The sequence below is a fragment of the Amycolatopsis sp. FU40 genome (assembly GCF_021903635.1).
GTDB classification, from domain to species: Bacteria; Actinomycetota; Actinomycetes; order Mycobacteriales; family Pseudonocardiaceae; genus Amycolatopsis; species Amycolatopsis dendrobii.
In genome coordinates, this window is sequence record NZ_CP091381.1 from 6160138 (window position 1) to 6274803 (window position 114666).

Below are 114666 nucleotides of genomic sequence, written 5' to 3' on the forward strand. Positions count from 1 at the left end.
CACAACGGACTGTTCTGGTCCAGCAGCGCGAAAATCGCCACGCCCACGGCCAGCAGCGACAAGCCGCCGACGAGCACGTTCTTGGGCCCGAACTTCGCCGACAGCGCCGCCGAGCGCGGCGAGAACACTGCCAGGGCCAGCGCCAGCGGGAGAATCGCCAACCCGGTCATCAGCGGGCTCACGCCGAGCACGCTCTGCAGGTAGAAGATCAGGAAGAACGGCACGCCGAAGTTCACGAAGAACGCGAGCGTCACCGCACTGGTCGCGCCGGCGACCCGGCGGTCCGACACCAGCCGCAGATCCAGCGCGGGCGCCGCGGACCGCAGTTCCACCAGGATGAACACGACCAGCAGCACTACGCCGAGCACCAGCGGGACATACACCCGCGGATCGGCGATCGTGGCCAGGTTGCCCGCCTGGATGATGCCGTAGACGAGCGCGGTGCTCCACGCGACCGACAGCACCACGCCGGGCACGTCGAGCTTGCGCGCGGTCGAAGTGGACTCCGGGACCATCAGCACGGTCAGCACGATCGCGGCGAGCACGATCGGGCCGTTCACCAGGAAAATCGAGCCCCACCAAGCGAACTGGATGAGGAAGCCGCCGAGCACCGGGGCCACCACGGCCGCGATGCCGGCGGCGGACACCCAATACCCGATGGCGCGCGGGCGTTCCTTGTCGCCGAACACGTGCGAGATGGTCGCGAGCGTGGTCGGCGGGATCGCCGCGCCGCCCGCGCCCATCACGACGCGCCACAGCACCAGTTCGCCGGGCGAGTGCGCGAACGCCGCCAGCACGCTGGAAACGCCGAACACCACGAGCCCGATCAGGAGCACCTTCCGGTGCCCGAGCCGGTCCCCCAGCACGCCCCACGCCAGCAGCAAACCGGCGTACACGAGCGTGAACCCGTTGACCACCCACTGCAGCTGGTCCGCGGACGCGCCGAGCCCGTCGACCGGATCGGCGAGCGCGCGGAAGGCGATCGTCACGATCGTCGCGTCCAGCACGGTGAGCAAAAAGGACGTCAGCAGCACCGCGAGGATCGCCCAGCGGCGCGGGTTCAGGGCAGGCTCGGACACCTGTCCTCCTTCGGAAGGCTTGGCGGAATTCCCCTTAGCTGTCGGCGAACTTGCCGTTGGACGATGTCGCGCGGGCAGACGATCGCGAGCCGCTGTGCCGGTTCTGGCCGGCACAGCCACTCACGACACCTGACCAGGCGCGATACCGAACAACAGACCCCCTCGCCAACAGGCACTTACACCGCGGAACCGAGCCTGCTGTTCACCAGTTCGACCAGAGCGCGCGGCGTGTCGATGTCGACCACCGTTTCGTCCGGCAGCTCGACTCCGTAGTCGCGCTGGAGCATACTCGCGGTCTCCATTAGCGCGAGCGAGTCATAGCCCAATTCGGCGAACGGAATGTCGCGCGCGTCGGTGGTTTGTGCCATTTCGTCGCTCTCTCCGGCGCAGCGGCGGATGATCTCCATCAGATCTTCGTAGGTCAGCTCGCGCATGATCGCTCCTCCTGCCGCGCGAAAGCGGCTGTCAGTGGGTTCTTCTTGCTGGACAAGGCTTTGCGGTTCGGCCGTTCGGGTGATCTTGAAAACTCTTTCCTCACGCTCCGCGCAACACCAGCGCGGCATTGTGCCCGCCGATGCCGCGGGCGAGGACGACCGCGGCGCGCACCGGCGTTTCCCGCGCGGCACCGGTGACCAGGTCGATCCCGTGCTCCGGCACCGGATCCGAGACGTTCGGCGTCGGCGGCAGCACGCCGTGCCGGATCGCCAGCGCCGCACACGCGACGTCCAGCGCGGCCCCGCCCGCGGCCAATCGGCCCACTCCGGACTTGGGCGCGGTGACCGGGACACCGCGTTCGCCGAACACCGCGCTGATCGCTTCGGCTTCTTCGCGGTCGAGCTTCGGATCCCCGGCCGCGTCGGCGAAAACGACGTCGACCTCGGCGGCGGAAATACCCGCGTCCGTCAGGGCGAGTTCGATCGCGCGCCGCAGTCCCGGCGGACGGCCGCTGCCCGGTTTCGGGTCGAAAGTGGACGCGTACCCGGCGATCTCGGCGTACGGCGGCTGCCGGTCCCGCGACGAGTCCGCCGGTTCCAGCACGAGCACCGCACCGCCCTCGCCGGGAACGTACCCGGCGGCGGACTGGTCGAACGGCAGATAGGCCGACGCCGGTTCGCTGCTCCTGCTGAGCCGTCCGGACGTGAGCATCGCCGCCCAGCCCCACGGGCACAGCGCGCTGTCGATGCCGCCGGTCAACGCGACCGCGGTCCCGGAACGCACCGCGCGCCGGGCCTTTCCGATCGCGTCCAGCCCGCCTGCTTGTTCGGACACCACCACCGCGCCCGGACCGCGCATGCCGTGCCGGATGGAGATCTGCCCGGTGTTGACCGCGTAGAACCACGCGAACGACTGGTACGCGCTGACGTACTTGCCGCCCTTGCTCCACATGTTCTGCAGTTCGCGCTGCCCGAACTCGTAGCCGCCCGCCGAACTGGCGGTGATCACCGCGAGATCGAATCCGTCGTGCGCCTCCGGGTCGACCCCGGCGTCGGCCAGCGCCCATTCCGCGCCCACGAGCGACATTCGGGTGGAATGGTCGGTCTGCGGCAGCAACCGGCTGGGCAGGATGCCCTTCGCGCTGAACCCGGCTACCTCGCCGGCGAGCGTGCTGGGATAGCCCGAAGCGTCGAACCGGGTCACCGGGCCGATCCCGCTGGCCCCTTCGAGGGTGGCTTCCCAGAACTGCTTGACCCCGCTTCCGGTCGGCGCGAGCACGCCGAGGCCGGTGATCACCGCGTTCATGCCGGACCGCCGACGTTGCTCGTGAGCACCATGGCGCTCTGGAAACCGCCGAACCCGCTGCCGACCGTCAGCACCGTGTCCACCGCGGCTTCTCGTGCCACCAAAGGAATGTAGTCCAAGTCGAGCTCCGGGTCGGGTTCGTTGAGGTTGGCCGTCGGCGGCAGCAGCCCGTCGCGCATCGCGAGCAGGCTGGCGGCGATCTCGATCGAGCCGATCGCGCCGAGCGAATGCCCGACCATCGACTTGATCGAGCTCACCGGGACGCGATAAGCGTGTTCTCCCAGCGAATTCTTGAACGCCTGCGTCTCGTGCCGGTCGTTCTGCTTCGTGCCCGAGCCGTGCGCGTTGACGTAGCCGATCGCTTCCGGCGTCACCCGCGCCTGGCCCATCGCCTGCCGGATCGCCTCGGTCATTTCCACGCCGTCCGCGCGCAGGCCGGTCATGTGGTAGGCGTTGCACCGCGTGGCGAATCCGGCGATCTCGCCGTAGATCCGGGCCCCTCGGGCGAGCGCCCGGCCCAGTTCCTCCACCACGAACACCGCCGCGCCCTCGCCGAGCACGAACCCGTTGCGGGTGTTGTCGAACGGGCGCGACGCCGTCGCCGCTTCGTCGTTGCGCGGCGAGGTCGCCTTGATCGCGTCGAAGCACGCCACGGTGATCGGCGAGATCGGCGCGTCCGAACCGCCCGCGAGGACGACGTCCGCGCTGCCCTCGGCGATCAGGTCCCGCGCGTGGCCCACCGAGTCCAATCCGGACGTGCACCCGGTGGAGATGACCTGCACCGACCCTTCCGCGCCCGCTTCCCAGGCCACTTCCTTGGCCATCGAACTCGGCACGAACTGGTCGAACAGATGCGGCACCGCGTAGTCCGCGTCGACCTCCCACTTCTTGCCGCCGTCGCTCACCACGACGTACTCGCGTTCGAGGCTCATCGTGGCCCCGACCGCGCTGCCGATCGAAACCCCGGTCCGGTACGGGTCCACATCGGACGGTGCGAGCCCCGCGTCGGCCAGCGCCTCCCGCGTGCACACCACCGCGAACTGGGCCACCCGGTCCATCCGCCGCACCTGCTGCGGACCGAGTCCGGCCGCCTCCGGATCGAAATCGCATTCGGCTGCTATTCGCGAGCGGAACTGGGAGGCGTCGAAAAAGGACACCGGCCGGGTCGCGGTCCGTCCGCCCGACACCATGTCCCAGAACGGTTCGCGCCCCGGTTTCCCCGGCGCGACAACACCTATCCCGGTGATGACCGCTCGCCGCGGACCTCCGCTGCCGTGCCGCGCCGGCACTCCCGCTGCCCCGGGGTGCCCCGCACTCGTACTCACTCCGTCTGCACCTGCCCTTCGCGCTCCGAGCGCCCGACGTCGCTGATGTCGAGTCTGGGCCCGGGGTGTCCAAGACGGATCGAAGCGGGGTCGAACGCGCTCCAGCCGGATTCGACCCCGCCTCGTTCTCAGCCGGTGGCGACCGCGGCTTCGCGCGCCGCGGGCTCGGCTTCCCTTGCCAGCAGGCGGCCCGCGAAAGACGGAAGCCGGGGAACGCAGTAGACCGCGTCCGAGGTCGCCGGGCGCAGAACGTCTACATTGGACTCCGCGTCGCGGTACCGGTGCGGCCCCGAACCGCCGCGTTCGCCGATTTCCTCGGCCAGCCCGGCGGATTCGAGGTCCTCGAGCACTTCGCGCACCAGTTCTCCAGGGCTGCCAAGGAGCTTGACCGCATCCGGCACGGTGAACTCGTCGACACTCGCCAATCGCCGGAACGCCTCCTGCGCCGGTCCGCACAGCGTCCGGTAGCTCGCCCGGACACTCGCGTCGACCGTGCCTTCCCCGCACGGCAACCGAAGCACCGCACCGGGATCGCGGGACAACCGGTCGTGCATCCGGCGCAGCGACCAGGTCGGCCGGTAAGCCAGATACCCGCCGACCGCGGCGACGGCCAGCGGCAACCGGCCGCACATCCGCACCAGTGCGCTGGCGCAGTCGAGGTCCTCCAGCATCCGCCGCCGCCCGATGAACTGGCCGAGCAGCTCCAGCGATTCGTTGACCGTCAGCGGCGGCAGGTTCACCGGCGCGACCACGCCGCGCAGGTACAGCCGCCGCCTGCTCGCGACCAGCAGCAGACTGCCAGAACCGCTGGGGCGCAACAGATCCACCTCAGCGGAGCGGGACGCGTCGTCCACGACGACCAGCAGCCGCCGGGTGGCGGTGTAGTCGCGGTAGACGTTCACCAGTTCGGACATCGACGGCGCGGGCGACAGCGGAACCCCGCACGCGCGCAGGCAGCCGGCGAGCACGTCGGCCATCGTCTCCTCGCCGCGGTGCACCGGCGTCAGCGACGCGAAGATCTGCCCGTCCGGGAACGTCGCGCGGACCCGGTGCGCGACGTGTACGAGCAGCGAGGTCTTGCCCGCGCCCGGCCCGCCGGTGATCTCCACGACGGCGCTGCCGCCGGTGAGCTTGGTGCGCGCCGCCGAACACCGCCGCACCAGTTCGCGGATCTCCTCGTCCCGGCCGACGAAGTCGGTCACGTCGGAGGGGAGGTGATTCGGCCCCAGCGCCTCCGGTGCCGCGGGCCGCAGCGGGACCAGATCACCCTCCGCATCCGCACGCACGACGGAAACCACCTCGACGACACTGCTCTCAGTCACGGTGTCGTTGTCGTCGATACTCCGGACGACTACTTCCGCAGAGCGCTCATTTTGCGTCGTCTGCCCGGTTTGCCCGTTGTCTAGACCAGTTGTGGCTTCACTCACACCGGTCCCGCGCGGGGCCGGAAGGGTGAGCGCGGGATCGTCCACCAGGATCTGCTGGTGCACCGAACGCAGCGTCGCCGACGGCTCGATGCCCAGCTGTGCGATGAAATCGCTGCGCACCCGGTGGTAGACGTCGAGCGCCTCGACCCGGCGGCCGCACCGGTAGAGCGCGACCATCAGCTTCGCCGAGTACGCCTCGTGCGTCGGATTCGCCTTGACCACTCCGGCCAGTTCGTCCACGACGCGACGGTGCCTGCCCAGCGCAAGCTCGGCCTCGAACCGCAGGTCAAGCGCCGCCTTGCGGCTTTCCTCCAGCTGAGTCGCCCGCGCGGCGAGGGTCGGGCCGAGCGGAAGATCGGAAAGCGCGGCCCCGCGCCACAGTGCGAGCGCCTGTCTCGCCAGTTCGGCGCACGCTTCGAGATCGCCCGCGTCGTGCCGGTCGCGGGCTTGGTCGAGCAGCGCCGAATAGCGCACCGCGTCCACCACGTCCGCCCGCGGCACCTGCAGTTCGTAGCCGTGCGGGCGGGTCAGCAGAACTGTCGCGCCCTCCTCGGCCGAACCGGCCAGCCGCAGCGATTTGCGCAGCTGGTAGACGTAGGTCTGCAACGTCGTGGCCGCGCTCGCCGGAGGGTTGTTCTCCCACAGCTCCTCGACGAACTGCTCGAAGTGCACTGCCCGGTTGGCGTTCAGCGCGAGCATGGCCAGCACGGTGCGGAGCTTCGGCGCGGACGGCGTCTTGCCCACTCCGTCCGCGCGTACGGCCAGCGGTCCCAATATTGCGATCTGCATCCGACCCCCAGATACCTGCCGAAAGAGCACGCCAGGCAGCGGCCTCGCGTGCTTCGCTTTCCCCCAGTGAGACGCCAGCGACGCTAGCAGAGAAACGGCTTCCTGATCCCGGGCGGGAAAAACTTAACGTCCGCCTGATACTTCTGCGAACTGCCCGTTCGTATTGCCGTTGGCGGCCGAACACAGGAACACTGCCAGTTGCGCGACATCACCCGGACAGCTCAATCGGCCACTGGGCGTGATGGCTCGCTCGCGCTCCAGAATGTCGGCCGGAACCTGTTCCGCAACACGGGGAGTGACGGTCAGGCCAGGAAGAATGGTGTTGACCAGCACTCCGTCGCGGCCGACGTCCCAGGCGAGGCTCGTGGCGAAACCGTGCAATGCGGACTTCACCGCACCGTAAGCCTCGCGACCCGGCTTGCCCGCGGTCGCCGCGCGCGAGGAAATAAATGCGATCCGTCCCCATTTCTTCTCGCGCATACCGGGCAGCACCTTCGCCACCGTGTGGAACACCGGCGCGATATTCACATTGATGAACGAAGCGCAATCCTCCGTAGGTAGTTCTTCGAACAATGTGCCCGGCTTGCGCAGTGCGCCGGGGCTGATCGCATTCGCGACCAGCACGTCTACCGGACCCCAGTGCCGCTCCACGTGTTCAACCGCGGAGTCCACACTGGCCAGTTCGGTCAGGTCGTAGCGCACGGCGAGACCGCGGTCCGGACCGCAGGCGCGCGCGACCTCTTCGGCTGCTTCGCGGTTGGCCCGGTAGGTCACCGCGACCTTGGCCCCCTCCGCGGCGAACGTTCGCGCGAGTTCGGCCCCGATCCCGCCACTGCCGCCGGTCACCAGCACGACCTTGCCGGTCAGCCCCAGATCCACCTTCGCTCCTCAGTGCTCTCTCAGTAGTAAGTGCAGTGCCCGACAGACGCGGCGAAAGTCCGTGAGGGGAACCCTCACGGACTTCCGCGGGGGGCGTCAGACAGAGATGTGCGCGTGCCGCAGGACCGCGCGGACAGCGGCAGCGGACATCCGGTCGCCGCGGTCGGCCACGTAGCCGTCCGGGCGCGTGAGGATCCAGCCCGTCGCCGAAAGGCCGAGCGCCCGCCGCAACGCGCCGTCGGCGTCCGGCAGGTCCCCGACAGGACCCGCCGTCTGCGGCACCAGCCAACCGCCCACGGACGGCAACTCGGCTCGATCCGCTTCCGGGCCGAGCACCAGCGTCCAGCCCGGTTCGCGCAACTGCGCCAGCAACGCTTGCCACGCCGGGGTTTCCGCGTCCGCACCGGCGACGACCGACAGCCGCTCGCCCGGTCGTGGTCCAGGTCCGGCCGGCGCGGGACCGTCGCCGTAGGACAGGCCCAGCGCGGACATTCCGCCCATGATCTTGCGTTCCAGCTTGCCGCGCAGCGCCGAAACGTTGCGCATCACGCCGAACGCCACCGGCAGGATCGCGGCGACGTACGGATTTTTCAGCTGTACCAGGAAAGTCGCCTTCTTCGTGGTGCGCAGCAGCTCCGCGCCCACCGGTACGCGCTCGCGCGAGTAGCTGTCGAGCAGCTGCTCGTCGGCGCGTCCGTCGATGACCATCGCCAGCTTCCACGCGAGGTTGTACGCGTCCTGGACGCCGGTGTTCATGCCTTGCCCGGACGCCGGGCTGTGCACGTGTGCGGCGTCGCCGGCGACCAGACAGCGACCGGACCGCATGGCAGGCACCATCCGCTGCTGGATGGAGAACACCGAAACCCACGTCGGCGGGGACACCACAGTCGGCACACCGGTCGCCGCGGACACTTTCTCCGAGAACCGCCGCGCCACCGCCGCGTCGTCGCCGGAGCCGGAGTACTCGACGTCTCGGGTATCGAGCAGCCGCCATTTGCCCTCGTCCGGGAACGGCACCAGCATCACCGAACCGCCCGGGGTCCGGATCAGGTGAATACTGTCGCGCGGCAACGCCGTGTCCGCCTGCGCGTCGGCGATCAGCCAGGTCTCCGACGAGTCGCCTTCGAGCTTCAGCCCCAGCTTCTTGCGCACCGCGCTGTGCCCGCCGTCGCAGCCGACCAGCCAGTCCGCCGAGGTCTCCTCGACCTGTCCGTCGCGTTCGAGCCGCACCTGCACGCCGTCTCCGGTGTCGGTGAAGTCGGCCAGCGCGACGCCCCATTCGACCTCGACGCCCTGCTTGGCCAACGCGGTCCGCAGCACCTCCTCGGTGATGACCTGGTCGACCATCAACGTGAACGGCAGCCGCGTCGGCAGCCGCGAGTAGTCCGCCCGGAGGCCGACCATTCGCTTGCCGCGCATGTGAATCGTGAACGCGCGCACCTGCTGCCCGCGCGGCAGCAAGTCGTCGAGCACACCCATCTGATCGTAGATCTCCAGCGAACGCGGATGCGTCGCCAGCGCCCGGCTGGTCACCGCCGGACCCGCTGCCCGGTCCACGATCCGCACCCGCACGCCGCGCCGGGCCAGTTCGTGCGCCGCGGTCAGCCCGACCGGGCCGGCGCCGACCACCAGGGCTTGCGCACTCACGGTTTCACCGCGACCACAACGGTGTCGTTGCCCTTCGGCAGAGTGGTGGCGGCCCGGAACTCCAATCCGGCTTCGTCCAGCCATTCGCGCAGCTGCGGCACGGTGTACTCGGAACCGCCGTCGGTGATCAGGCCGACGTTGATGCTGCCGACCAGGCTGCGCAGATCCGGGTTCTCGGCGTCGAGGATCTGGTCGTACACCACGACCGCACCGCCGCTCGGAACCGCGTTTTTGGCCCGTGCCAACAGTTCCACGCGACGCTGCGGATCCCAGTCGTGCAGCACGTGGCCGAACACGACGACGTCGGTCTCCGGCAGCGGCGTCTCGAAGAAGTCGCCGGCGTGGAACGTGACCCGGTCCGCGACGCCCAGTTCCGCCATCAGTTCGTCGAAGTGCGGTTCGATCGGCGGCAGCTCGAACACGCCGCCGTGCAGATGCGGGTGCGCGAGGCACAACTGCGCCGCGACATTGCCTCGAGCGCCGCCGACGTCGACGAAGGTCTTGTACGAAGACCAGTCCACGTGCTCGGCCAGCTGCGGCGCGACCAACGCGTTGTTCGCGTCCATGTGCACCAGGAAAGCCTTGGCGCGCACCGGATCCTCGTACAGCTTCGCGAACGCACCGTGTCCGCCGATGTCCGCCTTCGGCTCGCCGTCGCGCAGCGCCTCGGACAACTTGCCCCACATCGCATAGTGCCGCTGCGACGTCGTGCGCACCCGCGCGCCGAGGTAGCCGCCGCCGGGCGCGCCCGGCACCAGCACCGCCGCGGCCGCCGGCGCGTTGCTGAACTTCTCGCCGTCCCGTTCCAGCAGCCCGAGCGCGGCGAGCGCCTGGACGAAGTCGCCGGTGAATCGTTGGTGCAGCCCGAGTTCCCGGCGGATCTCGTCGATCGTCCGCGGCGCCGACGCCAGCAGTTCGAACACTCCCAGCTCGACCGCGCTGTGCAGGATCTTCGACTGGGTGAACAGCATGTTGAGGCGGGCGATCGCCTGTGCGTCCACGGTGGTGTGGGCAGTCATCCCGGGTCGTACCTGCCTTCCGTTTCGGTGGTCCGCGCGCACGGCAGCCGCGGAAACCTTCGTGTGCGGCGATGCTTCCGGCCGGGTCTCGAAGGCCCCTCAACACGCTCTCGACCTCCGCCGACGCCCCGCTGGGGCCGTCTCCGGCACCGTCCAAGACCGCTCGGCGAGCGCTGAATCCCCAGCACAGCGCGTATAGCCGCGGACCAGCACGGTGCTACAGGCTTGACCGTGCCGAGAACAGACCGACAACAGGCATGGACACATGGGGAGCACCGGGATGGATGTCGAGTACGACGTGGTGATCGTGGGCGGCGGCCCGGTCGGGCTGATGCTCGCGAGCGAACTCGGGCTGCGGCCCGGCCGGGTGCTCGTGCTCGAGCGGCTCGCCGAACCGAGCGGGCAGTCCCGCGCGCTCGGCCTGCACTCGCGCACCGTCGAGGTGCTCGACCAGCGCGGTCTGCTGCCCCGCTTCAGCGAGGGCGCGCCGGTGTGGCCGAAGGGGCACTTCGCCGGCATGCGGCTGCTCGACCTCAGCAAGCTCAACGGACGCCACACCTACGCGCTGATGGTCCCGCAGTCGCGCACCGAGGCGATCCTCGAAGAGCGCGCGCGGGAACTGGACGTCGAGATCCGCCGCGGGCACCGGCTCACCGAACTGGAGAACGGGCCCGACGCGGTGGTCGCCACCGTGACCGGCCCGGACGGCGAGTACCGCATCCGCTCGCGCTACCTCGTCGGCTGCGACGGCGGCAGCAGCCTGGTCCGCAAACTGGCGGGCATCGATTTCCCCGGCACCGCGTCCAACATCGACGCGATGCTCGCCGACGTCCACCTCGACCAGGTGCCCGACGGCCCGCACCTCGCCCGCTGCAAGGGCGGCGTGTTCGGCACCGTCCCGCTCGGCGGCGACCTCTACCGCGTCGTGTCGGTCGAGTTCCGGCCGCCCACCGCGCACCGCGACGACCCGGTCGAACTGGAAGAACTCGCCGCCTCGGTCAAACGGGTCACCGACCAGGAACTCCAGATGCGCGACCCGGTGTGGCTGTCGCGCTTCGGCGACGCGACCCGGCAGGCCGCGCAGTACCGCAAGGGCCGCGTCATGCTCGCCGGCGACGCCGCGCACGTGCACTTCCCGGCGGGCGGACAGGGCCTCAACACCGGCATCCAGGACGTGGTGAACCTCGGCTGGAAGCTCGCCGCGGTCGTCAACGGCAGCCCGGACGCCCTGCTCGACACCTACCACGACGAACGCCACCCGGTCGGCGCGCGCGTCTGCTTCAACACCCAGGCCCAGCTCGCGCTGATGGACCCGCGCCCGGAGATCGGCCCGCTGCGCGAGCTGTTCGGGACGCTCATGGAGTTCGACGAGGTCAACCGCTACCTCGCGGAGATGATCACCGCGCTCGACGTGCGCTACCCGACCTTCCCCGCCTCGGACCACCCGCTGGCCGGGACCCGCGTTCCGGAGTGGTCGATCGTCGTCGACGGCGCCGCGACGACCACGATGAAGCTGCTGCACTCCGGCCGCGGCGTGCTCGTCGACCTCACCGACGGCCCCGCCGTCGCCCGCACCGCCGCGCCGTGGCTCGACCGGCTCGACCTCGTCTCCGGCACCCCGTGCACCAGCGAGGTCCCCGCCGCGTTCCTGCTCCGCCCGGACGGGCACGTCGCCTGGCTCGCCGAAAGCCCGGACACCGATCCCGCCGATCTGCGCGAAGCCCTGCGCGCGTGGTTCGGACCAGCACCGGTGCGCTCGCTGCCCGCCGCGGCGAGCTGACCCCGGCCGCGCCGCGGCGCAAGCCGCGGCCGTGTTGTGGCCGTGCTGTGGCCGAGGTCACCCCAAACCGGCCGAGGTGACGGCATTCGGCCCTTGCGACGCGTACGGTGGTCCCTGCTGTCTGTCAGGCTGGGCCTCTCAACCGATCCAGACAATGACCTGTCTCACGAGCGTCCAGGTGGCGTGTTTCGGGCCACCGGCAGGGGACTAGCCTGGCGGTCAGCAGATGCTTGTGATATCGGATCGAGAATGGATAGAGGCGAGAGCCAGCCGTGGCCAGCAGCAGTCCCGCATCGCAGTTCGGTGCCAATGAGTGGCTCGTCGAAGAAATGTACGAGCGGTTTCTCGCGGACCCCCAGTCGGTAGACGCCGCCTGGCACGATTTCTTCGCCGACTACAAGCCCACTCCGGGCGGCAACGGTACGCAGGAAGGGAACGGGGAAGCCAAGGCCGCCGCGTCCGCTCCCGCCGCCAAGCCCGCCGCCCCCGCCGCGAAGGCCCCGGCAGCACCGGCCGCCAAGGCCGCTCCGGCCCCGGCGGCCAAGGCCCCGGCCAAGCCCGCCCCGGCCGCGAAGGCCGCGGCTTCCGCGCCCGCCAAGTCCGCTCCGGCGAAGGACGCCGAGCCGGAGTCCAAGCAGCTGCGCGGCGCCGCGGCGGCGATCGCCAAGAACATGGACGCCTCGCTTTCCGTGCCCACCGCGACCAGCGTGCGCGCGGTCCCGGCGAAGCTGATGGCGGACAACCGCATCGTCATCAACAACCACCTCAAGCGCACCCGCGGCGGCAAGATCTCCTTCACGCACCTCATCGGCTACGCCATGGTGCGGGCGCTGAAGGACTTCCCGAACATGAACCGGCACTACCAGCTGATCGACGGGAAGCCGTTCGCGATCACGCCGGAGCACGTCAACTTCGGGCTTGCCATCGACATGAAGGGCAAGGACGACTCCCGCACGCTCGTCGTGGCCTCCATCAAGGCCACCGAGAACATGACCTTCATGCAGTTCTGGCAGGCCTACGAGGAGATCGTCAAGAAGGCCCGCACGAACAAGCTCACCGCGGACGACTTCGCGGGCACCACCATCTCGCTCACCAACCCGGGCGGCATCGGCACGAACCACTCGGTGCCGCGGCTGCAGGCGGGCCAGGGCGCGATCATCGGCGTCGGCGCGATGCAGTACCCGGCGTCGTTCGAGGGCACCAGCGAGAAGACCCTGGTCGACCTCGCGGTCAGCAAGATCATGACGCTGACCTCGACCTATGACCACCGCATCATCCAGGGCGCGGAGTCCGGCGAGTTCCTGAAGCGCATTCACGAACTGCTGCTCGGCGAGGACGGTTTCTACGACGACGTCTTCACCAGCCTGCGGCTGCCGTACGAGCCGATCCGCTGGGTCGCCGACATCCCGGACGGCCCGGTCGACAAGACCGCGCGCGTCATGGAACTGATCGAGGCGTTCCGGATGCGCGGCCACCTGATGGCCGACACCGACCCGCTGAACTACCGCCAGCGCAGCCACCACGACCTTGACGTGCTCAGCCACGGCCTGACCCTGTGGGACCTGGACCGCGAGTTCGCCGTCGGCGACTTCTCCAGCCGCGAGCGGATGAAGCTGCGCGACATCCTCGGCGTGCTGCGCGACTCGTACTGCCGCACGGTCGGCATCGAGTACACGCACATCCTCGACCCCGAGGAGCGGCGCTGGATCCAGGAGCGCGTCGAGGTCCGGCACACCAAGCCGGAGCCGTCCGCGCAGAAGTACATCCTGTCGAAGCTCAACGCCGCCGAGGCGTTCGAGACCTTCCTGCAGACCAAGTACGTCGGCCAGCGGCGGTTCTCCCTGGAAGGCGGCGAGACCCTGGTCCCGCTGCTGGACACGGTGCTCGACAAGGCCGCCGAGGCGGAACTGGACGAGGTCGTCATCGGCATGCCGCACCGCGGCCGGCTGAACGTGCTGGCGAACATCGTCGGCAAGCCGATCAGCCAGATCTTCCAGGAGTTCGAGGGCAACCTCGACCCGGGCCAGGCGCACGGCTCCGGCGACGTGAAGTACCACCTCGGAGCCGAGGGCAAGTACTTCCGGATGTTCGGCGACGGGGAGACCCGGGTGTCGCTGGCGTCCAACCCGTCGCACCTGGAGACCGTCGACCCGGTGCTCGAGGGCATCGTCCGCGCCAAGCAGGACGTCCTCGACAAGGGCGGCGAGGGCTACACCGTGCTGCCGGTCCTGATGCACGGCGACGCGGCCTTCGCCGGCCAGGGCGTCGTGGCCGAGACCCTGAACCTGGCGCTGCTGCGCGGCTACCGCACCGGCGGCACCGTGCACGTGGTCGTCAACAACCAGGTCGGCTTCACCACCGCGCCGGAGCACTCGCGGTCCAGCCAGTACGCCACGGACGTCGCGAAGATGATCGGCGCGCCGGTCTTCCACGTGAACGGCGACGACCCCGAGGCCGCGCACTGGGTCGCGAAGCTGGCGGTCGACTACCGCCAGGCGTTCCACAAGGACGTCGTGATCGACCTGATCTGCTACCGCCGCCGCGGCCACAACGAGGGCGACGACCCCTCGATGACGCAGCCGGCGATGTACGACATCATCGACACGAAGCGTTCGGTCCGGAAGATCTACACCGAATCGCTGATCGGCCGGGGCGACATCTCGGTCGAAGAGGCCGAGGCCGCGCTGCGCGACTTCTCCAGCCAGCTCGAGCACGTCTTCAACGAGGTGCGCGAACTGGAGAAGCACCCGGCGAAGGCGAGCCCCTCGGTCGAGGGCGAGCAGCAGATCCCGGCGAAGGTCACCACCGCCGTGTCGCGCGAGGTCGTCGAGAAGATCGGCGACGCGTTCGTCAACCTGCCCGAGGGCTTCACCCCGCACCCGCGGGTCAAGCCGGTCATGGAGCGCCGCCACAAGATGTCGCGCGAGGGCGGCGTCGACTGGGCGTTCGGCGAACTGCTGGCCTTCGGGTCGCTGGCGCTGGAAGGCCGCCTCGTGCGGCTGTCCGGCCAGGACTCCCGGCGCGGCACCTTCACCCAGCGGCACTCGGTGTTCATCGACCGCAAGAACGGCCAGGAGTACTCGCCGCTGCAGCACCTGGCCGACGGCCAGGGCCGCGTGATGATCTACGACTCGGCGCTGTCGGAGTACGCGGCCGTCGGCTTCGAGTACGGCTACTCGGTGGCGAACTCCGAGGCGCTGGTGATGTGGGAAGCGCAGTTCGGCGACTTCGTCAACGGCGCGCAGACCGTGATCGACGAGTACATCTCCTCCGGCGAGGCCAAGTGGGGCCAGCGCTCGGACGTCGTGCTGCTGCTGCCGCACGGCCACGAGGGCCAGGGCCCGGACCACACGTCCGGCCGGATCGAGCGGTTCCTGTCGCTGTGCGCGGAAGCGTCGATGACCGTCGCGGTGCCGTCCACCCCGGCGAACTACTTCCACCTGCTGCGCCGCCACGCCCTCGACGGCATCCAGCGTCCGCTGATCGTCTTCACCCCGAAGTCGATGCTGCGCAACAAGGCGGCGACGTCGACGGTCGAGGACTTCACCGGCCAGAGCCGCTTCATGTCGGTGATCGACGACGCCACCCAGGACCCGGCGAAGGTTCGCAAGGTGCTGCTGACCTCGGGCAAGCTCTACTGGGAGCTGGTGGCCGAACGCGAGAAGCGCGGCGCGGACGACGTCGCGATCGTGCGGATCGAGCAGTACTACCCGCTGCCGAAGAAGAAGCTGCTGGCCGCGGTGGAGCGCTACTCGAACGCCAGCCAGATCGCGTGGGTCCAGGAGGAGCCGGAAAACCAGGGCGCGTGGCCGTTCTTCGGCCTCAACCTGCCCCGGAAGTTCCCGGAGTTCTTCACCGGCCTCGACGTGGTGGCGCGCCGCCCGATGGCCGCCCCGTCGGCCGGTTCGTCGAAGGTGCACGACGTCGAGCAGAAGGCGCTGATCGCCAAGGCGTTCGACTGATTCGGCTCGTTTTGCGTGGAGGCCGCCGCGGGATTCGTTCCGCGGCGGCCTTCGCCGTTGTGGGAGTCGTGAGTGGCTATGCCGGTTAGAACCGGCATAGCCACTCACGACCGCTACCCCGCGGCCTCCACCCGGAACACCGCGATCCTCCCCGCGGCCGCGGCCGCCGCCACCCCGTCCGGCGTCGGCGACTCCGCCAGCCCCGTCGTCACGTAACGCCGCCCCACGCTCGGCGGCCCGCTCGCGACCACCTCTCGCAACACCGGCCCCCGTTCCGCGACCGGCAGTTCCACGAACCGCACCCGTCGCGACCGCCGTCCCCGCGACAGCGTGCCCTCCTTCGCCGCGCGGATGTTCGCCACCCAGGCCGCCTTCGGGAACGCCTGGATGAGGTACTCGCCGCCCTGGACTTTCAATACTGCCAACGGAAACGTCCTCGGCTCGCCGCTGCGCCGTCCGGGGACGGTGAGCAGTTCCATCGGCCCGAACGCCAGCCCCGCACGCTGCAGGGCGGTGATGACCCGGTTGATCGTGTTGACCTTGCGCCGGTATCCGGCTGCCTTGGTGTCCATGGCCTCGAGCGTACGCCAACTTGTATGAGTTTCATACTTTCTGGAATCCATAGATATACCTTCCGGGTATGCCCGGGGTGCCGGAAAGGCAGTGGCGACGTCCCGGCCGGACCCAGTTCACTGGGTGCCAAACACCCGAGGAGGGCTGGAAGTGCACTACGACGTCGTCGTAGTCGGAGGCGGTGCTGGGGGTATCGCCTCCGCGGCCGGGGCGGCGCGGACCGGGGCGCGGGTGCTGCTGGTCGAGCAGTACCCGTACCTTGGCGGCGCGGCGACGATCAGTTCCGTGCTGACCCTCTGCGGTTTCTTCGACCAGACCGGGCAGCAGGTCGTCGCGGGCGTCGGCGAGGAGGTGCTGCAGCGGCTGCGCCACCGCGGCGCCTACGAAGAGAAGACGATGGGCTGGACCGGCAACAAGATCGTCTTGCTCGACCTGGAAACCACCAAGCTGGTGTACGACGAACTGGCCGCCGACGCCGGCGTGGACGTCCTCCTGCACACCAAACTCATCGGAGCGCGGCGGACGCACGGCGTCGTCACCGAAGTCGAACTGCACCACCGCGGCGGCCTGGAACGGGTCACCGCCGGTGCGTTCATCGACGCCAGCGGCGACGGCGCACTCCTCGCCGCCGCTGGAGCCGCCGTCCGCGTCGCCCCGTTGCACGAGCGGCAAACCAGCACGCTCGTCTGCCGATTCTCCGGCGTCCCCGAGGATGCCGACCTTTCGCGCGAGGGTCTGCGCGCCGCCGTCGCCGCGTACCAACGGGAAACCGGCATCCAGCTGTCCCGCGATTACGGCATCGCCGTGCACCTTCCGTTGACCCGCAACGTAATCGCGCTGCTGGTAGACGAACAGACCGACGTACTGGACGCCGCCTCGCTGAGCCGCGACGAGGCCAACGCGCGACGCCAGGCGTGGCGATACCTGGACGCACTGCGCAAACACCTCTCCGGCTGGTCGTCGGCGCGCCTCGAAGAAACCGGCCCCCAGCTGGGCATCCGCGAAGGCCGTCACCTGGTAGGCCGCGAACAGCTCACCGGCCGCGACGTCCTGACCGCCCGCAAACGCCCCGACGCGTCCATCGGCCGCTGCGGCTGGCCGATCGAAGACCACGCGGGCCCGGGCATCACCCGCTACGAACCGATCGCCGAGCGCGGCTGGTACGACCTCCCCTACGGCGCGATCTGCTCCGCCGACACCGCGAACCTCTGGGCAGCCGGCCGCCTGACCAGCTCCGACGACGACGCGTACGCCTCCGTCCGCGTCATGGGCACCGCCTTCGCCACCGGCCACGCCGCCGGGGTCGCCGCCGCCCAGTACGTCGGCGGCCGAGCCCACGACGTCCGCGTGATCCGGGCCGAGTTGCACCGTCAGGATGCCTTGGCTTGACCCGCTGCCGCCGGTAACGGGAACCTTCCCTGATCATCCGCCAGGTCGAAGGAGCCCCCATGCCGAGCCGCTATCGCTGGGTCGTCCTGCTGCTCTGCTGGGCAGTGTTCACGATGACCTCGGTAGACCGGTCGACCTGGGGCCCGGCGTCGTCGGCGGTCAGCGATTCGCTCGGCGTCCCGCTGGCCGCGCTCGGGATCTTCGCCACCTGCTACTACATCGGCTACGTCGTCTCCAACACCGCCGGCGGCTTCCTCTCCGACTGGCTGGGCAGTCGCGCGATCCTCGGCGTCAGCTCCTTTGTCGCGGGCGTGCTGATGATCCTCTTCGGCTCGACCACGTCCATCGCCTGGGGCCTCGTGCTGCAAGCCCTGCTGGGCCTCTTCGCCGGAGTCGATTTCTCCGCCGGGCTGAAGCTGATCACCACCTGGTTCCGCCCGGAGGAGCACGGCCTCGCGAGCGGCATCTTCATGACCGCGACGTCGCTGGGCACCGTCGTGGCCAACGCCGTCGTGCCCACGCTAGTGAAAAACAGCGGCTGGCCAGTGTCGTACCACCTCTTCGGCGGAGTCACCGTCGTACTCGGCCTGCTGTGCCTGGCCTTCATCCGCAACGGCGCTGTGTCCGCTTCCCCCCGCCGCGTCTTGCCGAACCCGCGCCCCCTCTTCCGCAACCGCGACCTGTTGTTGCTGGGCTTAGCCGGTTTCGGCGGTCTGTGGGGCACCTACGGTTTCGTCACGTGGTCCAACACCCTGATGATCCGCGGCGAACACATCGACCCCGTGCGGGCCGGCGTGGTCCTGGTCATCTTCTCCGGCACAGCGGTAGTGATCAAACCGCTGATCGGCTGGCTCACCGACAAAGTCGGCCTAGGCAGGCGAATCCCGATCATCGCCGTCCTCATCCTCTTCGGCGGCGCTCTCCTGGTCTTCGGCTCCCTGAGCAGCTACCCCGCTTTCCTAGTGGTAGCCCCGATTCTCGGCATCGGCGCCTACGCCTACAGCCCGCTGACCGCCGCCATGATCCCCGCCCTGACCGGTGCCCGCCTAGCCGGTTCCGCCGCCGGTGCGGTGAACGCCTTCTGGCAACTGGGCAGCGTCATCGTGCCCGCCGTCGTAGGCCCGGTCTTCCACGCGACCGGTTCGTTCTACTCCGCGTTCCTCACCCTGGCCGCCGGACCGCTCGTGGGAGCCGCGGTGCTCCTCTTCATGCGCGACGACCGCCCGGCCCGGGTTGCTCCGGAGGCAGCTGCGGCCTGATCAACGCTCGCCAACCCCCGGAAACTCCGCCTCGATCGAAGCGAGCCCATCGAGGACCTGCGGCAGCTCAGACTGATCAAGCTCGCCGATCCGAAACGACAGCCTGTTCCCCCCGCCCGTCGATCGCCGCTCCCTCGACCTCATCCCTTCCGGATTTGGCCACGGTGGCCGTCAGATCGAGCCGCTCCTCCATCGACGTCAGCCGGGCGAGGCCACCGAAGCCGGCGTACGCCTTCGCCAGTTGCTCCCGGAAGCTCCGCAACTCCTCGGCCCGCAACCCAGCGGGCACCCGAGCGCTGAACCCGCCGGCCACCAGGTCAACCGGACTGAAAAGCCAGTTGCCGTCCCAGAAGTCGGCCGCCCCCGCGGGCATCCGCCCCCGCACGCGGATCACCAGCCGATCGCCACCGACTCGCTCATCGCTCCCCTGGTTCCTCTCTGACGCGGTCCGCCGAAATCAATTTCCGCACAAACCGCCGCTCAGGGAAACTGGGCGCATGCAGATCCGCCAGTCGACCGCCGACGACGCACCCGCCATCCACGCCGTGCACACCGCCGCGTTCCGTGTCCACAACCCCGACGTCACCGGCGAAATGCCGGAAGCGAAACTAGTCACCGAACTCACCGCCGACGGCGATCTGCTCCCCGCGCTGTCCCTTGTCGCCCTCCGCGACGGAGAGGTCATCGGCCACGCCTGCTCCAGCCCAGGCCGCCTCGACGACGACCCAGACTCCGCCATCGGCTTCGGCCCGTTAGGCGTTCTCCCAGACCACCACCGCTGCGGCACCGGATCGGCTTTGGTCCACGCGACGATCGGCGCCGCCAACGCCCTCGGCTACGGCCTGATCGTGCTCCTGGGCGACCCGGGTTATTACTCCCGCTTCGGATTCGTCCTGGCCGAGAAGCTCGGCGTCACGCCTCCGGTGCCGGAATGGGCACCGCACTTCCAGGCCCTCCCGCTGGCGGCGTACCACCCGGGGAACCGCGGAGCGTTCCGCTACGCGGCGGCCTTTGACCGGCTCTGAGCGGTAGCCCTCGTGAGTGGCAATCCCGGTTAGAACCGGGATTGCCACTCACGAGGCCGCCAACCCGTTCCGCTGCAAGAACTCCTCAGCGATATCCTTGGCATTCCGCTTCTCGTCCGTGTACTGCACGTTCAACTCAGTCAACTGCTCCGTAGTCAACGCCGCCGAAACCCGGTTCAACGCAGCCGTCTCGGCGTCATTCAACGTCCCTCGCGACACGAGCGGCACGATGTTCTGCGCCGGGAACATGTGCTTGTCGTCCTCCAGTGGCACAAAGCCATTGGACGCGATCGTCGCCGACGTGCTGAACAGGTCCGCCACCTGCACATCACCGGACTTCAAGGCCGCCACCGTCACCGGTCCGCCAGTGTCCGTCGTGCGGATTTCCTTGAATTCGCACCCGTACAACTGCTTGATCCGGTCCTTCCACCGGCTGCTCCACTGCCCCGGTCCGCCCATCACCAGGTCTTTGCAGCGCGGTCCGAGGTCGGAGAACGTCTTCACCCCAGCGGCCGCGAGCTCCTTGCCCACTACGAGCAAATCCTTGTCCTGCGCGGGCGACTGGTCGAGAACGGTGAAGCCCGCCGGGATTTTCTGCTTGAGCTGAGCGTAAACATCTGCCGAAGTAGTCGCCGCGGTATTCTTGTCGAAGTACCGCAGCAAGTTCCCGGAGTAGTCCGGCACCACCGACAAAGACTTGTCCTGCAACGCCTTGACCACGACCTCGCGGCTGCCGACCGGCGGCCGCACCGTCACCTTGTGCGCGCCGACATTCCGCAAAGCCCCGGCATAAATCTGGGCCAGCAAAGAACTTTCCCCGACGTCCGACGCACCAATGATGATCCCGCCGGCACTGCCGCCCTCACCGCCGCCGGACAGCGGGTTTCCGCATGCCGACGCCAGCAGCGCCAGTCCGGCCACCAGGATCCCCCACCGTTTCACGCTGCTCCTCCCGCGGCCGCTGTCCGGCCGGACGCTGCCTGCGCGGCCAGCCGGACTCCCTTGGGCACCAAGGCTCGCTGCGCGGCGGCGAGCAGCAGGTCGACCACGATCGCCAGCAACGCGGTGAGAATCGCGCCCGCGACGACCTCGGTGTAGTCCAAAATGGCCAGTCCGTCGAGCAGGAACCGGCCGAGGCCGCCGAGGCCGACATAGGCGGCTACCGCGGCGGTCGCGATCAACTGCAGGACGGCGTTGCGGATTCCGCCCAGCACCAACGGAAGCGCGATCGGCACCTCGACTTGCCACAGCCGTTGCCAGCCGGTCATCCCGATGCCTTGCGCGGCGTCGACGACATCGTGCTCGGCCGCTTGCAGACCGGCGTACGTGCCCGCCAGCACCGGCGGGATCGCCAGCACGACCAGGCCGATAATGGTCGCCGTGGTGCTTTCGGTGAAGAGCAGGAACAGGAACGTGACGAGCCCGAGCGTCGGCAGTGCGCGGATCGCGTTGCCGACGCCGACCAGGACAACACCGCCGCGGCCGGTGTGGCCGACGAACAGTCCAATCGGGATCGCGATCACCAGCGCGATGACGAGGGCAAGAGCGACGTAGCCGACGTGCTGGGCCAGCCGGGCGAGGATGCCGCCCGGGCCCTGCCAGTTCGCGGCGGTGGTGAACCAGGTGAAGACGTCGCCGATCATCCCGCCACCTCCGCGGCAGGCGCGCGACCCGCTCTCTCCCAAGGCGTCAGCAGATTGCGCAGCAACACCAGCAGCAGGTCGACGATCAACGCGAGCAGCATCGTCAGCACGATCCCGACCACGATCGGCGAGAAGTACTCCCGCTGGAATCCGTCGGTGAACAGCACGCCGAGCGCGCCGGTCCCGATCAGCGCACCGACGCTGACCAGGCTGATGTTGCTCACCGACGCCACCCGGACCCCTGCCGCGAGCACCGGTACCGCGAGCGGCAGTTCGACGCTGAAGAACCGGCGCGGCCCGCGATATCCGATCGCCGTGGCCGCCGCGACGATGTGCGGCGGCACGGCTTCCAGCGCGTCGAGCACCGGACGCACCAGCAGCGCGGTGGTGTAGACAGTCAGCGCGACGATCACGTTGACACTGTCGAGGATCTTCGTGCCGATAATGCCGGGAATCACCACGAAAAGCGCCAGCGACGGAATCGTGTACAGCAGATTCCCCACGACCAGCAGCACACTGCGCGCGGGCCGCCAGCGATGCGCGAGCCAGCCGAGCAGGATCGCCAGCACGATGCCCGCGACCAGCGGCACCAGCGCGAGATAGATGTTCTCGAGCAGGTTGGCGAGGATTTCGCCGCGATTGTTGGAACTCGACAGGTACCGGCCGAGTTCGCCGAAGAAGTCGCCCATCAGGACGCCTGCGGGGAAGCCTCGATTACATCCAGAACCTGGTGCGCGAGCACCGTCCCGAGCACGCGGTTCTCGTCGTCCACCACGACGCCGAGACTGGCCGGCGACGAGAGCGCCGCGTCGAGCGCCCCGCGGATCGGCGTGCCCTGCACGTACAGCGATCCGCCTGCGACGAGGTCGGTTTCCGCCAATGGGCCGTCCACTGTGGAGCCTGGTGGCAGCCAGCCCCGCGGCTGCTTCTCGTCGTTCACCGCGAGCAGCCAGCCGTCCGACGGACCGTCGATCTTGCTGCCAAGGTCAACGGTGCGAGCCGGCGAAACCTCAACGCCGCTCGCCGGCAGGAACGAAAGCCCGCGATACCCCCGGTCCCGGCCGACGAACGACGCGACGAAGTCGTCCACCGGATGCCGCAGCACCTCGGCCGGCGTCCCGTACTGCGCGAGCTTCCCGCCGACGCGCATCACCGCGACCTTGTCCCCGAGCCGCACCGCCTCGTCGATGTCGTGCGTGACGAACACGATTGTCTTGCCCAGCTGGGATTGCAGCCGCAGCAACTCGTCCTGCAGTCCTTCCCGGACAACCGGGTCGACCGCGGAGAACGGCTCGTCCATCAGCAGCACCGGCGAATCCGCGGCGAGCGCGCGAGCCACGCCGACGCGCTGCTGCTGCCCGCCGGACAGCTGTGCCGGATAACGCTTCCCGAGTTCTGTCGGCAGGCCGACCGTCTCGAGCAGCTCGGCCGCCCGGGCGCGTGCCTTCCGTTTGTCCCATCCGGACAGCAGCGGCACGGTCGCGATGTTGTCGAGCACTGTCCGGTGTGGAAAGAGCCCGGCGTGCTGGATCACATAGCCGATGCCGCGGCGCAGCACCGCCGGGTCGCCTTCGCTGACGTCCTTGCCGTCAAGCAGCACCGCGCCGGAGGTAGGCTCGACCATGCGGTTGATCATCCGCAGCGAGGTCGTCTTGCCGCATCCGGACGGACCGACGAACACCGTGATCGTGCCGTCTTCCACGGTGAGCGAGAGGCCGTCGACCGCGACCGTGCCGTCCGGATAGCGCTTGACGACGTCTCGGAATTCGATGGTCACAGACTTCTCCCCACGTGCTGGTGCAGAGTCCGACGGTAGCCCACTCGCGCGCCCTTGGCAGCCTGTCCCGCAGCGTGGCCGACTACCCTCGGACCCGTGACCGCCCTAGACGACGTCCTCGCCGCACACGGCGCCGCCGTCCGCCCGCTCTACGAAGTGCTCACCCTGCTGCGCAGCGGCTCGTACGAGTTGGCCGACCTAGTGCGGCTCACCGCCGCCCCACGCCGAAGCGTCGAAGACCTTCTCGCGGCCCTGGAACCGGACCTGGAACGCTCCGCCGCCGGCGTCCGCATCGCACCTCACGCACGCGACACCTACGCGTCGTACTCCTTGCCGCCCCTGCCCGACCCGCTCGACGCGGCAGTCGCCGCCCAACCGGCTCTGCTCACCATGCTGGCCGAACGCATCGCCGCCGTCCCGCCCCCGCTCGCCGCACTGGACCACGTGCAAGCGACCCCGGAGACCGTGCTGCGCCGCGCGTTGTGGCTGAACTCGCGCTACGACCTCCGCCGCAGCAAGGTGCTCTTCCTCGGCGACCACGACCTGACATCGCTGGCCGTGCGCGCGGTGTGCCCGGAAGCCGAACTGTCCGTAGTGGACCTGGACGAACGCGTCCTGTCCTACCTGGACACCACCGGCGAACGCACCATCTTCACCGCACACGCCGACCTGCGCGTCGGCCTGCCCCCGGCCCTGACCGGCAAAGCCGACCTGGTCTTCAGCGACCCGCCCTACACGCCGGAAGGCATGGGCCTCTTCGCCGCCCGCGCGGTGCAAGCGTTGCGCGAACCCACCGAAGGCCGGATCCTCCTGGCCTACGGCTACAGCCCGCGCCACCCCGCCCTAGGCGCACAAGTGCAGCGCTCGCTGGCCACCCTGGGCCTGACCTACGAAGCGATCCTCCCGGACTTCAACCGCTACACCGGTGCCCAAGCAATCGGCAGCGCGGCGGACCTGTATGTCTGCCAACCCACCGCGAAGGCGAAGAAATCGTTCGCCCGCAAGGGAAGCTCCGCCATCTACACGCACGGCCCGCAATCTGTCGAATCAGCCGGAACGAAACCAGGCCTCTTAGCCGCCGCCCGGGAAATCGCCTCCGAAGGCGGCCTGGCCCTGGAAACCCGCCCGGTCGGCTGGGCCACGTCCGGCCCCGAAGGCGACGCCGTCGCGATGGACCTCACCGCCGATCCCGGCCCCTGGCTCCTGCGCACCCTGCTGGGCACGAACGCCCGCCGCCTGGCGCTGCTGCTGCCGAACAACCACCCCGACCTAGCGGACGCCGCCGCACAGGCCTCGCTCACCGCTCTGGTCGCCGACAAGTACCGCCTTCGCCTGCTCCGCAGCACCCCCGACAACCGCCACGCCATCGTCGCCGCCGACCTGGTCGACCATCCGTCCGAACTGCTGACTCGCGCCCATGCCCGACTAGCCAACGCCGCGCTGAACGTCCCGGCAGACCTGGCCGACCTACGCCTGGTGGACGTCCCGCGACACCGTCTGGCAGAACTACTCCCCGACTGACCCTCGCGCGCCGCTGGCCGGCCAGCTCGATCACCGCACCCGGCAACTGGTCGTGAGGGGAGCCTCACGACCCGCCGCCGTCCGTGAGGGCCCCTCAACGGACTTGGATTCCCTTCACGGCCCACCCACGCCACCACCACTGAGATGCACCCCAATGCGGCATTCGGTGCATGCGACGCACCCAATGCGGCGTTCGGTGCGTCAGACGCACCCAATGCCACATTGGGGCGCGAGCCCCGCCCACCTACGACACCGCAGCCGCTGCACCCAACCAGCGAGGCACCCAGCCCCTCCCCCACACCCCGATACGAAGCCGCCCTGCGGTTCGGGGGTGCTTGTCAAGGCATCTTTCCCGCCTTGACAAGCACCCCCGAACCGTCAGCACAATCAACCTTCGGGGTGCCCCACGCAACCACCGCAGCAATGTCGCCGCCAGGCGACGAGCCACCCCCCGGAAAACCTAAAACACCCCCGCCGCCAACTCCCGGTAAACCCTCACCACCTCATCGTCATAAACCTGCAACCGCACCCCCGGCAACGCAGGATGCATCTGGTACTTCTCCGTAATCACCTGCACCACAACATGATCCGCCCCAGCCGCCCGATGCTCCTCCAACCGAGCAGCGACCGCGGAAACATCCCCCACCGCCACCAGATCGTCGATCAACCGATCAGACCCAGCCAAATCCTCATCGGTATACCCCAGCCGCCGCAAATTGCTGGTGTAATTCACCAACCCCAAATAAGGATTCTCCACCCGCCCCCGAGCCACCTCACGCCCCCGAACCACATCCGAGGTCACCACAACCTTCTGCTCCGGCGCGACAAAACCAGAAGCACCCAACGCCGCCCGAGCTACCCGAGTATGCCGAGGCGGAACCAGATACGGCACCACCCCGCCAGCCCGCTCCGCGGCCAGTTCCAGCATCTTCGGCCCCAACGCGGCCAGCACTCGCCCAGAAACCGGCACCCCGCCGGCATCCAGCGCATCGAGGAACCGCTGAACCGCGTCCATCGGCCGCTCATACCCCTGAGACTGCTCCCGATGCCCAGCCCCGATCCCGAGCACAAACCGCCCGGGGAACCTCGAAGCCACCCGCTGATACGAGCGAGCCAGCACCGCCGGATCCCCCGACCACACATTGACGATGCTCGACCCCACCACCAACGACTCGGTAGCCGCCAGCAACTCGTCAATCCCGGCCAGATCCACCCCGGGACCGCCGAGCCACAACCCCGAATACCCCAGCTGCTCGATCTCGGCAGCCATCGCCGGAGTCGTCAACGCCCCGACCTGCCACACGCCGTATCCGCGCAATCCGATCTTCATGAAACCCACCGTGCCGACCAAAAAATGGACCAGCAAGTCCAAAAAGAGCGCACAAAGAAGGGCTCCCCGGCAACCAAAGCCGGAGAGCCCTTCCCAGAGAGCGATCAGCCAGTCACGCCGTCCTGCTCAGCCGCCTTGGCGACCGCGGCCGCCACCTCGGGCGCGACCCGCGGGTCCAGCGGGCTGGGCACGATCCGGTCCCGGCCGAGATCGTCCGAAGCCACCGCCACGATCGCGTCCGCGGCGGCCAGCTTCATGTTCTCCGTGATCGCCCGCGCCCCAGCGTCCAGGGCACCGCGGAACACGCCGGGGAACGCCAGCACGTTGTTGATCTGGTTCGGGAAGTCGCTCCGGCCGGTCGCGACGATCGCGGCGTGCTGTGCGGCGACCGCCGGGTGCACCTCCGGGTCCGGATTGGACAGCGCGAACACGATCGAATCGTCCGCCATCGTCGACAGCAACGACGGGTCGATCGTCGCCCCGGACAGTCCGAGGAAGACGTCCGCCCCGCGCAGCGCCTCGGCGAGACCGCCGGTGAGCCCTGCCTTGTTCGTGGTCTCCACCAGCTGCCGCTTGATCGGGTTCAGGTCGTCGCGCCCGGCGTGCACGATGCCGCGCGAGTCGAGCACCGTCACGTCCGCGACCCCGGCCGCGAGCAGGATCTTCGCGCAGGCCACCCCAGCCGCGCCCGCCCCGGAGACCACGACCCGCTCGCCGGCGATGTCGCGGTCGAGCACCAGGTTCGCCCCGCGCAGAGCGGCGAGGGTGACGATCGCGGTGCCGTGCTGGTCGTCGTGCATGACCGGGCAGTCCAGCGCCTCCTTGAGCTTGTCCTCCAGCTCGAAGCAGCGCGGCGCGGAAATGTCCTCGAGGTTGACCGCGCCGAACGACGGGCGCAGCCGCACCAGGGTCTCGACGATCTCGTCGACGTCGGTGGTGTCGAGCACCAGCGGGATCGAATCCAGCCCGCCGAAGGTCTTGAAGAGGACCGATTTCCCCTCCATGACCGGCAGCGACGCGCTCGCGCCGATGTCCCCGAGGCCGAGCACCGCGGTGCCGTCGCTGACCACTGCCACGAGCCGGTCCGCCCAGGTGTACCGCTTCGCCTTGGCCGCGTCCTCGGCGATCGCGCGGCTCACCTTCGCCACGCCGGGCGTGTAGGCGATCGAGAGGTCGCGCGGGTCGGAGATCGGCCGGGTCGCCGCCACGGAGAGCTTGCCGCCCTCGTGCCCGGTGAAGATCTCGGCGTCGGTCACGGCCGCGACGGTGCTGGCCTGGTCGGTCATCGGGGTTCCTGTCGTGGGAATGACGGAAGCGGGCGGATGGGTCTGGGTCATCGAACGTACTCCTGGGACTGCGAGCGGGGGACCACCTGGTCGACGGGCGAACACGCCCGTCGCGTGTGGGAACTCGTCCTCCGGACGGCAGCCCAGCGCGGTAGCGCCGGCCTGTCGGCGAGGCGTCTGCACGGCCATCCGATCCGTGGGGTGTGGCGATGGCCGCCGACGCTGCGGTCCGTCAATCATGACAGGCCCCCGGCCGGCCCCGACCCCTCGGTGCGGCTCATGTCACAGATTCGCGATTCCCAAGACGTCCGTCCGGTTTCGGAAGCAGTTCCGTTCCGGGTCCGGAAAACGCACTCGATAGGGTGGCGGGCATGGACTTCCGCCCGCTCAAGGTCTCCGGCGCTTTCGAGTTCGTCCCGCGTGTCTTCCCCGACGAACGCGGACTGTTCGTCGCACCGTTCCAGGAGGAAGCGATCGTCCGCGCGGCCGGGCATCCGCTGCGCGTCGCGCAGACGAACCACAGCGTTTCCCGCGCGGGCTCGATCCGCGGCGTGCACTTCGCCGACACCCCGCCCGGACAGGCGAAATACGTCTACTGCCCGATCGGCTCGCTGCTGGACGTGGTGGTGGACCTGCGCGTCGGCTCGCCGACGTTCGGCGAATGGGATTCGGTGCGGCTCGACGCGGCCGAGTTCCACGCGGTGTACGTGGCCGAAGGAATCGGGCACGCCTTCATCGCGCTGGAAGACGACACCGTGATGTCGTACCTCTGCTCGGAGCCGTACGCACCGGCGCGCGAGCACGGCATCAGCCCGCTCGACCCGGCGCTCGGCCTGCCCTGGCCCGCCGGACTGCCGCCGATTGTGTCCGAAAAGGACAAAGCAGCGCCGACCCTGGCCGAAGCGCTCGACCAGGGCCTGCTGCCGTCCTACGCCGATTGTGTGGCGTACTACGAAAAGCTGCGGTCAGCGCACCGCTAGGCGCGTACGCCGTCCTCGGCGATGACCCGTTCGATATTGCGCTCGGCCAGCGCGGTGATCGTCACGAACGGGTTCACGCCGGTGCTGCCCGGAATCAGCGAACCGTCCATGACGTACAGGTTCCGGTACCCCTTGACGCGCCCGTAGTCGTCGGTCGCCTCGCCGAGCACCAATCCGCCGAGCGGGTGGTAGGTGAAGCGGTTCTCGAACGCCCGCGTGTCGCCGAAGAGGTCGTAGCGGTAGATCGTGGAGTTCGCCTTGTTGATCCGGTCGAACAGCGATTTCGCCGCGTCGATCGACGGCTGCCCCTGATCCGGCGACCACTGCAGTTTCGCCGAATCGCTCGCGGCGTCGTAGGTGAAGTGGCCGCGTTCGGGATTCTTGGTGATCGCCAGGTACAGGCTCGCCCACGTCTCGAGCCCGGCGGGCACCGGCGCGATCTCGGCGAACACCGGATGCGTCGGGTTGTCCCAGTCGTCGATGCCGAGCGCGGGCATTCCCGCTTCGAGGCTGCCGGTCGTGTCCCACACGTGGTTGGCGCGGCCGAGCATCACGTTGCCGTTGGTGCCCCAGCCCTGTCCGACAGCCTCGGACAGCCGCGGCAGCCGTCCGGTGTCGCGGGCGCGCACCAGCAGTTCGGTCGAGCCGAGGCTGCCCGCGCCGAGGAACAGGTACTTCGTGGACAAGTGCTTGGTGGAAAGCACATTTCCGAGCGCGTCGGACTCGCGCACCACGAGCGTGTACGTGCCGTCCTGCTGCTGAATGATCTCGCGGACCTCGTGCAGCGTCTGGATCGTCACGTGCCCGGTGCCGAGCGCGGCGGCGAGATACGTCTTGTCCAGCGAGCGTTTGCCGTGGTTGTTGCCGTAGATGACCTCGGACGCGAGCGCCGAGCGTTCGACCGTGCCCGCCTCTTCCTTCTTCAGGTAGTCGAAGTCGTAGACGCTCGGCACGAACGTCGTCTTCAGCCCGGTTTTCTGCGCGGCTTTCCGGGAAACGCGCGCGAACTGATACGACTTGCAGGTCTCGAACCAGGCCTCGTCGATGTGGTTCACGCCAAGGCCCGCGTTGGCGCGCGGGTAGTACTTGCCATACATCTCGTCTGCGTTCACCCGCGGCAGGATTTCCTCGAAGTACGAACGCTTCGGCTGCACCGCCATCGCGCCGTTCACCAGCGATCCGCCGCCGACGCCGCGTCCGACGTACACCGACATCCCGCCGTAGTTCACCCGGTCAAGCACTCCGGCGTACGGATCGATGTCGTGGTTCGCGACGTCCAGCCACAGGAACGACGCGAGCGGCGCTTCCGTGCGCTTCTTGAACCACATCGACCGCCGGTCCGGCTTCAGCATGTCGCAGAAGACCTTGCCGTCCGGACCCGGTTCGTTCCACAGCTGGCCCATTTCGAGCATCACCGTGGGCACGCCCGCCTCGCCGAGCCGCAACGCGGTGACCGCCGCGCCGTAGCCGGTGCCGATAACCACAGCGGGCGAATACTCCGGCAGCGGCGCAACGGTCGCGGCACGCGCGGTCGTCGCCGAAATGCTGGTCAGTCCGAGGGCCGCGGCGGAGTTCAGCGCGGCGAGGCCGAGAAATCGGCGACGGTTGAGGGAGGCCATGCCCGGCATGCTGACGTGGCGCGGAGCACCCTGGCAAGGCTAAAACGAACGCTATTCGCATTTGCCCAGTAAACGGTGTTAAGTTTCACTCGGCCGGGGTAACGGGAAGTACAGGTTTCGCCGGTCAGGCGGCTTTCCGGGGCGTGACCCACACCGTGATCGTCGCGGTGACCACCTCGGTCCCGCGCGAGTCCACGATCCGCACCGGAACCGGAAGATCGAATCCCTCGGGACCGAACTCGGGAAGCTCCGGCAATTCGGCGATCGCGCGCAGCCCCGTTCCGGCCTTCGCGACGTAACTCACTTCCATGCCCTTGGGCAGCCACCGGTGCGTAGCCGGAACAGTGGCCTCGGCCAGCATGCCCATCGCGATCTCGGCGAGATTGCAGGCGGCGATCGCGTGGAAGGTCCGGATGTGGTTGTGCACACCCCACCACTTCGGCGCGGTCACCGAACAGTGCCCGGGCCGGATCTCCCGGATGGTCGGCAGCACGGTGCCGAAGTAGGGCACGCGCAGGCACATCGCGGCGGAAAACAGCTGCTTGCCGCCCGGTTTGGCGGCCAGCTTGCGCCACAGCCCGTACGTCGACGGCGTACCCATCGGCACCTCCCAGGTGAAGTTACTCACCAGTAGCCTCGCACACTACGAACCTGCCGGGCAAACCCGCCCCGGCTATATTCGGCCGCGTGGCACATCGGCTCTTTCTTCTCCGGCACGGCCAGACCGAATGGTCGTCGAACGGCAAGCACACCGGGCGCACCGACATCCCGCTGACCCCGGCGGGCGAGGAACAGGCGCGCGCGGCGGGCGGCACCCTGCGGACCTTGCTCGGCGGGCCCGGGCTGGTGCTCTCCAGCCCCCGCGGCCGCGCGCTGCGCACCGCGGAACTCGCCGGCCTGCGCGTGGACGAGGTCACCGACGACCTGGCCGAATGGGACTACGGCGACTACGAAGGCGTCACCACGCCGGCGATCCGGGAGACGGTTCCGGACTGGACGGTCTGGACCCACCCCGTCCCCGGCGGCGAAAGCGCCGACGACGTGCAGGCCCGCGCGGACAAGGTGCTCGACCGCGCCCGGCGCGAGATCGAGAACGGCGACGTCGTCCTCGTCGGACACGGGCACTTCAGCCGTGTGCTCGTCGCGCGCTGGCTCGGCCTTCCCGGCACCGCGGGTGTCCACTTCGGACTGGACCCGGCCGGTCTCGCGGTGCTCGGCGACGAGCGCGGCGAACCGCAGATCGAGCACCTGAACCTGCTGCCCGCCTTGGAGGGATGAAGTGACCGACCCCCGCGTACGGCGGATCCGGCCGGAAGACGTCGACGCCGTCGTGGAACTCGTCTACGCACTGGCCGAGTACGAACGCGCGCCGCAGGAATGCCATCTCACCTCCGAGCAGCTGCATGGCGCGCTGTTCGGCGAGGCTCCGGCGCTGTTCGGCCACGTGGCCGAAGTGGACGGTGAAATCGCCGGATTCACCTTGTGGTTCTTGAACTTCTCCACCTGGCGCGGCACGCACGGGATCTATCTGGAAGACCTCTACGTACGCGAGGAACAGCGCGGTTCGGGGCTCGGCAAGGTGTTGCTGGCGACGCTGGCCGCGGAGTGCGTCGACAAGGGCTACCACCGGCTGGAGTGGTCGGTGCTGAACTGGAACCCGGCGGTCGGGTTCTACCGGGCGCTCGGGGCATTGCCGCAGGACGAGTGGTCGGTGTATCGGCTGACCGACGAGCCGTTGAAGGTGCTGGCCAAGGAGGCGTGAGTCGTGAGTGCTGATCGCGGTTAGAACCGCGATCAGCACTCACGAGCTTTACGGCGTCGGCAACGGCAGCCCCGGCAGGCTCTGGTCCCGCGGCACGATCCCGTCCACCAGATAGTCGTCGACGACCTTGTCCACCGCCTGGTTCCCGCCGATCCCGTAGATGCCGTGGTCGCCTTCCCCGGTGACGGTCAGCATCCGCGAGTTCTGGAACGCCGCGTGGGCCCGCCGCGCACCCTCGATCGGCGTGGCCGGGTCGTGCTCGGACTGGACGATCACCACCGGCGGCACGCCTTTGCCGTTCAGCACCGGCATCGGCCGCGGCTGGCCCGGCCAGAACGCGCAGACCTGCAGCCCCATCCACAACGAACTGTGCAGGGTCACGCCCCGGTCGAGGTATTCCTGCGACCGGCGGATCAGCGATCGCCGATCGCCCTTCCACGGCCCGTCATTGCACAGGGTGGTGATCAACGTGGACACCATCGCGTCATCCGCACCGGCCTGGGCCGCTACGCCCATCGGACCGGCCTTCTTCGCCTCCGCCAACGTCTTGCCGAGCGCCGCGCGAGCGTTGTCCTTGACCTCCGCCGAAGACCGCGCGTCGGTCAGCGTTTTGACCCGGACCAGCACGGAGGCGATCGCCGGGAACTGGCTCTTCGCCTTGAGCGCGCCGACGAGGAAGGAGTCCAGCGCCACCGCCCCGAGCTTCGTGCCGTTCACCTCGACCGGCTCGCGAGTCAGCGCGTAGCGGACGCTCTCATAGGTCTGCCGGGCCGCTTCGCCACTGGCGCCGAAGTGGAACTTCGCGTCGTAGCGAGCCAGCCACGGCAGGAAATCCTGCCGCCAGCGGCGTTCGTAACCCGCTGGCTGGAAGTCGAACGACTGCTGCCAGCTGCCGGTGAACTGGGTCGAGGAATCCAGCACGAACCGGCCGGTGTGCCGCGGGAACTGCTGGGCGTAGTGCGCGCCGAGCCAGGTGCCCGCCGAGTACCCGATCCAGTTGATCCGCTCGCGGCCGAGCAGGGTGCGCAGCAGGTCCAGGTCCCGGACGTTCTGGAAGGTGCTGACCAGCTCTCCCAGCTCGCCCGCGGCCTGGTGGCAGGCGGTCGCCACGTACTGGACCGCGTCGACGATCTGGTTCAGATTGCGCGGATCGCGGTCGCGCGGGTCGAGATCGGCTCCGGTGCTGGACGCGCCCCCGCAGGTGACGGTGGCGCTGCGGCCGGTGCCGCGGGTGTCGATGCCGATGATTTCCTGGTGCTCGCGCAGTTTCTTCTGACCCCGCAGCAGCACCGGGAACCAGCGGCCCGCGGCGCCGGGTCCGCCCGGGTTGGTGAGCACCGACGCCGTCGTGGCGCCGGTCGACTTGAGCCTGCTGATCGCGATGGTGAGGTACTGCCCGTCGTCCGGACGGTCCCAGTCCCGGGGCGTGCGGTAGGCGGCGCATTCGAGCCCCGAGATATCGGTGCCTGGTGGCAGGTCGGCCAGCTCGCCCGGCGCGCAGGCGTGCCAGTCCAGCGTCTGCCCGGTGTAGCGGGCCGGGATCGTGGCGGTGCCCGCGGCTGCCGGCAGTGCCCCGGCAAGCAGCCCGCACACCACTGCGGTGGTGGTCACGACGAGACGCAGTCTCCTCATGGGTTCCCCTCTTCGGAATTCGGGTGAATTCGGTTGCGCAGTCCCGATTCCATCGGCTGAGGGGTGCCGCTACCAGTGCCGCCGCGTCACCTGTCCGCTATGACGTGACGTCACTGTCGCTCAATCCTGTTCGCGCCGCTCCCGCTCGGCACGCCGTCCCGCGAGACCGCCGCGTTCGGCCGCCTCTTCCTCGGTCTCGTCGTCGTGCATTCCGAGCGCCCACGCCCGCGACGGGCGGCGGAACAGCAGCACCAGCGCCGCCAGCCCGCACAACCCGATCGGCACGCCCCACAGCGGCTGCCCGGACGGCCCGAGCAGGTACCAGCCGACCCCGATCAGCAGCAGCGCCACGACGACGCCGGGCGAGCGTGCCCACGTCTGGCCGAGCAGCAGCCCGACGGAGGCGGCGAGGAAGATCAGCGCCAGTACCGCGTAGGTGCCGAACTCGGCCCACACGTTGTTGCCCGGGATCGGCGGGTTCCGCAGCCCGTGCACCAGCAGCACCACGCCGAAGACCAGCAGGCCGAGGCCGGGCAGTCCGGTCAGGACGCCGGCGAGGCGGACCTCGAACGGGGTGGGCGGCGGGTTCTCGGGATGCGACACGGGCGCGGCCCTTTCAGCTGCTGTGCGGGAACCTTGCGGAGGAGCTTTGCCGGGGCACAGCCACCCGACCAGCGCGAGTCACCGTGCGTGAGCACTACTGATCGTATGCCACCCGGTCGGCCGTTTTCCGGGGCGGCGGCCGCGGAGAAAATCGGGGTAGTCGTCGATGAGCGGGCGGTCGGCCCGGGTGCACTTGTCACGACGCGCGGAGTTTTCGCCGTCTGCAGAGGAGGACCGCCCGCCACAGGGTCGCCACAGGTCACCGAGCCGGGACGGCGCGCGCAAGCGGCTGAGCTTCGCGTCACCATGTGGCGCTGGAGGTACGTCCGCCGGGCGAAAAGCACTTACCCTGCGGTAGTGCGCGCCATCCTCGTCGTGAACCCCCAGGCCACCTCGACCACCGCGGGTGGCCGGGACGTGCTGGCGCACGCGCTGGCCAGCCAGGTGAAGCTCGACGTCGTCGAAACCGATTACCGCGGGCACGCGCTCGCGGTGGCCCGTTCGGCGGCTCGCGACGGTTTCGACCTGGTCGTGGCGCACGGCGGCGACGGCACGGTCAACGAGGTCGTCAACGGTCTCCTCGCCGATTCCGCGGGCGCTCCCGGACGCTCCGGGTCCGTGCCGATGCTCGGCGTCGTGCCGGGCGGCTCGGCCAACGTCTTCGCCCGCGCGGCCGGCCTTCCCGCCGATCCGGTCGAGGCGACCCACCAACTGCTCACCGCGCTGGAAACCGAACGGACCCGGCGGATCGGCCTCGGACTGGCCGACGGGCACTGGTTCACCTTCAACGCGGGCCTCGGCTGGGACGCCGACGTCGTCGGCCGCGTCGCGAAACGACGCGGCAAGCAAACCAGCGCCAGCCTCTATCTGCGTGCCGCGGTGCGCTCCTACTTCCGTCCTCCGCTCGGTCGGCCGACGCTGACCGTCCGGATCCCGGGCGAGGAACCGGCCGAGGCGGTGACCGCGTTCGTGTCGAACACCGATCCGTGGACTTACCTCGGGGAACGTCCGGTCCACCTCAACTCCGGCTGCTCGTTCGAGACCGGATTGGGCTTGTTCGCGTTGAACGGTCTGCGATTGCCCACCGTGTTCACGCATGTACGGCAAGCTCTGCTCACGGAGAGCGATCAGCACGGCCGCCGTCTGCTCCGCCGCGACGATGTGCCGCTGATCCGCATCGACGCAGCTGAACCGGTCAACTTCCAGGTCGACGGGGACCTCGTCGGGCAACGCACCCGGGTCGAGTTCCAGAGCGTCCCGGATGCACTCACCGTAGTCGGATAGCCGAGTGACCGCTGATCGCCCGCGGCAAAGTGCGTTCTGCCGCTCGGCGACGCAAACCCTCCGTTCACCGCACCGGCCTTCCGGCGAGCGGAGCTTTTCAGAACGAAACCGCAGGTCAGAGGCATAGCTCGGCCGGGTGAGCTGACTCACCGATCTTGTCGAAACCCTTGTCGAACGCGGTGCTTCGTGAAAGCATTCACAAGCACCCAAAAACACGACCGCCACTACTGTGGCGCGGCCCTCCCGCGTCACTGTGAAGGAGCTCACGAACATGGACTGGCGCCACGACGCGGCCTGCCGAGACGAGGACCCCGAGCTGTTCTTCCCGGTGGGAACCAGCGGTCCGGCTCTGTTGCAGGTCTCCGAGGCGAAGGCCGTGTGCCACCGCTGCCCCGCGGCTTCCGACTGCCTGGCCTGGGCTCTGGCCAGCGGCCAGGACGCAGGCGTCTGGGGCGGAATGAGCGAAGACGAGCGACGCGCGCTCAAGCGCCGCCGTACGCACATCGGCACGCGTACCACCGCCTGAGTCTTTTCGACTCAGCTGCAGCACCCAGAATCGCAAGCACCACCACTTCGGACCGGACTTTCGCCCGGCGGGCATTCGCGTGCCCGTGCCGCACATGGCGACACATACCCGGTTCGAGCGTAACAACCGAGGTCGGCCACCCCGCATCCGGGTACCGCCTCGCCAAGGACTATCCCAGTCCTCCCGCGGAACGTTGAACGGGCCGGTACCGCCAAGCTTCACTGGTACCGGCCCTTCAACGCGTCTGGGGTCCGATGTGGACTCCTCAGCCTTCCCGTGCCCAGCGCACGTACCGCATCTTCGCGGTGAACCCGGCACGCTCGAAGACTCGGGGAGCACCGGACGCGCTCGCCGAATCGACGACGAGGCTGGCTTGGTCGTATCCGTGCTCGGCGGCGGCCCGCAGCGCGTGGGCGATGACCGCGCTGGCAAGGCCGCGTTTCCGGTAGCCGGGAATGGTGCCGATCACCATGAAGTGCGCGTCGCGAACGCCGGTCACCTCGGTGTCGGCGGCCCAGGACAGCGTCAGCACGAGACTCGCCGGAGTGCCGGTTGCCTTGTCCCGCAGCAGGAAACTGATCTCGGGCTGAACATTGTGGTTGGTGAACTTGTTCTGCCACGCGGACGAGTCCAGCGGCGGTGCGGCCCAGTGGTCCTGAAAGGACTCGTTGCGGACGAGCCGGAACTCCTCGTCGATGTCCCGTGTCCACTGCCGCACCTGGAATCCGGCCGGGATCGCCGCTTCGCCGACTGTCCCGAGTGGATGTTCCATGCGCTGGAAGTAACGGGCGGGCGAAAATCCTTGCGCGGCAAAGAGTTCTTTCGTCCCGGCGATGTGCTCGGCCTTGTGGATGTCGATGGCGAGCTTCAGCGTCGGGTGGTGCAGTTCGTGCACCGTCTTCGCCCCGGCGATCCCGGCTTCCACCAGCCTGGCGCCGATCCCCTGGCGGCGATAGTCCGGATGGACACCGCCGTCGAGGAAAACCCGGTGGACCTCGTCGGGGTTCTGCTTGTACCGGGTCTTCACGTAGCCGACCATGCGGTCGCCGTCGAACGCGGCGAGGCTCGCGCGTTCGAGATCGGAGAACGGGTCGTTCAGTTCTTGGAGAGTGTCGGCGGCGGTGTAGTTCTCGCCGATCCGGTCGGCCGTTTCGATGGCGTTGAGCAGATCGGCCGAGGACTGGGCGTCCGCTTTCGTGAGCGGCCGCCACACAAGGGCAGGCATACGCCGGACAGTAATCCGGCGCGAACAGGCTGTCGCCGGATTTTCTAGAGCCGCCGGGACAACGGAATCCGCAGTGCCGCCTCGGTACCCGGTACGCGATTGCCCGCCTCGTCGGTCCGGACCTGACGCAGCGAGAGCGACCCGCGCAGCTCCGACTCCACCAGGGTTCGCACGATCTGCAGGCCGAGCCCGTCGCTGCGTTCCAGCGAGAACCCGGACGGCAGGCCCCGGCCGTTGTCCCGGATCAGGATGTCCAGCCAGCGCGCCGACCGCTCCACGATCAGCTCGACCTTGCCCGGCCGTCCCTGCGGGAACGCGTGCTCGATCGCGTTCTGCACGAGTTCGGCGAGCACCATCACCAGCGGCGTCGCGATCTCGGCCACGACCACGCCGAACGAGCCCTTGCGGGTGAGCCCGACCTGCGATTCCGCCGTGGCGACCTCGCCGACCATCGGGAGCACGTTGTCGAGCAGCTTGTCCAGGTCCACGCGCTCGTCGACGGAGATCGACAGCGCCTCGTGCACCATCGCGATCGACGACACCCGGCGCACCGATTCGCCCAGCGCGAGCCGGGCCTCCTCGCTCGTGGTGCGCCGCGATTGCAGCCGCAGCAGCGCGGCCACGGTCTGCAGGTTGTTCTTCACCCGGTGGTGAATCTCGCGGATCGTGGCGTCCTTCGACATCAGCGCGCGGTCGCGGCGCTTGACCTCGGTGACGTCGCGGACCAGCACCAACGCGCCCGCGGGCTGTCCGGCCGGACGCAGCGGCAGCGCACGGAACAGCACGACCGCGCCGCGCTTCGAGTCGGCCTCGGTGCGCGTGGACGGCTTGCCGTCGAGGGCCTCGATGATCCGATGCGACACCTCGGTGGCGTCGAACGGGTCGCGGATCAGCGACCGGGTGAGAGGGGCCAGCCGCTGCCCGACGAGGTCGGATTCGTGCCCCATCCGGTGGTAGGCGGACAGGCCGTTGGGGCTGGCGAACACGACGGTGCCGGCCTGGTCGAGCCGGACGAGACCGTCGCCGACGCGCGGGCTGGTGTGCGTGTCGGTCTGGTTGCCGCCGGCGGGCGGGAAGGTGCCGTCCACGATCATCTGGCACAGGTCGCCCGCGCTGCCGAGGTACGCGATCTCCAGCGGGCTCGGCACGCGCGGCGCGGCGAGGTTGGTCTCGCGGCTCAGCACGGCGATCACCTCGCCGCCGAAGCTCACCGGCACCGCTTCGCGGCGCATCGGCAGGTCGCGGTACCAATGCGGGTCTTCCTCGCGGCAGATCTTGACCTCGCGCATGGCCTTGGCCAGCTGCGGGTGCTCGTCCACGGTGAACCGGGTGCCGACGACGTCCTCGGGATGCGCGGTGGGCGCGGTGGTCGGCCGGGCGTGCGCGACGCACACGAAATCGCCGCCGTCGGGCTGGTGCTCGGCGGACACCGGGACCCACAGCAGGAAGTCGGCGAACGAAAGGTCGGCCAGCAACTGCCACTCCGCGACGACGGTCTGCAGGTGGTCGGCCGCTTCGCCGGGGAGGCCGGTGTTCTCGGCGAGCAGGTCGGAAAGGGTCGACACGGCTACCGGCCGCCCTCGAATGCGGTGGGTTCGTTCATGCCTGCGCACCTCCTGAGTTCATCCAACCAGAGCGTAGGCGCGGGTGCCGCCGAGGAGCCCGGCGGCCGCATGACACACTGGAACGGTTGACCCGTTCCCGGTCGGTGTGTCGAACCCCGCCCCGGGACATTCAGCGGACACCCGAGGAGAGAACATGTCGAAGCGCGCCCGCAAGCGTCGCGACCGCAAGAAGAACGGCGCCAACCACGGCAAGAAGCCCAACGCCTGAGTCCGCGCCCGGACGTGACACGGCCCCCGCACCGGATCGGTACGGGGGCCGTTGTCGTGTGGTGGTCAGTCGCTGGTGGTGCGCTGTTCCACGGTGATCTCGGTGCGCTCCACGGTGACACCGCCCTGGGTGGCGACGGTCTGCCGGATGGAGGCGCGCAGCCTGCTCTTCAGCTCCGCCGGGGCGAGGTCGCCGCCGCACTTGCGGGCGAGCAGGTGCTTGATCTGCTCGTCGATGCCGTACTCCTCGAGGCACGGCGGGCAGTCCTCGATGTGCCTGCGCAGTTCCGCGTCCCGCTCCGGACTGCATTCGCGATCCAGCAGCAGGTAGATCTCCGCGAGCGCGTCCTCGCAGGGCATCTTCTCCGCGGGCACGTCTTCCGAGCTCATCGTTTCGCCACCTCCTCGCGGTTCCCCCGGATGAAGCCGCGCTCGCGCGCGACGTCGGCCAGCAGGTCGCGCAGCTGGGCGCGGCCGCGGTGCAGCCTGGACATCACGGTGCCGATCGGAGTGTCCATGATCTCGGCGATCTCCTTGTACGCGAAGCCCTCGACGTCGGCGAGGTAGACCGCGAGCCGGAACTCCTCGGGCAGCTTCTGCAGAGCGGCCTTGACGTCGGTGTCCGGGAGGTTGTCCATCGCCTCGACCTCGGCCGAGCGAAGGCCGCTCGAGGTGTGGCTTTCCGCACGGGCGATCTGCCAGTCGCTGATCTCGTCCGTCGGCTGCTGCACCGGCTGCCGCTGACGCTTGCGGTAGCCGTTGATGTAGGTGTTGGTGAGGATGCGGTACATCCACGCCTTGAGGTTCGTGCCCGCCTTGAAGGACGCGAACGCCGCGTACGCCTTCAGGTAGGTCTCCTGGACCAGGTCCTCGGCGTCGGACGGGTTGCGGGTCATCCGCATCGCGGCCGCGTATAGCTGGTCGAGCAGGGGCATCGCGTCGCGCTCGAAGCGCTCGGCGAGCTCCAGTTCGTCGGCCGCCGTCTCCGGCGCGGAGTTGGGGGTGCTCGGCAAACCGTTCCCTTCCCGTTCGGCGTCGATGCGCGTCTGCGCATACGGCAGCACCGAGTTTACGCGGGGATTCGGAAAGCCGGTCCCGGGACGGCTCCTTGCGGGGCGGGGGGTGGCGAGCGTGGTGGTCACGCTCTCTTCAACAGAGTGTGCCGACCAGGCATTCCCGAGCTGTTTCGTAGACTCGCCGCCATGGCGGGCAAGGGCACTCCGGCGACGGCGCTGCTGCAAAAGCAGAAGGTGGCGCACACCGTGCACACCTACGACCACGATCCCCGGGCGGAGTCGTTCGGCCTGGAGGCGGTGGAAGCGCTGGGCCTGGAGCCCGGCCGGGTGTTCAAAACGCTGGTCGCGGACGTGGACGGGAAGCTGGTCGTCGGCGTGGTGCCGGTCACCGGCCAGCTGGACCTGAAGGCTCTCGCCGCGGCGGCCGGGGGCAAAAAGGCGAAGATGGCCGACCCGGCCGCGGCGCAGCGAGCGACCGGCTACGTGCTCGGCGGAATTTCCCCGCTCGGCCACCGGAGCCGCCTGCCCGTGGTCCTGGACGGCTCGGCGCTGGACCACCCGACGATGTTCTGCTCCGGCGGCCGGCGCGGGCTCGAAGTGGAGCTGGACCCGGCCGAACTGGTCCGGCTGACCGGCGCGGTCGTGGCCGGGATCGCGGCGGGTTAAGCGGCTTCCAGCACGAAGAACAGGAAGCAGAGGAAAGCTTCCTTGCCCTGCATTTCCTCGGGGAACTTCTCCTTCGCGCCCTCGGCCGGATACGGCTCGCTGACCACTGAAATCCGGAAACCGGCTTTGGCGAAGTCGTCCGTCATCGCGTGCAACGGACGGTGCCAGTACGCGAGCACGCCCTTTTGCCCGTTGAAGGTGTACTCCTCGGACCATTGTTCGACGGCGAAGTAGTTGCCCTCGGGGTGGATGAATTTGTAGAGGAGCGGGTGGTTGACGGCCAGGATCAGCCGTCCGCCGGGCCGGATGATCCGCCGCAGCTCGGCCAGCGGCGCGGTCCAGTCCTCCAGGTAGTGCAGCACCAGAGCCGCGACGACGTCGTCGAACCGCTGGTCGGCGTAGGGAAGCGGCTGGCTGATGTCGGCGACCCGGAGGTCCGCGTCCTCGCCGAGCCTTTTCCGGGCGAGCTCCACCATGGTGGCGCTGAAATCGAACCCGCTCACGTGCGCGCCGCGGTCCCGCAGCGAGGCGGACAGCGGTCCGGCGCCGCAGCCCGCGTCGAGGATCTTCCGGCCTGCCACGTCACCGGCGAGGTCGAGAATCGCGGGGCGCGTGTAGTAGGCGTTGATGAGACTGTGCTCGGTTTCGATCGCGTACGCCTCGCCGAACGTGTCGTAGTCGTTGGCAGTCATGGGATCCACCCTGGCACGGGCGCGCTTTCCCGGACCGGCAGCCGAGCGCGCACCGTAGTGCCCGAGTCCGGCCCGCTGACGATGGTCAACCGGCCGCCGACCGTGTCCGCGCGATCGTGCAATCCGGCCGGACGGGAATCCGGAGGGAAGCCCCGGCCGTTGTCGCGGATTTCGAGGCACAACTCCCCTGCCTGGAGCGAAAGCCGGATAGTCGCCTGCGTGGCCTGGGCGTGTTTGAGCATGTTGGCCAGCGCCTCGGAGACGATGAAGTAAGCGGCTTCCTCAAGGTCGACCGGGAACCGCGTCGTCCGCACCTCCGGATCGGCGTCGACCTCGACCGGAACCGGCATCCGGCGCGCACGGGATTCCACCGCGGTCGCCAAGCCCTGATCGGTCAGCTCGGCCGGGTGAATGTGGTGCGCCGCCTCGCGGACTTCCTCGACGACGCGGCACAGCGCCTCCTGCGCCTCGCCGAGTGCCGGATCGACCTGGCCGGGATCGCGCCGGAGCTGGTTGCGGGCAAGCCGAAGCGAGGTCAGCAGGACGATCAGCTCCTGCTGGATGCCGTCGTGCAGCCGTCGCTGGATCCGCCGCCGCTCGCTGTTCTGGGCGTGCACGATGCGGGCTCGCGACGCCTCCAGCTCACTGGCCTGGCGTTCGATCTGCTCCAGCCGGGCCAGGAGTTCGGCGGAAAGCCTGGCGTTGCGCACCGCCAGCGCGCTCTGCCGGGCGAGAGTGGCGACCAGTTCCTCGTCCGCGGCGGTGAACTCGCCCTCGGTTTTGGCACCGCATTCGAGCACGCCGAGGTCGTCGCCACTGTGCCGGAGGACGACTTCCAGCCGAGCAGTCGCACTTGGCTCGCCCGCGATCGCGACGACCGGCTTCGGCGACCGCAGGCGCACCCGTGCCCAGCTCAGGTCCAAGACCTCGCGCAGCCCGCCGGCCAGCTGATCGGCGAGCGCCGGCAGGTCGAATGCCTGCTCCAGCGTCCCGCCGAAGTGCACCAGGAGTTCGTAGCTGCTCGGGCGACGTCCGAACACCCGGCGAGCGGCGGCGCGGGAAAGCCGAGTCCGGATCGGCAGAACCGCCAAGGTCGCGGCAACGGTGACCAGCAGCGCGGGCCAGAGCGAGAGGAAACGGCTCGCGGCGAGGCTCAACCCGGCCACCACGCCGATGTACCACAACGCGATGAGCAGCCAGAGCAACCGGTACCGGGTCGAACGCCGGACCTCGACGCCGAGCATCCGGTAGCGAAAAGCCGCCACCGCCAGCGCGACCGGAACGGCCATCGTCGCCACCAAGACGAGGATCGGCGTGAGCTGCCCCGGCCCCAGCCTGCTCGCGGTGACCAGCGGCACCAGCACCGTCGCGCCGACGAGCACCGCCATTCCCAGCAGCCAGCGCAGGAGACGCCGTTGTGCCCTCGGCAGTTGGAAATACCTTGCGGCCAGCAGAATCGGTCCCAGCACGAGAAGCCACAGGCCCACCGGAATCGGGCTCACCGGAAGCGGTCCGCCCGCGTAGGTGAGCACCAGCGCGAACGGCACCACCAGCCACAGCGAACGCAGCACCGCCTTCTCGTAGACGAACCGGTAGCGCCCGTCCGGCAGCAACCCCACCAGCCGCACCACCGCCACGATGAGAACGGCCGCGATCCCGCCGATCAGCACTCGCCACATCCGGGGCAGCTGAACGAAATCGAACGCATTGCCCTCCGCCGCGGCGAGGAACGCGACTGCCGCCAGCATCGCGAACAGCACGCCGGTGGCCAGCGCCTGCCGCGCGACCGGATGCTGGGGCGCAAGCCGCCACGCGAAAACCCCGACCAGCCAGCTCGGCAGCGGCCCAGCGACCGCGACCGCCACCGTGAGCGAACTGTCCAGCACGGTCAGCGCCGCGACCACCGACCAGAGCACACAGATCGCGCCGAGCAGCGCGGACCCGCGGAGCAACCACCGCATGTTCCCTCCCCAGTGTCCACCATGGTCGCCGGGCCCGCCGCTAGAAGCAAACCTCCACCGGGAGGCCAGGCCTGCCGGATGTTCTAGGCCGCGGCGACCCGCGAGAGTTCTGGGCCGGACCCCAAACCGTTGCGGGAGAAGAAATGTTTCGTGGATTGCTCGCGTTCGTCACCGCGTCACTGCTCGCGGGAAGCACCGTCCCGCCCGCACAATCGCTCGTCCTCGATCTGCCAGCACCGACCGGTCCGCATCAGATCGGAGTCACCGCGCTCCACCTGGTCGACCGCACCAGAACGGACCCGTGGGACGCCAAACTGGGCTTTCGAGAACTGATGACCACCGTGTTCTATCCCGCCGCTGACACTCACGGCTACCCGCTCGCCCCGCAAATGACCCCTGCCGCGGCCGGGCTGTTCTCAGCAATAGACGTCCCCTACCTGCATCCAGAGCTGCCGCGCTCAGGGGTGGATTGGGCAGCCACGATGACGCACGCGTATACCGGCGCACCCGCCGAACCGGTCCGGCGGCCAGTAGTGCTCTACAGCCCGGGCTTCGGCGACCCGCGCACGCTCGGCACCAGCGTCGCCGAAGACCTGGCCAGCCACGGCTATGTGGTGGTGACCGTCGATCACCCAGGCGAGACAAGCGAAGTCGAGCTTCCCGGCCGGATGCGCACCATCAAGGAACTGCCTGCCGATCCGCGCACCAGTCCAGCAGTCTTCCGCACGATGCTCACCACGCGCTTCGCCGACCTCCGGTTCACCCTTGACGCGCTGGAATCCCTTGCCGCGGGCCAGAATCCGGACGCGGAGAAACGCACCCTGCCGCACGATCTCGGCCGCGCCCTGGACCTTCGGCGCGTCGGGATGTACGGCCACGGAGCAGGCGGTGCGGCGGCGACCGAGGCGTTGTACGAGGACCGGCGAGTCGATGCGGCCGCCGATATGGACGGGTACCTCGACTACCTGCCGGACTCTCCCGGCCAAGACGGCGAACTGCTCCCGGTGGCCGCACACGGCGTGCATCGGGCGGTGTTGCTGCTGGGCACAGCCGGATTCCGGGACGCACGGATCACCCGGACCTGGTCCGCGCTGCTCGCCCACCGGGGCGGTTGCACCCGCTGGTCGCAGATCGACGATGCCGCGCACTGGGCACTCACCGACTTCGGCACCGAAGCTCCCCAACTGGCAGCCGCAGGGCTGATGAGCTCTCCGGACCGGAACAAACTCATCGGAACCATCGCGGATGCCGAAACCGTGGTGCGTGATCGCGTGCTGTCGTTCTTCGATCAGCACCTGCGCGTCTCGTGACGAAGATAAGCCAGAACCGCCGCGACACGATGGTGCAAGCCGGGCTCCTCTGCCAGACCGAGCTTCGCGAAAGTCGAGTTCACATGCTTCTCGATCGTCGACTCCGCCAGCCCCAAGGACTCGGCGATGCCCCGGTTGTTCCGCCCCTCGGCCATGAGCCGCAGCACGTCGAGCTCGCGGGGAGTCAGCCGGGCCAGCGGCGAAGCGGTGCCACGCGCCCGGCTGTCCACGAGGACTTCCACAACGCGCGGATCGACCACCGACCCGCCCGCGGCGACTTCGCCGAGAGCACGGACGAGTTCGTCGACGTCGCCGATCCGTTCCTTGAGCAGATAAGCCAGCCCGGAGGTGCCGTGCTGGAACAGCGCGAACGCGTACTGCTCGCTGGCGTGCTGGGACAGCACCACGACCCCGATCCCGGGATGCCCGGCTCGGACGGCGTGCGCGGCGGTGATGCCTTCGAGGTGCTGGCCGGGCGGCATCCGGATGTCCGTGACGACCGCGTCCGGACGTTCGCGTTCCACGGCGGCGAGCAGGTCCTCGCCGGTGCCGACCGTGGCGAGGACCGTGACGCGGCCAGAGTCCTCGAGAAGCTTCCGGGTGCCTTCCCGGACCAGGTAGTGATCCTCGGCGAGCACGACGCGCAGCTGATCGGTCATGAGGCGGTCTCCGAATCTGCCCGGCGGCAGTTGCCCACAGGCTCGCGAACCTGTGGATAACTCAACTCAAGGAGCACTGACCTGCGGTTTTGCCGCGCCGAACTATCCACAGCCAGCGTCACAGATGCGGCCGGACAACCCGTCCCAGCCACTCCGCGGCAGCCCGCGCCACCGCGTCCAGATCGCTGGCCAGCGTGTGGTCCCCCGCCACCACGACGATCTCGTGGTGCGGAGCCGCCGAAGGCCGCCCGAACGGGTCCCGCTCCCCCTGGATCACCAGCGCGGGCACCTCGACCGCGTCCAGCTCCGCCTGCCGCGACTTCTCCGGCTTCCCCGGCGGATGTTCCGGAAAAGCCAGGCACAGCACCGCGACCGCCTGCCCGGCCGAAGCCGTCCGGCAGGCCACCCGCGCACCGGAAGAACGACCGCCGAACACCAGCGGCAGATCGTCGAACCGGGCGGAGATCTCGTCCGCCACCGTCAGCCACGCCGTGTCCAGTTGCTTGGCCGGAGCCGGGGCCCGGCGGCCGGCCACCCGATAGGGCTGTTCCACCAGCGCCACATGCATCCCGGCCGCCTTCGCCGCCTGGGCTACCGCGACGAGATCCTTCGCCCCGATGCCGCCGCCCGCGCCGTGGCCGAGCAGCAGCACCGCGTCGCCGTCGGGCGCGCAATGCAGTTCGGCTCGCGCGAGCCCGTGTTCGGTGTCGATCTCCAGCGTGGTCATGGCAGGTCGAACAGCGAATCGACGGGCTGTTCGGTTTCCGTGCGCCGCAACAGTTCCGGGCCGTTGTTGCGGACGTTGTTCACCAGGCTCGACACCGGCCGCAGCTCCAGCGATTCCACGACCGCGGGCGACGTCGGCGCCATCAGTTCGTCCACTTCGGACCGGTCCGGGTCGAGCCAGCCCGCCCAGTTCTCGTGCGGCACGATCAGCGGCATCCGGTGGTGGACGTCGGTGAGCTGCCCCGCGGCGTCCGTCGTCAGGATCGAGAAGGTGATCAGCGGTTCGGCGTCCTTGTCGTCCTTCGGCCGCCAGCTTTCCCAGATTCCGCCGAAGGCGAGCGATTTCCCGGAGGGATCCGTCATGTAGAACGGCTCCTTCTCCTTGCCGGTGCGCCGCCACTCGAACCAGCCGTCGGCGGGAACCAGGCAGCGCCGCGACGCCAGCGCACGTTTGAACGCGGGCTTCTCCTTCGCGGTTTCCGCACGGGTGTTGATCATCCGCGACCCGGCCGAAGGATCCTTGGCCCAGAACGGAACCAGGCCCCACCGCATGATCCGCAGCGAGCGCTCCGCCGGCTCGTCTTCCAGCACGAGCCCGTCGGCGTCGCGGGGATGCCGCTGCACCACGGTCACGACGTTCTTGGTCGGCGCGACGTTGTGGTCCACTCGCGCCCGGCCCTCGGTCAGGTCGACCGCGGCGAACTCCTCGACCAGCTTCGCCGGGTCTTTCGTCGCGGCGTAACGGCCGCACATGCCAACCTCCTCGGGGTGCCTCGCGGCCATCGTCGCACGCAAACCGGGCCCGGCGCGACTGGCATGGGATCATTCGACCAGGCAAAGGGCGACCGGGAGGACGTGGGCGGCTTGGGGCGAGGCGACTGGAGGCGGCTGGACGAATCCGACGTGCGGGTGCGTCCCGGCAAGGGCACCAGGCCACGCAGCAAGCGCAGGCCCGAGCACGCCGACGCGGTCACCGCGATGGTGATCGGCAAGGACCGCGGCCGCTGGACGTGCGCGGTCGACGCCGATCCGGATCGCGTCGTGATGGCCATGCGCGCCCGCGAAATGGGCCGCGTTTCAGTGGTCGTCGGGGATATGGTCGCGCTGGTCGGCGACGTGTCCGGCCGGCCGGACACCCTCGCCAGGATCGTCCGCGTCGACGAGCGCGCCAGCGTGCTGCGCCGCACCGCCGACGACACCGACCCGTACGAACGCGTGGTCGTCGCCAACGCCGCGCAACTGCTGATCGTCACCTCGCTCGCCGACCCCCTTCCCCGGCCCGGATTCATCGACCGCTGCCTCGTCGCGTGCTACGCCGGCGGCCTGGAACCCGTGCTGTGCCTGACGAAAGCCGACCTCGCCAGCCCGGATTCGCTGCTCGCCGGATACGCGGGCCTCGACGTCCCGGCCATCGTCACCCGGCACGACGAGGAACCCGAGGGCCTGCGCGAACGCCTCGCCGGCCGGATCACCGCCCTCGTCGGGCACTCCGGAGTCGGCAAGTCGACATTGGTCAACCGCCTGGTGCCCGCCGCCGAACTCGCGACCGGCGACGTCAGCTCGGTCGGCAAAGGACGGCACACCTCGGTCGCCGCGGTGGCGCTGCCGCTGGCGGACGGCGGCTGGGTGGTCGACACCCCCGGCGTCCGATCGTTCGGGCTCGCGCACGTGACCGCGGACGACATCGTCAACGCCTTCGAGGAGTTCGCCGAGGCCGCCGAGGAATGCCCGCCCAATTGCGGCCACCTCGGCCCGCCCGAGGACCCGGACTGCGCGCTGGACGACGTGGTCGCCGACGGAAACGCCGGAGCCGAGCGGCTCGCGTCGCTGCGCAGGCTCCTGGTGTCGCGCTCGGGCGGCGGCGGGGACATCCGCACCGAATCGTGACCTGAACGGCGTAACCCCTGGCCGCGGCTGGCGATACGGAGTGCGACAGCATCGAAGTCCAGGGGGAACTGAATGCGGCTCCGCGTTGGTGCCGCGGCCGTTTGCGCCGCGCTCGCGCTGGCTGGGTGCGGCGCGCCCGCGTCATCGGCGGCGAGCCCGTTCACCGATCTCGGGTCGCTCGCCGCGGCTGTCCGCCAGAGCCTCGGAAAGACCGGCACGGTGCGGCTGATCATGTCCTCGAAGAGCGGCAAAGGATCGGCCGACGTCGAGGTCGGCCTTCTCTACAACGGCCCGCACACCGCCGTCGACCTGCGCCTCTCCAACGACAGCGAAGTACGCATGGCCGGGGAGACGCTGTTCTTCAAGCCGCCCAGCGCACAGTCCGATTCCGCTCGCCGGTGGATCCGGTTCTTCCCGCTCGCCGCCGACATGTACTCCAAAGCGTTCTGGACGCTTGCGAAGCAAACCGCCGAACAGACCGACCCGCTGCGCACCGTCGACCAACTCGTCCAAGCCGGCGAACTGACCGGGTCCGAGCAGATCGAACTCGACGGCCGCAAGCTCACGCACTACCGCGTGCAGCTGGATTTCGAGCGTGTCTCGAACCATCTGATCGGCTTCATCGCCGACGAATCGCAGTACCGGATCCGGACGCGCTTGGCCGGAAAGGGGGTCCGGATCCCGCTGGACCTTTGGCTGGACGATTACCAGCGACCGGTCAAGGTCGTCCTGGACCAGCGGCCGATGGCCCGGTTCGACCCCGACGAGACCGGCTCCGTGCTGACCGTCCAGTACCGCCGCTGGGGCACTCCGGTCGACGTCGCGGCACCGGCTGCGGATCTGGTGGACGACATGGGCGGATAAGATACGGTGCCGGTCATTGCCAATCCGACCACAGTCACGGCCTACTGGCTTCGCAGCAACGGTTACCGGCCGCGCGGGGGGGGGGCGGCCTGCTTTTGGCCGGATTGGCAAACCGGAAGAAACCTCTCCGGCGGAGGGAACCTTTTCCCGCCGGACGGCGTCACAGAAGCAACCTCGCGGAGTCACCCCGCCAGTGGCCCGCGCGCCGGACCGCAAAGACGCGGCCCCAAGGCCGGCCGGCGACAACGCAGGTGAAAGACCGATTCCTTCCTAGGGGGAGAACCATGCGCAAGACCACGACGTTCGCTGTCGCCGCCGGTGCGGCGCTGGCGCTGGTGCTGACGGGCTGCGGCTCGAGCGCCGAGAACGGCACCGCGTCCCCGGCCGGGCAGTCCAAGGACGGCGGGTCCGGCCTGGCGTCGCCGTTCAGCGACGCGCTGAAGCTGGCCGACGCGGCCAAGCAGGGCACGGAGAAGGCCAAGTCGGCGAAGATGACGATGGAAATGATGGGCCAGAAGGCCGAAGGCTCGATGCGCTTCGACGGCGAGAACTCGTCCATGACCATGACGATGGACAGCCCGCAGGGCCCCACCGAAATGCGCTACGTGGACAAGACCCTCTACATGAAGGTCCCCGCCTCGCAGTCCAAGCAGTTCGGCAGCGACAAGCCGTGGCTGAAGATCTCGCCGGACGCCACCGACCCGATGTCGCAGTCGTTCAGCAAGATGATGTCGCAGTCGACCCAGCAGAGCGACCCGACCCAGATTCTCGACCAGGTCTCGAAGGCGGGCCGGATCGTCTCGGCCGATCAGGTCGACCTGAACGGCGAGAAGGTCAACCACTACAAGGTCGAGCTGGATGTCAGCAAGTCCATGGAGACCTACGCCAAGGGCATGCCCGAAGAAGTGAAGACCCAGATGAAGAAGATGCTCGACGGCAAGAGCATCCAGATCCCGGCCGAAATCTGGATCGACAAGGACCAGCTCCCGGTGCAGATCACCATGGACCAGACGGAGATGATGAAGCAGCTCGGCGCCTCGACCGGTTCGCCGGCGGCGGCCGCGGCAGGCGGCAAGATCGACGTCAAGTACAGCGACTGGGGCAAGCCGGTCGACGTGACCGCGCCGCCCGCCGACCAGGTCACCGACTTCGGCGAGCTGATGAAGAAGATGGGGCGCTGATCCCCGCCGCTTTTCGCGGGCCCCGAGCCGCTCCGGCTCGGGGCCCGTTTTTTGTGCGCTACTGCCGGTAGCACACGTTCCCCCGAACGGGGCGGACCCGCCCGTTGTGCTTGGCTTGAGGCACTTTACGGCCGGTCAGAGAGGGTTTTCGGATGCGCAGGACGGCCGTGGCGGGTGTCGCCGCGCTGCTGGCAATCGTCTCGGCGGGTTGTTCCAGCGCCCCGGAACCGCAGCGCTTCACCGACGCCCGTGCGCTCGCGGACGCCGCCTCGGCCGCGACTTTGGCCGGGCACACCGCGAAGTTCACCGCTGACGTCACCACCGGCACCCTCGTGTCCCACGGGCAGGGCCAGGCGAAATTCGACCCCGCCGGGACGTCGCTGTCGATGACGACGGACTACGTCGGCGAGCCGCTCGAGCTGCGCCTGGTGGACAAGACGCTGTACGCGAAGGTCCCGGAAAGCGCGCGTGACCAGGTCAGCGACCACAAAACGTGGGTGAAGGTGTCCCCGGACGGCACCGACCCGCTCTCGCAGGTGCTGGGCGGCAGCCTGGCCCAGCTGGCCGAGCAGAACGACCCAGCGCGCACCCTGGCGCAGGTCCGCACGGCGGGAACCGTGGCGTCCAGCGAGGAAACCACCCTCGACGGAGCCTCGGCCGAGCACTATCACCTGACCGTCGACCTGGCGAAACTCGGCTCCCAGCTGCCCGGCGGCCTCCCGGCCGAAGCACTGACCCGGCTCGGCGACCGCGGCAAGACGGTGCCGTTCGACCTCTGGCTGGATCAGCAGCACCGGCCGATGCAGCTGGTCCTGGACCTGACGCCGGTCATGCAGGCCACCGGCCAGACCGGCGTCGCCACGGTCAAGGCGCGCTACACGGACTGGAACTCCCCGGTCACCGTCAACGCCCCTGCCCCGGCGGAGATCGGCGTCCTCACCGGCGGCTGACCGCACCCGCGGCTTGGCCATGCCGTGGAGGATCGCTAAAGCAGCTCGAGCAGGAAGGGCAGCTCCTGCAGCGCGTACCAGGCCAGCTCGTGGTCCTCGGCGTCGCCGAGGGTGAACTCGGCGTCCTCGTCGCCAAGGTCAGCGGCGTCGATCACCGCCGCCGCGGCGGCCACCGCGTCCTCCGCCTCGGCCGAGTCTACGTGGATCGCCGCGATCTGGGACTTCGGCACCGGACCGGCAAGGCGCACGACGGCCGCGTCCAGGTCCGGCCGCAGCGTCGCGTCGTCGACGTCCACCGAGACCACGGCGCGCCGCGGCTCGGCCTTTTCCTCAGCCGCGATCAGGCGCAGCGAAGCACGGGCCGCGTCCAGTAAAGCCGCGTATTCCAGCTCCTCGTCGGACCCGCTCGCATACGCCTCGCGCAGAGCGGGCGTCAGCGCGAAACCGGTGCCGCTGCGAGCGCGGAACTCGCCATTGGCCTCCAGGTCGCGCAGCATCGCGATCGTCGCAGGCAGATAAACCCTCACCAGTGCGCACCCTTCAGCTCTTCCAGTGCTTCTTCGATCATCCCGCCGAGCAGCCCGACGTCGAACGCGGCCTTGCGGTCGCCGTTGAGTCCGAAGTAGACACCGCCGTGGTAGGAGGTGACCCCGATCGCCAGCGCCTGCGTGCGCATCAGCGGCATCACCGGGAACATCTCCACCAGTCTCGCCTCTCCGGCGTACATCGGCACCTGCGGGCCAGGCGAATTCGTGATCATCAGGTTGAAAATCCGCCCGGACAGCGATCCGCCTGCCCGCGCGCCGAGCGAATGCAGCGTCGCCGGCGCGAACCCGCTCACCTTCAGCAACCCGCGCGCGGCCACCGATCTTCCCGAATTCAGGTGCTCGGCCATCGCGTGGCCGATGTGCTGCAGCCGCAGCACCGCGCTCGGCTCGCCGACCGGCAGGTCGACCAGGTACGCCGCGACCTCGTTGCCGACCAGCGCGGGCGTCGCGAACTCGGCGGTTTCGGCGTCGGTGACCGCCATCGGCACGAGCGCGCGCACGGTCTCGGTCGGCGTGAGGTTCTCCCCGCGCGACAGCAGCCATTCCCGCAGCGCACCGGTGATCGCGGCGAGGATGACGTCGTTGACCGTGCCGCCGTGGTCCGCGCGGATCTTGCGGAAATCCTCCAGCCGCGTGCGCACGACCGAGAACACCCGGCCGCCGGACACCCGCACGTTCAACGGACCGGGCGGAGCGGGCCGCGTGATCGTCGCCGCGACGCCACCGAGCGTCTCGACGGCCTTGCTCACCGTGGTCACCGCGTCGCCCGCGATGGAGCGCACGTTTTCGATCAGCTCGCCGGGGCGTTGCACGGTCTCGCTCATCGCGTCGAGAACCAGTTGCGCACGGCTCGGCTCGCGCCGCGGCGCCCACATGTCCTCGAACGGCTCGGGCGGTTCCGGAGTCTCGTCGAGGATGAGCTGGCCGAGGTCGATCGTGCCGACACCGTCCACAACGGACTGGTGCGTTTTCGTCACCATCGCGACCCGGTCGCCTGCCAGCCCCTCGACGAAATACGCCTCCCACAACGGGCGTTCCGGTGCCAGCCGCCGCGACATGAGCCGCGCGACCAGGTCGAACAACTGCTCGTCGCTGCCCGGCTGGGGCAGCGCGGAGCGGCGGACGTGGTAGTTCAGGTCGAAGTCGGCGTCGTCCACCCACACCGGGCGCGCGAGGTGCCCCGGCACGCCGAGCACGCGCTGCCGGTAGCGGGGCAGGAACGCCAGCCGCGCGCCGACGAGGTCGAGCACCTGCTCGTAGGTGAACCCGGACGACGGCCGTTCGAAGATCGCCACGCCCCCGACGTGCATCGGCGTCGTCTGGTCCTCGACGTACAGGAACGAGGCGTCCAGCGCGGACAGGCGGTCGGGCATGAGCCGATCCTTACACAATGCGAGACTGGCCGGTGTGGGTGATGAGCTGGCGGGTTCGCCGAAAGACCGCTTCCTGACCGTATACGGGCGCAAGCCCGTGCTGGAGGCGCTGGGCGATCCGGACCTGCGCGTGGACAAGGTGATCCTCGCCGACACCGCGCGCGGCCCCGCCGCCGCGGAGATCCAGCGCGCCGCGAAAGCCGCCGGGGTGCCGGTGCAGCGCGCGAGCGCACACCGGGTGAAAGTGCTGGCCGGCAACGGAAAACAAGACCAAGGCGTACTGGCCGACGTCGTCGCGCCGCGGATGCGCGCCCTCGCCGCGGCCCTGGACGACCGCCGCCCGCCTGCCCGGCTGCTGCTCCTGGACGGCATCACCACGCCGGCCAACGTCGGGATGATCCTGCGCACCGCGACGGCCGCCGGCTTGTCGGGCGTGATCGTGCCGCGCCGGGGCGTCGCCGCGCTGGATCCGATGGTGGTGAAATCCTCGGCGGGCGTTGCCTTCCGGGCACCGGTACTGCGCTGCGGATCGGCACGCGAGGCGGCGGAAATGCTGGTGGAAGCCGGATACAGCCTGTTCGCGCTCGGTGCCTCAGCGTCGACGTCGGTGTTCGACGTCGAGCTGCCGCAGCGTTCGGCGTTCGTGCTGGGCGGCGAGACCGAAGGTGTCGGCGAGGCTGTCGCCGAGTTGGTGACGGAGTGGGTGTCGATCCCGATGCCCGGAGACGTCGAATCACTCAACGTCTCCGCCGCGGCTGCCGTGCTGTCGTTCGAATTGGTGCGACGCGGGGTCAGCTGAACAAGGCCGCCAGCTCGTCGAGAGTTTCGGCGATGCTGCGGTGATGCACGCCGACCATGCCCGCGGCCACTGCCCCGCGCACGTTGCGCTCGGCGTCGTCCACGAACACACACCTCGGCGCGGCCAGCCCGATCCGCTCGGCCGCGACGAGGTAGATCTCGCGGTTCGGCTTGGCCACACCGACCTCGCCGGAGAAGACGAGCGCGTCAAAGTATTGCGCCAGCTCAGTTTTCACCCCCGGGGCGGCTCCGGGCGCGTTCGAGACGAGCGCGGTGCGAGTGCCGTTCGCGCGAGCGTCGCGGAGGTATTCGTAGAGAAGCGCGGCGTCCGGGTCGGTTAGCACTCCGGCGTAGTCGACGAGCAAGCCTTTCAGCACTTCGCCAGCCTATCTGCTTGTTTGGGGCGGCAAGGCGGCGCGAAGCTCCCTTTAGCGCATCGGCCACATCCCGTCTGCGCCAATCTGCCCTTTTCGCCGGATCAGGCACTCAACGTCCCATCCTCCTGCTCCAGGACGCACTAACCCGCGGGTGGACGTCCATGTTTCGGGGAGGGAACTCAATGACGAACCACAGCCTCCGGCCGCTGGCCGCTGTTCCGGAGGTCAACGGCCGACGTGTGCATCGCCGCAGCCGGTGGCCGTCGCCGGATGACCTGCCGCCCGCTGGGCATCGGTTGGTGCGGCTGACTGACCCGCCTACCGGGCAGCGACTCACTCAGCGACTCAACGCCATCCTCGAAGTCCTCGCCGGGCGGCGGGCGGCCGGGCAGATCCGTCCGCTCGTGGACGAGGCGTTGTTTTCCCGGCTCAGCAGCCAAGGGTTGCTGCCGGGCATCCGCCACCACGTCGCCGGGGACCTGCGGATCTGCCGTCCGGCGGAGACCGTGCTCGAGACCAGCACGATCATCCATTCCGGGCCTCGGGTGCTGGCGCTGGCGGCGCGGTTCGAGCGGACGCGGACGGGGTGGGTGTGCACGCGGTTTCACGTGCTCGCACCGCACGTCGAGATCGCGCAGTCCGGCCGGCACTCAGTGGCCTGAATCTGGCTGGGACGCGCGTCCTAAAAGCTAGGACACCAGGTCCGTTATGGAGCCAAAAAGAACGGCAGCACGAGTGTTCTCGTGCTGCCGTTCTCGATCAAGCACAGTCCATAGTGGACAGCGTCAGCGACGCGGGCCCTTCTTGCCCTTCTTCGCCTGCGCCCGCTCAGCAGCCCGTCGTTCGCGGCGGGTGCCGCCCGCGGCTCCGGAGTCCGAGTCGTTCGCACTGTCCGAATGGGACTCGACGCCGCCGCCCTCGGAGGGGCCGGACATGGTCAGTCCGGATTGGACACCGCCGCCGAGTCCCTTGCCGCGCAAGGCGGACGGGACCGAATCGGAGTCGGTGGCCGGGGGCTGCGGCGGGGCCGGACGGGCGTGCTTGCCCTCGTCCTCGCTCTGGTTGCCGAAGGCGCCCGCGGCCGCGGCGGTAGCGGAGGTGACGCCGCCGGGAAGCGCCGACGGTTCCGGCTGCTGCACGGTTTCCGGCTCGGCGCGCTCGACCTGGAGGTTGAACAGGAAGCCGACGGCTTCCTCCTTCAGCGAGTCGAGCATCGCGCGGAACATGTCGAAGCCCTCGCGCTGGTACTCGATCAGCGGGTCGCGCTGCGCGAGCGCCCGCATGCCGATGCCCTCCTTGAGATAGTCCATCTCGTAGAGGTGCTCGCGCCACTTGCGGTCCAGCACGGTGAGCATGACCTGGCGCTCGAGGCGGCGCATCGAGCCTTCCTCGCCGACCAGTTCGTCGATCTCGGCCTCGCGCTTGGCGTACGCGTCGAGCGCGTCGTCGACCAGCGCCTGACTGAGCGATTCCGCGTCGAGGTCGCCGTCCTCGATCAGGTCGTCCCAGTCGAGGCTCACCGGGTACAGCGTCTTCAACGCGGTCCACAGCTGCTCGTGGTCCCAGTCCTCGGCGTAACCCTGGGAGGTCGCGCCCGAGACGTACGCCTTCACCACGTCGATGATCATGTGCTCGATCTGCTCGCGCAGGTCCTCGCCCTCGAGCACGCGGTGCCGCTCGGCGTAGATCACCTTGCGCTGCTCGTTCATGACCTCGTCGTACTTGAGGACGTTCTTGCGGGTCTCCATGTTGAGCTGCTCGACCTGGGTCTGCGCGCTCTTGATCGCCTTGGAGACCATCTTGTGCTCGATCGGCACGTCGTCCGGCAGCCGCATGGTGGTCATGATGCGTTCGACCAGCACCGCGTTGAACCGGCGCATCAGGTCGTCGCCCAGCGACAGATAGAACCGCGATTCGCCGGGGTCGCCCTGTCGTCCGGAACGACCGCGCAGCTGGTTGTCGATGCGCCGCGACTCGTGCCGCTCGGTGCCGAGCACGTAGAGCCCGCCCGCCTCGCGGACCTCGTCGGCCTCGGCGCGCGCCTCTTCCTTGATCTCCTCGAGCACCTTCGGCCACGCGGCCTCGTACTCCTCGGAGTTCTCGACCGGGTCGAGCCCGCGCTCGCGCAGCACCTCGTCGGCGATGATGTCCGGGTTGCCGCCGAGCACGATGTCGGTACCGCGGCCCGCCATGTTCGTGGCGACGGTGACCGCGCCCTTCCGGCCGGCGCGCGCGACGATCAGCGCTTCCTTGTTGTGGTACTTCGCGTTCAGCACCTCGTGCGGCACGCCCAGCTTGAGCAGCAGCTTCGACAGGTGCTCGGACTTCTCCACGCTCGTGGTGCCGACCAGCACCGGCTGGCCCTTTTCGTGCCGTTCGGCGATGTCCTCGGCGACGGCCTCGAACTTGGCCTGCTCGTTCTTGTAGATCAGGTCGGCGCGGTCCGCGCGGACCATCGGCCGGTTCGTCGGGATCGGCACCACGCCGAGCTTGTAGGTCTGGTGGAACTCGGCCGCCTCGGTCTCGGCGGTACCGGTCATGCCGGACAGCTTCTTGTAGAGCCGGAAGTAGTTCTGCAGCGTGATCGTGGCGAGCGTCTGGTTCTCCGCCTTGATCTCGACGCCTTCCTTGGCCTCGATCGCCTGGTGCATGCCCTCGTTGTAACGGCGGCCCACCAGGATGCGCCCGGTGAACTCGTCGACGATCATGACCTCGCCGTCGCGGACGATGTAGTCCTTGTCCTTGTGGTAGAGCTCCTTGACCTTCAAGGCGTTGTTCAAGTAGCCGACCAGCGGGGTGTTCGCCGCCTCGTAGAGGTTCTCGATGCCGAGCTGGTCCTCGACGAACCGGACGCCCTTCTCGGTGACCGCCACGGTGCGCTTCCGGACGTCGGTCTCGTAGTGGTACTTCGAGTTGATCAGGTTGGCCTTCTCGACCCGTTCGCGCGTGCCCATCGTGGTGGTGTCGATGCCCTGCATCAGCGGCGCGAGCCGGGCGAACTCGACGTACCACCGCGACGACTGGTCCGCGGGGCCCGAGATGATCAGCGGGGTGCGCGCCTCGTCGATGAGGATCGAGTCGACCTCGTCGACGATCGCGAAGTTGTGCCCGCGCTGCACGCATTCGTCGAGCGACCAGGTCATGTTGTCGCGCAGGTAGTCGAAGCCGAACTCGTTGTTCGTGCCGTAGGTGACGTCGGCGTTGTAGTGCTTGCGCCGCTCCTGCGGGTCCTGCTCGGCGACGATCACGCCGACCTCGAGACCGAGGAAGCGGTGGATGCGGCCCATCCACTCGGCGTCGCGCTTGGCGAGGTAGTCGTTGGTGGTGACGACGTGCACGCCGTCCCCCGGGATGGCGTTCAGGTAAGCCGCGAGGACACAGGTCAGCGTCTTGCCCTCGCCGGTCTTCATCTCGGCGACCTGGCCGAGGTGCAGTGCGGCCCCGCCCATGAGCTGGACGTCGTACGGCCGCTGGCCGAGCACCCGGTGCGCGGCTTCCCTGGCGACGGCGAACGCCTCCGGCAGCAGCTCGTCCAGGGATTCGCCCTTGCCGTACCGCTCGCGGAACTCGTCGGTCTTGGCCCGCAGTTCGGCGTCCGACAGGTCCTTCACGTCGTCTTCGAGGGTGTTGATGTGATCGGCGATGTTGCGCAGCCGCTTCACCATCTTGCCCTCGCCCGCGCGGAGCAGGCGGTTCAGCACCATCCGGTCGACCTCACTAGCTGATCATGATCGCGCCCAGGCCGTTCCCGGGCAGTAAATCGCCACGGCTGGCGCCCGTGTGCGCCGCCGCCGTCTCCCCCATCGTAGGGAACGCGGGCTGGTCCGCGCACGCACGTCGTCGCAGAAGGTCACGGAAGGTTTGCACAGGTCCCGACGAAGGTCGTGCCGCGGGTCGTGCTCCGGGCACGCGGACGGCCCGCACGCGTTCGCGTGCGGGCCGCCGGTGCTGTTGTCCCGGACTGGATCAGCCCAGCCGGATCACGCCGTAGTCGAAGCCCTTTCGCCGGTAGACGACACTCGGCCGGCCGGCCTCGGAGTCGTTGAACAGGTAGAAGTCGTGGCCGACCAGCTCCATCTCGTAGAGAGCCTGGTCCACCGTCATGGGGTCCGCGGCGTGTTGCTTCTCGCGGACGACGCGGCCGGGCTGATGGCCCAGGTCCTCGTCTTCCCATCGCCCCTGCCGGGGAATGTCGCCCGCACTCGTCGCCGCGAAACCGTTCACCATGGGTTCGGTCGCGTCGGGTGCGTCCAGTACGGCCGTGCCCATGGCGGGCCCGGCGACGGCATCGGATCCGCCGACCATCGACGTCGCCTCGGCGACCGATTCAGGACGGCTGCGTCCGTAATGCACGCGCCTGCGGTCGTGTGTCCGCCGGAGCCGGTTTTCCAGCTTGGTGACGGCGGAGTCGAGCGCTGCGTAGAAGTCGGCTGCGCTCGCTTCCGCGCGAACAGCCGGACCGCGGCCCTTCCCGGTGATCTCGACGCGCTGGCAGCTCTTGGCCTGCCTGCGGTTGGGCTCGTGGAAGAGCTCCACGTCGTAGCGGATGACCTTCTTGTCGTAGCGCTCAAGGCGGGCCAGCTTTTCGCTGACAAGCGCCCGGTAATGCTCGGGCACCTCCACGTTGCGGCCCTTAACGACGATGTCCATACACGACCTCCCTCGCTGAGGAAACTGCGAGCTGTTGTGTTCTCACGGCACCGGTACTGAACGGCTACTGCACGGGTTCGGCGGGCTGATAAAGAATTCGCGACCGGATCACGACGTCTCGTGGCGGTAGCGCGAACGCGGACTCAGCGGGCCGCCGGCGCCAGGGACATGGGCTGCACACCTCCCTGCCTGCGGGTTTTGCTGATAGCGGAGCACGTTAGCTTCATCACGCCGTCCGCAACAGCCCCCGAGCCGGGGGATGTCACGATCCGGGAACTCGTCACGCGGCGCAGTGAATCATGCGTGCGCAGCCCGGAACCGCCGCTCGGAAGGCCGAGCGCGCGTGCCCAAGTTTCACGCGGACGGCGCAACAAAGCGGCACCTCGGACGCCGAGGGTGACCGGCCCCTTCGGCACAGCCGCCACCTCGGTGGACTGCCCCGGTGCGGGGGTGATTCCGGCCCTGACCCTCATGCCCGGACAACGGGCGGCGAGGGCAGGAGGTTCCCTCTTGACATCACTCGTGTAGGTGACACCTGGCGGTAGTGGTCGTTCGAACGCGAGTTGCCTCCCTGGCGAGAAAGCGGGCGGAAGTTTTCGGGCGGACCGTTTTTGGAATCGTTCCGTTGTGGACAGGCGCGGAGCGGACGATCGGTTTCCGCGCAACCGGATTTCGGTTTCCGGGCTCGCGGGACTCGGTGCGCGGCGGATTCGCGGCGGCCAGGACGCGTTCGGGTTTCGGACGTGGGACAGGCTCCTTTCAGACTGTCGCCAGCAGGGCGAGTACCGCCACCACCGGCACGCCCGCGTTTTTCAACGCCGTGACGCAAGCGGCGGACGTGGCGCCTGTGGTGATCACGTCGTCCACCACCACGACCCGGGCACCTGGCGGCGGACGGCCTGCCGCGGCGAACCGCAGCCGCCCCTCCAGATTGGCCATCCGTTCCGCCCGGCTCAGCCCGACCGCGTCCCGTCCGCCCTTCAGCACCAGGGCAGGCGCGACATACGCCCCCGTCAGCCGGGCGGCTTCCGAAGCGATCCGCTGGACGTGTGGACCTCCACGCACCCGCGAAGCGACCCACCGGCTCGGCGCCGGAACGAGACACCACGGACTCGCGCGAGGACCGCCAGAAGGCAACGCCATCAGCCCAGCCGCCAGCACGCGGCCCAAAAACGGGGCCACATCCCGACGGCGACGTTCCTTGCAGGCGATCAAGGTCCGCTTGGCGACACCCGCGTAGCGAGCCAGGGCATAGGCGGGAACCAAGGCCGCCAGCGGCGCGCGAAACACCGCAGTGGGGGACCCCCACGTCGTGGCGCATCCGGCGCACACGGCCGCGCCGCGGGTCTCACAGCCCGCGCAGTAGGTGGGCAGAAGCAGGTTCAGGAGCAGTCTCAGCAACATGACTCCGAGTGTGCACCCGACCACCGACAGTTTTCGGCCGTGCGGGCACCGGAGCCGGAGCATCACCCCGGATAGAACGGATCCGCGTTCTGCATCGTGTGTGCCTGCGGCCGCCACACCTCGCCCAGTTCGGTCGCCGTCCACAGCCCTCCGGCGTCCGCGACGACGATCGGCTGGCTCGGGGCGGACGCGACCGCCCGCACCGGCGCGGTGAGGTTCGAGCTGTTGTAAGCGTCCATCCGCCGTCCGTCGATCGAGAGCCGCTGGACCGGCTGCGAGGGCGAGGACGTCGCGGCCACCAAGGTGTCCGGCGTCGAGCCCCAGTCCACGTCCAGCACGTCGGTCAGCACGCCGGGCTGCAGCACCCGCGGCTCGCGCAAGGTGACTGTGTCGCCGCTGCGCACCACCGACGCCACGACCAGCTGGCCGTTCACCGTCGCGGCCACGCGAGCGCCGTCGCGGGAAAGCCGCAGGACACCGATCTGCCCCAGGGCCAGCAGATCGTTCGCGTTGACGCTCTGGCGCAGCCAGTGGCCGTTCGGATCAAGGACCATCCGCGCGATGATCGAATGGTCGACGACCGTCCACACCTCGTTCGACGGCCCGGCCCCGCTCTGCGCCGGACGCCAGGTCGGGCGGCTCAGCGAACCGCCGCCAAGCTCGACCGTCGGCAGGTCGCGGCCGAGGTCGCCGATGCGCAGCCGTACGCGGTCGCCGTCCTGCTCGACCACCGCGAGGCGTTTGCCGTCGATCGACTGGGCCGCGCTCACCACCGGGTACGCGCCGTTGCCCACCGCGCCCGCGATCGGCGCGCCGTCGCTGAGCGAGCGGACGCGGCCGCCGACTGTCATCAGGCCGTTCGGCGACGACGAAGCGTTGTACGAGGGCAAATCGCTGCCGCGCCAGTATTCGTGGCCGGCCACGAGCGGCGCGCCGTCGGCGAGCAGCCGGATCCGGGTGGACGTGACAGTCTGCATCGACAGCACGATCTGCGCGGCGATCAGCGACCGCGTCTCCGGGCCGACGCCGGCGAGCCCGCTCAGCTGCACGGTCAGCGAGCCGTCGTCGTTGGTCTTCACGTTGTTCTCGAGCGACACCCCGTCGCCGAACAGGTTTTTCACCGCGCCGGTGAGCCCTGCGGACGGGCCCTGGAGGATCAGGTCCATCACCCGGCCCGGCATGCCCGACTGCGGTTTCGCCGGGACGTAGCGCAGGTCCGGCACGAAGGATCCGGAGTCGGCGGAGTAGAAGCTCACCGAGACCGGGTTGTAGTTGCCGTCGAACTCGTCGTCGGTCACCAGCAGCACCGGCGGGGGCGGGCTGGAGATCCGCCATTGGCCGTCGGCCTGCTTGCGCACCTGGAAGGTCTGCTCGGCGGGGCCGCTGCCGGGGATGAACGCGGAGTCCGCGCTCAGCGTGCCGAGCACCGAACCGCGCACGGTGACCGTGCGGACGTTCGGGTCCGGCGCGCTAGCCGACGGAGTGGACGTCGTGGTGGCGCCGGTGCTGGCCGTGGGGTCGTAGACCGTGCTGAAGGTCTTGTCGATGATCGTGAACGAGCGGTTCGGCCGCCACGCGCCGCGCTGTTTGTCGTCGAGGAACGCCCGCGAGGCCGCGTTGCCCGACCGCGGATCGGCGTTGGCCTTGATGAACAGCCGCACGATGTCGAGCGGTTCGGCGTTGGCGGGCGGTTCCGGCGCGTTGTTGGCCTGCTGTGGCGCTTTTTCGACCGACACCACGACCGGCAGCGATTCCTGCGGAACGTTCGCGCAGCTCACGAGCACCAGTGCGCAGGCGAGGAATACGAGCACTCGCCTCACTGACCGACCTCCTCCCGGTCCGGAGCCGGATCGGCGAGGATCGCCTCCGGCGCGGGGTGCAGTTCGGCGACCGACGACGGCGACAGCGTGATCTCCGAAACGGCGTCCGGCGGCGGCAGCACCAGCGGGCTGTCCGCGATCGGCACGCCTTGCCTGCGCGGCACCACGAGCCGGAAGCACGCGCCGTGTCCCGGTTCGCCCCACGCGTCGAGGACGCCGCCGTGCAGCCGCGCGTCCTCCTGGCTGATCGCGAGGCCGAGCCCGGTGCCGCCGGTGCGCCGGTTGCGCGACGGGTCGGCGCGCCAGAACCGGTTGAACACCAGCTCGGCCTCCCCCGCCCGCAGGCCGACGCCGTAGTCCCGGACGGTGATCGCGACCGCGGACTCGTTCACCGCGACCGTCAGCACCACCGGTTTGCCCTCGCTGTGGTCGACGGCGTTGGCCAGCAGATTGCGCAGGATCCGTTCGATGCGCCGCGCGTCCACCTCGGCGGAGGTGTCCTCGTCCGGCAGCACCAGTTCGACCGCGCTGCCCGCGGTCCCGGCGAGCACCCGCACCTGTTCGACCGCGCGCGTCGCGATCGGCCGCACGTCGATGTACTCCGCGGACAGCTCCTCGACGCCCGCGTCGAGCCTGCTGATCTCCAGCAGGTCGCCGAGCAGCGCCTCGAACCGGTCCAGCTCGTCGACCAGCAGTTCGGTCGAGCGGGCGAGGCCGGGCGGGAACTGCTCGCGCGACGCGTGCAGCACGTCGGCGGCCATCCGCACGGTGGTCAGCGGGGTGCGCAGCTCGTGCGACACATCGGAGGTGAAGCGGCGCTGGAGCCCGCCGAATTCCTCGAGCTGGCGGATCTGGTTCTGGATGCTGGCCGCCATGCTGTTGTAGGACACCGCGAGTTTGGCGAGGTCGTCCTCGCCCACGACGGCGAGCCGCTGGTCGAGGTCGCCGCCCGCGAACTGCTCGGCGGCCGCGACGGCTTGCCGGACTGGCCGCACCACCTGCCGGACCACCAGGTTCGTGATGCCGGCGAGCAACAGCAGCAGCACGATCCCGGCGACGAACAGCGTGTTCTGCACGGTCGACACGGTGGTCTGCTCGCTGGTGAGCGGGAACAGCAAATACAGCTGCAGCGGACTGGCCGCGGTCGCCAGCGGGGTGCCGACGATCAGGTACGTGGTCCGGACGCCGTTCTCGTCGACTGTGTGCTCAAGCCGCGCGAGGTGGTCGGCCTCGACGAACTGGCGCAGCCGCTCCGGCACCGAGGGGAACGGCCCGACGTACACCGGATCGGTGTCCGATTGGCCGCGGCCGACGCTGGCCAGCACCGGCTCGAAGGTGCCCGCGGTGGAACCCGCGCGCGACGAGGACGTGGTCGAGATCTTCTTGAGCGCGTTCTGCAGGCGCGTGTGCAGCGCCTCCGGGGACTCGCCGCCGATCCCGACCAGTTCGCGCGCGGCGGTGTCGGCAAGGGCCTGGGTCTGCTCGATCGCGGCGCGGCGCTTGGTGTCCAGCAGCCGTTCGGTGATCTGGTTCTGCAGGACCATGCCGAGCACGAACACCACGGCAGAGGACAGCGCGAGCGTCGAGATCGTGACGCGGAACTGCAGCGAGTGCTTCCACAGTTCGTTGAACGCCACCGCGCGGCGGCGTGCGAAAACCACGACCCGGGCCGACAGCCGAGCCGTGGCGCGGGCGGCGGCGCGGAGCCGCCCCGCGAAACCGGTCATCGCACGCTCACGGCGGGCCGGCCTTGTACCCGACTCCGCGCACCGTCAGCACCACCTCGGGGTGCTCCGGGTCCTTCTCCACCTTCGAGCGCAGGCGCTGGACGTGCACGTTCACCAGCCGGGTGTCGGCCGCGTGCCGGTAGCCCCACACCTGCTCCAGCAGCACCTCGCGGGTGAACACCTGGCGCGGCTTGCGGGCCAGCGCCACGAGCAGGTCGAATTCGAGCGGCGTCAGCGGGATCGCCTTGCCGTCGCGGGTGACCTCGTGTCCGGGCACGTCGATCGCCAGATCGCCGATGGTGAGCGATTCGGCGGGCTCGGCCTCGGTGCGGCGCATCCGAGCGCGCACGCGAGCGACGAGTTCCTTCGGCTTGAACGGCTTGACCACGTAGTCGTCGGCACCCGACTCGAGCCCGAGCACGATGTCCACGGTGTCGCTCTTGGCGGTGAGCATGACGATGGGCACGCCGGACTCGGCGCGGATCGCCTTGCACACGTCGATGCCGTTCATGCCGGGCAGCATGAGGTCGAGCAGGACCAGGTCCGGTTTCAGCTCCCGCAGCGCGGGCAGCGCCCGCGAACCGTCCGCGACCACCGCGGTGTCGAACCCTTCGCCGCGCAGGACGATGGTGAGCATCTCCGCCAGCGCCGGGTCGTCGTCGACCACCAAGACACGTGCCTTCATGACCACATGTTCGCACTACCGCCCGCACCCGTGCGCACGACCCGCGCGTTTGACCACCGGAAAGATCAAGATCACCGACCCGGTTGGGCCATCCGGACGCCTCGCGCGTCCGGCCGCGACCGGATTCGCCCGCTCAGCCGAACAGATCGCAGCCGAACGGTTACTGTTGCGCTATGCGGAACCAGGACTCGGGAAACGCAACGGGAAGCGCGGTGCAGTCCGTCGACCGGGCGATCACCGTCCTGGAGCTGCTGGCTCGCAACGGCGAAACCGGCATCACCGAGATCGCCGGAGAGCTGGGCGTGCACAAGTCCACCGCGTCCAGGCTGCTGAGCGTGCTGGAGGCGCACGGGCTGGTCGAGCAGCTGGGCGAACGCGGCAAATACGCGATCGGATTCGGCGTCGTCCGGCTGGCTGGCGCCGCGACCGGCCGGATGGACCTGGCGAAGCTCGGCAGGCAGACCTGCCAGACGCTCGCCGAGGAACTGGGCGAGACGGTCAACATCGCGATCGCCGACGACGGCGTCGCGATCAACATCAGCCAGGCGCGCGGTTCGGCGGCGATCACCACGCAGAACTGGACCGGGCAGCGCACGCCGCTGCACGCCACGTCCAGCGGCAAGGTCCTGCTGGCCGCGATGGACGACGCCGAGCGCAAGCGGATGCTCGCGCACGAACTGGAGCAGTACACGCCGCGCACCACGGTCGACCGGGACGAGCTGGCGGCCGAACTGGACCGCGTCGCCGAGGACGGTTACGCGGCCTCCTTCGAGGAGCTGGAACTGGGCATGCACGCGGTCGCGGTGCCGGTACGCGGCCCCGGCGGCGAAGTCGTCGCGGCGATGAGCGCGTCCGGCCCGTCCTACCGGCTCTCGAAACAGCGGATCCGGCAGATCGTCGCGCCGATGGCGGACGCGGCCCGGGAGCTTTCCGCTCAGCTTGGCTACTTTTCCGCGTGAACCCGGCGGCCGCGGCGGCTCTCTTGACAGCACGCCCGCGATCCCGCAATTTGTGAGTTGCAGCAGACGGAACATCGATCTCCATCCGCAACGCGTCCGTTCCCCGGCGGGGGCGTTCCGGCATGCCTGTCTCGTCCCGAGCCGGGCCGTCGCGACGGCCGGCAGGCAGGAGGTACCTCGCGATGGCAGTGCGACCGCGGGTGGTTGTGCTCGGCGCCGGGCTCCTCGGCTGCGCGGTCGCCGACGAGCTGACCGAACGCGGCTGGACGGACGTCACCGTCCTGGAACCGGAACCGGCGATCGCTTCGGCCGGACCGGGGCTGCTCTTCCGCACGCACGCCGACCGCACGGCGTCCGAGTTCGCCAAGTACACCGCGGAGAAGTACAGCGGGCTGACCGTCGACGGCGGCTGGTGTTTCCAGCCGGTCGGGAGCCTGGAACTCGCGACCACGCCCGAGCAGCTTTCCCGGCTGCGGCAACGGCTTGGCTGGGCGACGTCGTCCGGCGTGCGCGGCTATCTGCGCGAACCGGGCGAATGCGCCCAGCTGCACCCGCTGCTCGACTCCGCGAAGGTGTTCGGCGGCCTGCACATTCCCGGCGACGGGCTCGTCAAACCGATCCGCGCGGCGCTCGCCCAGGCGCGCCGCGCGAAGGAGCGGGGCGCGAGATTCCTTACCGGACAAGAGATTGTCGAGATCGTGCGCACGGCGGGCCGGGTGACCGCGGTGGCGACCGCGACCGATCGGTTCCGCGCCGATGTGATCGTCTCGTGCGCCGGAGTGCGCGGACCGCAGTTCGGCCGGCTGGTCGATCTCGCCGTCCCGGTGGTGCCGATCGCCGTCGACCACGCACGCACCACGCCGTTGGCGCAGCTCGCCGGGGACAACGACCACTTCACCGAGGCGGACAAACCGATCCTGCGCGGAGCCGGGCTGTCGCTGCGGGAGCACGTCGACCGGCTGGGCATCAGCGCACTGGGCCCGGTCGAAACCGACGCCGCGTTCGCTCCGGCGGGCTTCGAGGAGTCGTGGACGGCCGCGCTCGGATTGGTGCCCGCGCTCGCCGACGCGAAGGTCGAGGAGGGCGTCCGGCAGCTGGTCCCGGGGACGCCGGACGGGTTGCCGCTGCTGGGCGAACATCCGGACCTCGACGGGTTCTGGGTCGCCGAAGCGGTGGACTGCGCGTGGTCCGCCGGGGTCGCGCGAGAGCTGACACGCTGGCTCATCGAGGGGCAAGCGCATCTCGACCTGCACTCCGTCGACCTCGCCCGGTTCGACCGGCTGCAGCTCGCACCCGGCCGCGTGCGGGAGCGGAGTTTGGCGGCGGCGGGCCATCAGCGACCGGTGACGGAACTGCTGCGGACCACGCCCTGTTACGAGCGCGAAGTCGCGCTGGGCGCGGAGTTTCGCGAGGAAGACGGCTGGGCACGACCGCAGCGGTACCCCGCGGGAGGACGCGCGGAGGCCGTCGCGGCTCGAAGCCGGGTGGCGCTGTTCGACCTGACCACGCGGCGACGGCTGGAGATCACCGGCCGCGGCGCGCTGCCGTTCCTGCAGACGATGACGACGAACCAGCTCGACCGGCCGTCCGGGTCGGTCACCACCACGTTGCTGCTCGGCGAAGACGGCGGGATCCGCAGCGAGCTGACCGTCGCCCGGCTCGGCGTGGAGCAGTTCCACGTCGCCGCGCACCATCATCGGGACGTCGCCTGGCTGCGCCGTCATCTGCCCGGCGACGGCTCGGTCCAGCTGCGCGAAACCACCGGCGGCACCTGCTGCCTCGGCTTGTGGGGGCCGCTCGCCGAACAGGTGCTGCCCGAACTGTCCACATCGGACTCCCGGGCGTGGCGGACGTACGTCGGCGACGTGCCGGTCACCGTGCTGCGCGTGTCTGACGTGGGCGAACCCGGCTGGGAACTGCACACCGGCGCGGATCTCGGCCGGTCGCTGTGGGACGCGCTCTGGTCGGCCGGGCGACCGTACGGGATCGTCGCGGCCGGCGAGGACGCGCTGCGCAGCCTCCGGATGGAGGAAGGGCACCGAACCTGCGGCATCGACGTGACCACCGAGCACGATCCGTACGAAGCGGGCCTCGGCTTCGCGGTGCGGATGGACAAGGGCTACTTCCTCGGCCGCGACACGCTTCTCCACCGTTCCCCCTCGACCGTCCGGCGGAAACTGGCGTGCTTGACCGTCGACAACGCGCATTCGATGCTGCGGGGCCGGGAGCCGGTGTACGTCGACGGCCGTCCGGCGGGATACGTCACGAGCGGCGCGCATGGCTACACCGTCGACAAAAACCTGGCCTATGCCTGGCTTCCCGTCGAGGACGCCCGGCCGCGGACGCCAGTGGAAATCGAGCACTTCGGGAAACGGCTCTCGGCGAAAGTGGCCGCGGAGCCGTTGAGGAGCAGCGAATGACGCACTACGACGTGATCGTGATCGGTCTCGGCGGCATGGGCAGCGCCGCCGCGTACCGGCTGGCGCGACGGGGCCAGAAGGTGCTCGGGATCGACCAGTTCGCGCCGGTGCACAACCTCGGTTCGAGCCACGGCGGTTCGCGGATCACGCGGCAGGCGTATCTCGAAGGTCCGGATTACGTACCGCTGCTGCTGCGCGCGCACGAGATGTGGGACGAACTCGAACGCGACTCCGGACGGTCGCTGTTCACCCGCTGCGGCGCGGTGATGGGCGGGCCGCCGGAGTCGCGCACGATCGCGGGCAGCACGCTTTCCGCGGAGAAGTTCGACATTCCGCACGAAATCCTGGACGCGGCCGAGATCCGGCACCGGTTCCCCACCATCACCCCGGCCGAGGACGAGGTGGCGCTGTGGGAACCGGGCGCCGGTTTCGTGTCACCCGAGGGAAGCGTCGCCGCACACCTGCAACTCGCCGCGCGCCACGGCGCCGAACTGCACCACGAGGAGCAGGTATTCACGTGGACCAGCACGGAAACCGGCGTGCGCGTCGGCACCGCTTCGAGCTACTACACCGCCGAGCGGCTCGTGCTGTGCCCCGGCGCGTGGGCGCCCGTGCTGCTCGCGGACCTTGGCGTCGACTTCGAGGTGCGCCGCCAGGTCCAGTACTGGTTCGAACCAGCGGACGTCCGGCCGTTCGTCGATCATCCCGTCTACCTTTGGGAAACCGCTGAAGGCGGCCAGTTCTAAGGTTTTCCCGCGCACACCGCACAAGGCGTCAAAGTCGCCGTGCACCTCGGCGGCACGCCGTGCACCGCCGACACGATCGACCGGCGGATCCACGACGACGAGGTACGCGCGGTCGCGGACGTCGTCGGCTCCCGGATCCCGGCGCTCCCGGCGGCCTTCCGCCGCGCGGCGACCTGCCTTTACACGAACACCCCGGACAAGCACTTCGTGATCGCCCCGCATCCGAAGCATCCGCGCGCAGTGGTGGCGTGCGGGTTTTCCGGGCACGGGTTCAAATTCGTGCCGGTGGTCGGGGAAATCCTCGCCGACCTGGTGGTGGACGGCGCGACGCGGCACCCGATCTCGCTGTTCGCCCCGGCGAGGTTCACGCCGTAGCGAAGTAGTGCTCTTCAGCCAGGTCTTCAAGCAGGCCAGGGTGTTCCGGCTGCCAGCCGAGGAGTTCACGCGTGCGTGCGGCGGACGTCGGCGCGTCCGACTGCACCATCGGCGCCAGAAACGCGAAGTGCGCCGCGGCCTCTTCCGGTGCGATGGACTTCGCCGGGACACCGAGCCGCGCACCGATCGTCTCGGCGATCTGCCGAAGCGAGACGGCTTCGTCGCCGACGGCGTGCAGCATGGCCCCGGCCGGAGCCTTCTCCAGCGCCAGCCGGTAGAGCCGGGCCGCGTCGAGCGTGTGGCCGGCGGACCAGCGGTTGGCGCCCTCGCCGACGTACGGCGAAACACCGGCCGCGCGGGCGAAACGGATCATGGTCGGGACGAAGCCGTGCTTGTCGAGCGAACTGTGCACGGACGGCGGCAGCCGCACGACTGACGACCGGACACCGCGGTCAGCGAGCCCGAGCACATAGTTCTCCGCGTCCACGCGCGGGCCGCCGGGGAGCCGGTCGTCCTCGGTGCCGGCGCGGCCAAGTCCGGCGAACATCAGGGTTCCGGAGGTCGAGACCAGTGGCTTGCCGGTGCCGGCGAGGGCTTCGCCGAGCGCTTCGAGCGCGGAGAGGTCCGCGTCGACCGCGCTGGCGAACTCGCCGCTGGCCATCAGGTCGTGCTTGAACGCCAAGTGCACGACTCCGTCCGCCTCGGCGGCCGCCGCGCGCAGGCCGTCGAGATCGTCGAGGTCGCCGCGCCGTACCCGTGCGCCGCGTTCGGCGAGCGCCGCGGCGGAGGCGTCCGACCGGGCGAGCCCGACCACCTCGTGTCCGGCGGAGAGCAGTTCGGGAACGAGGGCCGAGCCGACGTGGCCGCTGGCCCCGGTGACGAAAACCCGCATGGGCTGTCCTTCCACAGTTGATGACACCTAGTGCCATCACCGTACGCCTGATGTCATCCGGTGTCATCACCTAGACTGGACGGCATGGGCCGCTGGGAACCGAACGCACGCCAACGCCTGGAGAAGGCCGCGCTCGACCTGTTCACCGAACGCGGCTACGACCTGACCACGGTCGCCGAAATCGCCGAACGCGCCGGGCTCACGAAACGGACCTTCTTCCGCTATTTCGCCGACAAGCGCGAAGTGCTGTTCGGCGGGCAGGAGGAACTGACCCGGCTGTTCTCCGAGGGCATTGCCGGGGCGCCAGCGGGCGCGACGCCGCTCGAAGCGATCGGCAGGGCATTGGATGCCGTGGCGGGGATTTTCACCGGCGAGCGGCTGGCTCAGGCCCGGGCGCGACAGCCGGTCGTGGCGGCGAACAGCGAACTGCTCGAACGCGAATTGCTGAAGCGCACCAAGATGGTCCAGGCCATGCACGACGCACTCGCCGCGCGCGGAGTCAGCGAGCCGACCGCACGCGTCGCGGCGGAATTGGGCTGCCTCGCGTTCGGGACGGCTTTCCACCACTGGGTCGAAGCAGGCAACCGGCGGGAATTCGGCGCGCTCGCGGTCGACGCACTCAGCGAATTGCGCACCGCGACCGCGGCCCTGGGCTAAGCGAGCAGGGATTTCGCCAACGTCGGCAAATCAACGCCAGCCACGCCGTCCAGCACATGCCACGGCGCGAGCCACGAAGCCGCGGCCAGTTCGTCGTACACCTCGGCACAACGCTGCTGCAGCGAATCGTCCGACTCGAAGGCGTCCCGCGCCCGCGCCGCGTCCGATTCCGCGCGGCGCACTGCCCGCTCGGCAGCGACCTCCGGGCTCACCCGCAGCAACAGATGCGCGTCCGGCCGCGGCAAGCCGAACCGCGTCACCTCGAGGTCCCAAACCCACTGCACCACAGCGCCGTCCGCGTGCTCGCGCAGGCGCGCGGCGGCGTACGCGGCGTTCGAAGCGACGTAACGATCCAGCAGGACCACGTCGTTGGCCGCGAGCAGCGCGCGGATCTCGTCGGCCGCACCGCTGCGGTCGAGGGCGTAGAGCAGTGCCATCCCGTACACCGAGTCGGCGAGATCGCCGTGCCCGCGATGCAGCGCTTCCCGCACCAGATCGGCGTGCACGCTGCGGCCGTAACGCGGGAAGGCGAGACTGCCGACGCTCGCGCCGGCGTCTTCCAGCGCAGCAGTCAGCCCCTCGGACAGCGTCCGCTTGCCCGCGCCGTCCAGACCTTCGATTACGACCAGTCGCCCCACGCCGTCGAAGATACTTGGTGGCGCGCTCAGGCCGTCTCGCGGCGCGCTCGGACGTAGCCGAAGTAGCCCACCGGCACCGCGACCAGCAGCCCGGCGAGGCAGAGCAGCGGAATCCAGTCGTCGCCGTGCGGCTGCGCGGGCGTGCTCTGGCCGCCGTCCCTCGGCACCACCTCGCTGCGAGGTGCCGCCGTAAGGTGGGCGTTGCCGGTGTCAGCGGGCTGCGCCGCGCCCGCGCCCGGAGCCGACACCGGCAACGCCAGGCCCGTGAACGCCGTGAGGAGCAGCAAGCGTCCGACGTGCCTTCGGCAAGTGGTCGAGGACCGCCGGACCCGCCCGGCAGTGCTCTCCACGTGATTCGGTTTCCCTGTACCCACGACGCACCTCCCGCCTAGACGTGGCCAGTGGTGGTCACAACGGTGAACTGGTCGATCACTCCGAGCAAGATGCCCGTCCGGCAACGAGGGTGTTCCGGGTCGGCGGTGGAACACGGAACGGTTACCCTTCCGTGGCCAAGCACACCAAACGGGGGCCGGACCCGTGACCGCGCGCTGCTAACGTGAACGTTCCGCGGCATTCACGCCCAGCGCACGGGCGGCGTTGAAGGGACAGCGGTGGCACGAGACGGGGATGGCCCACTGATCATGGAACCTGGCCGGCGCGGCGCGAGTGAACTGCCGCCCGAGCTCGGCGAAGCACTGCGATCCGGAGAATTCCATCAGGCGCTGCGGCTCGCGATCGCGCATCGCGGCCTGTCGCTCGCCCGGCTGCGGGCGCATCTCGCGCTCCGCGGCGTCCACATCGGACAGTCGACGCTGAGCTACTGGCAGCGCGGACTGCGCCAGCCGGAGGTGCCGAAGGCGCTGCCCGCGGTCCGCGCGCTGGAGTCAGTGCTGCAACTGCCCGCGGACTCGCTCGTGGTGCTGATCGGCCCGCGCACGGCCCGTCCGCGCGGGCACCAGGCCGCGGCGTCGTTCCACGACCTGCGCTCGGGCGAGATGGGCGCGATCGTCGAACAGCTGATGAGCGACCTCGGCGCGCCGCCGACGTCCCGGCAGTCGAACTCCGACCTGGAAATGCTGTCGGTGCACGACCAGATCACCATCGACGAACAAAAACATCAGGTGAAATTCCGGACCCGGCTGGTCACCCGCGCGCGGCGGCACGGACCGGACCGGTACGTCGCGGTCTACAACGGCGACCCCGGCTGCCGGATCGACGACGTCGAACTGATCACCGCGGAAGGCTGCCGCGTCGGGCGGATCCGCAGGCATCCGGCGCGCGAGACGATGGCGACGGAGCTGCTTTTCGACCGGAAGCTCGCCGAGGGCGAGATCCACGTTTTCTGCTTCGAAATCCACGACAATTCCGCCGTGACGTTCCCCGGGTACTACCGGATGCTGCGCGACCAATGCGCGAGCTATCTGCTGCAACTGCAGTTCGCGCCGACCGCGATGCCCGCCCGGATCACCCGCGAGGTTCGCGCCCGCGACGACGCCCTGCCGGTCGAGGCGGAGGAATTGCCGTGCGACACCGGCGGAGTGACGAGCGGGTATTTCCGCGACACCGGACCAGGGCTGGCCGGCATCGCGGTGGAATGGAACTGACTCAATCGCCGGCGGACGCGCCCGGTCCATTCACCGCGTACCGGGCGGCGGTGGTGCGGACGGCCTCGTCGACTACCTGAGCGACGCGTTCGGCGCTCACTTCCCAGTCCGGCACCAGAAGTGCCGGCCAGAAGACGTAGTTGGAGATCATGCCCAGGAACTGGGTGGCGGCGAGGTCCGCGTCCTCGATCCGCACCGTTCCCGCCTCGTGCTCAGCCAGCAGATAGCTGCGCACGGACTCGAAGCAGGGCATCTTGCCGCGCGAAAACTGCGCATGGGCCAGCTCAGGGAATCGCGGCAGCTCCGCGATGACGATCCGGAACAGGTCGGTCATCTGGGCCCGGCCCAGCAACTGGGCGTACCGGCGGCCGATGACGCTGAGCCCGTCGACGACGTTGCCCGCGGGCGGCGGATCCTCCTCGTCAGCGGTCGACCATGACTCGGTCACGATGGCGTCGAACAGCGCGGCTTTGCTCGGAAACTGCTTGAACAAGGTGGCCCGCGAAACGCCCGAGCACTCCGCGATCTTCGCCAGCGACGTCCGGTCGTAGCCCAGTTCGAGAAACAGCGCGGTCGCGGCCGCCACGATCAGCGCGCGCTTTTCCTCGGCGACGCGCTGGTGATACGTCGGCACGACCTTGTTCATGGGCCGAGCATACGAGGCGAGTGGCTTGACTCACCACTGCGGGCGGCCTAGCTTCAGAGTGGTGAGTCGACCGACTCACCACCCCTGCGCCGAAGGACCATCCGATGTCCCGCTTCGACAACCAGACCGTGCTCGTGACCGGTGGAGCCGGCGGCCAAGGCTCGAGCCACGTACGCGCCTTTCACGCGGAGGGAGCGAACGTGGTGATCGGCGGCATCGACACACAACGCGGCACCGCTCTCGCCGACGAACTCGGACCCCGCGCCCTCTTCACCCGCCTTGACGTAACCGACGAGAGTTCGTGGTCTGCCGCCGTGCTAGCCGCCGAAAGCGCCTTCGGCGCCTTGAACGTGCTCGTCAACAACGCGGGCGTGCAGAATCCGCCGGCCACAATCGAGAACACGGACCAAGCGACGTGGGCGCGCATCCTCGACGTCAATCTCACCGGGATCTTCCTCGGGATCAAGATCGCGACCCCCGCTTTGCGCCGCGCAGCGGGAGGAGCCATCGTCAATGTCGCCTCGATCATGGGCCTCGGCGGCACGGCGCACTACGCGCCGTACGTCGCCAGCAAGTGGGCCGTGCGGGGCCTCACCCGAACGGCAGCACTCGAACTCGGCCGCGACCGCATCCGCGTGAACACCATCCACCCCGGCGTGATCTCGACCCCCTTCATCCACGAACCAGCGGCAGGCGCCACCGCGGCGATCGCCGACTTCTACTCGCCCGAGCCGTTCGCCGTGCCCCGGCTCGGGGAGCCTGCCGACGTCACCCGGCTTCTCCTGTTCCTCACGTCATCGGACGCGTCGTTCGTCACGGGGTCGGAGTACGTCGTCGACGGCGGGCTCCTCCTCGGCCCCGCCCTTCCGGCCGAGGCCGCATGAGCAGTCCAGACACGACCGGGGCGAACGACTCCGCACGAGCCATCCGGCCGCGCCAGAAGCCTCTCAAGATTGGCGAGTTCAACACCCTGAACCGTGAAGAGCCGTTTACCCGTCCACCCGCTGCGGCGTGCCCTTGGTGATCCGCACCAGTTCGTCGAACGTCGTCGGAAAGACGGCGTTCGGCGTACCGGCCGCCGCCCACACCTCGCTGTACTGCCGCAATGCCTCGTCGACCACGGTCTCCAGCGGAGCCGGATGCCCGACCGGCGACACCCCGCCGATCACCTGCCCCGTGGCCGCGCGCACCTCGTCCGGCTTGGCCCGGCGGATCCGGCCGCGGTGGAGCCGCGCGGCGAGCGCTTCGACGTCCACGCGGTGCGCGCCGCTGGTCAAGACCAGCAACGGGGCGTCGTCGGCCATGAAGACCAGGCTGTTCGCGATCGCGCCGACCGGACAGCCCAGCGCGTCCGCCGCCTCCGCCGCCGTCCGGGTGGACTGCGGGAGAGTTCGCGCCCGGCCTTCGACGCCCGCCGCGTCGAGCGCGTCCTGCACGTTTTGCACTGCCGACATCTGCACACCTCCAGCTGTTCTGTAAATAGAACACTAGACTAGGCCCAATGTCGACGTCACCCGCCCCGGACGGCCGCGCCCTCGCCGCGGCGGTCGGTACCCGCATCCGGACGCTGCGCACCCGCGCGGGCGTCGGCCTGACCACGCTCGCCGCCGACAGCGGACTCGGCAAGGGAACGCTGTCAGAGCTGGAAAACGGACGCCGCAACCCGACCCTGGACACACTGTTCGCCATCGCCACCGCGCTCTCGATCCCGTTGAGCGACTTGCTCTTCGGCGACGACGGCGTAGCCGAGGCACACGGCGACAGCGTCGCGGCGACCCTCCTCGGCCGATGGGAGGACCCCGACGGCGTGACCGAGGTGTACCGGCTGACGATCCACGAGCGGGTTCAGGTGTCGCATCCGCACAGCCCCGGGGTGCGAGAGGTGCTGACCGTGCTCACCGGAACGGCGGAGGTGGGCCCGGCTGACGCGCCGGTGACGGTTTCCGCGGCGGGGACGCATACGTTTATCGCAGAAACGAACCATGTTTATCGCGGAATCGGCGGACCGGCGACGGCGGTGCTGACGATGCGGTATCCACGTTAGCTATTCAGGAGTTCAGCGACATTTGCCGGTCACCACTCGCCCCTGGTCCAGTCGAGTGCCTCATTGACCGCAGTGGCCCACCCGACGAGAGTCGCTCGCGCCCTCCGCAACAAAGCGCTCAAACTATTCCGTTGCAGACAAAGCCGCCCCGAAACGAATTCCGGGGCGGCTTCAGCGTCAGCGATCAGTAACGGTAGTGCTCCGACTTGAACGGGCCCTCGACGTCGACGTCGATGTATTCCGCCTGTTCCTTCGACAGCTTCGTCAGCTCGCCGCCCAGCGCCTCAAGGTGAATCCGCGCGACCTTCTCGTCCAGTTTCTTCGGAAGCCGGTAGACCTCCTTGTCGTACTCCTCGGTCTTCGTGAAGAGTTCGACCTGCGCGATGACCTGGTTCGCGAAGCTGTTCGACATCACGAAGCTCGGGTGCCCGGTCGCGTTGCCGAGGTTCAGCAGCCGTCCCTCGGACAGCACCAGGATGCTCTTGCCGTCCGGGAAGACCCACTCGTCGACCTGCGGCTTGATGTTCACGCGCCGCACGCCGGGGTAGCGGGCGAGGCCGGCCATGTCGAGCTCGTTGTCGAAGTGGCCGATGTTGCCGACAATCGCCTGGTGCTTCATCCGCGCCATGTGCTCGACCATCACCACGTTCTTGTTGCCGGTGGTGGTCACGTAGATGTCGCCCTCGTCCAGCACCGTCTCCAGGCGCTTGACCTCGTAGCCGTCCATCATCGCCTGCAGTGCGCAGATCGGGTCGATCTCGGTGATGATCACCCGGGCGCCCTGGCCGCGCAGCGATTCCGCCGCGCCCTTGCCGACGTCGCCGTAGCCGCAGACCACCGCGACCTTGCCGCCGATCAGGACGTCGGTGCCGCGGTTGATGCCGTCGATGAGCGAGTGGCGGATGCCGTAGCGGTTGTCGAACTTCGACTTCGTCACCGAGTCGTTGACGTTGATCGCCGGGAACAGCAGCTCGCCCGCGGCCGCGAGCTGGTACAGCCGCAGCACGCCGGTGGTGGTCTCCTCGGTGACGCCCTTGACGCTCTGCCCGATGGCGGTCCACTTGCCCTTGTCCGCCGCGACCGACGCGCGCAGCAGCTCCAGGAAGACCTTCCACTCTTCGGGGTCCTCGTCGTCGGCGGGCGGAACCACGCCCGCCTTCTCGTACTCGGTGCCCTTGTGCACCAGCATGGTGGCGTCGCCGCCGTCGTCGAGGATCATGTTCGGGCCTTCGCCCTCCCACGTGAGCATCCGCTCAGTGCACCACCAGTATTCCTCGAGCGTTTCGCCCTTCCACGCGAACACCGGGACGCCCTTGGGCTCCTCGGGCGTGCCGTGCGGTCCGACGACGACCGCGGCCGCGGCGTGGTCCTGGGTGGAGAAAATGTTGCACGAAGCCCAGCGCACCTCCGCGCCGAGCGCCACCAGCGTCTCGATCAGCACCGCGGTCTGCACGGTCATGTGCAGCGACCCGGCGATTCGCGCCCCGCGCAACGGGTAAACCTCAGCGTATTCGCGACGCAGCGCCATCAGGCCGGGCATCTCGTGCTCGGCGAGCCGGATCTCCTTCCGGCCGAACTCGGCGGCCTCGAGATCGGCGACGGCGAATTCGATGCCGCCCCGGGTGTCGTGCCGCTTGACAACGCTTTCGGGGGTCATAGTGCGGTTCCTCCAAGGTTTGATGGCACCTGAACAGTACCGTTGTCGGCTCGACCCTGACTCGAACGGATGAGGAGAGAATCACCGTGCCCGCCCCGCTCCCCGGCCCTGACACCCGCATCGTCGAAATGAGGGTGTCCGGACTCGTGGGCACGAGCGGCGAGACGCTCCTCGACACGGTCCAGACCGTCGACGTCGCCGGCGACGAACTCGGCCGCGTGGTGCGCCCGGCCGACCGGCTGCGGCGCCCGGCTCCCGGTCCGGTGGTGCCCGCGCTCGGCCGGTCGATCCCGCGCACCGTCGAAGGCTACCTGTGGAGCGGCATGACGTCCGGCGGCGTCGCGAAGGCCGCCTGGGCGCTGCTGTTCCCGTTCTCGCTGGCCAACGTCGCGTTCTGGATGCTGCCGCCGGTCCACCGCGGCCGCTGGCTCGGCGGCCTGTGCCGCGGCCTGCTGCGGATCGCCTCGGTGCTGCTCACCATGCTGCTGGTCAGCCAGGTCGCGGCGGCGGTGCTGGACCTCGTGGCGACGCAATGCCTCGCTCCCGGACGCGCCTGTCTCACCTGGGTGACCCCGGAACTGCGCAAGGGACCGCTGCGGATCGGCGCCGGCGTCGCCGTGCTTCTCGCGCTGGTCTACGCCCTGCACCGGATCTCGTCGACGAACTGGCGCGTCCGCCAGCCCGAGCATCCCGGCCGCAAAGGCGTCCCGATGCGGTTGCGCGCCGATCCGGAAGCGCCCGGAATGTCCGCGACGCACGCCGTCGCCGCACTCGCCTGCATCGCCCTGCTTTTGCTGGGCGGACCATTCCACGTGCCCACGAAAATCCCGCAATTGATCGCGTGGATTTGCACCCTCGCCCTGGTCCTCGCGGTTTTGCTCGGAGGCGCGATCGGCAGCGACACCGGAGTCATCGCGCGCCGGAGCTTGATCACCTTCGCGACCCTGCTGGTCATCTACGCCACCGTGCTGGCCGCGCCAGTCGACAACCGGTTGCCCGGTGTCGACAACACCGTCGAAGGACTCGGCGGCTCTCTGCTCGTAGTCACCCTGCTCTTCGCGCTCGCGCTGATACCGTCGGCACTGCTGGCCCGCCCAGCCTGGCGCGACCGCCCGCGCCGGCTCCGCCCGTGGCTCGGCGGCTGGGCAGCGGCCCCGGTACTCGCGCTCGCGGGCCTTCTCGGCGGCGGTTTCGGCGCCGGACTGGCGATCGCCGTCCGAAAACTGCTCCGCACCGAGAAGCTGGCCCTGCCGACGACGTACGACCTGGTCACCGTTCTGTGGGGCGGCGGACTGGGCCTGATGGCCTTGCTCGCCATCGCCGGATACGCCATCGCCGTCCCCCTGCGCCGCCGCCGACGCGGCGTCCCGCCCATCGTCGAACTGATGGAACACGACGAACAACAGGAACAGGACGCCGCCCGAGCCTGGGCACGCTCGGCTTGGGAACGCCGCCACCTGCACCACCTGGCCGTGATCGTCGCCCTCGGCCTCTGCGTCGGCGCGATCGCCCTGTTAGTCGTGCGGTTCGGCTTCAACCTGCAACCAGGCTGGTTCACCACGGTCTCGGCGATCGGCGTATTCGCGCTGGGCGCGCTGGCCGCAGGTCTGCTGCGAGTGGTCTACTCCGCCGCCCGCTCCCCCCAACGAAGCCGCCACCTGGGCGCACTCGCGGACCTGGTCTCTTTCTGGCCGCGCGCCGCCCACCCCGGCGTACCCCCTTGCTACGCGCTCAAGGTCGTCCCCGAACTGGCAGCACGAGTGAAGGAACACTTAGCCGAACCCGGCACCCGAGTCGTGCTGTCCGGCCTGAACCTCGGCAGCATCCTCACCGTGCTCACCGCGGCTCAACTCAACGCCGAACTCCCCCAGGACGAACGCGACCGAGTCGGCCTTCTCACCGCAGGCTCCCCCTTGCAGTGGGGCTACCAGCGCGCGTTCCCCGCAGTCCTGCCGCAGGACTCGCTGGCCGACTTGTTCTCCGCATTGGACGGCCGCTGGCGCGCACTGTGCCGAGGCACCGACATCTTCGGCGGCGGCGTGACCACCTGGCGCCACCAAACGAGCAACGGCCACCTGCTGGGCGAGGGCTACCTCCCCGAAGGCAAATGGGGAGCCCTGGAAACCACCCCGGACGACGCAGGAGTTCTCATCCTCGGCGGCGACCACTGGGTCCCCGATCCCCTGCGCGCCCCCGACGGCCGCAGCCGCTGGGCCCCCGGAGTCCTCAAACACACTGAATACCTGGCCGACCCGGAGTGGGACAACGCCGTAGCGATGGCCGCAGGCCTAGGCCGCCCCAACGGCCGCGCCAGAACCCTAGGCGAACAAGGCTCCCTGTTCGGCGACCTGCCCCGCCCCCGCTAGCTCCGCCGGCAGGGCAGTAAGCGCCACCCTCAGGAACTCAGATTCCCTCAGCCCTAAAACCGGCACCAGCGCACCCAGCGGACCCAAGCACCCACACCGCCCCCGCACCCCGATACGAAGCCTCCCTGCGGTCGGTGGGTGCTTGTCAAGGCATCTTTCCCGCCTTGACAAGCACCCACCGACCGTCAGCACAATCAAGCTTCGGGGTGCGGGGCCAACCCCAAGCGCAATGTCGCCCGCCAGGGCGACGAGCCGCCCCCGAGCGAGATCAGTTAGTCCCGCGACGCCGCACCTTCAGCAGCACCAGCAACGCGCCACCGCCAACGATCAACACCCCGCCAACCCAGAACAGCCAAGCGTTGTCGAACCCGGTGTTGGCCAGACCGCCCCCGGTCCCGTTCTCGTTCCCGGCCGGAACAACAGCCGGAGCACTGGTCGTGGCAGGCGCAGACGTCGCACCAGCCGGAGCCGAGGAGGTAGCCGAGGCACCAGGCGAAGTGGTCGGCGCCTCCGAGGTCGGCTGCGACGGAGTCGTGGTCGGCGTCTCCGAAACCGGCGGCTTGGTCGGCGCGGTCTTGGTGCCGCAGGCGAACCAGTGGCTGATCGTCGGCAGCTGCTCGCCGCGGTTGAACGGCGAGCGCAGCTTCTCCCACGGCGGCGTGGCCGACATGCCGCGCTTGCCCGGCACGTACACGTTGTAGCCAGGCCCGCCCTTGACCACGATCGCGGTGACCGTGACGCCCTCGCCCACCGCGGTGACGTTCAGGTATTTGTCCTTCTGCGTGCCGCCGGTGACGGTGAGGTCGCCCGCGCCGAGCAGGTCGCCGGACACCTTCGCCTCGACGCAGGTGGTCGCGTTGCCCTCGACCGGCTTCGCCCGGTCGTCGTCGGTGGTGCAGGCGAGCGCCGAGGTCGCGGTGCCGAGCAGGGCGAGTCCGGCCACCGCGGCGACCGTGAAACCGGCGCGCAATCTGGTGCTGATGGGCATGGAGTTACTCCTCAGGGAAAAATCCGAACGGGGGATAACACACGCGGAGAACTGCGACCCTCCGTAGGAACCCCGACCACTGTTCGTGCGAATTACCCGAGAGTGATTAACCCGTCAGAGGGAAGACGACGCGGAGGGTATCGCACCGCCACGAGTCCTTTCCCGTAGGGACCGGGTCGCCGCCCGAACCGAGATCCGCGAGTTGCGCATCCGTGACCACCGGTTCCCCGACCGCACGAAAACGGCCCGCCGTCCAAGGTGGACGGCGGGCCGCGGGAACGACGATGCGCGGGTCAGTCGGCGACCGGCGGCGCGGGTTCGGAAACCGCCCCGCCCTGCTCAACGCCCGACTGCCGCTTCCCGAGCAGCGAATGCCGCCGGCTGTAGGCGAAGTAGATGACCACGCCGATCACCATCCAGGCGACGAACCGCAGCCAGGTCAGCACGGTCAGGTTCAGCATCAGCCACAGGCACGCCAGGATCGCCAGCGGCGCGATGACCCACACGCCCGGCACGCGGAACGCGCGCGTCAGGTCCGGGCGGGTCTTGCGCAGCACCAGCACGCCCGCGGACACGAGGATGAACGCGAACAGCGTGCCGACGTTGACCATTTCCTCGAGCTTGTCGGCCGGGAAGAACGTCGCGCCCGCCGCGACCAGTGCGCCGACCACGAGCGTCGCGCGCTTCGGCGTACCGCGGTCGCTCGTCTTGGCCAGCGAACGCGGCATGAGGCCGTCGCGGGACATCGCGAAGATGATCCGCACCTGGCCGAGCATCAGGACCATGACGACGGTGGTCAGCCCGGCCAGCGCCCCGACGGAGATGACGTTCGCGGCCCAGTCGACGCCGTTCGCGGAAAACGCGGTGGCGAGCGTCTTGTGGCTGCCGTCGCCCGCCGAGGTCGACAGGTCGGTGTAAGGCACCATGCCGACGACCACGAGCGACACCGCGACGTACAGGACGGTCACGATCGCCAGCGAGCCGAAAATGCCGCGCGGCACGGCCTTCTGCGGGTTGCGGGTCTCCTCCGCGGTGGTCGCGACGATGTCGAATCCGATGAACGCGAAGAACACGATCGACGCGCCGGCCAGCAGGCCGAAGATGCCGAAGGAACTGCTGCCGCCGCCGGCGAGGAGCGAGAACAGCGACTGGTCGACGCCGCTCGACCCGGATCCGGCGGGCTTGCCCTCGGGAACGAAGGGCGTGTAGTTGCTCGACTTGATGTAGAAGAAGCCGAGGATGACCACGAACAGCACGACGGCGACCTTGATGCCGGTGATCACCATCGAGAACCGCGACGACAGCTTCGTGCCGAGCACCAGCAGCGTCACCAGCGCGGCCACGACGATGAACGCGCCCCAGTCGATGCCGAAACCGCCGCCGAGATCGATCGACGTCTTGGTTCCCTTGCCGAAGATGTACTCCAGCACCGTCTGCAGATAAGACGACCAGCCCTTGGCGACCGCGGCGGCGCCGACGGCCAGCTCAAGGATCAGGTCCCAGCCGATGATCCACGCCATGAACTCGCCGAAAGTGGCGTAGGAGAACGTGTACGCGCTGCCCGCGACCGGGACGGTGGAAGCGAATTCGGCGTAGCACAACGCGGCGAGCGCACAGGCGATCGCCGCGATCACGAACGCGACGGACACCGAAGGACCGGCGAAGTCCCCTGCGGTGCGCGCGGTGAGCGTGAAGATGCCGGCGCCGATGACCACCGCGACGCCGAAGACCGTGAGGTCCCAAGCGCTCAGGTTCCTGCGGAGTTTCGTCTCCGGTTCATCGGTGTCCGAAATGGACTGCTCGATTGACTTAGTGCGCCACAACCCAGTGCCGGGCAACGTTGACCTCCTGCGGTGACCTTCGTGGGGACCGGGCGCCACCCTAGCCTGTCAGTTGGGCGCCAGCTGTCCGGACAGTCAGCGCGTCTCGCGGTCGAGGTCGGGCTCCAGGTAAATCAGCGTCGCGACGGGGACTTTCGCGCGCACGCGGGCCTCGGCGTCGTCGATCGCACCGGCGATCGCGGCGGTGTCGAGACCGGGCACGAGCGCGAGCTTCGCCGCGACGAGCAGCTCGTCCGGGCCGAGGTACTGGGTGCGGATGTGGATGACGCGCTCGACCTTGCCCGCGGCCAGCTCGTCCACAATGGTCGCGAGATCGGTTTCGGTCGCACCTTCGCCGATCAGCAGGCTCTTCATCTCGACGATCAGGATGATCGCGATGACGCCGAGCAGCACCCCGATGAAGACGGTGCCGATGCCGTCGAACACCGGGTTTCCGGTCAGCACCGAAAGCCCGACGCCGAGCAGCGCGAACACGAGGCCGAGCAGCGCGCCGGAGTCCTCCAGCAGCACCACCGGCAGCTCGGGCTCCTTGGCCTGGCGGATGAACCGCCACCAGCTCGCGTTGCCCTTGATCTTGCGCGATTCGCCCATCGCGGTGAGGAAGCTGTAGCCCTCGAGACAGATCGCGACGACCAGAATGACCACCGCGACGACCGGCGTCTCCAGCGGCTGCGGCTCGATGATCTTGTGGATGCCCTCGTAGAGCGCGAACGCCGCGCCGAGGGTGAAGAGCATGAGCGCGACGATGAACGAGTAGAAGTACCGGTCCCGGCCGTAGCCGAACGGATGCTCCTTGGTGGCGCGCCGCTTCGAGGTCTTCTGCCCGAGCAGCAGCAACCCCTGGTTCGACGTGTCGGCCAGCGAGTGCACCGCCTCCGCCAGCATCGACGACGACCCGGTGACCAGGAAGCCGACGAACTTGGCCACCGCGATCCCGGCGTTGGCGGCGAGCGCCGCGATGATCGCCTTGGTTCCCCCGCCAGCTGACACTTCCCGCTCCCTGCTCCGCGCCCGAATTGCCCGGTGGGAGCCTAGAGGAGCCTCGATGGAGGGAAGCGCCGGGCCTGACAATCAGCTGGTCAGATCACAGCTCGCAAGCCCCGGCGGTAGCCCGGAACAGCTGCGACCGCTCCCCGCCCAACGGCCGCACCCGCACCGCGGGATCCGCGGCGGGCAGCCACACCGACTGCCCCCGGCGCAATTCCACCTGCTCCCCGTCCGAGGCGAGCACCAGAAGATCCCCTTCGGTGCACAACAGGATCTGCGGACCGGCCGAATCGACCTCGATCTCGGCGTCGTCGCCGGCCGCCCATTCCATTCGGGACAGTTCGAATTCCGGGGCGTCCGTGTGGTACACCGCCATCCGCTGGCCGGCGCATTCTCCGTGCTGCACCGGCATTTCTCCGCACGCGAAGTCGACCACGCGCAACAGCTCCGGCACGTCCACGTGCTTCGGGGTGAGGCCGCAGCGCAGGATGTTGTCCGAGTTCGCCAGGATCTCCACCGCGGTGCCGTGCAGGTACAGGTGCAGGTTCCCGGCGGGCAGGTAGATCGCTTCACCGGCGCGCAGGGTCAGGCGGTTGAGCAGCAGCGCGGCCAGCACGCCTGCGTCGCGCGGATGGGTCTCGCCCAGTTCCAGGATCGTGCGGCATTCCGTCGCGAACTCGCCGTGGTCCTGGACGTGCCGGACACACGCGTCGAGCACCTCCGGCAGCAATTCGTCCAGCGCGGACTGCGGCAGCGTGATCCAGGTGGTGAACAGCGCACGCAGACCGGCCGGATCCGGTTGGGCTTCCAGCAGGCCGGTGTACTTGCCCAGCCCCGGCGTCTCGATCGCCTTCAGCAGCTTGACCGTGCGGTTCGGGTCGCGGAACCCGGCGAGCGCGTGGAACTCCGTCAGCGCGCAGACCAGCTCCGGCTTCGCCGTCGGGTCGGGGTAGTTCCGGTTCGCGGCGTCGCGCGGGATGCCCAGCTTCTCCTCGCGGGCGTGTCCCTCCGCGGCCTGCGCCGCCGACGGGTGCGCCTGCATCGACAGCGGTTCTTCTGCGGCGAGGATCTTCAGCAGGAACGGCAGCCGGTTGCCCCAGCGCCGCGCGCAGTCCTCGCCGAGCTGGCCGACCGGATCGGCGTCGACGAGTTCGAGCAGGCTCAGTTCGGCGCCGTCCGGGCCGAGCACGTGCGACGGGTCCCCTGGGTGCGCTCCCATCCACAGCTCTGCCTCGGGGTGCGGCGCCGGCACCGGACGTCCCTGCAGCTGCGGGATGGCCGTTCGCGATCCCCAGGCGTAGGGCCGTACGGCGTTGCGCAACAGCTCCACTGTCAACTCCCAATCCTTCCCGTCGGCACTGGGCCGACGCACGCGGCGGCGGAACCGCCTGCCCGCGTTCCCCCCTGCTCCCTCAGGCGGAGGCCGGTTCGTATCTCCCGGCCCCGCCGATGCTGCCCGCCGCCAGCCCCAGGTACACCGCGGCCAGCTCGAACCGCAGCGCCAGCACCGCGGCGCGGACGATCTCGTCGGCCTCGATCTCCTCGGCGGGCGCGATCAGGTCCGCACCCGGCAGGAACTCCTCGGCTTGGTACCGGGCCGCCTCGGTGGCCGGACCGGTCCGCACCGACAGCAGCAGCACCCGCGTCGCGACTCCACCAGGAGAGTCGTCCGGATCGGCGAAAATGTCTCGCTCCGCGCCGCCCGATTGTGCGACGCGGCGCAAAGCCGGCCGGGCCAGCGCCTGCCGGTAGTCCTCCACGTCGCACACCAGCGCGGCGTGCGCGGCGAACGCGTGCGCCGCGTGCTCGCCGACCGCCACCGCGACCGGGTCGAGCCCCCACAGCAGCGGCACCCGGTCCGCGACCCGCAGCGCGAGCGCTTTCGCCGGATTGGCGAACGACTCGCGAGCCAGGTAGTCCTTCTCCGCTTCGAGGTCGAGCTGGTCGGCGAGCGCCTGCACGTCCGCGACCAGCAGGCCGAGCGCGTTCGCGGTGAGCAGCCCGGCGGCGAGCCCGCGCGGGAACGCCAGCTCCGGCGGCACCGGCACGCGCGGCGCGAGCAGCACGCCCTTGCCCGCCACCGACGCCGCGACCGGTCCCTCGGCGGGCCCGGACAGCACCACCGACGCGCCGAACCGGGCGGCACGCTCCAGCGAAGCGGCCAGCTCGCGGTCGCCCGCGTCGTCGGTGTGCGCGAACACCACGTCCAGCGCGCCGATCCAGGCCGGAACCGATTCGGCCACCACGACCGGCACCGGGCACGACGGCGTGAGCAGCGCGGCCAGCAGCCGGGTGAGCGTGCGGCTCACCCCGGGCCGGTCGATGAGCACCAGCGAACGCGGCCGCCCGACGTCCAGCCGTTCGCTCAGCTCCAGTTCGGCCGCCGCCTCGGCGGTGGCCCGCACCTGCGCGCCCGCCATCGCGGCAGCACGCAGCAACCCCGCGCGGTCGGCGTCGGCCAGCCGCGCGGAGTCGTCGAGCAGGGAATCGTCAAGCATGGTCAAGCACTGTCGCCGTGGTCAGCGTCGGGCCCGGCCGAGCCGGGCAGCGTCGCCTCGTCGAGCAGCAGCACCGGGATGCCGTCGCGCACCGGGTAGACCCGGCCGCATTCGGTGCAGGTCAGCGCGTCGGCCTCGGCGTCGTCGGGCGTGCCGGGACGCAGCGGCGCGTGATCCGGCGACGGGCACGCGAGGATCTCCAGCAGCTGTGCGTCAAGCGTGATGGCCATAGTTCCTCCATACCACGCGTTGTTGGGGTGTTGAGGGCGCCTTCCGGACACAATCCGGCGCCAGCCGGTCAGGCCCGGACAATGGCCAGCACCTCGGCGGTGAGCGCCTCGACCGCGGCCCGGTCGGCGGCCTCCACGTTGAGCCGCAGCAGCGGTTCGGTGTTGGAGGGGCGCAGGTTGAACCACGCGCCGCCGGGCAGCTGCACGGTGAGCCCGTCCAGCTCGTCGATCTGGACGCCGGACTTGCCCGCGTACGCGTCTTTCACCGCGAGCATCCGCGCGACCTGATCGCTGACCGTCGAGTTGATCTCGCCGGACGCCGCGTAGCGCGAGAAGTCCTGGGTGAGCGCGGACAGCGGGCCGTTCTGCTCGCCGAGCGCGGCCAGGACGTGCAGCGCGGCCAGCATGCCGGTGTCGGCGCGCCAGAAGTCGCGGAAGTAGTAGTGCGCGGAGTGCTCGCCGCCGAAAATCGCACCGGTGCGGGCCATCTCGGCCTTGATGAAGGAGTGCCCGACCCGCGTGCGCACCGGCTTGCCGCCGTGCTCGGCGACGATCTCCGGGACGCCCTTAGACGTGATCAGGTTGTGGATGACCGTTCCGCCCGGCTCCTTGGCCAGCTCGCGCACCGCGACCAGCGCGGTGATCGCGCTCGGGGAGACCGGCTCGCCGCGCTCGTCCACGACGAAGCAGCGGTCCGCGTCGCCGTCGAACGCCAGCCCGGCGTCCGCGCCGACCTCGCGCACCTTGGCCTGCAGGTCGACGATGTTGGCCGGGTCGAGCGGGTTGGCCTCGTGGTTCGGGAAGGTGCCGTCGAGCTCGAAGTACATCGGCACGACGTCGATCGGCAGTCCCTCGAAGACGGTCGGGACGGTGTGCCCGCCCATGCCGTTGCCCGCGTCGACCACGACCTTGAGCGGCCGCGAGCCGGAAAGGTCGACGAGATTGCGCAGGTAAGCGGCGTAGTCGCTGAGGACGTCACGCTCGGAGACGGTGCCGCGCTGGCCTTCGAAGGCGGGGACGCCCTGCTCGACGGTGTCGCGGATCTCAGCGAGGCCGGTGTCCTGCCCGACCGGCGAGGCTCCGGCGCGGCACATCTTGATGCCGTTGTACTTCGCGGGGTTGTGGCTCGCGGTGAACATCGCGCCCGGCAGGTTGAGCGAGCCGGAGGCGAAGTAGAGCTGGTCGGTGCTGGCCAGGCCGATCGACACCACGTCGAGGCCCTGGGAGGTCACCCCGTCGGCGAACGCCGCGGACAGCTCCGGCGACGAATCGCGCATGTCGTGGCCGATCACCACGGCCGGCGCCTCGGGTTTGATGAGCAGCGCGAACGCGGCCCCGAAGTCCCGGACGAGGGCGGCGTCGAGCTGTTCGCCGACCACGCCGCGAATGTCGTAGGCCTTCACGATGCCCGAAAGGTCTGGCACGCCTTCTCCCCGCCGCTAGTTCCGTGGCGACGCCACTCGCGCCGCGGGCGAAAGCCTACCGGTCGGGGGGACGGCTCAGGCGCGCCCCGGGAGGACGCGCAGATGGCCGCGCCTGCCGGAGGGCCCTTCGGGCTCGGGCTGCGCGGGCGGGACGTCGGAGCGGCCGGCCTCGCGGACCGCCTCGGCCAGCGCGGTCAGCTCGTCGGCGGACTGCTCAGGAGCGGCGAAGGCCCCTTCGTGGCGGACGACTTCCCAGCCCTTCGGGACGGTCAGCCGCAGCGCGTGGGCCTCGCAGAGGTCGTAAGAATGCGGTTCGGAAGCGGTGGCCAGCGGCCCGACGACCGCGGTCGAGTCCTGGTAGGCATACGTGAGCGTGGCGACAGCGGGTTCGAGGCAACCCGTTCGCGAACATTTCCGTACGCTCCGCACGATCCGAAACGATAGCGCGTCGCCGCAAGCGAGTACCGGCGACACGCGCGTTCCCCTGGCGACCGCATAGACTTGGACGGTGGCGACGGCTCGTGACTACCGACAACGGCAGCGGCTGCGACGGGACCGGCACGGCCGGGGCCTGCGCGGAACGCTCTATCCGGCGTCCCTGCCCGCGGCCGCGAGCCGCGCGGAACGCTTCGACGCCCTGGTGCTGGACGCCCTGGAGCCCATCGAAGCCCGCTGGCGGCACGAGCTGACGAAACTGGACGTAGCGGTAGACGACGTCCCCGAAGTCCGCATGGACGGCCGAGCCCCCGCAGACGGCGTGCTCCACGACGGAGCAGTCCCCCTGTCCCGCCTGGTGCCCGCCGGAGTCGACCGAACCGGCCTGCCCACGCGCGCCCGCATCGTCCTCTACCGCCGCCCGCTCGAGGCCCGCGCCAAAGACCCGTCCGAACTGGCGGACCTAGTCCACGACGTCCTGGTCGAGCAGGTCGCCGGCTACCTGGGCGTAGAACCAGACGTCATCGAAGGCGACTGACCCTCCGCCTACGGACGCAGCCGATCCGAAGCCGCCCAGCACAATCAACCTTCGGGGTGCCCCACGCACCACCCGGGTGCAATGTCGCTGCCAGGCGACGAGCCTCTCAGTCCCGCCGCCGAGACGGAATAGCCGTCAACGCCGTAAACAACACCGCAGCCAACTGCACCAACAGCAACAACCCCCGCTCAGTCCCAGGAAACGTCACCGACACCTCCGAAGACTTCGCAGGCACAGACACCGCGACCTGATGCCCCCAGGCAGGCACGATCGGCACAGCCTTCCCGTCAACGCTGGCCTGCCACCCGGCCTCCTGCTCAGCCGCCAGCACGAGCAACCGCCCAGTCGGCCCCTCAGAAGCCCGCACCCGGACGTCCGGCAACCGAGCAGCCACCGGTGAAATCCCCGGGTTGGTCCCCGGCGCACCCCCACCGGTCACCGCCTGCTTGGCCAGCTCCGGCGAGATCAACGCCACCTCCCCGGACTTGGGCAGCAACCGCAACGTAGGCCGCCCGTCCGACATCGGCGCAGCCACCGCGGCAAGATCACTGGCCGCAGCAGCAAACGCCCGAGCATCCGTCCCCGCGGGCAACACCACGTACTGCACGCCTGAAGCCGCAGCAGCCGCGTACACCCGCTTCAACGCCGCGACATCCCCTTGTCCCAGCCCACGCCGCCACTCCGCCAACCGCTCCGGGGTTCCCTTGACCGGCGCGAGCTCGTCATCCCCAAAGAGCGCCAACCGCCCCCCGGTCTGCCGAACCTGCCCAGCACTGACGTCCAGCACCGCCCGTCCGGTAGCCGCGACATCCGCCGCCACCTCAGGCGCGAGCTGCGGCCGCGCCGCCGCCGTCAACGGCCCCTCCGAACCAGTCGCGACCGCCCCAGCAGCCAGCGCAGCCACCACTACAACCCCAGCAACCGCCAGCACCTTCGGCAGCCACGCGGCAGGCATCGCCGAACCACCCCGCTGCCAAGTCGCCAGCACGGCCCACAACAGGCCAGCCCCAACGACGAGCAACGGCACCCCGGCATACCCGGACGCAGGCGCCCCGCCCTGCATCGGCGTCAACTGCACCTGCCGCACCAACACCACGCCGATCAGCCCCAGCACCGCAAGCGCCAGCCCGCCAACGACCTGCTTCCGCGGCCGCACCACGAGCGCGACAAGCGTCGCCGCGAGCACCACGACCCCGATCGGCCACGCTCCCGGCCCACCCGGCGTGAGCCCAGCGAGATCCGTAGCCGACGCAGGCGCCGCCGGACCGCCGAGACCTTGCAGCAGCAGTTCCGGATGCCGCAGCAGCACAGTCGGCCAGGGCAGCAGCAGAACCAGCGGCAACAGCACGACAATCCCGACCGACGCCACCCGCCGAGCCAGCCCGGACGGCGCGGGCAACACCACGAACCCGACGAGCAGACCCACCAGCGCAAGCCCATGCGCGAGCGGCGAAAACGCCCCAAGCAACGCGACGCCGAACGCCGACAGCGCTGAGACGTGCAGCCACCGCGTCCCCGGCCGAGTCAGCAACCGAACGATGCCCGCCACCACGAGCGGCAACACGAGATGCACTACAACCACATCAAGCCGCCCCTGCGCGACCGACGCCGTGGCGGCAGGAAGCAACGCGTACGTCGCGGCAACAGCAGCGCGCACCCAGCGGCGCACAGCGAGCTTGCGAGTGGCGACGTACGCGCTGAGCGCGGCGAGCGGGATGTCGCCGATGAGCAAGATCGCCACGAGCGCGGCCGGGCCGCCGATCGGAGCGAAGATCGCGCCGATCGTGCCCAGCACCGGCAGCGTCGCGGGAGCGGGCGCGCCGGTGCCGCCCGCGACCGAATGCCACGGCGACAGGTACGTCGACCAGATCTCGCCGAGCCCGCCGACCGGCAGCAGCTGGCCGCCCCACAGGTCGAGACCGAGCCGTCCGCGGTTGAGCACCAAAGCCAGCGCGGTGAGCAGAACGACCAGCACCACCGGCGGCGCGAAGACGGTCGCGGCGAGCACCCGTCGCCGGTTGACCTCCACGAACACCAGATCCGGTTCCGGCGCGGCCGGTTCCGGACGAGGTGACGGCGACGGCTGGGCCGTGGTCTCCTCGACCGGCTCAGTGTCCTCTTCGGACACCGGGGCTTCCGGCAGCGTGACCGCGACGACCGTGCCCGGACGGCGCAGCCCCCGGCCGCGAGTGCTCAGCCCGCGCAGCGCACCGGCGGGCAAGGCGTCCGGACCGACCGGACGCGCGCCGGACGCGGCGAGCGCCTCCGGCGGAATCCACGCCGACTCCTGCTCGACGCTTTCCGGCACCGTCCCGAGTGCTACATCGCTCTGTACCCCGCGCCGGACGAGTCCGACCACCCCGGCGCTGATCGCGTTGCGCAGCCTCGCGATCCGGCTCGTGAAGAGCCCGCGGACGGTGCCCGGCCGCGGCTGCTCGCGCCGCCACGCACGGGCCGTGCGGAGATTTCCCTTGCCCCCGCACAGGTATCCGAGCGCGGCCAGTTCCGCGCCTGCTTCGGTGGTGCGCCGCAGCACGAAGAACACGAACGCGCGCAGCACCAGCATGACCGGCAGCCGGACGAGCCCGAACCAGAACGACGGGGCCGAGCAGTTCACGAGAAAGACGCGTACGCCGTGCGAACGGTTCAGCGCGGCCAGCGGACGGCCGGCGGCGTCCGGGGTGCGCTGCCCGGTGGACAGGGCGCGAGCGTGCCGGACGCGCGCGGAGGGCACCGACAGCACGAGCGAGCCCGCCGCGTTGGCGCGCCAGCCGAAGTCGAGATCCTCGCGCAGCAACGGGAAGTCCTCGTCGTAGCCGCCGAGTGCGTCCCAGAGTTCCCGCTGCACCAACGATCCGGCGCTCGGGACGGCGAGGACCTCGCTGGGTTCGCCGTCCGGCGCGGCCATCTGCTGGCGGTGCCCGGAGGCGTCGGTGGACAGCCCCGCCTCGACGATCAGCCGCGGATCGGTCCAGTCGGTGCCGAGCGGCCCCAGCACTTTCGCGGACGGGTTTTCCTCCGCGGCGCGGACGAGCTGGTCGAGGCAGTCGGGTTCGGGGGCGCAGTCGTCGTGCAGCACCCACAGCCAGGTTCCCGGGTCGCCCCACCGTTCCACCGCGTGCGCGACGCCCGCGGCGACCGCCTCCGCGAACCCGGTTTCACTCGTCAGAGTGACAACTCCGGACAGCACCGGCTCCTCGGCGGCCGCTCCCGGCTGCGCTGCGTCGGCGAGCAGTTTCGCGGTACGGTCGGTTGATCCGGTGTCCACGGCGAGCACGTGCCGCGGACGGACTGTGCTGCGCCGCAACGCGGAAAGCGCCAGCGGCAGCCATTCTTCGCCGTCGTGACAGACCACAATGGCCAGAACGGGCAACGTCCGCACAGCGGGCGGAACGACAGTGCGAGGCAAGAACGGCTCCTGCTCGGACGGGACGATGGGTGCGGTCACCCTACGGCCTGCGCCGAAGGGCGGGCACCGGCCCACGCCGCGCGTCCGGCGGATCCCACCGCGTGGACGAACCGAGACAAAAGAAATTCCGCGAGTGCCGAACCCGCACTCAAGCGAGCGACCGGCGGCACCCGATTCGGCCGCGAGATCCGCGGCGTCCCGGGGGTTCCGGCGCGGAAGACGAAGATCACAAAGAGAACCGCGGCACAGCACCGATTTTCCGGCGGCCGTGACGGCACTTCCGCCCTCACGCTCGCCGCCGGACCGGGCCGCGTGGGTCTGGCGAATGTGCCCGGTGCCACCTCGGCGAGGACTCCCATCCCGCCGTGGCGCACCGGCCGCAGCACTCGCTCGCCGCCAGCCGGCGACGGGGCGCGCCCCCGGTCCGCGTGGACCGGGGGAGCCGAAACCCGTTTAGACGGCCCGTTTCTTCAGCTTGCGACGTTCCCGTTCGGACAGTCCGCCCCAGATGCCGAAGCGCTCGTCGTGCGCCAGCGCATACTCGAGACAGTCGTCCTTGACCTCGCAGCCAAGGCAAATCCGCTTGGCCTCGCGGGTCGAGCCGCCCTTCTCGGGGAAGAACGCCTCCGGGTCGGTCTGCGCGCACAGGGCGCGCTCCTGCCAGTCCTGCTCCTCGGGGACGTCGAAAAGGTCGGTCAGATCCCCGAGCTGCTGCTCCGGGTTCTCTCCCCAACCCACGACGTGCCCCCATTCCCTGTTGTCCGCTTCCAACCGCACGTCCGCCTCCTCGCTCCTACGCACTCCCCAGGCTGGCGGTGGTGAAACGACACCCGCTGCCCCCTCCGACAGCGAATGACATCACTGTGATTACACCTGTGTAGTGCGGCCAGGTCAAGCCGAGTAGCGAGTTCGGGGGATCTCTGTGCCCGGGTGCGCAAGGGGACACGCCGAAGACTTCACACCGGGCATACGGAAGACTGGTGGGGTGCAGAGATCAGCAGTGCGTCCGAGCCCGATCTTCCTCGGCATCCTCGCCGTCGCCGTCGCCGGTGGTTTCCTGGCTGCATACGGTGATTCCACGACTCTTCTCGGTTCCCGCGATCCGATGTTCATCGCGGGCGTCGTGCTGCTCGTCCTGGGCGGCTGGATGGCTTCGCTGACGCTCCACGAGTTCGGGCACGCCTTCGTCGCCTTCCGCGGCGGTGATCACGAGATCGCTCACAAGGGGTACCTCTCGCTGGACGTCCGGCGTTACGCCGACCCCGTCCTGTCCTTCGTGCTTCCGCTCATCTTCTTGCTGATCGGCGGCATCCCGCTGCCCGGCGGCGCGGTGTGGATCAACCGCGGCGCGCTGCGCAACCGTGCCACCGCGTCGTGGACCTCGCTGGCCGGCCCGCTCAGCAACCTCGCCGTCGGCGCCGCGCTGTGCCTCGCGACGATGCTGATCCCGATGGCGTCCGGCCTCTTCTACGCGATGTCGTACCTCGCGCTGCTGCAGATGATGACCTTCCTGATCAACATCCTGCCGGTGCCGGGACTGGACGGCTGGGGCGCGCTGGAGCCGTACCTCTCACCGCAAGCCCGGGCGTTCGGCGCGCGGGTGCGGCCGTGGGCTCCGCTGGTGCTCTTCGCGCTGTTCTTCCTTTTCCGGCCGGTGTCGGATCTGCTCTGGACGATCGCCGGGGCCATCTACGAACCGCTCGGCGGCAACGCGATCGCGGCCGCCGTCGGGCAGAAGGCGTTCCTCTTCTGGCACTGAGGGCTCAGGCCCACTCCCGGTGGGCCATGAGCCACGCGTGCGCGCGCTTCCAGACCTTTTTGAGCCCGGAGCGCTCGCCGAGGTAGTCGCCCGCCGCGCCGACCACCGGCAGCATCCCGAGCACCCGGTGGAACCATCGGCCGCGCGGGCGCTTCTCGAGTTCGCCGGTGATCCCCCACAGCGATTTGCCGAGGTGCCAGAGCGTGCTGGCGACGGCTTTCGCGGTCACCTTGCCGTGTTTGCGGTGGGATTCGTCGAGGTCCTCGGTGAGCCGCGCGGTCTCACTGTCCTCTGCGGACTTCGCGGACTTGTCATGGCTCGCGCCCGCCGCGAGGTCGGCGTCGATGTCGCGTTCGAACAGCACCGAGGCGATCAGCCGGACGCGGCTGCCGACGTCGGTCACGCCGTACTCCCCCGCGATCGCGCACAGCACCAGTCCCTGCGACGCCGCGCCGAGGGTGTCCTGCACCGGCAGCCGGTCGGCGAGCGCGCCGCCGAGTCCGGGGATCGACGTCAGCAGCGAGGTGAGCCTGCCGACGCGGTTGACCCACCAGCTCGCGCGCTGGTCGATGTCCATCGCCGCCCATCCCGCGGTGCCGGGCACCTTCACCGTCGTCAGCGCGTGGAGCATTTTCTTCTTGAAGCCCGCGTCGGAGAATTCGCCCTCGCCGCGCCGGGCCCGCGCCTGCAGGCCGAACGGGTCCGCCTCGCGCAGGGCGTCGATCATCGGCGCGCAAGCACGGACGAACGGGCGCAGGATCGCGACGACCTGACGGTCCGAAATGGCCTCAGACACGGGCGCCTCCCTTCGCCGCGGCCCGGCCGAGCCCGCCGCCGAGGACCAACGCGGCGGGCAAGGCACTCGCGCCGAGCAGCAGCAGCGCGCGCCAGTCCTGGACGAGCACGACATCGCCGCCCGGACCGAACAGGCCGACCCCGAACACGACGAGTACCCACACCAGCAGCGGTACGAACGAGAGCCCGGGGCGGACGAGCTTCGCCGCGGTCAGCACGAGCCACGGCGTGGTGACCGCGCCGACCACCGCGGTGATCGGGAACGGCACCTCGCCGAGCGGGCCGAGCCGCAGCGGGAGGAAGAACAGTTCGAGCAGCGCCAGCACGACCGCGTCGAACGCCAGCAGCACCAGCATCAGCCACTGGTCGCGAGTGAGCGGGGCGGACACCGTCACCACCCGCCGAACAGGTCGGTCCCGGCTCCGGCGGCGTCGCCGTGGGCGAGCACGAAGTATTCGGCGGACGGGATCGGCTGCGCGATGTTGTTGGTCAGCGCGAAGTGGCTGACCGCGCCGTCGACCACGGTCAGCTGGGTTTCGTGCGCGCGCAGTGCGGCCAGCTTCGTCTGCCGGTGCGCGGAGATGTCGACCACAGTGGTGATCTTGCCGTCCGGAGTGGACGGAAGCTCGCCGTCGGCGGCCACCCGGAACGGTGAAGTTCCGTCGGCGCGCAGTTCGGCCAGGCCGACGGTGAGCGCGGCTTCGGACTGGACCACGTGGAAGACCCGCTGGACAGACGGGGCGTCCGGGGCCGCCGCCATGGTGATCTCGTGCGCGCGGATGTGGTCTGGGTGGCCGTAGCCGCCGAAGGAGTCATAGGTGACGACTACCTGCGGGGCGAAATCGTCGATCAGTTCGCGCAGCTGAGCGGTCTGCTCCGCCGCCGGCCCGCCGGTGAACGCCCTCGGGTGCGCGGCAGCGGGCGTGCCCGCCATGCCCGAATCGCGCCAGCGGCCGATGCCGCCGAGGTACTCGTGGCGCGCGAGGCCGAGCGCGGCGGCCGCTGCGGCCATTTCCCCGGATCGGTATCCGCCGAGCTGGTCGGCCTCCGCCGCGACGAGCCGCGCGAGCCGGGGCGGGACGATTTCGCCCTCTTCGCCGAGCGTGCAGGTCACGACGCACACCTCGGCGCCTTCGGCCGCGTAACGCGCGATGACCCCGCCGGTGGCGATGCTTTCGTCGTCCGGGTGCGCGTGGACCAGCAGCAGCTTCCGCTTCACGCCCTCAGGTTAATGACCGGTGGGTCCGTGGCCGGGAGGCCGACCCCCGGCGCGGCGTTCGGAGGCCGCGAACCCGCGGCGTGCACGGGAAAATGCATTCGCATCCCACGACGTCGGACCAGCGTCCCGGACCGTGGGCGTTCCCTTCCGCGGAACGTTCCGCGGTTCGGAATGCGCGGACGAGGACGCAAGATGCTCGGAACACCCACCGAGTACCGGTCGCCGTCCGGGCAGTCCTGCCCGCGTCCGGCGGCGGGCGCATTGTTTCGCTTCACGAGATCGGACCAATTTCTTGTCACTTCGGGTTCGTCGCGGCCACGTGACTACTCCATTAGCTGGGGTACCGCGTACGGAACGGGGCGGTTATTGTCCGCCGGGCCTATTGGCCCACTGGACCGAACTGCCACCCGAACTGGTTCCGAATTTCCGTGATCAACTACTAACCGTAGTCGATCAAGTGCGGAAACCACGGTGCAACCAGGGGGCACGAGATATCTGTTCCGCAACGATCTCACTGAGAGTGTCCGGATCGATAGGTTTGCCGTCTGTCCAATGCCTAAGTTTCACGGCTACGGTGAGCAACGCGATACCGATCGGTGCTTGCGCGTCAGGAAGAGCCGCCTCGCAAACCCGCGACGGCGTCGAGCAAGGAGAATGAATGTTAGTGACGACTAGGTCGCGTGCCGCGAAACTCGGCGCGTTCGTCGCGGGCGCGGCCCTTCTGCTCTCCGCATGCGGTGGTGGCGGAGGCGGCAACAGCGCGGTGCAGACCGGGCAGGCATTCGCCGACTGCGACAAGAACCCGAACACCTGCAACGCGGCACAGGCCGATCAGCTGACGCAGGGCGGCGACGTCACCTACGCCATCGAGAAGAACGTCCCGAACTGGAACGTCATCTCGGCCGAGGGCAACGTCTTCGAAACCGGCGAGGTCACCAAGGGCCTGCTGCCCTACACCTTCTACGCGACCCCCGACCTCAAGCCGGTCCTGAACAAGGACTTCGTCGAGTCGGCCGAGGTCACCAGCACCAGCCCGCAGACGGTGGTCTACAAGCTCAACCCGAAGGCCCAGTGGTCGGACGGCACGCCGTTCTCCGCCGACGACTTCATCTACAACTACAAGGTCCAGAACGGCAAGGACTGCCCCGACTGCGCCGCGGCCAGCACCGCGGGCTACGACCAGGTCAAGTCGGTCACCGGTTCCGACGGCGGCAAGACCGTGACGGTCGTGTTCGACAAGCCGTTCACCGACTGGAAGCTGCTCTGGAGCTCCGGCGGCGCGATGTACCCGGCGCACCTGGCCAAGCAGCACGGCGACACCAACACCCCGGCCGGCCTCGCGTCGTCCTTCAAGTGGTTCGGCACGACCGTCCCGACCTGGTCCGGCGGCCCGTGGAAGATCTCGAAGTTCGTCAACAACCAGTCGGTCACCGAGGTCCCGAACGAGAAGTACTGGGGCGCGAAGCCGAAGCTGAACAGCGTCATCTTCCGCGTCATCACCGACGCGACGCAGGAGCCGACCGCACTGCAGAACAACGAGGTGCAGGTCATCTACCCGCAGCCGCAGGTCGACCTGATCAACCAGGTCAAGAACATGCCGAACATCTCCTCGTTCATCGGCCTCGGCCTGACCTGGGAGCACTTCGACTTCAACCTGAAGAACCCGGCGCTGGCCCAGAAGCCGCTGCGCCAGGCGCTGTTCACCGCGGTCAACCGCAAGGACATGATCGCCAAGACCGTCGGCCAGTTCACCAACAAGGTCGAGCCGCTCAACAACCACAACTTCGTGCCGCAGCAGACCGGCTACAAGGACACGGTGAGCGCGACCGGCCAGGGCTCGGGTGACATCGAGAAGGCCAAGAAGATCCTGACCGACGCGGGCTACAAGCTGGCCAACAACCAGCTGAGCGACCCGAGCGGCAAGCCGGTTCCCGAACTGCGCATCCGCTACACCGTCGGCAACCAGATCCGGCAGAACGAGTGCGAGCTGTTCGCGCAGACCGCGGCTCAGCTGGGCGTCAAGGTGAAGGTCCAGTCCACCGACGACCTCGGCCAGACCACCACCAGCGGCGACTACGACGTCATCGTGTTCGCGTGGGTCGCTTCGCCGTTCCCCTTCGGCGGCGCGATCCAGAACTGGGGCACCGGGCAGGGCAACAACTACGGCAAGTACAGCAGCCCGCAGGTCGACAGCCTGATGGCGCAGGCCAACGCCGAGACCGACCAGACCAAGGCGGCGGACCTGCTCAACCAGGCCGACCAGATCATGTCCGAGGACGCGTACGTGCTTCCGCTGTACCAGAAGCCGACCTTCATCGCCTCGTCGGACAAGATCGCGAACATCCGCAACAACTCGACCCTCGACGGGCCGGTGTACAACATGGCGGAGTGGGGCATCCGGAAGTGATCAACGACCGGTAGATTCCCGCAGGAGCACCGGTGAAGGGCCGGCCGCAAAGCCGGCCCTTCACCGTATCCGCGAACGATTGCCCTTTTAGTTCCCGAACACCACGATTGCCCCGTTACGTCGCCAAGGCCCTGCCACCACGAGCGGCGGGCGCCGGCAGAACACCGTCCAGAGCAGGAAGACCTCCATGCTTGCCTTCGCACTGCGCCGGCTTTTCGTCTCGGTGCCGATCCTCATCGTGTCGACGTTCGTCGTCTTCGTGATGGTGTCGCTTTCGGCCAACCCGTTGACCCCGCTGATCGCGAGAAACCCGCCGCCGCCCCCTCGCACCATCGAGCTCGAACGCATCCGGCTGCATCTCGACCAGCCGATTCTCGAGCGATACTGGCACTGGATCACCGGCGTGCTGCACGGTGATTTCGGCCCCTCGGTCCAGTCCACCATGAACATCGGCAGCGAGGTGTTCGGCCGGTTCGGCGTGACGCTGCGGCTGATCGTGCTCGCCATGGTGGTGGCGCTGATCCTCGCCGTGCTGATCGGCGTGATCAGCGCGTCGCGGCAGTACTCCAAGTTCGACTACACCGCGACCTTCTTCGGCTTCCTCTTCCTGTCGATGCCGTCGTTCTGGTTCGCCCTCGTGCTGAAGCAGATCGGCATCTCGATCAACACGACGGTCGGCGACCAGGTCTTCTACACCATCGGTTCCTCGTCGGTGGTCGCCGCGGGCGGGTTCTGGGCCCAGTTCGGCGACGTGCTCGGCCACTTGATCCTGCCGACGATCTCGCTCGCGCTGACCAGTTACGCGGCCTGGAGCCGCTACCAGCGCGCGTCCATGCTCGAGGTGCTCAACAGCGATTACGTCCGCCTCGCGAGGGCCAAGGGCCTGCCGCGCTGGACGGTGACGCGCAAGCACGCGCTGCGCAACGCGCTGATCCCGCTGACCACGGTGACCGCACTCGACATCGGCTCGATCCTCGGCGGCGCCGTGGTGACCGAGACCGTGTTCCAATGGCAAGGCGCGGGCGCTTTCCTGCTGGACGCGATCAAGCGAAGCGACGTGTACGCGGTGGAAGCCTGGCTTCTCATCGCCGCCACGTTCATCATCCTGCTCAACTTGGTCGCCGATCTGCTCTACGGCCTGCTCGACCCGAGGATCCGCTATGCCTAACGACGTATTCGACACCCCGCCCACCACCCTGGGCGGTGCTCGGTTCGCTCCGGACGACCCGCAGACCCCGAAGGGTGCGCCGGAACGCGAGTTCACGGTCAAGGAGCGCAGCCAGGCTCAGCTGGTCTTCCGGCGGTTCCTGCAGCACCGGCTCGCGATGATCAGCCTCGTCGTGTTCGTGCTGATCATCCTGTTCGCCTACGTCGGAGCCGCGATCTGGAAGTACAACGCGGCCGACATCACCGAGCAGAACTCGGCCCCGCCCTCGGGCGACCACCCGTTCGGCACCGACGCGGTCGGCCACGACACCCTCGCGCAGGTGATGCGCGGGACGCAGATCTCGCTGCAGATCTCGATCCTCGTCGCGATCTTCGCGACCGTCGTGGGCACGGTCTGGGGCGCGGTCGCCGGTTATTACCGCGGCTGGCTCGACACGGTCCTGATGCGCATCGCCGACCTCGTGCTCACGCTGCCGCTGCTCGCGGTGGCCGCGGTGCTGGGCCACCAGTCCGGCGGCACGTGGTGGCTGATCGCGGTCGTCATCGGCGGGCTCTACTGGGCGTACGTGTCCCGGGTGGCCCGCGGCGTCGTGCTTTCCTTGCGCGAGAAGGAGTTCGTCGAGGCGTCCAAGGCGCTCGGCGCGAGCGACAGCCGGATCATCTTCCGGCACCTGGTGCCCAACGCGCTCGGCGCGATCATCGTCAACCTGACGATCCTCGTGTCCATCGCCATCCTGCTCGAGACGGCGCTGTCGTTCCTCGGCTTCGGCGTGCAGCCGCCGGACACCTCGCTCGGGCTGCTCGTGAGCAGCGCGCAGACCGCGATCGACACGCGGCCGTGGCTGTTCTACTTCCCGGGCATTTTCATCATCCTGATCGCACTGACGATCAACTTCATCGGGGACGGCCTGCGGGACGCGTTCGACCCCCAGCAGACGAAGGTGCGCGCATGACCCAGAACGGCTCGCAAGGACGCGGCGGCGATCCCGTCCTCGTCGTTGAGGACCTGACCGTGCAGTTCCCGACCAGCGAGGGCGTGGTCAGCGCCGTGCGCGGCGTGAACTACCAGCTTCGCCGCGGCGAGGTGCTCGGCATCGTCGGCGAATCGGGCTCCGGCAAATCGGTGACCTCGCTCGCGGTGATGGGCCTGCTGCCGAAGACCGCGAAGGTGTCCGGCTCGATCCGGTTCGGCGGGCAGGACCTGCTGAAGTCGAACGAGAAGGAACTGAACAGGGTCCGCGGCAAGGGCATCGCGATGGTCTTCCAGGACCCGATGACCTCGCTGAACCCGGTGTACACCGTGGGCGACCAGATCGCCGAGGCGATCACCGCGCACCACGACGTGCGCAAGGACGTCGCGAAGAAGCAGGCGATCGAACTGCTCGACCTGGTCCGCATCCCGAACCCGAAGCAGCGCGCGGACGAGTACCCGCACCAGCTGTCCGGCGGCATGCGCCAGCGCGTCGTGATCGCGATCGCGATGGCCAACAACCCGGACGTGATCATCGCGGACGAGCCGACCACCGCGCTCGACGTGACGGTGCAGGCGCAGATCCTCGAAGCACTGCAAGCCGCGCAGAAGGAAACCGGCGCGGCGATGGTGCTGATCACGCACGACCTCGGCGTGATCGCGGGCCAGGCCGACCGGGTGCACGTGATGTACGCGGGCAAGGTCGTCGAGTCCGGCACGGTCGACGACATCTTCTACAACCCGCGGATGCCGTACACGCTGGGCCTGCTCGGCAGCCTGCCGCGGCTGGACGTGAAGACCGAACGGCTCACGCCGATCACCGGTTCGCCGCCCGCCACGCAGAACATGCCGCCGGGCTGCCCGTTCAGCCCGCGCTGCCCGCTGTCGCAGCCGATCTGCGACGAGGAGGAACCCGAGCTCGTCGCGGGTCCGAACGGCCAGCACGCGGCCTGCCACTTCACCGAGCAGGTCGTCGGGAAGGACCCGGCCGAGCTGTTCAGCGCCACCTCGGCCGACGCGGCAGCCGTCCCGGTCGCCGTGGACGCCATCGCGACCGACACGGAGACGAACCAATGAGCGAGGCCACGGCGGGACAGGCCCCCGTCCTCTCCGCGCAGAACCTGGTCAAGCACTTCCCGATCCGCGGCGGCGGCATCCTGCGCCGCGTTTCGGGAGCGGTGCAGGCGGTGTCGGACGTGTCGTTCGACATCTACCCGAACGAGACGCTCGCGCTGGTCGGCGAATCCGGCTGCGGCAAGTCGACCACCGCGCGGGTGGCGCTGGCGCTGCAGCCGCTCACCGGCGGCAAGGTGACCTACGAGGGCAAAGACCTCGCGTCGATGAGCAAGCGCGAACTGCAGCGGCTGCGGCGCAGCATGCAGATCGTGTTCCAGGACCCGTACGCCTCGGTCGACCCCCGGCTGCCGGTGAACGAGATCATCGCCGAACCGCTGCGCATCCACGGGCTGTACGAGAACGGCGGCAAGCAGCAGGTCCGCGACCTGATGAAGACCGTCGGGCTGCGCCCGGAGCACGGCAACCGGTTCCCGCACGAGTTCTCCGGCGGTCAGCGGCAGCGCATCGGCATCGCCCGCGCGCTCGCGTTGAAGCCGAAGGTGCTGGTGCTGGACGAGCCGGTGTCCGCGCTGGACGTCTCGATCCAGGCCGGCGTGCTGAACCTGCTGAAGGATCTGCAGGCGGAACTCGGTTTGTCGTACCTGTTCGTGTCCCACGACCTTTCGGTGGTGCGGCACGTGGCGGACCGGATCGCGGTGATGTACCTCGGCAAGATCGTGGAGACCGCGCCGTCGGAGGAGCTGTTCGAGAATCCGGCGCATCCGTACACCCAGGCGCTGATCTCGGCGATCCCGGTGCCGGATCCGCGCAAGGAACGGACGCGGCAGCGGATCGTGATCACCGGTGACGTGCCCAGCCCGGCCAACCCGCCGTCGGGCTGCCGGTTCCGCACCCGGTGCCCGAAGTTCGCGAACCAGCTGGACGACGCCGGCCGCGAAAAGTGCAAGACGGAAGAGCCCGCCTTGATCGACCGGGGGCACGCGCACCCGGTGGCGTGCCACTTCGCGGAAAGCCTGCAGCTGATCTGACGCAGCATCGGAAAGGGGCCTCGCACTTCACCGTGCGGGGCCCCTTTTTCGCGTGCCGGATCAGGTCGCGCCGCGAGTCCAGTTCACCGCGGAGCCGAACGGGCCCTGCATCGGCGGACCAGGCGTCAGGCCGGAGATTCCCTTGCCCACCGCCAAAGTCTCGGCTTCCTGGAACAACGGGATCACGACGTTTTGGGACCACAGCTGCGGTTCCAGCGTCTTGAGCGAATCGGTGACAGTCGCCGAACCGGTAAGAGCCGAGTCGATTGTCGCCTGCAAGCCTTGGTCGCACATTCCCGCGGGATTGGCCGGGATCACGGGCTTCGTCTTGTCCACCGGCGCGGGTTCGGGGGCGCAGCCGTAACTGGACGCCAGTACCGTCGCCGGGTCGCCGCCGACGGGCTGGCCCACGACCGCGATGTCGACGCCGACGGTGCTGTTCGAATCCGGGCTCGCCTGCTGTTTCCCGTTCACCACCGGCATCGCCAGCAGCGACGAATACAGATCCCGCGGCTGCGGTTTGATCTGGTTGACCTCGATGCCGCCCGCGACCAGCTCCGACGCCAGTTCCTTCGCGACGGACGCGTACGGTTCCTGTTCGCCGGGCGACGCGAGCACGATCGACAGCGTCTTGTTTCCCTTGCGCCACACGCCGGCTTCCTTCTTGTACCCGGCGGCGGTGAAGTACTGCTCGGCCTTGGTCGCGTCCGGCGCGGCGGGCGGACCGGCCGGAATGGTCGCCGCGTAACCCTTCGCCGAAGGCGGCAGGACCTGGGCGTCCGCTTTGAGCGTCGCGGACGGGCCGCCCTTCGCCCCGGTCGTGATCAGCTTTCCGCGGTCCAGCAGCGCGGCGATGCCCGCGCGGACCTGGGGATCGGAAAGCGTGGCGCTCACCGGGCGCAGCAGCACCGACGCGGTCAGCGGCCGCGGCACCGTGTGCAGTTTGACCGCCGAGCCCAGGTCGTTCAGCAGTTGCAGACCGGTGGAATCGGTGCGGGTCAAGGAGAACTGGTCGTTGCCGCTGCGCAGTGCGGTCGCGATGCCGGACGCGTCGGAGCGGCGCAGGATCAAGGTGTCGACCGCGGCCGGCTTTTCCCAGTACCGGTCATTGCGCTGGAGAGTCGCTTCGCCGCGAGCGGTGTCGATCGTTTTGATCGCGAACGGTCCGGCGACCGCGGGGAAGCTCGTCGCGAGGGCGTTCGTCCAGCCGCCGGGCGAGTCCTTGAGCAGGTGCTGCGGCAGCAGATTGTCGAACAGCGTCTGCCAGGCCGGATACGGTTTGCTGAAGGTGACCTCGACGCCCTTGCCGCCGTCGCGGGATTCGATGTCCGAGATCAACCGGTAGCCTGCCGGGTCGATCACGCCGGGATTCGTCTTCATCGCATTGGCGAGATAGATGAAGTCCTCGGTGGCGATCGGGGCGCCGTCGGACCACGAGGCGTCCGGGCGGATCACGTACTTGACCGTGAACGGCACCTGCGAGACCACCTCGGCCGAAACCATCAGCGTCTTGTCGAGCGTGCGCGTGCCGTCGTCGGACTGCCGGAACACCGAGGGCAGCAGCAGTTGCGACAACGCGGTGGTGATCGTCGACGAGTCCGCGATGCTGTGCGGGTTGTAGCCGCCGACCACGTCGTCCACGCCGACCACGATCTGCGACTGCGACGCCGCGCTGGTCGTGCTCGACGGCGGGGCCGACGTGACCACCGGGGGCGGCGGGGTGTTCGAACACGCGGCGAGCAGTACTCCCGCCAGCGCCAGCACCGGCCCCAGCCGGCGTCCGAATCGCACGCTCGTCCTCCTGAAAGTTCCCGCCGCGCTCCGTGGTCCGAGCGGACATGCTGCCATGCCAGGGCGGGGGCCGGCATCGAGATTCCCACATCGGCCGCCGCTCCGTGACATCGGAGCGGGTACCGCCATAAGAGTGGACGCGCGAACCACCGTCGCGGTTCACGCGAAAGGGCGCCTCCCGGGAACGGGAGGCGCCCTTTTTCACCTGCGAGAGGTTCAGCTGTTGTTGTCGCGGCTCTTGGCCCGCGAGCGCTCCTTGGCGCGGGTGTTGATGTCGAGCGTGACCTTGCGGACCCGCACGACCTCCGGCGCGACCTCGACGCATTCGTCGCTCGCGCAGAACTCCAGCGCCTCTTCGAGGCTGAGCTTGCGCGGGCGGGCCAGCGTCTCCATCACGTCGGCCGAGGACTGCCGCATGTTGGTGAGCTTCTTTTCCTTGGTGATGTTGATGTCGAGGTCCTCGAACCGCGGGTTCTCGCCCACGACCATGCCCTCGTACACCTCCGCGCCGGGCTCGACGAAGAACGTGCCGCGGTCGGCGAGCTGGATCATCGCGTACGCGGTGATCGGCCCGGACCGGTCGGCCACCAAGGATCCGCTGTGCCGGGTGCGGATCTCGCCCGCCCACGGGAAGTACCCCTCGAACACGTGGTTCGCGATGCCGGTGCCGCGGGTTTCGGTGAGGAAGTCGGTGCGGAAGCCGATCAGGCCGCGCGAGGGCAGCACGTAGACCAGCTTGATCCGGCCGGTGCCGTTGCCGCTCATGTCCTCCATGCGGCCCTTGCGGGACGCGAGCAGCTGCGTGATCGCGCCGAGGTGCTCCTCGGGCGAGTCGATGTACAGGCGCTCGAACGGCTCGTGCAGCTTGCCGTCGATCGTGCGCAGCACCACCTGCGGCTTGCCGACGGTCAGCTCGAAGCCCTCGCGGCGCATCTGCTCGACCAGGATGGCCAGCGCCAGCTCGCCGCGGCCCTGCACCTCCCAGGTGTCCGGGCGCTCGGTCGGCAGGACGCGGATCGAGACGTTGCCGATCAGTTCCTGGTCGAGGCGGGCCTTGACCAGCCGCGCGGTGACCTTGTCGCCGCCGTTGCGCCCGGCCAGCGGCGAGGTGTTGACGCCGATGGTCATCGAGATGGCGGGCTCGTCCACGGTGATCCGGGGCAGCGCGACCGGGTTCTCCGGGTCGGCGAGGGTGTCGCCGATGGTGATGTCCGGGATGCCCGCGATCGCGACCAGTTCGCCCGCGCTGGCCTCGGCCGCCGGGACGCGGGTGAGCGCCTCGGTGACAAGCAGCTCCGAGATCCGGACGTTCTGGACGGTGCCGTCCTCGCGCATCCAGGCCACGGTCTGGCCCTTGCGCAGCTTGCCGGCGTGGATGCGGATCAGCGCGATGCGGCCGAGGAAGTTCGACGCGTCGAGGTTGGTGACCAGCGCCTGCAGCGGGGCGTCCAGGTCCGCGGCCGGGGCCGGGACGTGCTGGAGCAGGGTCTCGAACAGCGGGTCGAGGTTTTCGCTGTCGGGAAGGCCGCCGTCCTCGGGCTGCTCCAGCGAAGCCTTGCCCGCGCGGGCGGAGGCGTAGACGACCGGGAGGTCGAGGATCGCGTCGAGGTCGGCGTCCTCGATGTCGCCCGCCAGGTCGAGCAGCAGGTCGTGGGTCTCCTCGACGACCTCGGAAATCCGCGCGTCCGGCCGGTCGACCTTGTTGACCAGCAGGATCACCGGCAGCTTCGCCTCGAGCGTCTTGCGCAGCACGAAGCGGGTCTGCGGCAGCGGGCCCTCGCTCGCGTCGACCAGCAGCACGACGCCGTCGACCATGGAGAGGCCGCGCTCGACCTCGCCGCCGAAGTCGGCGTGACCCGGGGTGTCGATCACGTTGATGGTGACCGTGCCCTCGGGGGTCTGGCGGTGGATGGAGGTGTTCTTCGCGAGAATGGTGATGCCCTTTTCCCGCTCGAGTTCACCGGAGTCCATCACGCGGTCGACCAGCTCGGCGCGTTCGGCGAAGGCGCCGGACTGGCGGAGCATGGCGTCGACCAGAGTGGTCTTGCCGTGGTCGACGTGGGCGACGATCGCGACGTTGCGCAGGTCGGGCCGGGTCTTGCCGGACGCGCGGCCGGTTTCGACCGCGGTGGCGCTGGCTGCGGGCACGCGAAGACTCCTGAACTTCGAAGAAAAAAGGCGGGTGGCACCGCGCGGCGGATCGGGATGACGGGCACCGGACACTGCGACCGGCTCTCGCTGACCGGCTTTGGCCACACGCGGACTTCAACCAGGATACCTGTTGGGTTGGTGTGAGGAGCGCCACGCCCTATGATCGGTTAGGCTCACCTAACCTTGTGAGTGTTCTTGACGGCCGGTTTGAGGAGTACGCGGTGGGGAAGAAGCACGCGGATGATCCTCGGGCTGTGGTGCGGAAGCTGATGAAGGCCGGGAAGGTCAAGAAGAAGTGCTGCCGGTCCAAGGATCGGTGCAAGAAGTGTCCGGTGTTGGCGTTGAAGAAGGCTAAGAAGCAGGTGGCCAAGGCTGCTTGAGGTTTTGGGGCCTTGGCTCGTCGCCTGGCGGCGACATCGGCCCCTCGGTTGCGCGGGGCACCCCGAAGCTTGATTGTGCTGACGGTCTGAGGGTGGCTGTCAAGGCGGGAAAGATGCCTTAACAGCCACCCTCAGACCGCAGGGATGCTTCGTATCGGGGTGCGGGGGTGGTGTGGGTGCACCTCGAGTTGGGTGCATCGGCCGCGGTCCGCGGGTGGCGGGGCTAGCGCCCCAATGTGGCATTGGGTGCGTGGGATGCACCCAATGTGGCGTTCGGTGCGTGGGACGCACCCAATGCCACATTGGGGCGCGCCGGAGGCGGGGCGGCGAGAGCGGCCCAAGGGATTTCGCTAGTTGTTGTCCAGGAGTTCGTTCACCAGGTGCAGTTCCGGGGCTGTTCTGGTGGGCTGGAAGTGGATGATTTCGTAGGTGGCCAGCTGGCCGACGGCGAAGGGGTCGGTGGCCAGGATCGCGTCGAGCTGCGCGCGCTCCATGGGGCGGGTGACGATGACGCCGCCGGTGCGGGGTTTTTGGCCTCCGGAAGCCAGGAAGTGGCCGTCTTCGTACTGCTTCGTGAGCCACTCGTTGTGGGCCGGGAGGGCGCGGTCGATTTCCTCTAGCGGAACGATGTACGTGAGCACGACGACGAACATGGTTCGAACCGTAGTCCGGTGCTAGGCTCGCCGCATGCGTTTCCAGAGCACTCAGTGGTGGCCGCCCGTTGGCGGCCCCGAAGCTCTGCGCTGAAAAACCAGCGAAGGCCGCCCCGGTGGGCGGCTTTTTTTGTGCCTGCTCCCGGGGTCCGACTCATCCAGGGAGCGAAACCATGGTCCAGCTGTCCGGCATCACCCCGTCTGGGCACGTTCAGCTCGGCAATCACCTCGGTGCGCTGCGCCGGTGGGCGGCCGAGGGCGGGCCGGACGATTTGTACTTCGTGTCCGATCTTCATGCGATGACTACCGCGCACAATCCGGCGAAGTTGCGGTCCTTGGCGACTGAACAGCTCGCCGTGTTGGTGGCTGCGGGGATCGCGCCGGAGCGGGTGTTCGTGCAATCCGATCTTGCCCGGGAGCTGGGGGCGCTGACCTGGGTCCTGGAATGCACGTGCTCGTACGGCGAGGCGGCGCGGATGATCCAATTCAAGGAGAAGTCCAAGGGGCAGGCCGGGGTCCGGCTCAGTTTGCTGACTTATCCGGTGTTGATGGCGGCCGACATCCTGTTGCAGGGGGCGGACGAGGTTCCGGTCGGCGAGGATCAGCGGCAGCATGTCGAACTGGCTCGCACGCTTGCCCGGCGGTTCAACTCCACGTACGGCGAGGTGTTCGTCGTACCGGAGGCGACGCTGCCGCCAGCGGGGGCGCGGGTGAAGGATTTGGCTGAGCCGACGCGGAAGATGTCGAAGTCCGCGCAGGATTCGGCGGGCGTGGTGTTCGTGCTGGACGAGCCGGATCAGATTCGGCGCAAGATCCGAAAGGCTCGCACGGACGGCGACTCGGTGCCGGCGTATGACCCGGAAAACCGGCCGGGGATCTCGAACCTGCTGGAGATCCTGGCTGCATGCGTGGGCGGCGAACCTGCGGAGCTGGCCGAGAAGTACCCGTCCTACGGCGTGCTCAAGGACGCTGTCGCGGATGCGGTGATCGAGGAGCTGCGTCCAGTGCGGGAAGGCACGCGGGCGTTGCTCGACGACGTTGCTGAGCTGGAGCGGGTTCGCAAGGCGGGGGCGGAGCGGGCGATCGATCGCAGCTCGCACCGGGTGTCGGCGGCGCTGCGGATGGTGGGCGCGGCTTGAAGGGCCTCGTGAGTGCTGATCACGGTTCTAACCGTGATCAGCACTCACGACGTCAATCCCAGCTGAGCGTCACCACTCGGTGCCCATCCGGCACCGCCGGCTGGTCGCAGAACTCGTCCTCGTCGTACGAGAGTCCTTCCCACACCGGCTCTGCGGCGAGATCTCCGAGCCGTGCGTCGACGTCCTCGTCGCTCAGCTCGGTGCAGATCGCCACCGATTCGGCGGCGACCCCGTCGTATCCGTCCTCGAACATCTCCTCGTGCAGCTGGACGCGCACCCAGGCCACCGCGGGATCGGCCTCCAGCGCGGTCAGGCGGGCAGCGATCTCGGCAAGCTCCGGCCGGCCGTCCCCGACCTGGTTCGGCGCGATCGAATCCTCGTCGGCGTTCCCGGCGAAGAATTCGCCGACGGTCAGCAGCGGGATGCGGTCGTCGCCCGCGGCCGAGCGCTCGCGGATGGCGGTGCGAGTCAGCATTCAGCGAGCTTAGCGATCAGCCGCGCACTAGTTCGTGCAGCGCGGGCAGCAGGTCCCGGTCCGCCGGAAGCCAGTCCAGATCGTTCAGTTCGTCGTGGCCGACCCAGCGCAGTGCGGTGTGTTCGACGGCGCGCGGCTCGTCGCCGGGAGACAGCAGCGCGGCGGAGTACACGCGCAGGACTTTTCCGCCCGGCAGCGGGATTTCCGGGCCGACCCGGTCGCCGACGGTGACCACCACGTCCAGTTCCTCGTGGCATTCCCTGGCCAGCGCGAAGGCCTCGGTCTCGCCCTCCTCGACGCGCCCGCCCGGCAGTTCCCACTGGCCTGCGTGATGCGGCGGCCAAGCCCGTTGCTGGGCAAGAAGCTTGCCGTCGCGCACCAGTGCCGCCCCGACGATGACCGCGTCCATGCGCTCAGTCTCCCCCACCGGATTCACCGGTCCGCGCCCGCCCGCCAGGTGACCTCGAACCGCGCGCCGCCGTCCGGGGATTCGCCGACCCGCACTTTGCCCCCGCGACGGCGCACCGTTTCGGCAACCATCGCCAGGCCAAGGCCGGTTCCGCCGGACGAGCGCGCCCGGTCGTCCGACACCCGGTAGAACCGGTCGAACACCTTGCTCCGGTGCTCGGGCGCGATGCCGGGACCGTCGTCGTCCACTACGACCCGCACCTTCGAACGCGAGGCCAGCACGGACACCACGATCTGCCCGGAGGCGTACCGGCAGGCGTTGCGCAGCAGGTTGTCCAGCACAAGCTCGACCTCCTGGTGCGCCGCCGACGCCCAGGCCTGCGCCACCGCGCTGCTCACGCGTGTGTCCGGCGCCCCGGACGGCAGCCGCCGCACCGCCGCACGGACCTCGGACACCACCTCGACCGGTTCCGCGGGCGGCACCTCGCCAGCGTCGGAACGGGCCAGTGCGAGCAGGCCGTCGAGCAGGCCGGACAGTCGTTCAGACTCCTCGAGGATGTCCGAGAGCGTCTCCTGTGACAGCTCTGGATCGGGATTCGTCACGGCCACCTCGGCCTGCACCCGGATCGACGCGACCGGTGAACGCAGTTCGTGCGCCGCGTCGCCGGTGAACCTGCGCAGCCGCTGGCTGACCTCTTCCTGACGTTCGAGCAGCGCGTTGAATTCCTCGGCCAGCGCGCGCATTTCGTCGTGCGACGTCGGCAGCGGCAGCCGGGAACCCGGCGGCAACGCGCGCACCAGTCCGCGCATCCGCGCCACCGGGCGCAGCGCGAGCCGCACGACCAGCCAGGTCGCCAGGCCCGCCACCAGCGCGCCGACCAGCGCGACCACGACCAGCCACAGCCCGCCGTAATGCACCGCGGCGGCGAAGCCGACCAGGCCGGCCCCGGCGACGACCAGCCGCTGGCTGCCGTTCGGCGTGCTGACTACCTGGCCGCGCCAGCGCGATCCGTCCGACTGCACCGGCAAACCCGCCTTGAGCTGCGAGACCTCGTGGCCGGTCAGCTTGGGCCGTGCCTGGCCGTCCGCCGGAGCCCCGGAAATGTCGAGCACCCGCACCGAAACCGGGTCCGCCGAGGTGAGCGGCGTCCCGGCGGAAACCGCGCCGGCGGCAGGCACGAGCGCGGCGGTCAGCTCCTTGTCGACCGAATCAGTGAGCAGCGGGTCGAGCTTGTTCGCCGCCAGCGCGGCGAGGCCCAGCAGGCAGCCGAGGGTGATCGCCGCGGCCAGCACGGTGATCCGGACCTGCAGCGAACGGCGGCTCCACCATGACGACGGCGAGCCGGTCACCTGACCTCGTCAAGTTGGTCGTCGGAGGCGAGATAACCGTGTCCGCGCACCGTCCGCAGGATCGAGCCGGCGCCTACCGCGTCGAGCTTGCGCCGCACGTAACCCACATACACCTCAACGAGATTCCGCGTGACGGCCTGTTCTTCACCCCACACGGCGCGCAGCAGCTCGTCCTTCGTCACGACCGTCCCCGCGCGCCCGACAAGCACCTCCAGCAGGCCGAATTCGCGCGGGCTCAACGGCACTTCGTGACCGTCCCAGCGCACCTGCCGCAGCGCCCGGTCGACCTCCAGCGCACCGAGTTTCAGCGCGCCGCGCGACGCGTCCGGCCCGGCGCGGCGCAACACCGCCCGCACCTGCGCGACCAGCACGACGAACGAGAACGGCTTCACGAGGTAACCGTCCGCGCCGAGGTCGAGGCCGTCGGCCTGGTCGATCTCGCCGTCCTTCGCCGACACCAGCAGCACTGGCGTGGTCACGTTCTCCGCGCGCAGCCGTTCCAGCACGCGATAGCCGGACAAGCCGGGCAGCATGATGTCCAGCAGCACGACGTCGAACGAACCGGTGCGCGCGAGCTGCAACCCGGTCGGCCCGTCCGCGGCGGTGACCACGTCCATGTCCTCCGCGCGCAGGCCGCGCTGCAGCGCCTTGCGCACACCAGGTTCGTCGTCGACCACCAGCACCCGAGGTTTCACGATCCTCATCATGGCCGGTTTGTGCAGCTGACGCGCGTACTCTCAGTGCCATCTCAGCTGAACGGGCCGAACATTCAGGGGTATCTCAGCCTCGGCAGTGGAACGTCTGCACCGGGAGCCGGGCCCGCCAAAGCCCGGGAACACAGGGAGAGACGAGATGGATCCGAAGAAGAAGGCCATCACCGCGGCCGTCGTCGGCACCGCGCTCGGCGTGGGCGGACTGGTCGTGGTGGCGATGCCTGCCTCGGCGGGGGACGCGCCGAAGCTGCCTCAGGTCAGCGCGGAGGAACTGGTCCAGTCGGTGGTCGCCGCGAAGCCCGCGCCGTTCGACGGCACGGTGACGGTGAGCAACGACCTCGGCCTGCCGAAGATGGCGACCGGCGCGGTCCCGGGGGCGAGCGCGCTCGGCATCGACTCGGCGCAGGTGTTCAGCGACGGCGCGGGCAAGACGAAGGTGTCGCTGACCAAGGGGCAGACGCAGGAGACGCTCATCCACAACGGCAACACGTTGTGGGACTACGACTCCAAGACCAACAGCGTGACCAAGACCACCATCCCGGCGGACGTCGCGACCAAGCACAAGCCGGTCGAGGGCCAGACCGCCGACCCGGCCACCGCGGCCAAGGAACTGCTGGCCAAGGTGCGCGAGAGCAGCAACGTCGCGGTCGACGGCACCGCAACGGTCGCCGACCGGCCCGCGTACGAACTGGTCCTCACGCCGAAGCCGACCGAGCGCACGCTGCTGCGCGAGATCCGCGTCGCGGTCGACTCGCAGACCCGGATGCCGCTGCGGCTTTCGGTGCTGAGCAACGGGACCACCGCCCCGGCGCTGGAGCTGGCGTTCAGCAAGATCGAGTTCGCCGACCAGTCGGCCGATCTGTTCGCCTTCACCCCGCCCAAGGGCGCGAAGGTGACCGAGAAGCAGGCCAAGATCGACGAGCGCGACAAGGCGCTGGCGAACGAGGCCAAGCAGGACACCAAGCTCGTCGGCGACGGCTGGGACACCGTCGTCACCGGCAAGGTGCCCGCCGACCTGATGAAGAGCAAGCAGCAGGCGCAGGGCGAGAACGGCGAGAACAAGGGCGCTGACATGCAGAAGATGCTGAGCCGGTTCGCCAAGCGGGTCAACGGCCCGTGGGGCAGCGGCTACCTCTTCACCACGAAGGTGGGCGGCGCGGTCCTGACCGACGACGGCCGGTTCGCCGCCGGCGCGGTTCCGGAGCAGGTCCTCTACGAAGCGCTGGGCGCCAAGTGACCAGCACCGCGGTCGAAACCGGGGCGGGCATCTCGGACGAGGTGCCCGCCCCGGCGGTCCCGCTGGCCGCGCGCACCCGCGGGCTGCGCAAGGTCTACCGCAGCACGGTCGCGGTGGACCACGTGGACCTGGACGTGCCCGAAGGCGCCGTACTCGGCATGCTCGGGCCCAACGGTTCGGGCAAGACGACCACGATCCGGATGCTGCTCGGGCTCGTCCGCCCGACCGCGGGCGAGGTCGAACTGCTCGGCCGGAAGATGCCGGAGGAGTCCGCGCACGCGCTGCCGGACGTCGGCGCGCTGGTCGAGGGGCCGGGGTTCCACCCGTTCCTTTCCGGACGCGACAACCTGCTGCGGTTCGCGGCGGCCGAACCGCGGCTGGCGTCGCAGGCGATCCCCGGCGCGGTCGACGCCGCGCTGGACCGGGTCGGGCTCTCCGCCGCCGCGCGCCGCCGGTACAAGGGCTATTCACTCGGCATGAAGCAGCGGCTCGGGTTGGCGAGCGCGCTGCTGGTGCCGCGCCGGATGGTCGTGCTCGACGAACCCACCAACGGTCTGGATCCGGCGGGTACCAGGGAGATCCGCCGTATCATCGCCGATCTGCACGCCGACGGCGTGACCGTGGTGGTCTCCTCGCATCTGCTCGCCGAGGTCGAAGCGACCTGCACGCACGTGGCGGTGTTGCAGGCAGGCACGGTGGTCGCCCAGGGCGAATTGGCCGACCTGCTGGAATCCGGGAACGCGGCGCTGCTGGTGCGCACCCCGGACGCCGAGCAGGCGGTGGAAACGTTGCGGGAGAACCGGATCGGGGTCCGGCTGACCCCGGACGGCGTCCGTGCCGACCTCACCGCGACGCCCGCGCCGCGAGTGCTGCAGGTGCTCGTGCAAGCGGGGGTCGAGGTGCACGAGGCGACCCGGGCGCGGACCGGGCTGGAGGACCTGTTCGCGCGGCTGACCGAAGGGGAATCGGCGGCCGGCGACGAATCCGAGGGGGAAGCGTCATGACTGCCGCTGCTGTTGCCGTGCCGGTGAGCCGGACCGGGCACGACACGGTGCCGTTGTTCCGGCTGTTCGCGGCGGAGCTGCGCTGGATCTTCCGCAGGCCGCGCACGCTCGCCGTGCTGGGGTTGCTGGCGCTGGTGCCGATCGTGGTCGGGATCGGCCTCACGCTGGTCGGTCAAAGCACCGGGAGCGACGCGCCGGACGACAGCGGCGGCGCGCTGCTGGCGTCCGCGGTGAACAACGCGTTCGTGCTGCCGATCGCCGCGATGGTCATGACGCTCACGCTGCTGCTGCCGCTCGCCTCAGCGATGGCCGGTGCGGACGCGATCGCGGGCGAGGCCGCGCACGGCACGCTGCGCGGCTGGCTGATCGCGCCGGTGAGCCGGGGACGGCTGCTGACGGTCAAGGCGTTCGGCGTGGCGACGGTCTCCGTGGTCGCGGTGCTCGCGATGTGCGTGACCGGCGTGGCCACCGGGTTGATCATCAACGGCACGGATTCGCTGTTCACGCTGTCGGGCACCACGTTGTCGCTCGGCGAGGCGCTGCTGCGGATCCTTCTCGTCGGCGGATGGATCGTGCTGCAACTGTGGGCGATCGGCGCGGTCGCGCTGGCGGTGTCGAGCTGGACCGAGCACCCGATGCTCGTGGTCGCCTCGGTGCTGGCGATGAACATCGTCTTCACCATCCTCGGTTTCCTGAGCTCGCTGAAGTGGCTGCATCCGTTCCTGCTCACCGAAGGCTGGACGATGGCCCCGGCCGCCGTCCTCCAGGATCCGATGGTGCTGACGAGGCTCGGCGAAGGCGCGGTCCGCGCGGCCTGCTACATCGTGGTCGGCCTGTCGCTTGCCTACGGACGCCTCGTCACCCGAGACGGCTGACCTGGGGGTTCAGCCCACCACGGCGATCCCGTCCGGGTCCGGCTCGAGCCGGACGGGATCGCCCGCCCGGAAGTCCGCCCCCGCCGGGGCGATCGCGTCCACAGTGGACTCTCCGCATCGGACGAGCAGCCGCAGATGCTCCCGCCGGTGCACCGCCGCGGTCACTTCGCCGGGCACGCCTTCGTCGGACACCTTCAAGCCGTGCGGACGCAGTCCGAGCCTTACCGGACCGTCGTCCACCCCCAGCTCAACGGTGCCCAGCTCGGTCCGCACCACGCCGTCGGCTGCCGTGCCGTCCAGGAACGTGGTGACGCCGAGGAAGCGCGCCACGTCGTCGTCCACCGGCTTGTTCCACACCGACCGAACCGCTCCCTCCTGCCGGATTTCCCCGGCGTCGAGGACTGCCACGCGATCGGCGAGCGTAAACGCCTCCTCCTGATCGTGCGTCACCAGAAGTGCGGTGATTTTGCTGCGCCGCAACAGATCCGCCAGGTCGATCGCCAGCTG

General features: G+C 69.3%; 104 protein-coding genes and 1 pseudogene (2 of these 105 cut by a window edge). 40 read left to right on the forward strand and 65 right to left on the reverse strand.

Annotated elements, in window-relative coordinates; all coding sequences use genetic code 11:
- From L3Q65_RS28830 to L3Q65_RS28865, 8 genes are all read right to left on the reverse strand, one after another.
- Positions 1-1079 carry the 5' portion of an MFS transporter gene (locus tag L3Q65_RS28830; protein WP_237597167.1) on the reverse strand. It extends 451 nt beyond the left edge of the window, so the window shows 1079 of its 1530 coding nt (coding positions 1-1079); it begins with the start codon at positions 1077-1079; its stop codon lies off the left edge, out of view.
- A 176-nt stretch (positions 1080-1255) separates the two neighbouring features.
- The gene (locus L3Q65_RS28835; RefSeq protein ID WP_037817205.1) at positions 1256-1513 is read right to left on the reverse strand and encodes an acyl carrier protein; all 258 of its coding nucleotides are present in this window, start codon (positions 1511-1513) and stop codon (positions 1256-1258) included.
- A gap of 100 nt (positions 1514-1613) precedes the next feature.
- Positions 1614-2819: a ketosynthase chain-length factor gene (locus L3Q65_RS28840; RefSeq protein ID WP_182890041.1), complete on the reverse strand. Its 1206-nt coding sequence runs from the start codon at positions 2817-2819 to the stop codon at positions 1614-1616.
- On the reverse strand, positions 2816-4108 hold the full coding sequence (locus L3Q65_RS28845; protein WP_182890265.1) for a beta-ketoacyl synthase: 1293 nt from the start codon (positions 4106-4108) through the stop codon (positions 2816-2818). Before L3Q65_RS28845 ends, L3Q65_RS28840 begins: the two co-directional genes overlap by 4 nt.
- Positions 4109-4272: 164 nt before the next feature.
- The gene (locus L3Q65_RS28850) at positions 4273-6360 is read right to left on the reverse strand and encodes an AfsR/SARP family transcriptional regulator (RefSeq protein WP_182890040.1); all 2088 of its coding nucleotides are present in this window, start codon (positions 6358-6360) and stop codon (positions 4273-4275) included.
- Between the two features lie 123 nt (positions 6361-6483).
- Positions 6484-7239, reverse strand: a complete 756-nt coding sequence (locus L3Q65_RS28855; RefSeq protein ID WP_182890039.1) for an SDR family NAD(P)-dependent oxidoreductase — start codon at positions 7237-7239, stop codon at positions 6484-6486.
- 96 nt (positions 7240-7335) lie between these two features.
- On the reverse strand, positions 7336-8886 hold the full coding sequence (locus L3Q65_RS28860; RefSeq protein WP_220506777.1) for an FAD-dependent oxidoreductase: 1551 nt from the start codon (positions 8884-8886) through the stop codon (positions 7336-7338).
- Entirely contained in the window at positions 8883-9905 is a 1023-nt protein-coding gene (locus tag L3Q65_RS28865; RefSeq protein WP_237597168.1) for an acetylserotonin O-methyltransferase, read from the reverse strand. The genes L3Q65_RS28860 and L3Q65_RS28865 overlap by 4 nt, the downstream gene beginning before the upstream one ends.
- A gap of 265 nt (positions 9906-10170) precedes the next feature.
- Here L3Q65_RS28865 and L3Q65_RS28870 point away from each other — a divergent pair, with 265 nt between their 5' ends.
- Positions 10171-11685 (forward strand): FAD-dependent monooxygenase, encoded by a 1515-nt coding sequence (locus L3Q65_RS28870; RefSeq protein WP_182890036.1) that lies wholly within the window; start codon positions 10171-10173, stop codon positions 11683-11685.
- A 272-nt stretch (positions 11686-11957) separates the two neighbouring features.
- A complete protein-coding gene (locus L3Q65_RS28875) occupies positions 11958-15647 on the forward strand; it encodes a multifunctional oxoglutarate decarboxylase/oxoglutarate dehydrogenase thiamine pyrophosphate-binding subunit/dihydrolipoyllysine-residue succinyltransferase subunit (protein ID WP_182890035.1) in 3690 nt (1229 codons plus the stop codon).
- 113 nt (positions 15648-15760) lie between these two features.
- Here L3Q65_RS28875 and L3Q65_RS28880 read toward each other — a convergent pair whose 3' ends face one another.
- Positions 15761-16219, reverse strand: a complete 459-nt coding sequence (locus tag L3Q65_RS28880) for a nitroreductase family deazaflavin-dependent oxidoreductase (protein ID WP_182890034.1) — start codon at positions 16217-16219, stop codon at positions 15761-15763.
- A 151-nt stretch (positions 16220-16370) separates the two neighbouring features.
- Here L3Q65_RS28880 and L3Q65_RS28885 point away from each other — a divergent pair, with 151 nt between their 5' ends.
- Both L3Q65_RS28885 and L3Q65_RS28890 read left to right on the forward strand, forming a co-directional pair.
- Positions 16371-17609 (forward strand): FAD-dependent oxidoreductase, encoded by a 1239-nt coding sequence (locus L3Q65_RS28885; protein WP_237597169.1) that lies wholly within the window; start codon positions 16371-16373, stop codon positions 17607-17609.
- Between the two features lie 59 nt (positions 17610-17668).
- On the forward strand, positions 17669-18868 hold the full coding sequence (locus tag L3Q65_RS28890; RefSeq protein ID WP_182890033.1) for an MFS transporter: 1200 nt from the start codon (positions 17669-17671) through the stop codon (positions 18866-18868).
- A 76-nt stretch (positions 18869-18944) separates the two neighbouring features.
- Here L3Q65_RS28890 and L3Q65_RS28895 read toward each other — a convergent pair whose 3' ends face one another.
- Positions 18945-19262 carry a hypothetical protein gene (locus tag L3Q65_RS28895; RefSeq protein WP_220506776.1) on the reverse strand — a complete coding sequence of 106 codons (318 nt, stop codon included), beginning with the start codon at positions 19260-19262 and terminating at the stop codon, positions 18945-18947.
- A 103-nt stretch (positions 19263-19365) separates the two neighbouring features.
- Between L3Q65_RS28895 and L3Q65_RS28900 the strand changes: the two genes are divergently transcribed.
- Complete coding sequence (locus L3Q65_RS28900; RefSeq protein ID WP_237597170.1) at positions 19366-19893, forward strand: GNAT family N-acetyltransferase; 528 nt, start codon at positions 19366-19368, stop codon at positions 19891-19893.
- A 48-nt stretch (positions 19894-19941) separates the two neighbouring features.
- On the opposite strand, the gene L3Q65_RS28905 is transcribed toward L3Q65_RS28900, so the two are convergent.
- From L3Q65_RS28905 to L3Q65_RS28920, 4 genes are read right to left on the reverse strand one after another with little or no spacing between them, the layout of a single operon-like run.
- Positions 19942-20835 (reverse strand): ABC transporter substrate-binding protein, encoded by an 894-nt coding sequence (locus tag L3Q65_RS28905; RefSeq protein ID WP_237597171.1) that lies wholly within the window; start codon positions 20833-20835, stop codon positions 19942-19944.
- Complete coding sequence (locus L3Q65_RS28910) at positions 20832-21536, reverse strand: ABC transporter permease (RefSeq protein WP_237597172.1); 705 nt, start codon at positions 21534-21536, stop codon at positions 20832-20834. Before L3Q65_RS28910 ends, L3Q65_RS28905 begins: the two co-directional genes overlap by 4 nt.
- Positions 21533-22225 (reverse strand): ABC transporter permease, encoded by a 693-nt coding sequence (locus L3Q65_RS28915; protein ID WP_182890029.1) that lies wholly within the window; start codon positions 22223-22225, stop codon positions 21533-21535. The genes L3Q65_RS28910 and L3Q65_RS28915 overlap by 4 nt, the downstream gene beginning before the upstream one ends.
- The gene (locus L3Q65_RS28920) at positions 22225-23313 is read right to left on the reverse strand and encodes an ABC transporter ATP-binding protein (protein ID WP_182890028.1); all 1089 of its coding nucleotides are present in this window, start codon (positions 23311-23313) and stop codon (positions 22225-22227) included. The genes L3Q65_RS28915 and L3Q65_RS28920 overlap by 1 nt, the downstream gene beginning before the upstream one ends.
- A 96-nt stretch (positions 23314-23409) precedes the next feature.
- Between L3Q65_RS28920 and L3Q65_RS28925 the strand changes: the two genes are divergently transcribed.
- Positions 23410-24834 carry a bis-aminopropyl spermidine synthase family protein gene (locus tag L3Q65_RS28925; protein ID WP_182890027.1) on the forward strand — a complete coding sequence of 475 codons (1425 nt, stop codon included), beginning with the start codon at positions 23410-23412 and terminating at the stop codon, positions 24832-24834.
- 460 nt (positions 24835-25294) lie between these two features.
- Here the strand turns inward: L3Q65_RS28925 and L3Q65_RS28930 are convergent, their stop codons facing one another.
- A complete protein-coding gene (locus L3Q65_RS28930) occupies positions 25295-26164 on the reverse strand; it encodes a TIGR03620 family F420-dependent LLM class oxidoreductase (RefSeq protein ID WP_182890026.1) in 870 nt (289 codons plus the stop codon).
- Positions 26165-26268: 104 nt separating this feature from the next.
- Positions 26269-27450: an NADP-dependent malic enzyme gene (locus L3Q65_RS28935; protein WP_182890025.1), complete on the reverse strand. Its 1182-nt coding sequence runs from the start codon at positions 27448-27450 to the stop codon at positions 26269-26271.
- Between the two features lie 371 nt (positions 27451-27821).
- Between L3Q65_RS28935 and L3Q65_RS28940 the strand changes: the two genes are divergently transcribed.
- Complete coding sequence (locus L3Q65_RS28940) at positions 27822-28430, forward strand: dTDP-4-dehydrorhamnose 3,5-epimerase family protein (protein ID WP_182890024.1); 609 nt, start codon at positions 27822-27824, stop codon at positions 28428-28430.
- Here L3Q65_RS28940 and L3Q65_RS28945 read toward each other — a convergent pair.
- Complete coding sequence (locus tag L3Q65_RS28945) at positions 28427-30049, reverse strand: GMC oxidoreductase (protein WP_182890023.1); 1623 nt, start codon at positions 30047-30049, stop codon at positions 28427-28429. The genes L3Q65_RS28940 and L3Q65_RS28945 overlap by 4 nt on opposite strands.
- Positions 30050-30173: 124 nt before the next feature.
- Positions 30174-30650, reverse strand: coding sequence for a hotdog fold domain-containing protein (locus L3Q65_RS28950; protein ID WP_182890263.1), 477 nt, complete (start codon positions 30648-30650; stop codon positions 30174-30176).
- An 86-nt stretch (positions 30651-30736) separates the two neighbouring features.
- Here L3Q65_RS28950 and L3Q65_RS28955 point away from each other — a divergent pair, with 86 nt between their 5' ends.
- Together L3Q65_RS28955 and L3Q65_RS28960 are read left to right on the forward strand one after the other, a co-directional pair.
- Positions 30737-31327 carry an acid phosphatase gene (locus L3Q65_RS28955; protein ID WP_182890022.1) on the forward strand — a complete coding sequence of 197 codons (591 nt, stop codon included), beginning with the start codon at positions 30737-30739 and terminating at the stop codon, positions 31325-31327.
- 1 nt (position 31328) lies between these two features.
- On the forward strand, positions 31329-31811 hold the full coding sequence (locus L3Q65_RS28960; protein ID WP_009082938.1) for a GNAT family N-acetyltransferase: 483 nt from the start codon (positions 31329-31331) through the stop codon (positions 31809-31811).
- Positions 31812-31859: 48 nt separating this feature from the next.
- Here L3Q65_RS28960 and L3Q65_RS28965 read toward each other — a convergent pair whose 3' ends face one another.
- Positions 31860-33443: an alpha/beta hydrolase gene (locus L3Q65_RS28965; protein ID WP_237597173.1), complete on the reverse strand. Its 1584-nt coding sequence runs from the start codon at positions 33441-33443 to the stop codon at positions 31860-31862.
- A 120-nt stretch (positions 33444-33563) separates the two neighbouring features.
- A complete protein-coding gene (locus tag L3Q65_RS28970) occupies positions 33564-34046 on the reverse strand; it encodes a hypothetical protein (protein ID WP_182890019.1) in 483 nt (160 codons plus the stop codon).
- Positions 34047-34403: 357 nt separating this feature from the next.
- On the opposite strand from L3Q65_RS28970, the gene L3Q65_RS28975 reads away from it, so the two are divergent.
- Together L3Q65_RS28975 and L3Q65_RS28980 are read left to right on the forward strand one after the other, a co-directional pair.
- On the forward strand, positions 34404-35330 hold the full coding sequence (locus tag L3Q65_RS28975; RefSeq protein WP_182890018.1) for a diacylglycerol kinase family protein: 927 nt from the start codon (positions 34404-34406) through the stop codon (positions 35328-35330).
- A gap of 271 nt (positions 35331-35601) precedes the next feature.
- Complete coding sequence (locus L3Q65_RS28980; protein ID WP_009082948.1) at positions 35602-35856, forward strand: WhiB family transcriptional regulator; 255 nt, start codon at positions 35602-35604, stop codon at positions 35854-35856.
- 265 nt (positions 35857-36121) lie between these two features.
- Here the strand turns inward: L3Q65_RS28980 and L3Q65_RS28985 are convergent, their stop codons facing one another.
- Positions 36122-37081: a GNAT family N-acetyltransferase gene (locus tag L3Q65_RS28985; RefSeq protein ID WP_182890017.1), complete on the reverse strand. Its 960-nt coding sequence runs from the start codon at positions 37079-37081 to the stop codon at positions 36122-36124.
- A 44-nt stretch (positions 37082-37125) separates the two neighbouring features.
- On the reverse strand, positions 37126-38646 hold the full coding sequence (locus L3Q65_RS28990; RefSeq protein WP_182890016.1) for a sensor histidine kinase: 1521 nt from the start codon (positions 38644-38646) through the stop codon (positions 37126-37128).
- A 193-nt stretch (positions 38647-38839) separates the two neighbouring features.
- On the opposite strand from L3Q65_RS28990, the gene L3Q65_RS47695 reads away from it, so the two are divergent.
- Complete coding sequence (locus tag L3Q65_RS47695) at positions 38840-38914, forward strand: 50S ribosomal protein bL37 (protein ID WP_098515123.1); 75 nt, start codon at positions 38840-38842, stop codon at positions 38912-38914.
- A gap of 65 nt (positions 38915-38979) precedes the next feature.
- On the opposite strand, the gene rsrA is transcribed toward L3Q65_RS47695, so the two are convergent.
- Both rsrA and L3Q65_RS29000 read right to left on the reverse strand, forming a co-directional pair.
- Entirely contained in the window at positions 38980-39303 is a 324-nt protein-coding gene (gene rsrA / locus L3Q65_RS28995; RefSeq protein ID WP_067576056.1) for a mycothiol system anti-sigma-R factor, read from the reverse strand.
- Positions 39300-39926 carry a sigma-70 family RNA polymerase sigma factor gene (locus L3Q65_RS29000; RefSeq protein ID WP_037355674.1) on the reverse strand — a complete coding sequence of 209 codons (627 nt, stop codon included), beginning with the start codon at positions 39924-39926 and terminating at the stop codon, positions 39300-39302. The genes rsrA and L3Q65_RS29000 overlap by 4 nt, the downstream gene beginning before the upstream one ends.
- A 189-nt stretch (positions 39927-40115) precedes the next feature.
- Between L3Q65_RS29000 and ybaK the strand changes: the two genes are divergently transcribed.
- Entirely contained in the window at positions 40116-40595 is a 480-nt protein-coding gene (gene ybaK, locus L3Q65_RS29005) for a Cys-tRNA(Pro) deacylase (RefSeq protein ID WP_037816530.1), read from the forward strand.
- On the opposite strand, the gene L3Q65_RS29010 is transcribed toward ybaK, so the two are convergent.
- Positions 40592-41287: a class I SAM-dependent methyltransferase gene (locus L3Q65_RS29010; RefSeq protein ID WP_182890015.1), complete on the reverse strand. Its 696-nt coding sequence runs from the start codon at positions 41285-41287 to the stop codon at positions 40592-40594. The two genes, ybaK and L3Q65_RS29010, sit on opposite strands and share 4 nt — an antisense overlap.
- On the reverse strand, positions 41284-43248 hold the full coding sequence (locus L3Q65_RS29015) for a sensor histidine kinase (RefSeq protein ID WP_182890014.1): 1965 nt from the start codon (positions 43246-43248) through the stop codon (positions 41284-41286). Before L3Q65_RS29015 ends, L3Q65_RS29010 begins: the two co-directional genes overlap by 4 nt.
- Positions 43249-43391: 143 nt before the next feature.
- Here L3Q65_RS29015 and L3Q65_RS29020 point away from each other — a divergent pair, with 143 nt between their 5' ends.
- On the forward strand, positions 43392-44558 hold the full coding sequence (locus tag L3Q65_RS29020; protein ID WP_182890013.1) for an alpha/beta hydrolase: 1167 nt from the start codon (positions 43392-43394) through the stop codon (positions 44556-44558).
- Here the strand turns inward: L3Q65_RS29020 and L3Q65_RS29025 are convergent.
- The 3 genes from L3Q65_RS29025 to L3Q65_RS29035 form a co-directional block, all read right to left on the reverse strand.
- The gene (locus tag L3Q65_RS29025; RefSeq protein WP_182890012.1) at positions 44537-45217 is read right to left on the reverse strand and encodes a response regulator transcription factor; all 681 of its coding nucleotides are present in this window, start codon (positions 45215-45217) and stop codon (positions 44537-44539) included. The genes L3Q65_RS29020 and L3Q65_RS29025 overlap by 22 nt on opposite strands.
- Before the next feature lie 118 nt (positions 45218-45335).
- Positions 45336-45944 carry an alpha/beta family hydrolase gene (locus tag L3Q65_RS29030; RefSeq protein WP_182890011.1) on the reverse strand — a complete coding sequence of 203 codons (609 nt, stop codon included), beginning with the start codon at positions 45942-45944 and terminating at the stop codon, positions 45336-45338.
- Positions 45941-46696, reverse strand: a complete 756-nt coding sequence (locus L3Q65_RS29035; RefSeq protein ID WP_182890010.1) for an SOS response-associated peptidase — start codon at positions 46694-46696, stop codon at positions 45941-45943. Before L3Q65_RS29035 ends, L3Q65_RS29030 begins: the two co-directional genes overlap by 4 nt.
- Before the next feature lie 63 nt (positions 46697-46759).
- Between L3Q65_RS29035 and rsgA the strand changes: the two genes are divergently transcribed.
- The 4 genes from rsgA to L3Q65_RS29055 all read left to right on the forward strand — a co-directional run bounded on the left by rsgA (position 46760) and on the right by L3Q65_RS29055 (position 50825).
- Positions 46760-47830, forward strand: a complete 1071-nt coding sequence (rsgA, locus tag L3Q65_RS29040) for a ribosome small subunit-dependent GTPase A (RefSeq protein ID WP_370648127.1) — start codon at positions 46760-46762, stop codon at positions 47828-47830.
- A 72-nt stretch (positions 47831-47902) separates the two neighbouring features.
- Positions 47903-48694 carry a hypothetical protein gene (locus L3Q65_RS29045; protein WP_237597174.1) on the forward strand — a complete coding sequence of 264 codons (792 nt, stop codon included), beginning with the start codon at positions 47903-47905 and terminating at the stop codon, positions 48692-48694.
- A 284-nt stretch (positions 48695-48978) separates the two neighbouring features.
- The gene (locus L3Q65_RS29050; RefSeq protein ID WP_182890008.1) at positions 48979-49875 is read left to right on the forward strand and encodes a hypothetical protein; all 897 of its coding nucleotides are present in this window, start codon (positions 48979-48981) and stop codon (positions 49873-49875) included.
- A gap of 152 nt (positions 49876-50027) precedes the next feature.
- Positions 50028-50825, forward strand: a complete 798-nt coding sequence (locus L3Q65_RS29055) for a hypothetical protein (RefSeq protein WP_237597175.1) — start codon at positions 50028-50030, stop codon at positions 50823-50825.
- Positions 50826-50860: 35 nt separating this feature from the next.
- Here L3Q65_RS29055 and L3Q65_RS29060 read toward each other — a convergent pair whose 3' ends face one another.
- Together L3Q65_RS29060 and L3Q65_RS29065 are read right to left on the reverse strand one after the other, a co-directional pair.
- Positions 50861-51352: a hypothetical protein gene (locus L3Q65_RS29060; RefSeq protein WP_182890006.1), complete on the reverse strand. Its 492-nt coding sequence runs from the start codon at positions 51350-51352 to the stop codon at positions 50861-50863.
- The gene (locus tag L3Q65_RS29065) at positions 51349-52746 is read right to left on the reverse strand and encodes a wax ester/triacylglycerol synthase family O-acyltransferase (RefSeq protein ID WP_182890005.1); all 1398 of its coding nucleotides are present in this window, start codon (positions 52744-52746) and stop codon (positions 51349-51351) included. Before L3Q65_RS29065 ends, L3Q65_RS29060 begins: the two co-directional genes overlap by 4 nt.
- A gap of 34 nt (positions 52747-52780) precedes the next feature.
- On the opposite strand from L3Q65_RS29065, the gene L3Q65_RS29070 reads away from it, so the two are divergent.
- On the forward strand, positions 52781-53545 hold the full coding sequence (locus L3Q65_RS29070; RefSeq protein WP_182890004.1) for an RNA methyltransferase: 765 nt from the start codon (positions 52781-52783) through the stop codon (positions 53543-53545).
- Here L3Q65_RS29070 and L3Q65_RS29075 read toward each other — a convergent pair.
- Entirely contained in the window at positions 53538-53921 is a 384-nt protein-coding gene (locus L3Q65_RS29075; RefSeq protein WP_043832906.1) for an HAD-IA family hydrolase, read from the reverse strand. The genes L3Q65_RS29070 and L3Q65_RS29075 overlap by 8 nt on opposite strands.
- Before the next feature lie 182 nt (positions 53922-54103).
- Here L3Q65_RS29075 and L3Q65_RS29080 point away from each other — a divergent pair, with 182 nt between their 5' ends.
- On the forward strand, positions 54104-54583 hold the full coding sequence (locus L3Q65_RS29080; protein WP_220506773.1) for an Rv3235 family protein: 480 nt from the start codon (positions 54104-54106) through the stop codon (positions 54581-54583).
- A gap of 123 nt (positions 54584-54706) precedes the next feature.
- Here the strand turns inward: L3Q65_RS29080 and secA are convergent, their stop codons facing one another.
- The 6 genes from secA to mtrA all read right to left on the reverse strand — a co-directional run bounded on the left by secA (position 54707) and on the right by mtrA (position 64207).
- On the reverse strand, positions 54707-57625 hold the full coding sequence (gene secA, locus L3Q65_RS29085; RefSeq protein ID WP_182890002.1) for a preprotein translocase subunit SecA: 2919 nt from the start codon (positions 57623-57625) through the stop codon (positions 54707-54709).
- A 262-nt stretch (positions 57626-57887) separates the two neighbouring features.
- Positions 57888-58571 carry a ribosome hibernation-promoting factor, HPF/YfiA family gene (hpf, locus tag L3Q65_RS29090; RefSeq protein WP_182890001.1) on the reverse strand — a complete coding sequence of 228 codons (684 nt, stop codon included), beginning with the start codon at positions 58569-58571 and terminating at the stop codon, positions 57888-57890.
- A gap of 759 nt (positions 58572-59330) precedes the next feature.
- Positions 59331-59975, reverse strand: a complete 645-nt coding sequence (locus L3Q65_RS29095) for a ComF family protein (RefSeq protein ID WP_237597176.1) — start codon at positions 59973-59975, stop codon at positions 59331-59333.
- Positions 59976-60037: 62 nt separating this feature from the next.
- Complete coding sequence (locus tag L3Q65_RS29100) at positions 60038-61795, reverse strand: LpqB family beta-propeller domain-containing protein (protein ID WP_182889999.1); 1758 nt, start codon at positions 61793-61795, stop codon at positions 60038-60040.
- The gene (gene mtrB, locus L3Q65_RS29105) at positions 61792-63522 is read right to left on the reverse strand and encodes an MtrAB system histidine kinase MtrB (protein ID WP_182889998.1); all 1731 of its coding nucleotides are present in this window, start codon (positions 63520-63522) and stop codon (positions 61792-61794) included. The genes L3Q65_RS29100 and mtrB overlap by 4 nt, the downstream gene beginning before the upstream one ends.
- Positions 63523-63529: 7 nt before the next feature.
- Positions 63530-64207: an MtrAB system response regulator MtrA gene (gene mtrA / locus L3Q65_RS29110; RefSeq protein WP_037355684.1), complete on the reverse strand. Its 678-nt coding sequence runs from the start codon at positions 64205-64207 to the stop codon at positions 63530-63532.
- Positions 64208-64380: 173 nt separating this feature from the next.
- Here mtrA and L3Q65_RS29115 point away from each other — a divergent pair, with 173 nt between their 5' ends.
- The 3 genes and pseudogenes from L3Q65_RS29115 (at position 64381) to solA (ending at position 68707) form a co-directional block, all read left to right on the forward strand.
- A complete protein-coding gene (locus L3Q65_RS29115; protein WP_182889997.1) occupies positions 64381-65166 on the forward strand; it encodes an IclR family transcriptional regulator in 786 nt (261 codons plus the stop codon).
- Between the two features lie 182 nt (positions 65167-65348).
- Positions 65349-67586 carry an FAD-dependent oxidoreductase gene (locus tag L3Q65_RS29120; RefSeq protein WP_237597177.1) on the forward strand — a complete coding sequence of 746 codons (2238 nt, stop codon included), beginning with the start codon at positions 65349-65351 and terminating at the stop codon, positions 67584-67586.
- A 35-nt stretch (positions 67587-67621) separates the two neighbouring features.
- Positions 67622-68707, forward strand: a pseudogene (gene solA / locus L3Q65_RS29125) (N-methyl-L-tryptophan oxidase).
- Here the strand turns inward: solA and L3Q65_RS29130 are convergent.
- The gene (locus tag L3Q65_RS29130) at positions 68697-69599 is read right to left on the reverse strand and encodes an SDR family oxidoreductase (RefSeq protein WP_237597178.1); all 903 of its coding nucleotides are present in this window, start codon (positions 69597-69599) and stop codon (positions 68697-68699) included. The pseudogene solA and the gene L3Q65_RS29130 sit on opposite strands and share 11 nt — an antisense overlap.
- Positions 69600-69683: 84 nt before the next feature.
- On the opposite strand from L3Q65_RS29130, the gene L3Q65_RS29135 reads away from it, so the two are divergent.
- Entirely contained in the window at positions 69684-70256 is a 573-nt protein-coding gene (locus tag L3Q65_RS29135; RefSeq protein WP_237597179.1) for a TetR family transcriptional regulator, read from the forward strand.
- On the opposite strand, the gene L3Q65_RS29140 is transcribed toward L3Q65_RS29135, so the two are convergent.
- Together L3Q65_RS29140 and L3Q65_RS29145 are read right to left on the reverse strand one after the other, a co-directional pair.
- Positions 70253-70894: a dTMP kinase gene (locus L3Q65_RS29140; protein WP_182889992.1), complete on the reverse strand. Its 642-nt coding sequence runs from the start codon at positions 70892-70894 to the stop codon at positions 70253-70255. The two genes, L3Q65_RS29135 and L3Q65_RS29140, sit on opposite strands and share 4 nt — an antisense overlap.
- Positions 70895-70920: 26 nt before the next feature.
- A complete protein-coding gene (locus L3Q65_RS29145) occupies positions 70921-71181 on the reverse strand; it encodes a hypothetical protein (protein WP_237597180.1) in 261 nt (86 codons plus the stop codon).
- A 354-nt stretch (positions 71182-71535) separates the two neighbouring features.
- Between L3Q65_RS29145 and L3Q65_RS29150 the strand changes: the two genes are divergently transcribed.
- On the forward strand, positions 71536-72498 hold the full coding sequence (locus L3Q65_RS29150) for a hypothetical protein (protein ID WP_220506772.1): 963 nt from the start codon (positions 71536-71538) through the stop codon (positions 72496-72498).
- Position 72499: 1 nt separating this feature from the next.
- Here the strand turns inward: L3Q65_RS29150 and L3Q65_RS29155 are convergent, their stop codons facing one another.
- The gene (locus L3Q65_RS29155; RefSeq protein ID WP_182889989.1) at positions 72500-73144 is read right to left on the reverse strand and encodes a TetR/AcrR family transcriptional regulator; all 645 of its coding nucleotides are present in this window, start codon (positions 73142-73144) and stop codon (positions 72500-72502) included.
- Positions 73145-73248: 104 nt separating this feature from the next.
- On the opposite strand from L3Q65_RS29155, the gene L3Q65_RS29160 reads away from it, so the two are divergent.
- Complete coding sequence (locus L3Q65_RS29160; RefSeq protein WP_182889988.1) at positions 73249-74028, forward strand: glucose 1-dehydrogenase; 780 nt, start codon at positions 73249-73251, stop codon at positions 74026-74028.
- Positions 74029-74133: 105 nt separating this feature from the next.
- On the opposite strand, the gene L3Q65_RS29165 is transcribed toward L3Q65_RS29160, so the two are convergent.
- Entirely contained in the window at positions 74134-74598 is a 465-nt protein-coding gene (locus L3Q65_RS29165) for a YbaK/EbsC family protein (protein WP_182889987.1), read from the reverse strand.
- Positions 74599-74645: 47 nt separating this feature from the next.
- Between L3Q65_RS29165 and L3Q65_RS29170 the strand changes: the two genes are divergently transcribed.
- Positions 74646-75188: a helix-turn-helix domain-containing protein gene (locus tag L3Q65_RS29170; protein WP_182889986.1), complete on the forward strand. Its 543-nt coding sequence runs from the start codon at positions 74646-74648 to the stop codon at positions 75186-75188.
- 184 nt (positions 75189-75372) lie between these two features.
- On the opposite strand, the gene ahcY is transcribed toward L3Q65_RS29170, so the two are convergent.
- Complete coding sequence (ahcY, locus tag L3Q65_RS29175) at positions 75373-76845, reverse strand: adenosylhomocysteinase (RefSeq protein ID WP_182889985.1); 1473 nt, start codon at positions 76843-76845, stop codon at positions 75373-75375.
- 128 nt (positions 76846-76973) lie between these two features.
- On the opposite strand from ahcY, the gene L3Q65_RS29180 reads away from it, so the two are divergent.
- The gene (locus tag L3Q65_RS29180) at positions 76974-79211 is read left to right on the forward strand and encodes a hypothetical protein (RefSeq protein ID WP_182890261.1); all 2238 of its coding nucleotides are present in this window, start codon (positions 76974-76976) and stop codon (positions 79209-79211) included.
- A gap of 268 nt (positions 79212-79479) precedes the next feature.
- Here L3Q65_RS29180 and L3Q65_RS29185 read toward each other — a convergent pair whose 3' ends face one another.
- The 8 genes from L3Q65_RS29185 to L3Q65_RS29220 form a co-directional block, all read right to left on the reverse strand.
- Positions 79480-80199 carry an LPXTG cell wall anchor domain-containing protein gene (locus L3Q65_RS29185; protein ID WP_182889984.1) on the reverse strand — a complete coding sequence of 240 codons (720 nt, stop codon included), beginning with the start codon at positions 80197-80199 and terminating at the stop codon, positions 79480-79482.
- Between the two features lie 293 nt (positions 80200-80492).
- Positions 80493-82037 (reverse strand): amino acid permease, encoded by a 1545-nt coding sequence (locus L3Q65_RS29190; RefSeq protein WP_182889983.1) that lies wholly within the window; start codon positions 82035-82037, stop codon positions 80493-80495.
- 78 nt (positions 82038-82115) lie between these two features.
- A complete protein-coding gene (locus L3Q65_RS29195) occupies positions 82116-83030 on the reverse strand; it encodes a cation diffusion facilitator family transporter (protein WP_182889982.1) in 915 nt (304 codons plus the stop codon).
- A 94-nt stretch (positions 83031-83124) separates the two neighbouring features.
- A complete protein-coding gene (manA, locus tag L3Q65_RS29200) occupies positions 83125-84357 on the reverse strand; it encodes a mannose-6-phosphate isomerase, class I (RefSeq protein ID WP_182890260.1) in 1233 nt (410 codons plus the stop codon).
- 82 nt (positions 84358-84439) lie between these two features.
- Entirely contained in the window at positions 84440-85525 is a 1086-nt protein-coding gene (locus tag L3Q65_RS29205; RefSeq protein WP_182889981.1) for a hypothetical protein, read from the reverse strand.
- Positions 85526-85527: 2 nt separating this feature from the next.
- The gene (locus tag L3Q65_RS29210) at positions 85528-85755 is read right to left on the reverse strand and encodes a Trm112 family protein (protein ID WP_101437810.1); all 228 of its coding nucleotides are present in this window, start codon (positions 85753-85755) and stop codon (positions 85528-85530) included.
- Between the two features lie 68 nt (positions 85756-85823).
- The gene (locus tag L3Q65_RS29215) at positions 85824-87179 is read right to left on the reverse strand and encodes a phosphomannomutase/phosphoglucomutase (protein WP_237597181.1); all 1356 of its coding nucleotides are present in this window, start codon (positions 87177-87179) and stop codon (positions 85824-85826) included.
- A 75-nt stretch (positions 87180-87254) separates the two neighbouring features.
- Positions 87255-87608 (reverse strand): DUF3499 domain-containing protein, encoded by a 354-nt coding sequence (locus tag L3Q65_RS29220; RefSeq protein WP_037718335.1) that lies wholly within the window; start codon positions 87606-87608, stop codon positions 87255-87257.
- A gap of 79 nt (positions 87609-87687) precedes the next feature.
- Between L3Q65_RS29220 and L3Q65_RS29225 the strand changes: the two genes are divergently transcribed.
- On the forward strand, positions 87688-88152 hold the full coding sequence (locus tag L3Q65_RS29225; RefSeq protein ID WP_009083045.1) for a metallopeptidase family protein: 465 nt from the start codon (positions 87688-87690) through the stop codon (positions 88150-88152).
- 106 nt (positions 88153-88258) lie between these two features.
- Here the strand turns inward: L3Q65_RS29225 and L3Q65_RS29230 are convergent, their stop codons facing one another.
- Both L3Q65_RS29230 and L3Q65_RS29235 read right to left on the reverse strand, forming a co-directional pair.
- Positions 88259-91561, reverse strand: a complete 3303-nt coding sequence (locus L3Q65_RS29230; RefSeq protein ID WP_182889979.1) for a glycosyltransferase family 2 protein — start codon at positions 91559-91561, stop codon at positions 88259-88261.
- A 453-nt stretch (positions 91562-92014) separates the two neighbouring features.
- Positions 92015-92338 carry a WhiB family transcriptional regulator gene (locus L3Q65_RS29235; RefSeq protein ID WP_037355639.1) on the reverse strand — a complete coding sequence of 108 codons (324 nt, stop codon included), beginning with the start codon at positions 92336-92338 and terminating at the stop codon, positions 92015-92017.
- 223 nt (positions 92339-92561) lie between these two features.
- Here L3Q65_RS29235 and L3Q65_RS29240 point away from each other — a divergent pair, with 223 nt between their 5' ends.
- On the forward strand, positions 92562-93320 hold the full coding sequence (locus L3Q65_RS29240) for a site-2 protease family protein (RefSeq protein ID WP_237600949.1): 759 nt from the start codon (positions 92562-92564) through the stop codon (positions 93318-93320).
- Between the two features lie 4 nt (positions 93321-93324).
- On the opposite strand, the gene L3Q65_RS29245 is transcribed toward L3Q65_RS29240, so the two are convergent.
- Genes L3Q65_RS29245 through mshB form a run of 3 tightly spaced genes read right to left on the reverse strand, consistent with a single transcriptional unit; the run spans position 93325 to position 95334 of the window.
- Entirely contained in the window at positions 93325-94116 is a 792-nt protein-coding gene (locus tag L3Q65_RS29245; RefSeq protein WP_182889978.1) for a hypothetical protein, read from the reverse strand.
- Complete coding sequence (locus L3Q65_RS29250; protein WP_182890256.1) at positions 94109-94510, reverse strand: hypothetical protein; 402 nt, start codon at positions 94508-94510, stop codon at positions 94109-94111. Before L3Q65_RS29250 ends, L3Q65_RS29245 begins: the two co-directional genes overlap by 8 nt.
- Positions 94507-95334: an N-acetyl-1-D-myo-inositol-2-amino-2-deoxy-alpha-D-glucopyranoside deacetylase gene (gene mshB / locus L3Q65_RS29255; protein ID WP_182889977.1), complete on the reverse strand. Its 828-nt coding sequence runs from the start codon at positions 95332-95334 to the stop codon at positions 94507-94509. The genes L3Q65_RS29250 and mshB overlap by 4 nt, the downstream gene beginning before the upstream one ends.
- A 658-nt stretch (positions 95335-95992) precedes the next feature.
- On the opposite strand from mshB, the gene L3Q65_RS29260 reads away from it, so the two are divergent.
- From L3Q65_RS29260 to L3Q65_RS29280, 5 genes are all read left to right on the forward strand, one after another.
- Positions 95993-97741: an ABC transporter family substrate-binding protein gene (locus L3Q65_RS29260; protein WP_182889976.1), complete on the forward strand. Its 1749-nt coding sequence runs from the start codon at positions 95993-95995 to the stop codon at positions 97739-97741.
- 187 nt (positions 97742-97928) lie between these two features.
- Positions 97929-98909 carry an ABC transporter permease gene (locus L3Q65_RS29265; protein ID WP_182889975.1) on the forward strand — a complete coding sequence of 327 codons (981 nt, stop codon included), beginning with the start codon at positions 97929-97931 and terminating at the stop codon, positions 98907-98909.
- Positions 98902-99861, forward strand: coding sequence for an ABC transporter permease (locus L3Q65_RS29270; protein ID WP_237597182.1), 960 nt, complete (start codon positions 98902-98904; stop codon positions 99859-99861). Before L3Q65_RS29265 ends, L3Q65_RS29270 begins: the two co-directional genes overlap by 8 nt.
- The gene (locus L3Q65_RS29275; protein WP_182889974.1) at positions 99858-100955 is read left to right on the forward strand and encodes an ABC transporter ATP-binding protein; all 1098 of its coding nucleotides are present in this window, start codon (positions 99858-99860) and stop codon (positions 100953-100955) included. The genes L3Q65_RS29270 and L3Q65_RS29275 overlap by 4 nt, the downstream gene beginning before the upstream one ends.
- Positions 100952-101983, forward strand: coding sequence for an ABC transporter ATP-binding protein (locus L3Q65_RS29280; protein WP_182889973.1), 1032 nt, complete (start codon positions 100952-100954; stop codon positions 101981-101983). The genes L3Q65_RS29275 and L3Q65_RS29280 overlap by 4 nt, the downstream gene beginning before the upstream one ends.
- A 60-nt stretch (positions 101984-102043) precedes the next feature.
- On the opposite strand, the gene L3Q65_RS29285 is transcribed toward L3Q65_RS29280, so the two are convergent.
- Positions 102044-103747 (reverse strand): ABC transporter family substrate-binding protein, encoded by a 1704-nt coding sequence (locus L3Q65_RS29285; RefSeq protein WP_370648229.1) that lies wholly within the window; start codon positions 103745-103747, stop codon positions 102044-102046.
- 243 nt (positions 103748-103990) lie between these two features.
- Positions 103991-105922, reverse strand: coding sequence for a translational GTPase TypA (typA, locus tag L3Q65_RS29290; protein ID WP_182889971.1), 1932 nt, complete (start codon positions 105920-105922; stop codon positions 103991-103993).
- 188 nt (positions 105923-106110) lie between these two features.
- Between typA and L3Q65_RS29295 the strand changes: the two genes are divergently transcribed.
- Complete coding sequence (locus L3Q65_RS29295) at positions 106111-106305, forward strand: hypothetical protein (RefSeq protein ID WP_182890284.1); 195 nt, start codon at positions 106111-106113, stop codon at positions 106303-106305.
- Positions 106306-106655: 350 nt separating this feature from the next.
- On the opposite strand, the gene L3Q65_RS29300 is transcribed toward L3Q65_RS29295, so the two are convergent.
- A complete protein-coding gene (locus L3Q65_RS29300; protein ID WP_237597183.1) occupies positions 106656-106958 on the reverse strand; it encodes a YciI family protein in 303 nt (100 codons plus the stop codon).
- 173 nt (positions 106959-107131) lie between these two features.
- On the opposite strand from L3Q65_RS29300, the gene trpS reads away from it, so the two are divergent.
- Positions 107132-108097 carry a tryptophan--tRNA ligase gene (gene trpS, locus L3Q65_RS29305; protein ID WP_182889969.1) on the forward strand — a complete coding sequence of 322 codons (966 nt, stop codon included), beginning with the start codon at positions 107132-107134 and terminating at the stop codon, positions 108095-108097.
- 52 nt (positions 108098-108149) lie between these two features.
- Here trpS and L3Q65_RS29310 read toward each other — a convergent pair whose 3' ends face one another.
- Genes L3Q65_RS29310 through L3Q65_RS29325 form a run of 4 tightly spaced genes read right to left on the reverse strand, consistent with a single transcriptional unit; the run spans position 108150 to position 111037 of the window.
- Positions 108150-108572, reverse strand: coding sequence for a hypothetical protein (locus L3Q65_RS29310; protein WP_182889968.1), 423 nt, complete (start codon positions 108570-108572; stop codon positions 108150-108152).
- A 16-nt stretch (positions 108573-108588) separates the two neighbouring features.
- A complete protein-coding gene (locus L3Q65_RS29315) occupies positions 108589-108981 on the reverse strand; it encodes a (deoxy)nucleoside triphosphate pyrophosphohydrolase (protein WP_182889967.1) in 393 nt (130 codons plus the stop codon).
- Positions 108982-109004: 23 nt separating this feature from the next.
- Entirely contained in the window at positions 109005-110330 is a 1326-nt protein-coding gene (locus L3Q65_RS29320) for a HAMP domain-containing sensor histidine kinase (RefSeq protein ID WP_182889966.1), read from the reverse strand.
- Entirely contained in the window at positions 110327-111037 is a 711-nt protein-coding gene (locus L3Q65_RS29325; protein WP_182889965.1) for a response regulator transcription factor, read from the reverse strand. The genes L3Q65_RS29320 and L3Q65_RS29325 overlap by 4 nt, the downstream gene beginning before the upstream one ends.
- Positions 111038-111182: 145 nt before the next feature.
- Between L3Q65_RS29325 and L3Q65_RS29330 the strand changes: the two genes are divergently transcribed.
- From L3Q65_RS29330 to L3Q65_RS29340, 3 genes are read left to right on the forward strand one after another with little or no spacing between them, the layout of a single operon-like run.
- Complete coding sequence (locus L3Q65_RS29330) at positions 111183-112280, forward strand: outer membrane lipoprotein carrier protein LolA (protein ID WP_182889964.1); 1098 nt, start codon at positions 111183-111185, stop codon at positions 112278-112280.
- Positions 112277-113284, forward strand: a complete 1008-nt coding sequence (locus tag L3Q65_RS29335) for an ABC transporter ATP-binding protein (protein WP_182889963.1) — start codon at positions 112277-112279, stop codon at positions 113282-113284. Before L3Q65_RS29330 ends, L3Q65_RS29335 begins: the two co-directional genes overlap by 4 nt.
- A complete protein-coding gene (locus tag L3Q65_RS29340) occupies positions 113281-114159 on the forward strand; it encodes an ABC transporter permease (RefSeq protein WP_182889962.1) in 879 nt (292 codons plus the stop codon). Before L3Q65_RS29335 ends, L3Q65_RS29340 begins: the two co-directional genes overlap by 4 nt.
- 9 nt (positions 114160-114168) lie before the next feature.
- Here L3Q65_RS29340 and L3Q65_RS29345 read toward each other — a convergent pair whose 3' ends face one another.
- Positions 114169-114666, reverse strand: partial view of an ABC transporter ATP-binding protein gene (locus L3Q65_RS29345; RefSeq protein ID WP_237597184.1) — the end only. It continues 507 nt past the right edge of the window; only the last 498 of its 1005 coding nucleotides appear in the window; the start codon falls outside the window, past its right edge — the gene reads right to left on this strand; its stop codon occupies positions 114169-114171.

Coding starts and splice junctions, on each gene's coding strand:
- L3Q65_RS28840 (WP_182890041.1), bottom strand. CDS start 2,819: ATGAACGCGGTGATCACCGGCCTCGGCGTGCTCGCGCCGACCGGAAGC.
- L3Q65_RS29025 (WP_182890012.1), bottom strand. CDS start 45,217: ATGACCGATCAGCTGCGCGTCGTGCTCGCCGAGGATCACTACCTGGTC.
- trpS (WP_182889969.1), top strand. CDS start 107,132: ATGGTCCAGCTGTCCGGCATCACCCCGTCTGGGCACGTTCAGCTCGGC.
- L3Q65_RS28910 (WP_237597172.1), bottom strand. CDS start 21,536: ATGATCGGCGACGTCTTCACCTGGTTCACCACCGCCGCGAACTGGCAG.
- ybaK (WP_037816530.1), top strand. CDS start 40,116: ATGGCGGGCAAGGGCACTCCGGCGACGGCGCTGCTGCAAAAGCAGAAG.
- L3Q65_RS29170 (WP_182889986.1), top strand. CDS start 74,646: ATGTCGACGTCACCCGCCCCGGACGGCCGCGCCCTCGCCGCGGCGGTC.
- L3Q65_RS28900 (WP_237597170.1), top strand. CDS start 19,366: ATGCAGATCCGCCAGTCGACCGCCGACGACGCACCCGCCATCCACGCC.
- L3Q65_RS29210 (WP_101437810.1), bottom strand. CDS start 85,755: ATGGCCATCACGCTTGACGCACAGCTGCTGGAGATCCTCGCGTGCCCG.
- L3Q65_RS29165 (WP_182889987.1), bottom strand. CDS start 74,598: ATGTCGGCAGTGCAAAACGTGCAGGACGCGCTCGACGCGGCGGGCGTC.
- L3Q65_RS28850 (WP_182890040.1), bottom strand. CDS start 6,360: ATGCAGATCGCAATATTGGGACCGCTGGCCGTACGCGCGGACGGAGTG.
- rsgA (WP_370648127.1), top strand. CDS start 46,760: ATGGGATCATTCGACCAGGCAAAGGGCGACCGGGAGGACGTGGGCGGC.
- L3Q65_RS28835 (WP_037817205.1), bottom strand. CDS start 1,513: ATGCGCGAGCTGACCTACGAAGATCTGATGGAGATCATCCGCCGCTGC.
- L3Q65_RS28880 (WP_182890034.1), bottom strand. CDS start 16,219: ATGGACACCAAGGCAGCCGGATACCGGCGCAAGGTCAACACGATCAAC.
- ahcY (WP_182889985.1), bottom strand. CDS start 76,845: ATGACCCCCGAAAGCGTTGTCAAGCGGCACGACACCCGGGGCGGCATC.
- L3Q65_RS29300 (WP_237597183.1), bottom strand. CDS start 106,958: ATGTTCGTCGTCGTGCTCACGTACATCGTTCCGCTAGAGGAAATCGAC.
- hpf (WP_182890001.1), bottom strand. CDS start 58,571: ATGGACATCGTCGTTAAGGGCCGCAACGTGGAGGTGCCCGAGCATTAC.
- L3Q65_RS29205 (WP_182889981.1), bottom strand. CDS start 85,525: ATGCTTGACGATTCCCTGCTCGACGACTCCGCGCGGCTGGCCGACGCC.
- L3Q65_RS28965 (WP_237597173.1), bottom strand. CDS start 33,443: ATGAGGAGACTGCGTCTCGTCGTGACCACCACCGCAGTGGTGTGCGGG.
- L3Q65_RS29015 (WP_182890014.1), bottom strand. CDS start 43,248: ATGCGGTGGTTGCTCCGCGGGTCCGCGCTGCTCGGCGCGATCTGTGTG.
- L3Q65_RS29260 (WP_182889976.1), top strand. CDS start 95,993: ATGTTAGTGACGACTAGGTCGCGTGCCGCGAAACTCGGCGCGTTCGTC.
- L3Q65_RS28890 (WP_182890033.1), top strand. CDS start 17,669: ATGCCGAGCCGCTATCGCTGGGTCGTCCTGCTGCTCTGCTGGGCAGTG.
- L3Q65_RS29150 (WP_220506772.1), top strand. CDS start 71,536: ATGGAACCTGGCCGGCGCGGCGCGAGTGAACTGCCGCCCGAGCTCGGC.
- L3Q65_RS28865 (WP_237597168.1), bottom strand. CDS start 9,905: ATGACTGCCCACACCACCGTGGACGCACAGGCGATCGCCCGCCTCAAC.
- L3Q65_RS28930 (WP_182890026.1), bottom strand. CDS start 26,164: ATGAAGATCGGATTGCGCGGATACGGCGTGTGGCAGGTCGGGGCGTTG.
- L3Q65_RS29130 (WP_237597178.1), bottom strand. CDS start 69,599: ATGCGGGTTTTCGTCACCGGGGCCAGCGGCCACGTCGGCTCGGCCCTC.
- L3Q65_RS29055 (WP_237597175.1), top strand. CDS start 50,028: ATGCGCAGGACGGCCGTGGCGGGTGTCGCCGCGCTGCTGGCAATCGTC.
- L3Q65_RS29050 (WP_182890008.1), top strand. CDS start 48,979: ATGCGCAAGACCACGACGTTCGCTGTCGCCGCCGGTGCGGCGCTGGCG.
- L3Q65_RS29115 (WP_182889997.1), top strand. CDS start 64,381: ATGCGGAACCAGGACTCGGGAAACGCAACGGGAAGCGCGGTGCAGTCC.
- L3Q65_RS28985 (WP_182890017.1), bottom strand. CDS start 37,081: ATGCCTGCCCTTGTGTGGCGGCCGCTCACGAAAGCGGACGCCCAGTCC.
- L3Q65_RS29120 (WP_237597177.1), top strand. CDS start 65,349: ATGGCAGTGCGACCGCGGGTGGTTGTGCTCGGCGCCGGGCTCCTCGGC.
- L3Q65_RS29310 (WP_182889968.1), bottom strand. CDS start 108,572: ATGCTGACTCGCACCGCCATCCGCGAGCGCTCGGCCGCGGGCGACGAC.
- L3Q65_RS29020 (WP_182890013.1), top strand. CDS start 43,392: ATGTTTCGTGGATTGCTCGCGTTCGTCACCGCGTCACTGCTCGCGGGA.
- L3Q65_RS29045 (WP_237597174.1), top strand. CDS start 47,903: ATGCGGCTCCGCGTTGGTGCCGCGGCCGTTTGCGCCGCGCTCGCGCTG.
- L3Q65_RS29340 (WP_182889962.1), top strand. CDS start 113,281: ATGACTGCCGCTGCTGTTGCCGTGCCGGTGAGCCGGACCGGGCACGAC.
- L3Q65_RS28940 (WP_182890024.1), top strand. CDS start 27,822: ATGGACTTCCGCCCGCTCAAGGTCTCCGGCGCTTTCGAGTTCGTCCCG.
- L3Q65_RS29135 (WP_237597179.1), top strand. CDS start 69,684: ATGGGCCGCTGGGAACCGAACGCACGCCAACGCCTGGAGAAGGCCGCG.
- L3Q65_RS29065 (WP_182890005.1), bottom strand. CDS start 52,746: ATGCCCGACCGCCTGTCCGCGCTGGACGCCTCGTTCCTGTACGTCGAG.
- L3Q65_RS29330 (WP_182889964.1), top strand. CDS start 111,183: ATGGATCCGAAGAAGAAGGCCATCACCGCGGCCGTCGTCGGCACCGCG.
- L3Q65_RS29325 (WP_182889965.1), bottom strand. CDS start 111,037: ATGATGAGGATCGTGAAACCTCGGGTGCTGGTGGTCGACGACGAACCT.
- mtrB (WP_182889998.1), bottom strand. CDS start 63,522: ATGACCGGTTTCGCGGGGCGGCTCCGCGCCGCCGCCCGCGCCACGGCT.
- L3Q65_RS28915 (WP_182890029.1), bottom strand. CDS start 22,225: ATGGGCGACTTCTTCGGCGAACTCGGCCGGTACCTGTCGAGTTCCAAC.
- L3Q65_RS29265 (WP_182889975.1), top strand. CDS start 97,929: ATGCTTGCCTTCGCACTGCGCCGGCTTTTCGTCTCGGTGCCGATCCTC.
- L3Q65_RS29275 (WP_182889974.1), top strand. CDS start 99,858: ATGACCCAGAACGGCTCGCAAGGACGCGGCGGCGATCCCGTCCTCGTC.
- L3Q65_RS29035 (WP_182890010.1), bottom strand. CDS start 46,696: ATGTGCGGCCGTTACGCCGCGACGAAAGACCCGGCGAAGCTGGTCGAG.
- L3Q65_RS29095 (WP_237597176.1), bottom strand. CDS start 59,975: ATGTTGCTGAGACTGCTCCTGAACCTGCTTCTGCCCACCTACTGCGCG.
- L3Q65_RS29315 (WP_182889967.1), bottom strand. CDS start 108,981: ATGGACGCGGTCATCGTCGGGGCGGCACTGGTGCGCGACGGCAAGCTT.
- L3Q65_RS28870 (WP_182890036.1), top strand. CDS start 10,171: ATGGGGAGCACCGGGATGGATGTCGAGTACGACGTGGTGATCGTGGGC.
- L3Q65_RS28980 (WP_009082948.1), top strand. CDS start 35,602: ATGGACTGGCGCCACGACGCGGCCTGCCGAGACGAGGACCCCGAGCTG.
- L3Q65_RS28950 (WP_182890263.1), bottom strand. CDS start 30,650: ATGGGTACGCCGTCGACGTACGGGCTGTGGCGCAAGCTGGCCGCCAAA.
- L3Q65_RS29080 (WP_220506773.1), top strand. CDS start 54,104: ATGACGAACCACAGCCTCCGGCCGCTGGCCGCTGTTCCGGAGGTCAAC.
- L3Q65_RS29155 (WP_182889989.1), bottom strand. CDS start 73,144: ATGAACAAGGTCGTGCCGACGTATCACCAGCGCGTCGCCGAGGAAAAG.
- mtrA (WP_037355684.1), bottom strand. CDS start 64,207: ATGAAGGCACGTGTCTTGGTGGTCGACGACGACCCGGCGCTGGCGGAG.
- L3Q65_RS29180 (WP_182890261.1), top strand. CDS start 76,974: ATGAGGGTGTCCGGACTCGTGGGCACGAGCGGCGAGACGCTCCTCGAC.
- L3Q65_RS28935 (WP_182890025.1), bottom strand. CDS start 27,450: ATGACCGACCAGGCCAGCACCGTCGCGGCCGTGACCGACGCCGAGATC.
- L3Q65_RS29280 (WP_182889973.1), top strand. CDS start 100,952: ATGAGCGAGGCCACGGCGGGACAGGCCCCCGTCCTCTCCGCGCAGAAC.
- L3Q65_RS29185 (WP_182889984.1), bottom strand. CDS start 80,199: ATGCCCATCAGCACCAGATTGCGCGCCGGTTTCACGGTCGCCGCGGTG.
- L3Q65_RS28945 (WP_182890023.1), bottom strand. CDS start 30,049: ATGGCCTCCCTCAACCGTCGCCGATTTCTCGGCCTCGCCGCGCTGAAC.
- secA (WP_182890002.1), bottom strand. CDS start 57,625: ATGGTGCTGAACCGCCTGCTCCGCGCGGGCGAGGGCAAGATGGTGAAG.
- L3Q65_RS29030 (WP_182890011.1), bottom strand. CDS start 45,944: ATGACCACGCTGGAGATCGACACCGAACACGGGCTCGCGCGAGCCGAA.
- rsrA (WP_067576056.1), bottom strand. CDS start 39,303: ATGAGCTCGGAAGACGTGCCCGCGGAGAAGATGCCCTGCGAGGACGCG.
- L3Q65_RS29010 (WP_182890015.1), bottom strand. CDS start 41,287: ATGACTGCCAACGACTACGACACGTTCGGCGAGGCGTACGCGATCGAA.
- L3Q65_RS29160 (WP_182889988.1), top strand. CDS start 73,249: ATGTCCCGCTTCGACAACCAGACCGTGCTCGTGACCGGTGGAGCCGGC.
- L3Q65_RS29270 (WP_237597182.1), top strand. CDS start 98,902: ATGCCTAACGACGTATTCGACACCCCGCCCACCACCCTGGGCGGTGCT.